104 protein-coding genes (2 of these 104 running past the window's edge) are annotated in these 115111 nt (G+C 62.2%); 23 read left to right on the forward strand and 81 right to left on the reverse strand.

Going from position 1 to position 115111, the window contains the following annotated elements:
* The 3 genes from G7025_RS00480 to G7025_RS00490 all read right to left on the reverse strand — a co-directional run.
* On the reverse strand, window positions 1-65 hold the 5' portion of the coding sequence (locus G7025_RS00480; protein WP_181075763.1) for an N-acetylmuramoyl-L-alanine amidase. The gene continues 703 nt to the left of window position 1, outside the view; 65 of the gene's 768 nt are visible here — the first part of the coding sequence; the start codon lies at window positions 63-65; its stop codon lies off the left edge, out of view.
* 123 nt (window positions 66-188) lie between these two features.
* Window positions 189-1511 (reverse strand): ATP-binding protein, encoded by a 1323-nt coding sequence (locus G7025_RS00485; protein WP_181075765.1) that lies wholly within the window; start codon window positions 1509-1511, stop codon window positions 189-191.
* Window positions 1508-2188 carry a response regulator gene (locus G7025_RS00490; protein ID WP_181075766.1) on the reverse strand — a complete coding sequence of 227 codons (681 nt, stop codon included), beginning with the start codon at window positions 2186-2188 and terminating at the stop codon, window positions 1508-1510. The genes G7025_RS00485 and G7025_RS00490 overlap by 4 nt, the downstream gene beginning before the upstream one ends.
* 176 nt (window positions 2189-2364) lie before the next feature.
* Here G7025_RS00490 and dsbD point away from each other — a divergent pair, with 176 nt between their 5' ends.
* The 3 genes from dsbD to dsbG are packed head-to-tail and all read left to right on the forward strand — an operon-like array spanning window position 2365 to window position 5680.
* Window positions 2365-4092 carry a protein-disulfide reductase DsbD gene (dsbD, locus tag G7025_RS00495; protein ID WP_181075768.1) on the forward strand — a complete coding sequence of 576 codons (1728 nt, stop codon included), beginning with the start codon at window positions 2365-2367 and terminating at the stop codon, window positions 4090-4092.
* On the forward strand, window positions 4092-4943 hold the full coding sequence (locus tag G7025_RS00500) for a TlpA disulfide reductase family protein (protein ID WP_181075770.1): 852 nt from the start codon (window positions 4092-4094) through the stop codon (window positions 4941-4943). The genes dsbD and G7025_RS00500 overlap by 1 nt, the downstream gene beginning before the upstream one ends.
* Window positions 4919-5680 carry a thiol:disulfide interchange protein DsbG gene (gene dsbG, locus G7025_RS00505; protein ID WP_181075772.1) on the forward strand — a complete coding sequence of 254 codons (762 nt, stop codon included), beginning with the start codon at window positions 4919-4921 and terminating at the stop codon, window positions 5678-5680. Before G7025_RS00500 ends, dsbG begins: the two co-directional genes overlap by 25 nt.
* Before the next feature lie 132 nt (window positions 5681-5812).
* On the opposite strand, the gene G7025_RS00510 is transcribed toward dsbG, so the two are convergent.
* From G7025_RS00510 to G7025_RS00520, 3 genes are all read right to left on the reverse strand, one after another.
* Window positions 5813-9211, reverse strand: a complete 3399-nt coding sequence (locus G7025_RS00510; RefSeq protein WP_181075774.1) for a hypothetical protein — start codon at window positions 9209-9211, stop codon at window positions 5813-5815.
* 349 nt (window positions 9212-9560) lie between these two features.
* Entirely contained in the window at window positions 9561-22457 is a 12897-nt protein-coding gene (locus G7025_RS00515; RefSeq protein ID WP_181075777.1) for a non-ribosomal peptide synthetase, read from the reverse strand.
* A gap of 52 nt (window positions 22458-22509) precedes the next feature.
* Complete coding sequence (locus G7025_RS00520; protein WP_181075778.1) at window positions 22510-23262, reverse strand: thioesterase II family protein; 753 nt, start codon at window positions 23260-23262, stop codon at window positions 22510-22512.
* Window positions 23263-23564: 302 nt separating this feature from the next.
* Between G7025_RS00520 and G7025_RS00525 the strand changes: the two genes are divergently transcribed.
* Window positions 23565-24116, forward strand: coding sequence for an RNA polymerase factor sigma-70 (locus tag G7025_RS00525; RefSeq protein WP_181075780.1), 552 nt, complete (start codon window positions 23565-23567; stop codon window positions 24114-24116).
* 34 nt (window positions 24117-24150) lie between these two features.
* Here G7025_RS00525 and G7025_RS00530 read toward each other — a convergent pair whose 3' ends face one another.
* Together G7025_RS00530 and G7025_RS00535 are read right to left on the reverse strand one after the other, a co-directional pair.
* Window positions 24151-24939, reverse strand: coding sequence for a substrate-binding periplasmic protein (locus tag G7025_RS00530; protein WP_181075782.1), 789 nt, complete (start codon window positions 24937-24939; stop codon window positions 24151-24153).
* A 94-nt stretch (window positions 24940-25033) separates the two neighbouring features.
* A complete protein-coding gene (locus tag G7025_RS00535; RefSeq protein ID WP_181075784.1) occupies window positions 25034-25657 on the reverse strand; it encodes a TetR/AcrR family transcriptional regulator in 624 nt (207 codons plus the stop codon).
* Window positions 25658-25915: 258 nt separating this feature from the next.
* On the opposite strand from G7025_RS00535, the gene G7025_RS00540 reads away from it, so the two are divergent.
* Entirely contained in the window at window positions 25916-26458 is a 543-nt protein-coding gene (locus tag G7025_RS00540; protein ID WP_181075786.1) for an exonuclease domain-containing protein, read from the forward strand.
* Between the two features lie 92 nt (window positions 26459-26550).
* Window positions 26551-26835 (forward strand): pyrimidine/purine nucleoside phosphorylase, encoded by a 285-nt coding sequence (ppnP, locus tag G7025_RS00545; RefSeq protein WP_181075788.1) that lies wholly within the window; start codon window positions 26551-26553, stop codon window positions 26833-26835.
* A 63-nt stretch (window positions 26836-26898) separates the two neighbouring features.
* Here the strand turns inward: ppnP and G7025_RS00550 are convergent, their stop codons facing one another.
* Together G7025_RS00550 and G7025_RS00555 are read right to left on the reverse strand one after the other, a co-directional pair.
* The gene (locus G7025_RS00550; protein WP_181075790.1) at window positions 26899-27705 is read right to left on the reverse strand and encodes an MOSC domain-containing protein; all 807 of its coding nucleotides are present in this window, start codon (window positions 27703-27705) and stop codon (window positions 26899-26901) included.
* 39 nt (window positions 27706-27744) lie between these two features.
* Window positions 27745-28680, reverse strand: coding sequence for a chemotaxis protein CheV (locus G7025_RS00555; protein WP_181075792.1), 936 nt, complete (start codon window positions 28678-28680; stop codon window positions 27745-27747).
* Window positions 28681-29235: 555 nt separating this feature from the next.
* Here G7025_RS00555 and G7025_RS00560 point away from each other — a divergent pair.
* The 3 genes from G7025_RS00560 (at window position 29236) to G7025_RS00570 (ending at window position 31561) form a co-directional block, all read left to right on the forward strand.
* Entirely contained in the window at window positions 29236-29685 is a 450-nt protein-coding gene (locus G7025_RS00560; RefSeq protein WP_181075793.1) for a hypothetical protein, read from the forward strand.
* Between the two features lie 326 nt (window positions 29686-30011).
* Window positions 30012-30905, forward strand: coding sequence for a sensor histidine kinase (locus tag G7025_RS00565; protein WP_181076168.1), 894 nt, complete (start codon window positions 30012-30014; stop codon window positions 30903-30905).
* Complete coding sequence (locus tag G7025_RS00570) at window positions 30902-31561, forward strand: response regulator transcription factor (protein WP_181075795.1); 660 nt, start codon at window positions 30902-30904, stop codon at window positions 31559-31561. Before G7025_RS00565 ends, G7025_RS00570 begins: the two co-directional genes overlap by 4 nt.
* Here G7025_RS00570 and yegS read toward each other — a convergent pair.
* The 52 genes from yegS to G7025_RS00830 form a co-directional block, all read right to left on the reverse strand.
* Window positions 31520-32440, reverse strand: coding sequence for a lipid kinase YegS (yegS, locus tag G7025_RS00575; RefSeq protein ID WP_181075797.1), 921 nt, complete (start codon window positions 32438-32440; stop codon window positions 31520-31522). The two genes, G7025_RS00570 and yegS, sit on opposite strands and share 42 nt — an antisense overlap.
* A 181-nt stretch (window positions 32441-32621) precedes the next feature.
* Window positions 32622-33014, reverse strand: coding sequence for a DUF2802 domain-containing protein (locus G7025_RS00580; RefSeq protein WP_181075799.1), 393 nt, complete (start codon window positions 33012-33014; stop codon window positions 32622-32624).
* Window positions 33015-33500: a chemotaxis protein CheW gene (locus G7025_RS00585; protein WP_370694733.1), complete on the reverse strand. Its 486-nt coding sequence runs from the start codon at window positions 33498-33500 to the stop codon at window positions 33015-33017. It lies immediately after the preceding gene.
* An 83-nt stretch (window positions 33501-33583) separates the two neighbouring features.
* The gene (locus G7025_RS00590) at window positions 33584-34393 is read right to left on the reverse strand and encodes a CheW domain-containing protein (protein ID WP_181075801.1); all 810 of its coding nucleotides are present in this window, start codon (window positions 34391-34393) and stop codon (window positions 33584-33586) included.
* On the reverse strand, window positions 34393-35181 hold the full coding sequence (locus G7025_RS00595) for a ParA family protein (RefSeq protein WP_181075803.1): 789 nt from the start codon (window positions 35179-35181) through the stop codon (window positions 34393-34395). The genes G7025_RS00590 and G7025_RS00595 overlap by 1 nt, the downstream gene beginning before the upstream one ends.
* Before the next feature lie 51 nt (window positions 35182-35232).
* Complete coding sequence (gene motD, locus G7025_RS00600; protein WP_181075805.1) at window positions 35233-36120, reverse strand: flagellar motor protein MotD; 888 nt, start codon at window positions 36118-36120, stop codon at window positions 35233-35235.
* Window positions 36121-36135: 15 nt separating this feature from the next.
* Window positions 36136-36876 (reverse strand): flagellar motor protein, encoded by a 741-nt coding sequence (locus tag G7025_RS00605; protein ID WP_181075807.1) that lies wholly within the window; start codon window positions 36874-36876, stop codon window positions 36136-36138.
* A complete protein-coding gene (locus G7025_RS00610) occupies window positions 36876-38015 on the reverse strand; it encodes a protein-glutamate methylesterase/protein-glutamine glutaminase (protein ID WP_181075809.1) in 1140 nt (379 codons plus the stop codon). The genes G7025_RS00605 and G7025_RS00610 overlap by 1 nt, the downstream gene beginning before the upstream one ends.
* A gap of 47 nt (window positions 38016-38062) precedes the next feature.
* Window positions 38063-40297: a chemotaxis protein CheA gene (locus G7025_RS00615; protein ID WP_181075811.1), complete on the reverse strand. Its 2235-nt coding sequence runs from the start codon at window positions 40295-40297 to the stop codon at window positions 38063-38065.
* An 11-nt stretch (window positions 40298-40308) separates the two neighbouring features.
* The gene (locus G7025_RS00620) at window positions 40309-41097 is read right to left on the reverse strand and encodes a protein phosphatase CheZ (RefSeq protein WP_181075812.1); all 789 of its coding nucleotides are present in this window, start codon (window positions 41095-41097) and stop codon (window positions 40309-40311) included.
* An 18-nt stretch (window positions 41098-41115) separates the two neighbouring features.
* A complete protein-coding gene (locus G7025_RS00625; RefSeq protein ID WP_162276696.1) occupies window positions 41116-41490 on the reverse strand; it encodes a chemotaxis response regulator CheY in 375 nt (124 codons plus the stop codon).
* Window positions 41491-41659: 169 nt separating this feature from the next.
* Window positions 41660-42400, reverse strand: a complete 741-nt coding sequence (gene fliA / locus G7025_RS00630; protein WP_181075814.1) for an RNA polymerase sigma factor FliA — start codon at window positions 42398-42400, stop codon at window positions 41660-41662.
* Entirely contained in the window at window positions 42397-43230 is an 834-nt protein-coding gene (gene fleN, locus G7025_RS00635) for a flagellar synthesis regulator FleN (RefSeq protein WP_003192912.1), read from the reverse strand. Before fleN ends, fliA begins: the two co-directional genes overlap by 4 nt.
* Before the next feature lie 104 nt (window positions 43231-43334).
* Window positions 43335-44651: a flagellar biosynthesis protein FlhF gene (gene flhF, locus G7025_RS00640; protein WP_181075816.1), complete on the reverse strand. Its 1317-nt coding sequence runs from the start codon at window positions 44649-44651 to the stop codon at window positions 43335-43337.
* Between the two features lie 12 nt (window positions 44652-44663).
* Window positions 44664-46778, reverse strand: coding sequence for a flagellar biosynthesis protein FlhA (gene flhA, locus G7025_RS00645; RefSeq protein WP_219855131.1), 2115 nt, complete (start codon window positions 46776-46778; stop codon window positions 44664-44666).
* A 349-nt stretch (window positions 46779-47127) separates the two neighbouring features.
* Window positions 47128-47328, reverse strand: a complete 201-nt coding sequence (locus G7025_RS00650) for a cold-shock protein (RefSeq protein WP_181075820.1) — start codon at window positions 47326-47328, stop codon at window positions 47128-47130.
* A 22-nt stretch (window positions 47329-47350) separates the two neighbouring features.
* A complete protein-coding gene (locus G7025_RS00655) occupies window positions 47351-47557 on the reverse strand; it encodes a cold shock domain-containing protein (protein ID WP_181075821.1) in 207 nt (68 codons plus the stop codon).
* A 188-nt stretch (window positions 47558-47745) separates the two neighbouring features.
* The gene (flhB, locus tag G7025_RS00660; RefSeq protein WP_181075823.1) at window positions 47746-48882 is read right to left on the reverse strand and encodes a flagellar biosynthesis protein FlhB; all 1137 of its coding nucleotides are present in this window, start codon (window positions 48880-48882) and stop codon (window positions 47746-47748) included.
* Between the two features lie 3 nt (window positions 48883-48885).
* Complete coding sequence (fliR, locus tag G7025_RS00665) at window positions 48886-49671, reverse strand: flagellar biosynthetic protein FliR (RefSeq protein WP_181075825.1); 786 nt, start codon at window positions 49669-49671, stop codon at window positions 48886-48888.
* A 4-nt stretch (window positions 49672-49675) separates the two neighbouring features.
* Window positions 49676-49945 (reverse strand): flagellar biosynthesis protein FliQ, encoded by a 270-nt coding sequence (fliQ, locus tag G7025_RS00670; protein ID WP_034099472.1) that lies wholly within the window; start codon window positions 49943-49945, stop codon window positions 49676-49678.
* 4 nt (window positions 49946-49949) lie between these two features.
* On the reverse strand, window positions 49950-50693 hold the full coding sequence (fliP, locus tag G7025_RS00675) for a flagellar type III secretion system pore protein FliP (RefSeq protein WP_181075827.1): 744 nt from the start codon (window positions 50691-50693) through the stop codon (window positions 49950-49952).
* The gene (gene fliO, locus G7025_RS00680; RefSeq protein ID WP_181075829.1) at window positions 50693-51127 is read right to left on the reverse strand and encodes a flagellar biosynthetic protein FliO; all 435 of its coding nucleotides are present in this window, start codon (window positions 51125-51127) and stop codon (window positions 50693-50695) included. Before fliO ends, fliP begins: the two co-directional genes overlap by 1 nt.
* A 1-nt stretch (window position 51128) precedes the next feature.
* On the reverse strand, window positions 51129-51596 hold the full coding sequence (fliN, locus tag G7025_RS00685) for a flagellar motor switch protein FliN (protein WP_181075831.1): 468 nt from the start codon (window positions 51594-51596) through the stop codon (window positions 51129-51131).
* A gap of 39 nt (window positions 51597-51635) precedes the next feature.
* Window positions 51636-52604 carry a flagellar motor switch protein FliM gene (fliM, locus tag G7025_RS00690; protein WP_181075833.1) on the reverse strand — a complete coding sequence of 323 codons (969 nt, stop codon included), beginning with the start codon at window positions 52602-52604 and terminating at the stop codon, window positions 51636-51638.
* 9 nt (window positions 52605-52613) lie between these two features.
* The gene (fliL, locus tag G7025_RS00695; protein WP_181075835.1) at window positions 52614-53117 is read right to left on the reverse strand and encodes a flagellar basal body-associated protein FliL; all 504 of its coding nucleotides are present in this window, start codon (window positions 53115-53117) and stop codon (window positions 52614-52616) included.
* Between the two features lie 546 nt (window positions 53118-53663).
* Window positions 53664-55013: a flagellar hook-length control protein FliK gene (locus G7025_RS00700; protein ID WP_181075837.1), complete on the reverse strand. Its 1350-nt coding sequence runs from the start codon at window positions 55011-55013 to the stop codon at window positions 53664-53666.
* A gap of 145 nt (window positions 55014-55158) precedes the next feature.
* On the reverse strand, window positions 55159-55503 hold the full coding sequence (locus tag G7025_RS00705; RefSeq protein WP_181075839.1) for an Hpt domain-containing protein: 345 nt from the start codon (window positions 55501-55503) through the stop codon (window positions 55159-55161).
* A 30-nt stretch (window positions 55504-55533) separates the two neighbouring features.
* Window positions 55534-57252 (reverse strand): ATP-binding SpoIIE family protein phosphatase, encoded by a 1719-nt coding sequence (locus G7025_RS00710; RefSeq protein ID WP_181075841.1) that lies wholly within the window; start codon window positions 57250-57252, stop codon window positions 55534-55536.
* Complete coding sequence (locus G7025_RS00715; RefSeq protein WP_181075843.1) at window positions 57249-57554, reverse strand: STAS domain-containing protein; 306 nt, start codon at window positions 57552-57554, stop codon at window positions 57249-57251. Before G7025_RS00715 ends, G7025_RS00710 begins: the two co-directional genes overlap by 4 nt.
* Window positions 57555-57630: 76 nt before the next feature.
* Complete coding sequence (gene fliJ, locus G7025_RS00720) at window positions 57631-58080, reverse strand: flagellar export protein FliJ (protein WP_181075845.1); 450 nt, start codon at window positions 58078-58080, stop codon at window positions 57631-57633.
* 3 nt (window positions 58081-58083) lie between these two features.
* Window positions 58084-59442 (reverse strand): flagellar protein export ATPase FliI, encoded by a 1359-nt coding sequence (gene fliI, locus G7025_RS00725; protein ID WP_181075847.1) that lies wholly within the window; start codon window positions 59440-59442, stop codon window positions 58084-58086.
* Window positions 59432-60196: a flagellar assembly protein FliH gene (gene fliH / locus G7025_RS00730; RefSeq protein WP_181075849.1), complete on the reverse strand. Its 765-nt coding sequence runs from the start codon at window positions 60194-60196 to the stop codon at window positions 59432-59434. Before fliH ends, fliI begins: the two co-directional genes overlap by 11 nt.
* A gap of 10 nt (window positions 60197-60206) precedes the next feature.
* Complete coding sequence (gene fliG / locus G7025_RS00735) at window positions 60207-61223, reverse strand: flagellar motor switch protein FliG (protein ID WP_181075851.1); 1017 nt, start codon at window positions 61221-61223, stop codon at window positions 60207-60209.
* Window positions 61216-62994, reverse strand: coding sequence for a flagellar basal-body MS-ring/collar protein FliF (fliF, locus tag G7025_RS00740; RefSeq protein ID WP_181075853.1), 1779 nt, complete (start codon window positions 62992-62994; stop codon window positions 61216-61218). The genes fliG and fliF overlap by 8 nt, the downstream gene beginning before the upstream one ends.
* 16 nt (window positions 62995-63010) lie before the next feature.
* On the reverse strand, window positions 63011-63340 hold the full coding sequence (gene fliE / locus G7025_RS00745; RefSeq protein ID WP_181075854.1) for a flagellar hook-basal body complex protein FliE: 330 nt from the start codon (window positions 63338-63340) through the stop codon (window positions 63011-63013).
* A 128-nt stretch (window positions 63341-63468) separates the two neighbouring features.
* A complete protein-coding gene (locus tag G7025_RS00750; protein ID WP_181075856.1) occupies window positions 63469-64845 on the reverse strand; it encodes a sigma-54-dependent transcriptional regulator in 1377 nt (458 codons plus the stop codon).
* Window positions 64846-64851: 6 nt separating this feature from the next.
* Entirely contained in the window at window positions 64852-66063 is a 1212-nt protein-coding gene (locus tag G7025_RS00755; protein WP_181075858.1) for a sensor histidine kinase, read from the reverse strand.
* A gap of 110 nt (window positions 66064-66173) precedes the next feature.
* Window positions 66174-67649, reverse strand: coding sequence for a sigma-54 dependent transcriptional regulator (locus tag G7025_RS00760; RefSeq protein ID WP_181075861.1), 1476 nt, complete (start codon window positions 67647-67649; stop codon window positions 66174-66176).
* A gap of 169 nt (window positions 67650-67818) precedes the next feature.
* The gene (gene fliT / locus G7025_RS00765; protein ID WP_181075863.1) at window positions 67819-68115 is read right to left on the reverse strand and encodes a flagellar protein FliT; all 297 of its coding nucleotides are present in this window, start codon (window positions 68113-68115) and stop codon (window positions 67819-67821) included.
* Window positions 68116-68140: 25 nt separating this feature from the next.
* Window positions 68141-68545: a flagellar export chaperone FliS gene (gene fliS / locus G7025_RS00770; RefSeq protein ID WP_181075865.1), complete on the reverse strand. Its 405-nt coding sequence runs from the start codon at window positions 68543-68545 to the stop codon at window positions 68141-68143.
* Between the two features lie 140 nt (window positions 68546-68685).
* On the reverse strand, window positions 68686-70086 hold the full coding sequence (fliD, locus tag G7025_RS00775) for a flagellar filament capping protein FliD (protein WP_181075867.1): 1401 nt from the start codon (window positions 70084-70086) through the stop codon (window positions 68686-68688).
* Between the two features lie 81 nt (window positions 70087-70167).
* Complete coding sequence (locus G7025_RS00780) at window positions 70168-70518, reverse strand: flagellar protein FlaG (RefSeq protein WP_181075869.1); 351 nt, start codon at window positions 70516-70518, stop codon at window positions 70168-70170.
* Between the two features lie 74 nt (window positions 70519-70592).
* Complete coding sequence (locus tag G7025_RS00785) at window positions 70593-72008, reverse strand: flagellin N-terminal helical domain-containing protein (protein ID WP_181075871.1); 1416 nt, start codon at window positions 72006-72008, stop codon at window positions 70593-70595.
* 275 nt (window positions 72009-72283) lie between these two features.
* Window positions 72284-73213 (reverse strand): ketoacyl-ACP synthase III, encoded by a 930-nt coding sequence (locus tag G7025_RS00790; RefSeq protein WP_181075873.1) that lies wholly within the window; start codon window positions 73211-73213, stop codon window positions 72284-72286.
* A 279-nt stretch (window positions 73214-73492) separates the two neighbouring features.
* Window positions 73493-75097, reverse strand: coding sequence for a flagellar hook-associated protein 3 (locus G7025_RS00795; protein WP_181075874.1), 1605 nt, complete (start codon window positions 75095-75097; stop codon window positions 73493-73495).
* A gap of 14 nt (window positions 75098-75111) precedes the next feature.
* Complete coding sequence (gene flgK / locus G7025_RS00800) at window positions 75112-77160, reverse strand: flagellar hook-associated protein FlgK (protein ID WP_181075876.1); 2049 nt, start codon at window positions 77158-77160, stop codon at window positions 75112-75114.
* A gap of 10 nt (window positions 77161-77170) precedes the next feature.
* Window positions 77171-78439: a flagellar assembly peptidoglycan hydrolase FlgJ gene (gene flgJ, locus G7025_RS00805; protein ID WP_181075877.1), complete on the reverse strand. Its 1269-nt coding sequence runs from the start codon at window positions 78437-78439 to the stop codon at window positions 77171-77173.
* A 4-nt stretch (window positions 78440-78443) separates the two neighbouring features.
* A complete protein-coding gene (locus G7025_RS00810; RefSeq protein ID WP_034099860.1) occupies window positions 78444-79532 on the reverse strand; it encodes a flagellar basal body P-ring protein FlgI in 1089 nt (362 codons plus the stop codon).
* A gap of 27 nt (window positions 79533-79559) precedes the next feature.
* Complete coding sequence (gene flgH, locus G7025_RS00815) at window positions 79560-80255, reverse strand: flagellar basal body L-ring protein FlgH (protein ID WP_181075879.1); 696 nt, start codon at window positions 80253-80255, stop codon at window positions 79560-79562.
* Window positions 80256-80307: 52 nt separating this feature from the next.
* On the reverse strand, window positions 80308-81093 hold the full coding sequence (gene flgG, locus G7025_RS00820) for a flagellar basal-body rod protein FlgG (protein WP_181075881.1): 786 nt from the start codon (window positions 81091-81093) through the stop codon (window positions 80308-80310).
* A 68-nt stretch (window positions 81094-81161) separates the two neighbouring features.
* Window positions 81162-81902 (reverse strand): flagellar basal body rod protein FlgF, encoded by a 741-nt coding sequence (locus G7025_RS00825; protein WP_181075883.1) that lies wholly within the window; start codon window positions 81900-81902, stop codon window positions 81162-81164.
* A gap of 266 nt (window positions 81903-82168) precedes the next feature.
* Window positions 82169-83731: a sigma-54-dependent transcriptional regulator gene (locus G7025_RS00830; protein ID WP_181075885.1), complete on the reverse strand. Its 1563-nt coding sequence runs from the start codon at window positions 83729-83731 to the stop codon at window positions 82169-82171.
* Window positions 83732-83989: 258 nt separating this feature from the next.
* Between G7025_RS00830 and phhA the strand changes: the two genes are divergently transcribed.
* The 3 genes from phhA to G7025_RS00845 all read left to right on the forward strand — a co-directional run bounded on the left by phhA (window position 83990) and on the right by G7025_RS00845 (window position 86430).
* Entirely contained in the window at window positions 83990-84781 is a 792-nt protein-coding gene (gene phhA, locus G7025_RS00835) for a phenylalanine 4-monooxygenase (protein WP_181075887.1), read from the forward strand.
* 99 nt (window positions 84782-84880) lie between these two features.
* On the forward strand, window positions 84881-85237 hold the full coding sequence (locus G7025_RS00840) for a 4a-hydroxytetrahydrobiopterin dehydratase (protein ID WP_003192995.1): 357 nt from the start codon (window positions 84881-84883) through the stop codon (window positions 85235-85237).
* Window positions 85237-86430: an amino acid aminotransferase gene (locus tag G7025_RS00845; RefSeq protein WP_181075889.1), complete on the forward strand. Its 1194-nt coding sequence runs from the start codon at window positions 85237-85239 to the stop codon at window positions 86428-86430. The genes G7025_RS00840 and G7025_RS00845 overlap by 1 nt, the downstream gene beginning before the upstream one ends.
* 106 nt (window positions 86431-86536) lie before the next feature.
* On the opposite strand, the gene G7025_RS00850 is transcribed toward G7025_RS00845, so the two are convergent.
* Entirely contained in the window at window positions 86537-87355 is an 819-nt protein-coding gene (locus G7025_RS00850; RefSeq protein ID WP_181075891.1) for a UDP-2,3-diacylglucosamine diphosphatase, read from the reverse strand.
* A 137-nt stretch (window positions 87356-87492) separates the two neighbouring features.
* Here G7025_RS00850 and G7025_RS00855 point away from each other — a divergent pair, with 137 nt between their 5' ends.
* From G7025_RS00855 to G7025_RS00865, 3 genes are all read left to right on the forward strand, one after another.
* On the forward strand, window positions 87493-88242 hold the full coding sequence (locus tag G7025_RS00855) for an AraC family transcriptional regulator (RefSeq protein ID WP_181075892.1): 750 nt from the start codon (window positions 87493-87495) through the stop codon (window positions 88240-88242).
* A 99-nt stretch (window positions 88243-88341) separates the two neighbouring features.
* The gene (locus G7025_RS00860; RefSeq protein ID WP_181075894.1) at window positions 88342-89226 is read left to right on the forward strand and encodes a DMT family transporter; all 885 of its coding nucleotides are present in this window, start codon (window positions 88342-88344) and stop codon (window positions 89224-89226) included.
* 130 nt (window positions 89227-89356) lie between these two features.
* Window positions 89357-89638: a hypothetical protein gene (locus G7025_RS00865; protein WP_181075896.1), complete on the forward strand. Its 282-nt coding sequence runs from the start codon at window positions 89357-89359 to the stop codon at window positions 89636-89638.
* Between the two features lie 41 nt (window positions 89639-89679).
* Here G7025_RS00865 and G7025_RS00870 read toward each other — a convergent pair whose 3' ends face one another.
* A complete protein-coding gene (locus G7025_RS00870; protein WP_181075898.1) occupies window positions 89680-89967 on the reverse strand; it encodes a SelT/SelW/SelH family protein in 288 nt (95 codons plus the stop codon).
* An 84-nt stretch (window positions 89968-90051) separates the two neighbouring features.
* On the opposite strand from G7025_RS00870, the gene G7025_RS00875 reads away from it, so the two are divergent.
* Window positions 90052-92241 carry a patatin-like phospholipase family protein gene (locus G7025_RS00875; protein ID WP_181075899.1) on the forward strand — a complete coding sequence of 730 codons (2190 nt, stop codon included), beginning with the start codon at window positions 90052-90054 and terminating at the stop codon, window positions 92239-92241.
* 64 nt (window positions 92242-92305) lie between these two features.
* Here the strand turns inward: G7025_RS00875 and G7025_RS00880 are convergent, their stop codons facing one another.
* Complete coding sequence (locus G7025_RS00880; RefSeq protein ID WP_181075901.1) at window positions 92306-92740, reverse strand: MarR family transcriptional regulator; 435 nt, start codon at window positions 92738-92740, stop codon at window positions 92306-92308.
* A 121-nt stretch (window positions 92741-92861) separates the two neighbouring features.
* Window positions 92862-94988: a DNA helicase RecQ gene (gene recQ, locus G7025_RS00885; RefSeq protein ID WP_181075903.1), complete on the reverse strand. Its 2127-nt coding sequence runs from the start codon at window positions 94986-94988 to the stop codon at window positions 92862-92864.
* Window positions 94989-95262: 274 nt separating this feature from the next.
* On the opposite strand from recQ, the gene G7025_RS00890 reads away from it, so the two are divergent.
* The 3 genes from G7025_RS00890 (at window position 95263) to G7025_RS00900 (ending at window position 99844) form a co-directional block, all read left to right on the forward strand.
* Entirely contained in the window at window positions 95263-95850 is a 588-nt protein-coding gene (locus G7025_RS00890) for a UPF0149 family protein (protein ID WP_181075905.1), read from the forward strand.
* 20 nt (window positions 95851-95870) lie between these two features.
* Window positions 95871-96254, forward strand: a complete 384-nt coding sequence (locus tag G7025_RS00895; RefSeq protein WP_181076170.1) for a YbaN family protein — start codon at window positions 95871-95873, stop codon at window positions 96252-96254.
* A gap of 119 nt (window positions 96255-96373) precedes the next feature.
* On the forward strand, window positions 96374-99844 hold the full coding sequence (locus G7025_RS00900) for a hybrid sensor histidine kinase/response regulator (RefSeq protein ID WP_181075907.1): 3471 nt from the start codon (window positions 96374-96376) through the stop codon (window positions 99842-99844).
* Window positions 99845-99865: 21 nt separating this feature from the next.
* Here G7025_RS00900 and rmuC read toward each other — a convergent pair whose 3' ends face one another.
* On the reverse strand, window positions 99866-101230 hold the full coding sequence (gene rmuC / locus G7025_RS00905; protein ID WP_181076171.1) for a DNA recombination protein RmuC: 1365 nt from the start codon (window positions 101228-101230) through the stop codon (window positions 99866-99868).
* A gap of 175 nt (window positions 101231-101405) precedes the next feature.
* Window positions 101406-101729 carry a sel1 repeat family protein gene (locus G7025_RS00910; protein WP_181075909.1) on the reverse strand — a complete coding sequence of 108 codons (324 nt, stop codon included), beginning with the start codon at window positions 101727-101729 and terminating at the stop codon, window positions 101406-101408.
* Between the two features lie 456 nt (window positions 101730-102185).
* Here G7025_RS00910 and G7025_RS00915 point away from each other — a divergent pair, with 456 nt between their 5' ends.
* From G7025_RS00915 to G7025_RS00930, 4 genes are all read left to right on the forward strand, one after another.
* Window positions 102186-102491, forward strand: coding sequence for a hypothetical protein (locus G7025_RS00915; RefSeq protein WP_181075910.1), 306 nt, complete (start codon window positions 102186-102188; stop codon window positions 102489-102491).
* Between the two features lie 441 nt (window positions 102492-102932).
* Window positions 102933-103157, forward strand: coding sequence for a hypothetical protein (locus G7025_RS00920; RefSeq protein WP_007898912.1), 225 nt, complete (start codon window positions 102933-102935; stop codon window positions 103155-103157).
* A 279-nt stretch (window positions 103158-103436) separates the two neighbouring features.
* Window positions 103437-103919, forward strand: a complete 483-nt coding sequence (locus G7025_RS00925) for a hypothetical protein (RefSeq protein ID WP_181075913.1) — start codon at window positions 103437-103439, stop codon at window positions 103917-103919.
* A 146-nt stretch (window positions 103920-104065) separates the two neighbouring features.
* On the forward strand, window positions 104066-105346 hold the full coding sequence (locus G7025_RS00930) for an OmpP1/FadL family transporter (protein ID WP_181075914.1): 1281 nt from the start codon (window positions 104066-104068) through the stop codon (window positions 105344-105346).
* Window positions 105347-105412: 66 nt separating this feature from the next.
* Here G7025_RS00930 and G7025_RS00935 read toward each other — a convergent pair whose 3' ends face one another.
* The 13 genes in view from G7025_RS00935 to G7025_RS00990 are tightly spaced (at most 54 nt apart) and all read right to left on the reverse strand, a layout consistent with a single transcriptional unit that may run on beyond the window.
* Window positions 105413-105964: a glutathione peroxidase gene (locus tag G7025_RS00935; protein WP_181075916.1), complete on the reverse strand. Its 552-nt coding sequence runs from the start codon at window positions 105962-105964 to the stop codon at window positions 105413-105415.
* A 34-nt stretch (window positions 105965-105998) separates the two neighbouring features.
* On the reverse strand, window positions 105999-106121 hold the full coding sequence (locus G7025_RS26680) for a hypothetical protein (protein WP_258197626.1): 123 nt from the start codon (window positions 106119-106121) through the stop codon (window positions 105999-106001).
* Window positions 106118-107326 carry an MFS transporter gene (locus G7025_RS00940; protein WP_370694734.1) on the reverse strand — a complete coding sequence of 403 codons (1209 nt, stop codon included), beginning with the start codon at window positions 107324-107326 and terminating at the stop codon, window positions 106118-106120. The genes G7025_RS26680 and G7025_RS00940 overlap by 4 nt, the downstream gene beginning before the upstream one ends.
* Window positions 107327-107380: 54 nt before the next feature.
* On the reverse strand, window positions 107381-107785 hold the full coding sequence (locus G7025_RS00945) for a MarR family winged helix-turn-helix transcriptional regulator (RefSeq protein WP_181075918.1): 405 nt from the start codon (window positions 107783-107785) through the stop codon (window positions 107381-107383).
* 42 nt (window positions 107786-107827) lie between these two features.
* Window positions 107828-108556 (reverse strand): adenosylcobinamide-GDP ribazoletransferase, encoded by a 729-nt coding sequence (locus G7025_RS00950; protein ID WP_181075920.1) that lies wholly within the window; start codon window positions 108554-108556, stop codon window positions 107828-107830.
* A 2-nt stretch (window positions 108557-108558) separates the two neighbouring features.
* Complete coding sequence (gene cobC, locus G7025_RS00955; RefSeq protein ID WP_181075922.1) at window positions 108559-109134, reverse strand: alpha-ribazole phosphatase family protein; 576 nt, start codon at window positions 109132-109134, stop codon at window positions 108559-108561.
* Window positions 109131-110186 carry a nicotinate-nucleotide--dimethylbenzimidazole phosphoribosyltransferase gene (gene cobT / locus G7025_RS00960; RefSeq protein ID WP_181075924.1) on the reverse strand — a complete coding sequence of 352 codons (1056 nt, stop codon included), beginning with the start codon at window positions 110184-110186 and terminating at the stop codon, window positions 109131-109133. Before cobT ends, cobC begins: the two co-directional genes overlap by 4 nt.
* The gene (gene cobU, locus G7025_RS00965; protein ID WP_181075926.1) at window positions 110183-110704 is read right to left on the reverse strand and encodes a bifunctional adenosylcobinamide kinase/adenosylcobinamide-phosphate guanylyltransferase; all 522 of its coding nucleotides are present in this window, start codon (window positions 110702-110704) and stop codon (window positions 110183-110185) included. Before cobU ends, cobT begins: the two co-directional genes overlap by 4 nt.
* Window positions 110692-112158 carry a cobyric acid synthase gene (locus tag G7025_RS00970; protein WP_181075928.1) on the reverse strand — a complete coding sequence of 489 codons (1467 nt, stop codon included), beginning with the start codon at window positions 112156-112158 and terminating at the stop codon, window positions 110692-110694. Before G7025_RS00970 ends, cobU begins: the two co-directional genes overlap by 13 nt.
* Window positions 112155-113144 (reverse strand): threonine-phosphate decarboxylase CobD, encoded by a 990-nt coding sequence (gene cobD, locus G7025_RS00975; protein ID WP_181075930.1) that lies wholly within the window; start codon window positions 113142-113144, stop codon window positions 112155-112157. Before cobD ends, G7025_RS00970 begins: the two co-directional genes overlap by 4 nt.
* The gene (cbiB, locus tag G7025_RS00980; RefSeq protein ID WP_181075932.1) at window positions 113137-114045 is read right to left on the reverse strand and encodes an adenosylcobinamide-phosphate synthase CbiB; all 909 of its coding nucleotides are present in this window, start codon (window positions 114043-114045) and stop codon (window positions 113137-113139) included. The genes cobD and cbiB overlap by 8 nt, the downstream gene beginning before the upstream one ends.
* Window positions 114042-114692, reverse strand: coding sequence for a 5,6-dimethylbenzimidazole synthase (gene bluB / locus G7025_RS00985; RefSeq protein ID WP_181075934.1), 651 nt, complete (start codon window positions 114690-114692; stop codon window positions 114042-114044). Before bluB ends, cbiB begins: the two co-directional genes overlap by 4 nt.
* Window positions 114689-115111, reverse strand: the 3' end of a protein-coding gene (locus tag G7025_RS00990; protein WP_181075936.1) for a cobyrinate a,c-diamide synthase. The gene runs 927 nt beyond the window's last position; only the last 423 of its 1350 coding nucleotides appear in the window; the start codon falls outside the window, past its right edge; it ends in the stop codon at window positions 114689-114691. Before G7025_RS00990 ends, bluB begins: the two co-directional genes overlap by 4 nt.

The raw sequence follows: 115111 nt of genomic DNA on the forward strand, positions 1-115111 counted from the left end.
CGCACGGGCTCGCCATTGCGCCCGTTGAAGCCGGTGGCGGGATAACTGGTGTCGATGACCAACATGAGAGCCGTCCTTTTCAATACAGGCCAAGTCGTTCGGCCCGTTCAAACGCAAAAAAATTACCGCCATCCTGAAGGTTCGGACGCCAGGCGGGCGGTAACTATTTGGCTCTCAAAGAAAAGCGATCAGCGCCGCAGCGGCATGCTCAGCTCGACGCGCAGGCCATCGGGGAGGCTGTCGAAGGTCAGCGAGCAGGCGCAGCGCTGCACGATCGCCTGCACGATCGCCAGGCCCAGGCCACAGCCTTCGCTGCTGCCGTTGCGCCAGAAGCGCTGAGTGAGGTATTGCAGGTCTTCGCTGGAGATCTGCTTGCCATGGTCGCGCACGCGAAACACCACCTTGTCTGCGTGGTTGAACACGTTCAATTCCACGCGGGTGTGCGCCGGAGTGTGGCGCAACGCGTTGTCCAGCAGGTTGCGCAATGCGGCGACCGCCAGGCCCACCGGCATGTCCACCGGGGCGCCGCAGAGGTTGTCCGACAGGCTCAGGTCGATGCGCGCGTTGTCGCCGGCGTTGGCGTCCTGGATGGCCAGGCGCGCGACTTCTTCGGCGCTGGACTGCAGCCCATCGTCAAACGAAAGACTGCCTTCCACCCGCGCCAGCAGCAGCAATTGCTCCAAGGTGCGATGCAGGCGGTCGGCGCCCTCCTCGGCGTGGGCCAGGGATTGGTCGCGGGCGGCACCGTCGGTCATGCGCGCCACCTGCAGGTGAGTCTTGATCGCCGTCAGCGGGCTGCGCAGCTCATGGGCCGCATCGCCGGTGAGGCGGCGTTCGCGCTCGATGGTCTTGGCGATGCGCTGCAACAGTTGGTTCTGGGTGTCGAGCAGCGGTTTGAGTTCGCTGGGCAGCGGGTGGATCTGCAGCGGTTCGAGGGAATCGGCGCTGCGCCGCATCAGCGCGTCGCGCATGCGGTTGAGCGGCAACAGGCTTTGGCCGATGCCCAGCCACAGCAGGCACAGGCACCCCAGCATCGCCACGCCCACCGGCACCGAGGCTGCCAGCAGGATCGACAGGTTCAATGCCTCGCGCTCCACCTGGCGGTCGGCGGTGGTGATCAGCAGGTCGCCACGGGACAAGGTAAAGCTGCGCCAACCCACGCCATCGATGACCTGGTCGCGAAAGCCGCTCTTGCGCGACTCCAAGCCCTCATCCGGGGTGGTATGGCTACGCGCGAGGACTTCCCCGCGCAGGGAACTGACCTGACAGGCCATGCCGCCCGGCACATTGAGTTGTTCGGCACTGAAATGCGCACCACCGCTGACACTGGCCAGGCCCGGCATCTGTTCGGTCAGCCCGGCCACCATGCGCGCAGACGCCACGAGGCGCTGGTCGAGGGAAAACATCATCTGGTTGCGCAGGTCATTGAGCATCCAGGCCGCCGCCAGAGCCCAGATCAACACAAACGCGACGCCCAACTTGAACGTCAGGCGCAGACGCAGGCTTTTCAAGACGCGTCCTTTGCCGTGCCCGCCGGCCCCAGGCGGTAACCGAGACCGCGCACCGTTTCGACGATACCGTTGCCCAACTTGCGCCGCAGGTGGTGGATATGCACATTGAGAGCGTTGCTTTCCAGCTCGTCATTAAAACCGTAGACGCTGTCTTTGAGCTGCTCGCTGGAGAGCACGCGGCCCTTGTTGTGCAGCAGGGCCTGCAACAGCGCCTGTTCACGGCGGGACAGGTCCACCGGCTGACCGCTGAGGAAGGTTTCACGGCTGCTGGGGTCGTACGTCAGGCAGCCGTGCTCGATCAGGTTGACGCTGCGGCCCGCCACGCGGCGCAGCAGGGTTTGCAGGCGTGCGGCCAATTCGCGCAGGTCGAAGGGCTTGAGCAGGTAATCGTCGGCGCCGGCCTGCAGGCCATCGACACGGTTGGTCACCGAGTCCCGGGCGGTGAGGATCAGCACCGGAATCTCCAGGCCCTGGCTGCGTTGTTGCTGCAGCAGCTTGAGACCGTCTTCGTCGGGCAGGCCGAGGTCGAGCACCATGATGTCGAAGGTCGCGGCCTTGAGCATCGCGCGCGCGGCGGCGGCCGAGGCCACGCGCTCGACGGTAAAGCCCTGGGCAGTGAGGCCGGCCACGATGCCGCTGGCGATCAGTTCGTCGTCTTCGCAGACCAGTACGTGCATGCTGAACCCTTCATGAAAGATGGGGCGATTAGAAACACAGCCGATTAAGCGCCGATTATGCCGCGAAAAGAGGCCGCCCCAAGATAATCCCTACACTCTAGAATAGCGCCCGGTTAATCATCGGTTAATCAACGCCACACATTGTGGCCTCACTTGCATCGAACTAAGGCTTGACCATGCGGCATCTGTTTACCTTTCTGCTGGTGTTGTTCGCCGGGTTCGCCCAGGCCGCGCCGGGCAGCCCCTTCGACACCAAACCCGAGTTCCTGCCGGTGGGCAAGGCATTCACCTTTACCTCCGAGCGGCTTGAAAGCGGTGAGACCCAGCTGTATTGGCAGATTGCCGACGGTTACTACCTGTACCAGCAACGCATGAAGTTCGACGGCCTCGCCGAAAAGCCCGCGCTGCCGCCGGGTGAAGCCCATAGCGACGAGTTCTTCGGCGAGCAGCAAGTGTATCGCCAGGGCCTGGAAGTCAAGCTGCCGGCGGGCACCACCGGCCGGGTCAAGCTGGGCTGGCAGGGCTGCGCCGACGCGGGCCTGTGCTACCCGCCGCAATCGATCACCGTGGACCTGGGCGGCAACCCGGCCGTCGCCGCCACTGCGCAGGCGCAGGATCAAAGCCTGGCCAGCGGCCTGCAACAACGCAGCCTGGGTTGGAGCCTGCTGGTGTTCTTCGGGCTGGGCCTGCTGCTGGCGTTCGCGCCGTGCTCGTTGCCGATGCTGCCGATCCTCGCCGGCCTGGTGGTCGGCAGTGGCGCCAGCCCACGTCGCGGCCTGGCCCTGGCCGGCAGCTATGTGGTGTGCATGGCGCTGGTGTATGCAGGCCTGGGCGTGCTGGCCGCCCTGCTCGGCGCCAACCTGGCGGCGCTGCTGCAAACCCCTTGGATCCTCGGCAGCTTTGCAGCGTTGTTCGTGATCCTGGCCCTGCCGATGTTCGGGTTCTTCGAGCTGCAACTGCCGGTGGCCTTGCGCGATCGCCTGGATAACGTCAGCCGCAGCCAGCGCGGTGGCAGCCTGCTCGGCGCCGGGATGCTCGGCGCGTTATCCGGCCTGCTGGTCGGGCCGTGCATGACCGCGCCCCTGGCCGGCGCCCTGCTGTATATCGCCCAGAGCGGCAATGCACTGCACGGCGGGCTGATCCTGTTCGCCATGGGCATCGGCATCGGCATCCCGCTGTTGCTGCTGGTAACCGTGGGCAATCGTTTCCTGCCCAAGCCGGGCACCTGGATGAACGTGCTCAAGGGCGTCTTCGGCTTCCTGTTCCTGGGCACTGCGGTGTTGATGATTCGTCCCGTGGTGGATGACAACCTGTGGCTCGGCCTGTGGGGCGCCCTGGCGATTGCCATGGCTTATTGCGGTTGGCGCCTGGCTCAGGACTTCGGGCGGGTGGCCATGCTGTTCGGCGCCGGCTCCGTGGTGCTGGGCCTATGGGGTGCGTTGATGCTGGTGGGCGCCGCCGGTGGCAGCGACGATCCGTGGCAACCGTTGAAGGTCTACAGCGGCTCGGGTATTGCCGGCGCGCCGACGGCCCACGACGCGTTCCTCACGCTCAACGACCCGGCCGCGCTGCAAACCCAACTCGACAGCGCCAAGGCCCAGGGCCAGTGGGTGCTGGTGGATTACTACGCCGACTGGTGCGTGGCCTGCAAGGTCATGGAAAAACAGGTGTTCGGCCGCCCCGAAGTCCTCGCGGCGCTTAAGGACGTACGCCTGCTGCGCCTTGACGTGACTGCCGACAACGCCGCCAGCCGCGAACTGCTGGGCCGCTATCAGGTGCCAGGGCCGCCGAGTTTTGTGTGGATCGGCCCGGACGGTCACGAGCGCCGCGCCCACCGCATTACCGGTGAGGTCGATGCCATGACCTTCCTGCAACGCTGGACCCAAGCCCGGGACGCCCTCTGATGCTGACCCTGACCATCGGCACCTTCGCCATCGCCCTGAACCACATCCTGCTGATCGGCGCGCTGATTCTCGCCACATTGGTGGGCTGGCGCGTGGCCAAGCGTGGCGGTGAAAACCCGGAGTCGGTGCTGTTCAGCCTGTTCCTGCTGGGGATGCTGGCCGCGCGCATCAGTTTCGTGCTGGCGTACTGGGGCTATTACCGTAACGACCCACTGCAGATGATCGATCTGCGCGACGGCGGTTTCCTGGCCTGGCCGGGCGTGATCGTGCTGATCCTAGGCGCCCTGCTCTACGGCTGGCGACGCCCGTCACTGCGCAAACCGCTGAGCGCCGGGGTTATCACCGGCCTGCTGTTCTGGGGCATGACCAGCCTGTCGTTGAACGTGTATGAAAAAGGCACGCGGCTGCCCGACATCACCTTGCGCAATGCCAATGGCGACGTGGTGCAATTGGCCGACTATCAGGGCGGCCCGCTGGTGATCAACCTGTGGGCCACCTGGTGCCCGCCGTGCCGCCGTGAAATGCCGGTACTGGAAAGCGCCCAACGCATGCGCCCCGACGTGACCTTTCTGTTCGTCAACCAGGCCGAGAGTATGCAAAGCGTCAGTATCTTTCTCATCACCCAGGGCCTGACCCTGGACAACGTCTTGTTCGATGCCAGCGGCCGCCTGGGCCAGGCCGTGGGCTCCATGGCCCTGCCGACCACGCTGTTCTATACCGCCGACGGACGCCTGATCAACAGCCATCTGGGGGAGTTGTCCCAGGCCAGCCTGGCCCGTGCCCTGGAACCTTTCGACACCGTCCCCGCCGCCACAAGGAAACCGACATGCCCCGCCTCCGCCACCTGCTGACCCTGCTGCCGCTGACGCTGGCGGCCACCCTGGCGCACGCCGAAGACTGGCCCGCGCCGATCAAACAGATCGAAGCCAAAGGCGCCAAAATCATCGGCAAATTCGACGCTCCCAGCGGCCTCACCGGCTATGCCGCGCAGTACCAGAACCGCGGCATGGCGCTGTACCTGACCGCCGACGGCAAACATGTGATCGCCGGCAGCCTCTACGATGCCCAGGGCAACGACCTGAGCAACGCGCCCCTGGAAAAACTGGTGTATGCGCCAATGGCCAAGGAAGTCTGGGCCAAGATGGAAAAAAGCAGCTGGATCCAGGATGGCGACGTTAAGGCACCGCGCATCGTCTACCTGTTCAGCGACCCCAACTGCCCTTACTGCAACATGTTCTGGGAACAGGCGCGACCTTGGGTGAAGGCCGGCAAGGTGCAACTGCGCCACATCATGGTCGGCATCATCCGCGAAGACAGCCCCGGCAAATCCGCCGCGCTGTTTGCCGCCAAAGACCCGCAAAAAGCCCTGGAAGAACACGAAGCCGCCGGCAAAGGCAGCAAGTTGCAGGCGCTGGCCAAGATCCCGGCGGATATCGAAGCCAAGCTCGACGCCAATATGAAGTTGATGGATGAACTGGAGTTGTCGGCGACGCCGGCGATTTTCTATCTGGATGACAAGGGCGGATTGCAGCAGCAACAGGGGGCGCCTTCGGCGGAGAAGTTGGTGAAGATACTGGGGGCAAAGTAACTACCCATCTTCCATTGTCAAATAGAACTGACGAAGCACTTATGAATGAACAAGGTGCGCCCTCTAAAACAGGCGCACCTTGCTCGTTCGAACATCCCAAAAATACTGGGCTGCTTTGTCAGGGTTAGAACCCTAACGGTAATAGACAGTTAATGAGTCTATGCAGCCATGCTCGACCGTTCGTATATCGACATAAGCGATTCTGGAGCTACCAGGAGCCCTGAAATCTACCCACGTTCCCGAAGAAACCTCACGTCTGCCAAGCCGTTGCCCCTGCGCATCGAAGTAAGTGAATTCGGCAATACTGGTGCCGATGTTCGAATATCCAAACCGAACTCGGGACGCTTGGGTCTTCAAACGTAAACGTGCTAACTGTGGGGGAGTTCCCCCAGAGCAAAAAATCGCGTATGACCTTCCTTCTACCATCCCAGGCACCGTTTCCCCTGCGCCCCGGACAACATGAAGCCCTAGATAAGAAGCGAGCGGTGCAACCATCTCAAGCGTCGCAAGTCGAGTCGAAATTGGATTTCTCGTCCTTTCAATAAGATTGTAAGTTTCAAAATCATCGAAATCGCTCGTCTCCATACGAACTTCCAAGCGCAATAATTGAAACTCTAACGCGTCACGCTCACTGGAACTTCCGTCCGTTGTCACCTTACACGTGAAGGTCAAAGTGCTGCCTTCCTCCAACAGATTTAGCTCGCCGCGCCGCAATATATCCGCCAGCCCCGCACTTACCTCGTCAACTGCCACTGCCTTACCCAGGTAAACATTCAGGGTGTACGGGCTTCCGTCTTCATGAGTTCCCACACCTCTGAGCCAGACTTTCTGCTCCGGCAAGATAAACCACCAAGGCTCAACAGTAATATCCGCATCCCCGCCAAAGGTCCGCAAGTCCAGAATGTTACGCGTCGCCTGCGGCACTACCGGCATAGGCAACCGCGTCGGCCTGCTGATCTTCAACTCAAAGGTTTTGGACGGTGCAAATTGACAGCGGCTGGCAACGGTGTAGTCGATAAGGACTGTTTTCCCAGCGTTATGAATCACCGCTTCACGAGGAACCGCGAACTCGACATAGCCACGATCGCTGTCTCCGCTCTTGGAGCCAAGCTGCAGGATCGTGCCGTTCGGGTTGATCCAACGCGCTGAGATCGTTTGATGGCGACTCATGCGTGCATAGGCTACTCGTACAGTCACACCAAAGCGGCCGTTCCAAATCGTCAGGTCTGAGCCATCGGCCTCAAGCACGGTAGCTGCCTTGAGATCCAATTCTTTCTGAATGACGTGCAGTTCCAATCGCCGGAATCGCGTCGCGCTGTGCTTATCGGACCGGCCATTGAAATTCACGGCAAAATGCACCTCAAGGTCGCTGCAACCCGCCAGTTTTTCCAACTCCAGGCGCGGCAACGGCGTATCGACGCCATTGGTTAGCCACTTACTCGTCACGGGCACACCTTCCAGCACCTCAAAGCTATAGAGCGTGTCATCCTCCAGCTTCCCAGTCACCCAAAGCCAGCACGGATGACCCAACGCAATGTAGGGCCAGCGGTCCACGGTGGCGTTGGCGTCACCGGTAAAATGATTGAGATTCAGCGTACCGTTGGTGGCCTCCCTGACGACCGGATCGGGCAGGTTGCTGATACCCAGCACTTTGACTGTCCGCTGCGGTGATAACCACGCACTACCGTCGCACCGACTGACGCGGTACGTGAGCGTAATGTCTTGCTCAAAGTTCGCGCTGATCGCCGATGGCGGTACCGTAAACACCAGGCTGCTTTCACCTTCGACCGGTTGTCGACACTCCAGCAACGGAGAGCCCGGCCCAGGGGTGCCGGAGAATGTCGGGCACACCGTGTCCCCGCAGCACATGCCCTCATACGTCACGACCATATGTGCTCCGTCAACCGTGTTCACCGGGTTGACGACCCAAGCCTCGCCCGTGTTTACCGCTTCGCGCAATTCAGGCGCCGACAGGGTCAGGTGAGGCTCGGTAAGCACCTTCAGTGATAGCGGAGGAAACATTCTGTAGACCGGCCGCCCCTCTTTACGGGGGCGGAACTCAACATAAAAGACCGTATACAACTCGCTGCCATGCTTGAGCTTGGCCAACTCCTCTCGTGGCAGTGCTCTGCTCCAACCCTGCTGAACATCTTCATCAGTCACTGGCGAGTCGAGAAAGAACGTCCACCTGGCATTGGAACCATCGGCATAAGTACCAGTAACGGCTACATAGACAAGTTGCGTCGTCCCAATAAAAACCCAAGGGGCGACATAAAGATCAGGGTCTTTACAGCACAACAGCGAAAGGTCGAGGTTATCGCCATGAGACTGGAGGAACTGAGGCCTGGGGAAATTGGTCGGGAGCTTAATTCTGACCTGACCTAGAGGTGACGTATACGGCTCGCCATCGCGGGTAACGGTGTATGAAAAAAGCGCAAAATTATCCAGGCGCATACCGACGTACAACGGCGGTATGTGGAAATCTACGCAGCCTTCTTCCACTCCGTTCTGCGGCGCAATGGGTGCCCAATCACCGTCCGTGGTCGCCCAGAACAGGGAGATACTGTCCGTCTCGCGCATATCCTCGTAACAGACACGGACAGTGGCCCCCTCCAGCAGTTTCAGGGGGTCAATCGAACTCTGGCCCTCAGCCTCGACCAGGAAAGGCTCGGGTAAGTGCAACGCCGTATCGACCAACAAGCGCGCGGTCGTGCGCGGGTGAAATTCCAGGGCGTTTTTGGGCAACTGTGTCTCGAAGTGCGGATCAACCGGAACCGCAGGCATGGGCGCCGTGCCATCAAAGATCACTGCCGTGTGGACAGTCAGGGACGAATAGTCCTCTCGCTGCGCCATCCAAGCCCGTGAAAGCTTGAACTCGAAGACATGCCCGGCAATCGCCTCGGCCGCCGTCACTACATGGTCCCGGGCTGCCCAGGCAAATGCAAAGGGTGGAAGGTGCTGGTCACCGGCCACGTTGATAAACAACCGCTGCCCGGCCTGAATCATCGGCCACGCGTTGACCTTAATGGTCTCATCGCCGCTGAAGGTGGCCATATCCAGTACCCAGTCGTTGTGGATGTACTGCACATGGGCAAATACCGGCAACGATTCGCGCAGGTCTTCTTCCCTGATCTGTTGGACTTCCAAGTCCAGCCTGAAAGATTTCTGTACTTGGCTACCCACGGTGGCTTCATACCGCACCTGTACCGTGTGCCCAATGCAATAACTGATCGTTTGCGCCGAAATATCGACGACGTTGACACCGTCCGCTACGGCGACAGGCTCGAATACTGGCTCTGTCTGACCCATGATTTCCATGTAGAACATGACGTGGGTCGCCCCTGCTGGCAGTGCCAGCGTTGCTGTCGTGCCGGCAATTGCATCGATGGGGTACAGCACGTTGCCGTTCGCCGCGAACTGAATAATTGGCAAAGGCAAATTTGTTGAAGCCGGCCCCGCTGATGGCGGTGTCGGTGCAACGCCAGCGGCTTGTGCGGAAGATGGACGTTTTCGAGTGGGTGGTTTAGCCATGATAAAACTCCTTTCCTGCGTTAAATGACCAGCAAGGTTGACCTTAGGGCCAGGTACTTGAGGCATCTATCTAACGCCTGGATCAGGAGCGCGACTACTGTCAGATTTGACAGGTATTTAGCAGAATTCCGTTTTTTCGGATGAACGGCCCCCTCAAAATGACTGAAGAAACTCGGGCCAAGATAGGCGCCATCGGGGCATCGGTATCTACACATCCTCGATAAAAACACAGCCTGAAAACGTGAGCTTTTATGGTGAATGGGGCTGCTTCGCAGCCCGGCGCGGGGCAAGCCCGCTCACCACATGTGTCAGTCTTCAGGACTTGAGTAGATGCAACGAGCATCGCAGATCAGAGCCCTTCCAACTCGGCCATCAGATCACTCAACCGATCCACCTTCTCCACGCTGATCTCATTACCCGCCAACCCTTCGATGTACTCGGCCAACTCCGCCACGGTGCTGCACTCGAACATCGCGCGCAGCGGTACGTCCCGTTGCAGGGTTTTCTGCACGCGCGATGCAATCTGTGTGGCCAGCAGCGAGTGCCCGCCCAGTTCGAAGAAGTTGTCCTGTACGCCTACCCGTTCGACTTTGAGCACCTCGGCCCAGATAGCGGCCAGGGTGGTTTCCAGCTCATTGCGCGGTGCCAGGTAGCCCTGGCGGTGCAACTGGCCGATGTCCAGGGCCGGCAGGGCATTGCGGTCAAGTTTGCCGTTGGCGTTGAGCGGCAGGCGCTCAAGCCATAGCCAGTGCAGCGGCACCATGTATTCCGGCAGTTCGGCGCGCAGGCGTTGCTTGATGCGGTCCAGGCGTTCGCTCGGGTTGAGCGCCGTATCCGCAGCGACCAGGTAACCCACCAGGTGCTTGCCGTTGGCGCCTTCCTGTACACCGACGGCCGCGTCGCGCACGTACGGTTGCTCATGCAGGCGCGCTTCGATTTCCCCCAGTTCGATGCGGTAGCCGCGAATCTTCACCTGATGATCGACACGCCCGACATATTCCAGCACGCCATCGCTGCGCCGCCGCGCCAGGTCACCGGTGCGGTACAGGCGCTCGCCCGGCGCGCCGAACGGGTCGGGTACGAAGACCGGCGCGGTGCGCAGCGGGTCGCCGACATAGCCGCGCCCTACCCCGGTGCCGGCCACGCACAACTCGCCGACGGCGCCTTGAGGCACCAGTTCCAGCGCGCCATCGAGCAGGTACAAACGGTTGTTGTCGGTGGGTGTGCCGATCGGCAAGTAGGTGCCACGGGTGGAGGCCAGGTCAACGCGGAAGAACGCCACGTCATCGGAACATTCCGCCGGACCGTACGCATTCACCAGGCCAATCTCGGGGTAGCGCTGCAGCCACTGGTGCGCCAACTCCGGCGGCATCGCTTCGCCGGTCGGCAGCATCCAGCGCAGGCCGTCCAGGCTGATACGGTCCTGGGCCAGCATGCCCTGGATCAGCGACGGCACGCTCTCCAGCACGCTGATGCCCTGGGCCTGCACATGCATCAGCAAGCCTTGCGGATCGTGGGCCAGGGTATTGGGCACGATGTCCACCCGTGCGCCGAACAACGGCGCGGCGAGAAATTGCCACACGGAAATATCGAAACTCTGGGACGCGGTCTGGGCAATCACATCCGCCGAGGTCAGACCCAGGTACGGCACCTTGCTCAATTGGTTATTGAGCATGCCGCGCTGTTGCACCATCACGCCTTTGGGCAAGCCGGTGGAGCCGGAGGTGTAGATCACGTAGGCGAGGTTGTCCGGGCCGCTATACACCCCTGGGTTTTCGCCTCGCGACGGCACGTCGTCCCACACCAGCAACTGGCAGTCAATCCCGTCCAGCAGCGCGATGGCCTGCTCGCGACAGGCCTCGCTGCACACCAGCAGCGGCGTGCGGCTCAGCTCGATAAGGCGACGCAGACGCTGGCTCGGCAAGCCCGGATCCAATGGCAGGTAGCCGGCACCGGCCTTGAAGCTGCCGATGATCATGCCCAGCAGATCCAGGTTGCGTTCAGCCAGCAACGCCACCGGTTGATCCAGGCCGACACCCGCTGCGATCAAGGCATGACCCAGGCCATTACCGCGGCGGTTCAACTCGTCATAGCTCCATTGCTGATCAAGGCAACTGGCGGCGATACGCTGCGGGTGCGCGGCCACCTGGGCTTCGAACAGCTCCACATAGCTGCGCTCCAGCGGGTAGGCGTGCGCGCTCCGGTTGCAACCCTCCACCAGAAACTCGCGCTCCTGCACACCGATCAGCGGCAACTCGGCCATGTCGCCATGGAAGCCCTGCACCAGCGCCAGCAGCAGGCGTTTGAACTCGGCGAGCAAGCCTTGCACGGTGCTTTCGTCGAAGTAGCGCTGGTCGTAGGACAGGTGCAAACCGAGGTCATCACCGGGGTAGCACACGGCGGTCAGCGGGAAGTTGGTGTGGGTGCGGCCGGAGTCCGAGGTGGCATTAAGGCTGTGGGCACGGTCCAGCACCGTGGTGTCCACCGGGGCGTTTTCGAACACGAACAGGCTGTCGAACAGCGGCTGGCCCTTGGGCAGTTCGCTGTGTTCCTGCAGAGTCACCAGCGGCAGGTATTCGTACTCGCGCAATTGCATGTTGCTGTCGAGCAGGCCGCTCAGCCACTGACGCACACTGCAGGGCTGGCCGTCTTCGGGCAGTTGCACCCGCAGCGCGATGCTGTTGATGAACAGGCCGACCGTGTGTTGCATCTCGGGCATGTCCACCGGGCGACCGGCCACTGTCACACCGAACACCACGTCACGATCGCCGCTGACCCGGCGCAGGACCAAGGCCCAGGCCGCCTGGGCGAACGTATTGACGGTCAGCTGATGGGCCTGGGCCAGCTCCCGCAGTTGTGCGCCGTCACGCGCATCGAGGCGGGTGTAGCAATCGCCCACCACCATGCCGCCGCTGTGGCCGGCGTGTTCGCGCAGAAATGGCCGGTCGCTGGGGATTGGCGTGGTTCGTTCGAACCCTTGCAGGTTCTGCTGCCACCACTGGCGCGCCTCATCCAGGTTGCGGCGTTGCAGCCAGGCGATGTAGTCGCGATAGCGCGGCGGCGTGGCCAGTTGCGCATCGCGGCCTTCACCGAGGGCCAGGTAGATTTCAAAGAAGTCGTTCATCAGCAGCGAACGGCACCACGCATCGATGAGGATATGGTGGTTGCTCATCATGAACCAATAGCGTGCCTCACCCACGCGAATCAGGCGCAGGTGGAACGGTGCCTGGTTGAGCAGATCGAACCCGGCCTCGCGCTCGGCCTTGAGCAACGCTTGCAGACGCGGCTCGTGCTCGGCTTGCGGGTCGTGGCTCCAGTCCAGGTATTCAATCGGCGCAAGGCCCGGCTTGTGGATCACCTGCAGCATGTCTTCGCCGACGTTCCAGCAGAACGAGGCGCGCAGGGCTTCGTGGCGGGCGATTACCGCTTGCCAGGCCTGGGCGAAACGTTCGGGGTCCAGCGCACTGTTGATGCGGTAGCGGTCCTGCATGTAGTAGAGGCCGGTGCCCGGTTCCAGCAGGGTATGCAGCAGCAGGCCCTCTTGCATCGGCGTGAGTGGGTAGACGTCCTCGATCGCCTGGGCAGGCACCGGCAGGGTGTCCAGTTGCGCCTGGGTCAAGCGTGCCAGGGGGAAGTCGGACGGCGTGAGGCCGCCGGCATCGGTCTTGAGGCAATGCGCGATCAGGCTGTGCAATTGGGCCAGGTAGGCGTCGGCCAGCTCGCGAATCACCTGTTGATCATGGCGTTCGCGGCTGAAGGTCCAGCGCAGCACCAGCTCGCCGCCGTACACCTGGCTGTCGACGCTCAGTTCGTTGGGCAGCGGCGCATCCGGATCATGGGCCAGGCCGGTGGACTCCTCCAGCGGATGGAACAGCGCATCGGCGCCGAAGCTCTGGTCGAACTGACCAAGGTAGTTGAACGTGATTTGCGCGCTCGGCAGTGCGGCCATGCGCTGTGTGCACAAGTCATCGGCCAGGTAGCGCAGCACGCCAAACCCCAGGCCCTTATGGGGCAAGGCGCGCAGTTGCTCCTTGATTGCCTTGATCGAGTCGCCCAGCTCCGCCTGCGGTGTCAGGCGCAATGGATAAGCGCTGGTAAACCAGCCGACGCTGCGGCTCAGGTCGATATCGTCAAACAGGGGTTCGCGGCCATGGCCTTCCAGCTGGATCAGTGCCGAGTCATGGCCGCTCCAACGGCACAGCACCCGCGCCAGGGCCGTCAGCAGCAGGTCATTGACCTGGGTGCGATAGGCGCTCGGTGCCTGTTGCAACAACTGGCGGGTGTGTTCGGCATCCAGGCGCACGCTGACCGTCTCGGCATCGCGATTGCGCCGTGCGCCTTGGGGGCGCTGCACCGGCAATGTCACGGCCGGGCCGGCCAACTGCGCTTGCCACACGCTCAATTCTTCGCGCAGGGATTCACTCTGGGCATAGGCCTGCAACCGCGCAGCCCAATCGCGCAGCGCACTGGTCTTGGCCGGCAAGCTGACGGGTTGGCCGTCGCTGAGTCGGCGATAGACGGTTTGCAGGTCTTCCAGCAGCACGCGCCACGACACGCCGTCGACGACCAAGTGATGAACCGCAATCAGCAAGCGCTGCTGGCCTTGCGGGCCGTCGACCAGCAGGGCACGCAGCAGCGGCCCGTGCTCCAGGTCGAGGCTGCGCTGGGTGTCGGTGAACAAGGCGCTGCACTGCGCCATGTCGCGCACCTGCGCCTGCATCAGCACGCCGGCTTCCGGCACATCCCGATAGTCGGCATGCCACTGCGCGCCGCGCTGGCTGAAGCTCAGGCGCAGGGCATCGTGGTGCTCCAGCACCGCCAGCAATGCCTGCTCCAGGCGTCGGGGATCGAGCAGGTGCAGCGGTTTGAGCAGCAATGCCTGATTCCAATGCTGGCGCGCGGGGATGTCGGTGTCGAAGAACCAGTGCTGGATCGGCGTCAGCCCGGAGCTGCCGGTGAGTACACCTTGCTCGGCCACGACCCGCTCCGATCGGGTGGCGACGGCGGCCAGGCTTTGCACGGTCTGGTGCTGGAACAGGTCGCGCGGGCTGAAGTGAATGCCCGCCTGGCGCGCGCGGCTGACCACCTGGATCGACAGGATCGAATCGCCGCCCAGTTCAAAGAAGTTATCGTCCAGGCCGACTTGCCGCACGTTCAACACCGCGCACCAGATCGCGGCCAGGGTACTTTCCAGGGCGTTGCGTGGCGCCACGTAGTGTTGGCGATTGGCCTCGGGATCCGGTTGCGGCAAGGCGCGGCGGTCGAGCTTGCCGTTGGCGGTCAACGGCATGCTGTCGAGGATGATCAGGTGCGCGGGCACCATGTAATCCGGCAGTTGTGCCTTGAGGTGGGCTTTGAGCGCCTCGCGCAAGGCGGCGTGGTCGGCGTCCCCGACCAGGTACGCCACCAGTTGATGGCCGCTTGGGGCCTCCAGCGCCAGCACCACCGCTTCGCGCACCTGGGGATGTTCCAGCAGGCGGGTTTCGATTTCCCCCAGCTCGATGCGGAAACCGCGAATCTTCACCTGATGGTCGATGCGCCCCAGGTACTCCACCAGGCCGTCGGCGCGCTGGCGCACCAGGTCGCCGGTGCGGTACAGGCGCCCGCCATCGGTGGCAAACGGGTCGGCGACAAAACGCTCGGCGGTCATGCCTGGACGCTGGTGGTAACCCTGGGCCAGCCCGGCCCCGCCGATGTACAACTCGCCGCTCGCGCCCTGGGGCACCAGGGCCAGATCGGCATCCAGAATGTACGCCACACGCTCACCGACAATGCTGCCGATCGGCACGCTGCCGGTGCCCTCCTCCCACTGCGGCGGCGCCAGGCTGGCCAGCGGCATCACCACGGTTTCGGTGGGGCCGTAGGCATTGAAAAACAGCTGGGGCTGGAACGCCGCGCGGATGCGCTGCAAGTGCTCGCCGGTCAGGGCTTCGCCGCCGGTGATGCACATGCGCACCGGCAATGTCTGCCGTTGGGTCGCCAGCCACTGCGCCAACTGGCTGCCGTAGCTCGGAGTAAAGCCCAGCACCGTAACGCCATGGGTGCGGATCAGCGCGCAGATCTGCTCGGCGTCCCATTGCCCCTCGGCCCGCAGCACCACGTGGGCGCCGCTGAGCAACGGCACGAGCAAACGCTCGGTGGCGGCGTCGAAGTTGATCGAATAGAAATGCAGCTCACAGTCGTCGGCGCGCATGCCGAAACGCTCGATCACGGCCCGGCAATGCATGGCGATTTCACCGTGTGACACCACCACGCCTTTGGGTTTGCCGGTGGAGCCGGAGGTATAAATCAGGTACGCCTGGTGCTGCGGCAGGTTGATAAAGGGCAGTTCATCAGCCGGGTAATCGGCAAGCGCGGCAAGGTCATCTTCCAGGCACCAATGGGCCACCGTCGCCGGCAATTCGCCGAGGGCTTGGAACATCGCCGCATCGCTGAGCAGCAGGCCGATGCCGCTGTCTTCGATCATGTAATGCAGACGGTCGAGCGGGTATTCCGGGTCCAGCGGTACGTAGGCGCCGCCGGCCTTGAGGATCGCCAGCAGCCCGACCACCATCTCCAGGGAACGGGGCAGCGCCAGGCCAACGCGCACCTGCGGCCCCACGCCACGCTCGCGCAGCATCCAGGCCAGGCGATTGGCGCGCGCATCCAGCTCGCGGTAGCCGAGGGTTTCGCCGGCAAAGGTCAACGCCTTGGCGTCGCCACGCCGCTGAGCCTGTTGGCTGAACAGCGGATGCAGGCACTGGTCGAGGCGATGCACGCCGGGCTCGGCGCCGAGGCTGCGTTGCAGTTCGCGCCGCTCGGCGGCACTCAGCAACGGCAATTCGCTCAAGCGCTGACGCGGGTCGGCGATCAGCGCTTCGAGCAGATTGCGCCAATGTTCGGCCATGCGCGCGATGCGTGGTTCGTCGAACAGGTCGGTGCTGTAGGTCAGGCAGCACCCCAGGCGATGATCGAGATCGGTGACTTCCAGGTTGAGGTCGAACTTGGTGGCGCGCGCATCGTTGGCCAGGTACTCGACGGTCATCCCGGCCAGTTGGCGGCTCTGCTGGAACTCCCAGCGCTGCACGTTGCACATCACTTGGAACAGCGGGTTGTATGCCGCGCTGCGTGGCGGTTGCAGGGCTTCGACCAGGTGATCGAACGGCAGGTCCTGATGGGACTGGCCTTCGATCACGGTGTGGCGGACGTGCTCAAACAATTGGTGGACAGTCATCTGCCCATCGAGCCGGCAACGCAGCACCTGAGTGTTGAGGAACGCGCCGATCAGCCCCTCGCTCTCCGGCCGGATGCGGTTGGCCACAGGGGCGCCGATGCGCAGGTCGGTCTGGCCGCTGTAGCGGTAGAGCAACACGGCCAGGGTCGCCGTCATGGTCATGAACAGCGTCAGGCCGTGCTCGGCATTGAACGCCCGCACGCGCGCGGCCAGTTCATCGCTGAGGTCGAAGCGATACAGCTCGCCTCGATGGCTTTGCACCGGCGGCCGTGGGCGGTCCGCGGGCAATTCCAGCAAGGGGTGTTCGCTGCCCAGTTGCGCCGTCCAGTAATCCAGCTGGCGCTGACGCTCGCCGCTTTCCAGCCATTGGCGCTGCCACACGCTGTAGTCCAGGTACTGCACCGGCAACGGCGCCAGCGGCGACTCGCGCTCGTCGATAAACGCTTCGTACAGCGCGCTGAGTTCACGGGCAAAGATGTCCATGGCCCAGCCTTCGGTGACGATATGGTGCAGGGTCAGCACCAGGTAATGCTCCTGCTCGCCGGCCTTGACCAGGCATGCGCGCAGCAATGGCCCGGTTTCCAGGTTGAACGCGGTGTGGGCTTCGTGATCGGCCAACTGCTGCAGGCGCTGCTGGCGCTCGGTAGCATCGAGCGCGGACATGTCCCGCCAATCCATGCGCACGCCGGTCTGCGCCGAGACCTGCTGACAGGCCACGCCGTCGACGCTGGGGAACGTGGTGCGCAGGGTTTCGTGACGCATGATCAGGGCCTGCAACGCGGCCTCGAAACGCCCCACGTCCAGCACGCCGCGCAGACGCGCCATGCCACCGACGTTGTAGGCCGGGCTGTCCGGTTCCATCTGCCAGAGGAACCACATGCGCTGCTGGGAATAGGACAGCGGCACCGGCTGGCGACGGTCGACCCTGGCGATGGCCGTGTGTTGATTGCGCTGGCCGGCGGCCTGGATCAGCGCGACCTGCGCGACGAATGCTTGCAGCTCGCTGGCGTCGAACAGGGTGCGCAACGGCAGCTCGACGTCGCAGGCCTGCCGGGTGCGAGAGACGATCTGGGTGGCCAGCAGTGAGTGGCCGCCGAGGGCGAAGAAATCATCGCGCAGACCCACTTGCGGCATACCGAGCACCTCACGCCAGATCGCGGCGATCTGCTGTTGCAAGGGCGTCTGGGGTTCCACGTGTTCGCGGGTATGCCACACCGGCTCAGGCAACGCGCGGCGGTCGAGTTTGCCGCTGGGGCTCAGGGGCATCGCGTTCAGGCGCATCAGCTGCGCGGGCACCATGTACTCCGGCAGCTCGGCGGCCAGGGCGGCTTTGACCGCGTGTTCATCCAATGCGGTGTGCGCGGTGTAGTACCCGATCAATTGCGCGTCACGCACCTGCACCACGGCCTGGGCGATGCCGTCCAGGGCCAGCAGGCGCGCTTCGATTTCTTCCGGCTCCACGCGGAACCCGCGCAGCTTGACCTGCTGATCGAGACGACCAAGGTATTCCAGCACGCCGTCGCGGCCCCAGCGCACCCGGTCGCCGGTGCGATACAGGCGCGTGCCCGCATCCCCCAGCGGGTCGGCGACGAAACGTTCGGCGGTCAACCCCGCACGTCCCAGGTAACCGCGCGCCAGGCCGATGCCGGCGATGCACAGCTCGCCCGGCACCCCGGCCGGCAGCGGGTTGAGGTGTTCGTCGAGCACGCGGCAGATCACATTGCCCAGCGGCCGGCCGATCGGCGAGCGCTCGCCATCCTCGGCCTGGCAGTGCCAGTGGGTGACGTTGATCGCGGTTTCGGTCGGCCCGTAACGGTTGTGCAACTGCACCGCCGGCAACTGCGCCAACACGCGGTTGCGCAGCTCGGCGGGCAAGGCTTCGCCACCGCAGAACAGGCGACGCAGACTGGTGCATTCGGCGCTCAGCGGCTCGTCGATAAACAGCTGCAACAGCGGCGGCACAAAGTGCAGCGTGGTCACGCCGTAGGTCTGCACCAACTGTGCGATGCGGTGCGGGTCGCGGTGTTCGCCGGGCCCGGCCAGTACCAGGCGGCAGCCGCTGATCAACGGCCAGAAGCACTCCCATACCGATACATCGAAACTGATCGGTGCCTTTTGCATCAGCACATCGCTGGCGTCCAGCCGATAGGTGGCCTGCATCCATTGCAAGCGCTCGGCCAAGGCCCGATGGGTGTTGCCCACGCCTTTGGGCTGGCCGGTGGAGCCGGAGGTGTAGATCACGTAGGCGAGGTTGTCGCCATGCAGGTGCAGGCCCGGCGCTTGGGTCGGCCAGCTGTCCAGGTGCAGGCTGTCCATGGCGATCACGCACACGCCGTCGGCGCTCGGCACCCGGTCGAGCAGTGCGGTCTGGGTCAGCAGCAAGTGCACGCCGCTGTCCTTGAGCATGTAGGCCAGGCGCTCGGCCGGGTAGTCCGGGTCCAACGGCACATAGGCACCGCCGGCCTTGATGATCGCCAGCAGGCCGATCAGCAACTGCGGCGAACGCTCGGCGGCGATGGCCACGCACACATCCGGGCCGACGCCTTTGTCGCGCAGGTAATGGGCCAGGCGGTTGGCCTGGGCGTGCAGTTGGGCGAAGCTCAGGCTGCCGCCGTCCCACACCAACGCAGTGGCGTGCGAGGTGTGCCGCCCGAGGGCTTCGGGCAGCCATTGCCGGGCCGGTGCGCAGGGCGCGGCGTTCCACGCCTGCTGCTCGTCATGTGGCAGCAATGGAAGGTCGCCGAGGGCTTGTCGCGGCTGTTCGCACACACCGTTCAGCAGGTGGATAAAGTGCTCGGCCAGGCGCTGGATAGTCGCCGCGTCGAACAATTCGTCGGCGTAGTCGAACGACAGGCTCAGGCGCCCATTGCGGTCCTCTTCGCTGTGCAGCTGCAGGTCGAACTTGGCCTCGCGGCTGTGCCACGGCAATTCGTCGGCGAGCATCCCAGGCAGGCGGCGCAGGGCGCTCAAGTCGCGCTGTTGATGGTTGAACATGACTTGGAACAGGCCCTGTTCGCGGGCCTGAGGGAAGGCTTCCAGCAGTTGCTCGAACGGCAGGTCCTGATGGGCCTGTGCCCCCAATGCGGTGTGGCGGGTGGCGGCCAGCAGCTCACTGAACGGCATACGCCCGTGCAGTTCGGCGCGCAGCACCAAGGTATTGATGAAAAAGCCCACCAGCCCCTGGGTTTCCTGGCGCGGGCGGTTGGCGTTGGGCACGCCGATGCGAATATCGCGCTGGCCGCTGTAGCGATAGAGCAGGGTCTGGAACGCCGCGAGCAACAGCATGAATGGCGTGGAGTCGTGGGCCAGGGCGGTCTGGCGAATGGCTTCGCTCAGAGGCGTGCTCAAGCGCACGCTGTGCCGCGCCGCGCTGCGGCGGTGCTGCGCGGAACGCGGGTGATCGGTAGCCAGGCTCAGCACCGGATGTTCATCGCCCAATTGCGCCTTCCAGTACGCCAGTTGGCGCTGGCCCTCACCGTCGGCCAGCCATTGGCGTTGCCAGCTGCCGTAATCGGCGTAGCTCACGGCCAGGGGCGCCAGCGTCAGCGCCTGGCCCTGGACGGCGGCGGCATACAGGCGCGAAAACTCGTCGAGCAGAATAGTCAGCGACCAGCCGTCGGCGATGATGTGGTGCAGCGTCACCAGCAACTGGTGATCCTCATCGTCCAGGCGCACCAGGGTCAGCCGCAGCAGCGGGCCTTTTTCCAGATCGAACGGGGTGTGCGCCTGGTCCTCGCGGATCTGCGCCGCGCGAGCCTCGCGCTCGGCGGTGGGCAGGTCGCCGAGGTCGATGAGCGGCAGGTCGAACACCGCCTCGGCGTCGATGCGCTGACAGGCCTGGCCGTCGCGTTCGTAGAAGCGTGTGCGCAGGGCATCGTGGCGCTGGATCAAGTGCGCGAAGCTGGCGCGCACGGCGTGTTCATCCAGCTCGCCGCGCAGGCGCAAAGCGCCGGGGATGGTGTAGGCGCTGCTCCGTGGGTCGAGTTGCCAGGTAATCCACAGGCGGTTCTGCGCCAGGGATTGGGGCCGTTCATCGTCGCGCGACAAGACGCGGATAGCACCCTGGGCCACACCGCCATCCTGTTGCAGGCGCGCGACCTGCGTGGCGAAACCGTGCAAGGTCGGCGCCTCGAACAGCAGGCGCAGGTTCAGCTCCAGGCCCAGGCTTTCACGCAGACGCGCGATCACTTGGGTAGCGTTGATGGAGTTGCCGCCGAGCAGGAAGAAGTGGTCGTCGGCGGCAACGCTCGGGACCTGCAATTGCTCGCACCAGATCGCGGCGATCCGGCGCTGCAGATCGGATTCCAATGCGGCCTGAGCGGCCGGCACCTGCCGACCGGGGAATTGCGCATAGCTGTCGAGGCTGCCGTCGGCATGGCGCAGCCCACAGGCCGCGCGCTGCACTTTGCCGCTGGAGGTCTTGGGCAAACCGCCGGGGTTGAGCAGCACCACCACCGATGGCGCCTCTTGATAGGCCTCGGCTACTGCCTGGCGGATCGCTTTGATCAGCGCTTCGGGCGGCAGGATTTTCTGCACGCTGCGGCTGATTTCGGCGGCGATGCCAATACCCTCCACGCCCTGGTCGCTGACGGCGAACGCCGCCACCCGGCCTTTGCGCACCCCTTCCACTTCGCGTTCGATAGTTTGTTCGATGTCCTGGGGATAGAGGTTGTGACCGCGCACGATCAACAGGTCCTTGAGACGGCCGGTGATGTACACCTCGCCGTCACGGATAAAGCCCAGGTCGCCGGTGCGCAGCCAGGTACGTCCGGCGTGCTGCACAAAGGTCCTGGCGGTGGCTTCGGGGTTGCGCCAGTAGCCGTGGGCGATGCTCGGGCCGCTGGCCCACAGCTCGCCGACGGCGCTGTCGGGCAGTTCGCTCAAGGTGTGCGGATCGGCGATCAGCACCGCGTGTTCCGGCTGGCTGGTGCCGCAGCTCATGATCGCACTGCCCTGCCCCGGCTCGGCACGGTTGGCGGCCAGCGCCTGGTCGTCGACCCGCAGTGCCGCGATGCCCTGGCCGCGAGTACCGCCGGCCACGAACAACGTAGCTTCGGCCAGCCCGTAGGAGGCGAAGAAATGGTTCGCGGTGAAGCCGCACACCGCGAACTTCTCGGCGAAGCGCTCCAGGGTGTCGAGGCGGATCGGTTCGGAACCCGAATACGCCACGCGCCAGCGACTCAGGTCGAGGCGCTCCAGGGCGGACTCGCTGACCCGCTCGCTGCACAGGCGGTAGGCGAAATCCGGGCCGCCGCTGATGGTGCCGCCGTATTCGCTGATCGCTTGCAGCCAGCGCAAGGGCCGGCCAAGAAAGTACGAAGGCGACATCAGCACACACGGCACGCCGCTGAAGATCGGTTGCAGCAGACCGCCGATCAGGCCCATGTCGTGGTACAGCGGCAGCCAGCTGACGATCACGTCGTCCGGGTTGAGGTCGATGCCGAAGCCGCGGCGGATCAGCACTTCGTTGGCCACCAGATTGCCGTGGCTGACTTGCACCCCCTTGGGCATCGCGGTGGAACCGGAGGTGTATTGCAGGAAGGCGATGTCATCGGCTTGCAGGTCGGCGGCGACCCACTGCTCGGCGAGCTGCGCATCGAGGGTGTCGACGCTCAGCACCGGCGGCGCATTGTCGAGTTGCGCCAGGCCGTCGCTCAGGCTGGCGATGGTCAGCAACAGGCGCGGCTCGGCGTCGCCGATAATCGACAGCAGGCGCTCCTGATGGTGACGACGCGTGGACTCCGGAGGGTAAGCAGGCACCGCGATCACGCCGGCGTACAGGCAACCAAAGAACGCCGCGACGTAATCCGGGCCGCTGGGGAACAACAGCACCGCGCGGTCGCCCAGGCTCGCGTGCGCCTGCAGGGCGGCGGCGATGGTGCGGGCGCGCAGGTCCAGGTCGCGGTAACTGAGCACCACGTTGTGCTCGACCGACTCGGCCAGGAAGCGCAGCGCCACCTGATCCGGGGTGTGCGCGGCGCGACGTTGAAGGGACTGGACCAGGGTACGGGGAAGTTCGAAGGCGTCCATCATGGGGTTCCTGCCTGAAATCGGCTTACGGGGAAATCGGAAAAATTGAGGGCGTTCAGCTGGCGGCCAGTTGCCGCGCCTCGCCATTGCGCCAGCGCGCCAGGTGCGCCTCGGCATAGCGCCGCACGCAGCGCAGCACTGCGCTTTCCTGCTGCATCAGGAAGAAGTGGTGACCGTCGAACCAGTCCAGGGAGAAGCCGCTCGCGGCCTCGCGCTGCCAGTCGAGCAATTGGTCGGCGCGTACGCTGTCCTGCTTGCCGCCCAACACATGGATCGGCATGCCCAGCTGCGGGCGCTCGCCATAACTGAAACTGCCGCAGAGCAGAAAATCGGCGCGCAGGATCGGCAGCATCAGCTGCATCAATTCGGGGTTGGCCAGGGCTTCTTCGGTGGTGCCCTGCAATTGGCGCAGGCGGGCGATCAGTTGCTCATCGGTTTTTTCAATCGCGTATTCGCTGACGTCGCGCTGCGCCGGCCCGGCGGTGCCGGAGGCGAACAGCGCCAGCGGCGCGGGAAGGTTGCGGGCATGCAGCGCGTGGGCCAGTTCGAAGGCCAGCAGGCCACCAAGGCTGTGGCCGAACAACGCATAGGGGGCGTTCAGGTCGTGGCTGATCTCCTGCGCAAGTTGCGCCGCGAGGGCCTTGATGTCGCGCTGCAAAGGCTCATCCATGCGCATGCCACGGCCGGGTAACTCCAGCGGACAGATGTGCAGCCAGTCCGGCAGCGCGCGCCGCCAGCGCATATACACCATGGCGCTGGCGCCGGAATAGGGCAGGCAATACAGACGCATTCGGCTCGGTGCGCTCATCGCTGGAGCACTCCGATGTGAGACACGCTGTGTGCACGATAAAAACCCATCTCGCCCTCCTGCGGGTGCTGATCCTTGGCCGCTGCGCTAACGGACCTGTCACCCAAGAGAACGGACGGCATCGGCAAATAATTAGTCGCCGGCGGCGCACACGAGGCGTGCCTATGCCGCGCCGAAAGGCATAAGATTAGTTCGTCTTCTCATTTGACAATCATTATCATTAAGCATAATTTGTTGCCCGATGTGTAGGAGGCCTCAGCAAGGAAGCCCTCCCCTAACCTCTCAGCGACAAGGTGATTTCCATGACGGAACCAGTAACCACAGGCAGGTGCGACTCACCCCTTCTCCAGGCATTCGTCGACAATCGAACGATCCTGGTGAAGATCGCGGCACGTATCACCGGGTGCCGCTCGCGGGCCGAAGACGTAGTGCAGGACGCCTACTTCCGGTTGCAGTCGGCGCCGACGATTACGTCATCGTTCAAGGCCCAGCTCAGTTACCTGTTCCAGATCGTGCGCAACCTGGCGATCGATCACTACCGCAAGCAGGCGCTGGAACTCAAATACTCCGGGACCGAAGAGGAAGGCTTGAATGTGGTGATTCACGGTGCTTCGCCGGAGACGTCCCACATTAATTTCAACACCCTGGAAAACATCGCCGACGCGCTGACGCAACTGCCCCAGCGCACCCGCTATGCATTCGAGATGTACCGCTTGCACGGGGTACCGCAAAAGGACATCGCCAAGGAGCTGGGCGTCTCGCCAACCCTGGTGAACTTTATGATTCGCGATGCGCTGGTGCACTGCCGCAAGGTGTCGGGAAACCACAGCGATACGTTTGCGCGGCGGGTTTGATGGAGGTTGCGCCCGCCGAGCAACGCGCCGCCGTTCAAGGCACCGGCATCACATCGATGCGGTAAGGTTCGAAAATTTTCAGCATCTGGCCGTTGTCGCGCAGGCCCTTGAGCAGAGCGGCGAAGGCCTCGCCGGTGATCGGCGCATTGGGGCGCAGCAGCGCGTAGTGGTGATACACCTGGTCGATACGTTCGGAGACCAGGAACTGCTCGCCGACTTTCGGATTGCGCACCATGAAGTCACTCAGGTACGAACGCGTCACCAGCGCAATGTCGGCGCGGTCGCGGGCGACCATCTGCAGGTTGCTGTCATGGGAATAGGTCAACGTGGCGTTGAAGCGTTCGGCCAGGAACTTGGGGTCGGCGTTGAAGTTGGCGAAAGCGTAGTGATACCCGCTGAACACCGCCAGACGCTTGCCGGTCAGATCGGCGAAATAGCGCTGGTCGCGCCCGTCCTCACGCTGGGCGACGAAGATTTCCGCGTCTTCCAGGCCCATGTCGACGCTGATGTGGGGAATGCCCTGCCAACCCCAATCGGGGTTTTCAAAGATCGCCATATCGACCCGGCCTTGCTCGAAATCACGGAAACGCCGGGGAATGGAAGTGGGCACCAGCACAAACTGATAATCGCCCTGGGCGCCGTTCAACGCTTCCACCAGCTGGGGCAGCAACCCCGTGTCGGCGCCCTGCTCGGGGCGCACGGTGTAGGGTGGGAAATGCGCCGCACCGATCCGCACCAGTTGCGCAGCCGAAGCGGGCATCCACCCCGCGGTGCCCAGTGCCCATAAAGTAACTCCTGCAGCCAACCGCCATGGCGATAACATCAAGGCACACACCGTTCAATACTCTGATGGCATTAAGCTAGGCGTTTTTGCCCACAGAGACAACTTAACCATCGGCAAATTAACCACTTGCGCCTCAAACCCCCTCTAAAACCATTAACAACGCTTCCTGCGCCAACTGCTCGAGGGTCAGGCTTCCCTCGGCGCGGAACCACGTGGTGGTCCACGACAGTGCACCCGTCAGGAAACGCCGGGTAATGCACACGTCGCCGCGAATGTAGCCGGCGGCCTTGGCCTCACCCAGCACCTGCAGCCAGATCTGTTCATACACGTCTCGCAACGCCAGCACGTGCGCCTGGCCCTCGGCCGACAACGAACGCCATTCATACACCAGCACCGCCATGGCTTCGCCGCTGCCGCCCATGATCGACTGCAATTCACAGCGGATCAGCGCCAGCACACGCTCGCGCACGTCACCCGCCTCTTCCAGCGACGCACGCATCAACGCGGTGTTGTAGCGGATGGTCTCTTGCATCACCGCCCACAGAATCTCGTCCTTGCTCTTGAAGTGATGAAAGATACTGCCGGACTGGATGCCCACGGCGCCGGCCAGGTCGCGCACCGTGGTGCGCTCGAAGCCCTTATTGCGAAACAGGTGAGCCGCCGTCTGCAGCAACTTGCCCCGGGCGCTGTCGGGGTCGGTCAATTGGCCGCCGTCGACCAGGGTGCGCATCACCCGCAGGGCTTTTTGCTCATCCATGTTTCTCTCCTTTCCCGCTCGCGAACGTCTTGGCCGGCAATTTAGGCGGTGCCGGCCACCCAAGCAAGCGCTCGGGCTTAACGTGCAAATGCAATGTACAAACCAAGTGCTTGCCTGGTAGCCGGTATGGTGGATTGCCGAGGCGGTGACCCGACGAGGCAGGCAAAGACACCAGGCCCCCACGAAAAAACAGCGCGGAACTACAAGAGCCGTCTACGCTCTATCCCCCAGGACGGGAAGAGTACGGGAACCTGCACCATGCCTCATTGGCTGATTATTGACCTTGAAGCCACGACGGATGAAGGCGGCTGGCCCGTGACGGAGATGGAAGTCATCGAGATCGGCGCGAGCCTGGTTAACCGCCAGGGCCGCGAAGTGGATCATTTCCAGCGCTTTGTACGGCCGCAGCGCCGCCCTTTGCTGACGCCGTTCTGCCGCCAGCTCACCCATATCACCCAGGCCAATATCGACGCGGCGACGCCGCTGAGCGAGGTGTGGCCGCTGTTCGAACGCTGGCTGGGCCAGCACCAGACGCGGTTGGAAGGCTGGGCCAGCTGGGGCGACTACGACCGCCAGCAACTGGAACTGGAGTGGCAACGCCACGGCCTGGACAGCGCCCTGGCCCACACACCCCACATCAACCTCAAGCAACGCTTCGCCAAGGCCCGGCGCCTGGACAAACCGCTGGGGCTCAACGGCGCGCTGCAACTGGCCGGCATGCAGTTCCATGGCCAGCAGCACCGGGCACTGGAAGACGCACGCAACACTGCCCGCCTGTTGCCGCTGATTTTGCCGGTCTAGGCAGCCTTGCCACGCTTGGGCATACTGGCCGACCTTTTCCATAACGCTGCCCTCGCTCCTGCAGGGAAGGCAACTTTTCCGAGGATTCGCCCATGTTCAAAGTCAACGAGTACTTCGACGGCACCGTCAAGTCGATCGCGTTCGGCACCGCTGAAGGCCCGGCGACCATCGGCGTGATGGCCCCGGGTGAATATGAGTTCGGCACCGCCCAGCGTGAAATCATGCACGTGGTCTCGGGCGCCCTGACCGTCAAACTGCCGGACGCCGACGACTGGCAGACCTTCGCCGCCGGCAGCCAGTTCAACGTACCGGCCAACAGCAAATTCCAGCTGAAGGTCGAGGTCGACACCGCTTACCTGTGCGAATACCGCGGCTGAGGATTCCGCCCGGCAAAAAAATGCCCGTCTCCTGGAGACGGGCATTTTTGTATGGGCGCTGAATTATTCGAGGATTGTCACCGGCATGCCGACTTCCAGGCGGCCCACGCCATCGTTGACCAGGTTCTGGCCAAACATCGCGCCGGCTTCGGTCTTGCGGTAACCATTCAAGGTGGCGAACGGTTCGCGATCGGCGCTGCGCTCGCCGGTGCGCGGGTCGATGGTGGTGAGAATGCACCGCGAGCACGGCTTGACCACCCGGAACTCCACGTCGCCGATGCGCAGGCGCTTCCAGCTGTCTTCGGCAAACGCGTCGGCGCCTTCGATCACCAGGTTGGGCCGAAAGCGCAGCATCTCCATGGGGCGGCCGACCTTCTCGGACAGGTCGTCCAGGGAGGCCTGGCCAATCAGCAGCAAGGGATAACCGTCGGCCAGCGCCACCTGATCATCGTCCCGGCCATAGCCGGACTGCGTGGTACGCGCACGTTGCGGCGGCATGTGCACCAGTCGGGTCGGCTTGCCGATAAATTCGCTGACCCACGCCGCCGCGGCGTCGCCGGCGTCCGGCAGGCGCACGGTGTCGCGCCAGATGGTCACGCCACGCAAGTTGGCGTCTTCGCCGGGCAACGCAACGTCGAGGGAGGGGTGGCCGGGGGAACTCAGGGTCAGGCCGCCGGCGCTGTTCCACAATGCCGACAGTTGGCTCATTTTGTTTTCGGTGCGCTGCGTCAGGAAGCGCCCGCTGGGTTCGTCCACCAGCATCCAGCGTCGATCCCCGTCCAGCCCGAGTTTATCCAGGCCGACATGCGGCAAGGACTGGGCCTTGCCGGATTTCAAGGGATAACGGTACAACGCGCTGAGACGAAGCATGGGCCTGCATTCCTGGGAGACGAAGCCGTCACCCTAAGGTCAAGCCGGCTGTTCGTCCAGCATCAGTCGCTGACGCACCACATCCACCAGTTTGTCGGGTTGGAATTTGGACAGGAAGTTGTCGCACCCGACCTTCTTGACCATCGATTCGTTGAAGCTGCCCGACAGCGACGTGTGCAGCACCACGTACAGCTTGCGCAGGCGTGGGTCGTTGCGGATCTCCGTGGTAAGGCGGTAGCCGTCCATTTCCGGCATTTCCGCGTCGGTGAAGATCATCAGCAGCTTGTCGGTCATCACGTGCCCGGCGTCGGCCCAGGACTTGAGCATGTTCAGCGCTTTGAGGCCGTCGCTGGCGATATGCATCTTGATCCCCAACTGGCCGAGGGTGTCACGCAGCTGCGACAGCGCCACGTTGGAGTCGTCCACCAGCAGCACTTCGCGGCCACGGGCCCGTTCGAGCACCGGGTCTTCGAGCTTCTCCCGCGAGACCTTGGCGTTGTACGGGACGATCTCGGCGAGGACTTTTTCCACGTCGATGATTTCCACCAACTGGTCATCGACCTTGCTGATGGCGGTGAGGTAATGCTGGCGACCGGCACTGGTCGGCGGCGGCAGAATGGCTTCCCAGTTCATGTTGACGATGCGGTCCACGCCGCCCACCAGGAACGCCTGCACCGAGCGGTTGTACTCGGTCACAATAATGGTGCTGTTCGGACCCGGCACCAGCGGGCGCATGCCAATCGCCTGGGACAGGTCGATCACCGGCAGGGTCTGGCCCCGCAGGTTGACCACGCCGCAGACAAACGGGTGGCGCTGGGGCATCAACGTGAGCTTGGGCAGTTGCAGCACTTCCTGCACCTTGAACACGTTAATGGCGAACAGCTGCCGCCCGGCCAGGCGAAACATGAGGATCTCCAGGCGATTCTCACCCACCAATTGCGTGCGTTGATCTACCGTGTCGAGAATGCCGGCCATTAAGAGCTCCTGAAATGCGCTGGTAAGTGCTGCGCCTGGGGATTGTGCAGTTCACTAAGTGTTTTATCGGCGGCGAGCGCCAGATCTTGACCCCGTTAACATGCCACGTAAATTAATTGATGTCACACTGACATCATGCTTTACTGGGCGTGCCTCTTCATGACGGTAAATGAGCCCATTGCGCGACACTCAAATCGACGTAAGGTTCCACCGTGTAAGGGATTCCCCTATACGCAATCAGGCCCAACCTGATATTCGCAATATCTAATAGCCATTAATGTGACGCCATTCTCATTGCATGAATGGAGTCAGGCTTTTGTTTGCCATCCCAAGTCCTCGCCCCCTGGGTCTTCCAGGCGTCCACGTCGCGACAACAGAAGGTGTGCAATCAAGCCCGCGCATGGCGGCTGCGCCGCGCCGTCACCGTCATTTCAATAAGTTTCCTACTCAAAACTCAGAAGCCACCTACAGGTACGAGTCAAATTTCAGCGCTAGTTTTAAGCCATTCACCCGCAGCGACATCTCATCACCCGACCGTATGTTGTGGAGACTTGCATGATGAACGACGGTAAAGAATGGCAGCGCGCACTGCCCGAATTTCTGCTCGAAGCAGAAAAGCTGCTGAACAAATCGGAAGAATGCCTGAGCCACCTGCACCTGATTCGCAATGACAGCGACGCGATCGACTGCATGAAAATCAGCCTCAGCAGGCTCGCCGAAAAGGCCGACGCCCTGGCCCTGCAGGCGATCGGTGAATTCTCGCGGCATATCCAGACCCTGATCGCCAACGCGCAGAACCCCTTGCAACTGCATGACCAGGCCCTGGAGGCATTGCATGCCTGCCTGACCTTGCTGGCGTGGCAGCTGGAGTTGATCGACACCAGGACCGGCGAATTGGCGCTGGATGACACCGAACAAACCACCCTCATCGCCACGGTTACGCTGCAGATTCCGCAGAAGACATTCAGCCAAAAGCCGCAGCAACGTTTGCATCATATGTGGTGATGGGCAGCGGCCTTCTAAGGCGACGGATTATCTAAAAGCGACATACGCAAAATATCATTTAGCCATCAACGACAGAATAACTATACAAGTTCGCATAACTTGTAAAACATTCTGAGTTAATGCGTTGAGACTGTCTCTGTCCATTAACCGGGATAATCGACCAACGCCGCCTGGTGCCAGGCGACCGACGGTTACAGGGGTGGTACTATGCGCCGCTCGAAGTCATTGAACTTCTTGTATATAAACGCTTCGGCCATGCACTTCAGACTGAGCCTCGTCAGACGTGTCCGAACTTTCGCAACGACTTCTCATTGGCTCCATCCGCTATGTACGCCAGCCTCAAGTCACTCCTCGCCAGGTCCGCGTCCCGCAGCCATGCTCGCCGCCTGATCTTTGGCCTGTGCCTTGCCTCGCTGCTGATCAGCCTGTGGGCCTTTAACCACGCCGCCCCGTTGCCGCTGAGCGTATTGCTGCTGAACCTGGCCACGCTGCTGGTACTCGGCCTGCAACAGTGGCGCTCGCGCAAGTCCATTCGCCTGCAGCCGCAGGAACTGGCCGATCGCCTGCTGCAGGTGCAGGAAAACGAACGTCACCGCCTCAGCCGCGAACTGCATGACGACATCGGCCAATTACTGACCGCCGCCAAGCTGCAAAGTGAATGGCTCAAGCGTCGCCTGCCGCAAGACCTGCAAAGCCAATGCGCGGTGCTATGCAATACGCTGAACGAGACCCTGGCCAAGGTGCGCGACGTGTCGGCCATCCTCAATCCCCGGCAACTGACCAGCCTGGGGCTGGAAGCCAGTCTGCGCGCGCATTTGCTCAAGACCCTTGAAAACACCCCTGTGCACTGGAGCCTGGAATGCCAGCAGCGGCTTACCGGCATCCCGGAAGAGATGGCCGTGGCGGCGTTTCGCATCACCCAGGAAGCGGTAACCAACATGCTGCGTCATGCTCACGCGCATAACCTGCTGGTGCGCCTGCAACGCCTGCCCGAAGGGCTGTCGCTGAGCATCAGTGACGACGGCCAGGGCTTCCTGCCCGCCGGCAACCCAGGCCGCGAAGGCCAGCGGGGCATGGCCGGCATGGCCGAACGCATTGATCAACTGGGCGGCACGCTGTCGGTCAACAGTCAGCCTGGTCATGGCACACGCATCGACGCACTTTTTCCCTGGGCGCCGCGCGCCCTCGAACGGGCCAGTTCCCCTAAGGTTCTCGAGTGACCTGCACATTACTCCTGGTGGATGACCATGCACTGATCAGGGCCGGCGTGCGTGCGTTGATCCAGGATATTCCCGGCTATACGGTGATCGGCGAAGCCAGCGACGGCGCGCAGTTGCTGGAGCAATTCCACGTGCTGCAACCCGATATGGTGCTGCTGGACCTGTCGATGAAGCACACCAGCGGCCTTGACGCGCTGCAGCAGCTCAAAAGCGCCTATCCCCGCTGCAAGGTGCTGATCCTGTCGATGCACACCGACCCGGAACTGATCATGTGCGCACTGGAAGCCGGCGCCCATGGCTACCTGCTCAAGGACACCAGCGCCAACGAGCTGGAACACGCCCTGCGCGCCCTGCGCAACAATGAGCGCTACCTGAGCCCGGCGATCGCCCACACGGTGATCAGCCAGGCGCTGGTACGCAGCCAGGGGCCCGCCGTGCCGGTCGGCCACAGCCACAACCTCACGCCGCGCCAGTTGGAGATCCTGCGCCTGATCGTACGCGGCAAGTCCACCCGCGAGATCGCCCACGGGCTGGGGCTGAGCATCAAGACCGTGGAAGCCCATCGCTCGCAGATCATGAAGCGCCTGCAGATATTCGACGTGGCGGGGCTGGTGTTATTCGCGGTGCGCGAGAAGATCATCAGCCTGGACGACTAGGGGCGAGCCCAGCGGCAGGTGCACCCGCAGCGCCTTGGGCAGTGTTTCGAAACGCAGGTCGTCGCCCTTGAGCGGTTCGCCGTCCAGATTGATGTAAAGCCCTTCGGCCTGTTTGATCTGCACCCACGGCAGGCGCGCGCGCACGAACATGTTGTCCAACCCCCAGCCATTGCTCATCAGCTCGCGCAAAGTGCCGACCACTTCCTGCGGCGCCGGCAGAATGCTGACATCGAGCAAACCGTCATCGGCCATTGCCTGCGGGCACAGCACATGCCCACCGCCGGCCTGGCGACCGTTGCCGATGCCCAGCGCCAGCATCTCGCCCTTCCATTGGAAATCCGGGCCTTCCAGCTCGCCGTAGGCAGCCTTCAACTCGCTGAAACGCGTGAGGCCGGTAAACAGATACGCCGCGCCGCCCAGGACTTTCTTCAAGTCTTCGGAGGTATTGGCGGTGACCTGGCTGCCGAACCCACCGGTGGCCATGTTCAGAAAAACCTGGCCGCCCACCTGGCCCAGGTCGATCGCCCGCGGCGCCAAGTCCAGCAGTGCCAGGGCCTGGGCCGGTTCCAACGGCACCCCGGCGGCCTTGGCAAAATCATTGGCGGTGCCCAGCGGCATCAGTACCAGGCTGGCATCGGCCCTGGCCTGGGCCATCGCCTCGGCCACGTCGCGCAAGGTGCCGTCGCCGCCGCCGGCAATGATGTGCGTATAGCCCTGCTCCAACGCCTCGCCCACCAGGCGCCGAGCGTCGCCGCCCTCCCACGTCACCCGCACCGCCAGCTCCCAACCCTGCTCACGCCGGGCCAGCACGGCGCTGCGCACGTCCTCGTTGAGGGCTTGCTTGCCGTGAAGGATCAACAGTGCCTTGGGGGTGCTCATGCGGGGAATCTCCTGATTCAAAGGTGCTTGAAGGATGTGGACCTTGGAGGAGAAGAAAAAAGTCAGTGGGATTGGAAATTAATTGGGCGGCCGGGCGCTCCCCATCGCAGGCGCGACGCTCCCTAACGCCTGACACCTGATTCTGTAGTGAGCAGGCTTGCCCTGCTCGGCACAGACGCAATCAGCTCTTGTGCAACTTACTCATCAACTGCGCCTCAGCCTGGGTCAAGCCGCACGACTGGGTCAGGTCGTCCACCGTCGCGCCCATCCCCACCAGCTTCGCCGCCTGGGCAAACGACAGGTTGGCAGGATCGCGCTGCTCCAGCTGCTCGAGCTTGTCCGGCATCGGAGCGAGGATCGCGCGCAGTTCATGCACCTCATCCCCGACCCGCACCGCACTCTTCTGGTAATGGTCGACGCGCTTGACCAGTTCCAGAATGCGCCGATCGCGCACAGCCTCGCGCTCGGCCTGCTGCAGTGCCAATTCGCGCTGCTGGGCCATGTAGCGCAGCAGAAAACCCAGGGTCCCGGCCCACAACAGGGCCAGGACGATCACCGCGACCTCAAGGAACAATCAGATGCTCTCCAGTTCCGACCACTCTTCTTCGCTCATCATTTTGTCCAGCTCAACCAGAATCAACAGTTCGTTGTTCTTGTTGCACACGCCCTGGATAAACTTGGCCGACTCTTCGTTGCCCACGTTCGGCGCGGTTTCCACTTCCGATTGGCGCAGGTAGACCACTTCCGCGACGCTGTCGACCAGGATACCGACCACTTGCTTGTCGGCTTCAATGATGACGATGCGCGTGTTGTCGGTGACTTCAGCGGTGTCCAGGCCGAAACGCTGGCGCGTGTCGATCACGGTCACGACGTTGCCGCGCAGGTTGATGATGCCGAGCACATAGCTCGGGGCACCCGGGACCGGGGCGATCTCGGTGTAGCGCAGCACTTCCTGCACGCGCATCACGTTAATGCCGTAGGTCTCGTTGTCCAGCTTGAAGGTCACCCATTGCAGAATCGGATCGTCCGAGCCTTTTTGTGCTGATGCTGACATATTCATACCCATGACCCCTTCAAATGCCGTTGGATACGGCGTGTGTGCTTCGTTCGGCGACCGCACACCCGTGCGGCCGGCGTGTTCAATCAACTGCGTTTGTTACCGGGCATCGACTTGACGGCACCGCTGGCGATCAACTCGGCCAGTTCGGCGACGTCAAGCAACGCGCACATGTGTTCGATCACGGTGCCGGCCAGCCAGGGCCGCTGGCCCCGGTGGCTGCGCCATTTGATTTCGTTGGGGTCCAGGCGCAACGAGCGGCTGACCTGATGCACCGCCAGCCCCCACTCATAGCCCTGAACGGAGATCACGTACTGCAAGCCCTGGCGGAAATCGTCGCGGTAGCGGTCGGGCATCACCCAGCGCGCGGTATCCAGCACCTTAAGGTTGCCGGCCTGGCTGGGCAGGATGCCGAGGAACCACTCCGGCTGCCCGAACAGCGGCGTCAGCTCGTGACCTTCGAGCGAATAGATCGAACCCAGGCACACCAGGGGCACCGCCAGGGTCAGACCGGCGACGTCGAACAACAGGCATTCGAACGGCTCGGCGGCCCATGCCGGGCGCCCATCGCCGCTTGCCGGAGGCGGAGTGATGCTCGGTGGCAGGTGCACTTGCACCACCGGTTCGACGACCATGGGCGCCGGTACCACAGGCTCCGGCACCACAACGACGGCGGGCGCGGCGACAGGCACCACGATCCGGGCGTCCCGTGCCTGCTCTTCCAGCACGGCCAATTGGAATTCATCCAGCGCACTGCTGGTTTCGACTATCGGCTCCAGTACCAGCACCGGTTCCGGCAGGTCTTCGTCGGTTGCTTCCTGCAGCAGGGCATCCAGGTAGGATTCCAGCGCCAGCTGCGGCCGGGTCTTGGTCTTGAGGTCGACGGGACGGTTCATCATGCCACCTGCGCCACGAGTTGCTGGGACAACAGGTGCTTGAGCAATGCGCGATAAGCCAGCACGCCACGGCTCTTGCCATCGAACTGCGAAGGGGTGAGCCCGGCGCGGCTGGCGTCACGCAGGCGCGTGTCCACCGGAATGTAGCCTTGCCAGATGGTGTCCGGGTACGCATCGCGCAATACACGCAACGTACCGAGCGACGCCTGGGTGCGGCGGTCGAACAGGGTCGGCACGATGCTGAACGGCAGCGGCTGCTTGCGCGAGCGGTTGATCATCGCCAGGGTGCTGACCATGCGCTCCAGGCCCTTGACCGCCAGGTGCTCGGTCTGCACCGGGATCACCAGTTGCTGGCTGGCGGCCAACGCGTTGACCATCAACACCCCCAACAGCGGCGGGCTGTCGATGACGGCGTAGTCAAAGTCCTGCCACAGTTGCGCCAGGGTCTTGGCGATGACCAGGCCCAGACCGCTCTGACCTGGCGACTGGCGCTCGAGAGTGGCCAGTGCGGTGCTGGACGGCAACAGCGAAATACGCTCGTCGCTGGTGGGCAACAGCAACTGCCCAGGCAGGTCGCCGGGCACGTTGCCCTTGTGCAGGAACAGGTCAAAGCAGCTGTGTTCCAGCGCATCCGGGTCATAGCCGAAATAGCTGGTCATCGAGCCGTGGGGGTCCAGGTCGACCACGACCACGCGCTTGCCCGCCTCGGCCAGCAAACCGGCCAGAGCGATGGAGGTGGTGGTCTTGCCGACTCCACCTTTTTGATTGGCAACTGCCCAGACTCTCATTCGGATGGTTCCTCCCGGCAGGCACAGGCGCGACCGAGACATTGCATAAAGTTATTGAGCCGGTGACGGAGAATTGACGGCGCTCTGACGAACCGGCGGCTTAATCGCTGGCGGTGCAGTTTGTGTGCCAGCACGCCTCAAGGCCGCATCCGGTGTTGCATTGGCGGTGCCGGTGCCGGTCAGGCTGCGGCGCACATCCAGGTTGCGCGACACCACCAACACCACCCGACGGTTGCGCGCACGTCCTTCCAACGTGGCGTTATTGGCCACCGGCTGGAACTCGCCATAACCCACCGACGCCAGGCGACCGGGGTTCACACCCTGCATCGCCAGCATGCGCACAATGCTTGCCGCGCGCGCCGACGACAGTTCCCAGTTGGTGGGGTACTGCGCGGTGCTGATCGGAATATTGTCGGTGAAGCCTTCGACGTGGATCGGGTTCTCGAACGGTTTGAGGATAGCCGCCACTTTATCGATGATGGTGAACGCCTGGTCGCTGGGCATCGCATCGGCACTGGCAAACAGCAGGCTGGAATTAAGCTCGATCTCGACCCACAACTCATTGCCGCGCACGGTCATCTGGTTGGAACTGATCAGGTCGCCGAATGCGGCGCTGATGTCATCGGCGATGCTCTTGAGCGGGTCGCTGGTGCCCCCCACCCCGGCGGCGGTTTCATCGCTGTCGTTGACCAGCGGTTTGGCCGGGGTCACGGTGCGGGGCCGTTCCTCACCGATGGGGATCGGCTTGAGCGAACGGTCGGCGTCGTTGAATACGCCGATCAGCGCCTGGGAAATCACTTTGTACTTGCCTTCGTTGATCGACGAGATGGAGTACATCACTACGAAAAACGCGAACAGCAGGGTGATGAAGTCCGCGTAGGACACCAGCCAGCGTTCGTGGTTAACGTGTTCTTCAGGCTCGCGACGGCGACGGCTCACAACCCATACCTCCCATCAATCCATGAAGCCCTGGAGCTTCAATTCGATGGAGCGCGGGTTCTCGCCCTCGGCAATCGACAGCAGGCCCTCGAGCAGCATTTCACGGTAACGCGCCTGGCGCATGGCGATTGACTTGAGCTTGCTGGCCACCGGCAGCAGCACCAGGTTGGCGCTCGCCACCCCGTAGATGGTGGCGACGAATGCCACGGCAATACCGCTGCCCAATTGCGACGGATCGGCCAGGTTACCCATCACGTGGATCAGGCCCATTACCGCACCGATGATGCCGATGGTCGGCGCGTAGCCGCCCATGCTTTCAAAGACTTTGGCGGCATTGATGTCGCGGCTTTCCTGAGTGAAGAAATCCACCTCCAGGATGCTGCGGATCGCTTCCGGCTCGGCGCCGTCCACCAGCAACTGCAGGCCTTTGCGCGCGTAGCTGTCGGGCTCGGCATCGGCCACGCCCTCCAGGCCCAGCAGGCCTTCCTTGCGGGCGGTAAGGCTCCAGTTGACCACGCGGTCGATGCCGCCGGCCAGGTCGACGCGCGGCGGGAAAATAATCCAGATCAGGATCTGCATGGCGCGCTTGAACGAACTCAATGGCGACTGCAGCAACGCGGCCCCTACCGTGCCGCCGATCACGATCAGCGCCGCCGGCCCGTTGGCCAGGGCGCCGAGGTGGCCGCCCTCAAGGTAGTTGCCGCCAATGATCGCGACGAACGCCATGGTGATGCCGATCAGGCTCAAGACATCCATCAGAGGCAGGCCTCCACCAAGTGCTTGCCGATGTCATCCAGGCTGTAGACCGCATCGGCCAGGTCGGCCTTGACGATCGCCATGGGCATGCCATAGATCACGCAGCTGGCTTCGTCCTGGGCCCAGATCGCACTGCCGCCCTGCTTGAGCAACCGCGCACCTTCGCGACCATCGGCGCCCATGCCGGTGAGCACCACCGCCAGAACTTTGTCGCCGTAGGACTTGGCCGCCGAACCGAAGGTGATATCAACGCAGGGCTTGTAGTTGAGGCGTTCGTCACCCGGCAGGATTTTGATCGCGCCACGCCCGTCGACCATCATCTGCTTGCCGCCCGGGGCCAGCAGCGCCAGGCCCGGACGCAGGATGTCGCCATCTTCGGCTTCCTTGACGCTGATGCGGCACAACTTGTCCAGGCGCTCGGCGAAGGCCTTGGTGAATGCCGCCGGCATGTGCTGGATCAGCACGATCGGCGCCGGGAAGTTGGCCGGCAACTGAGTGAGCACGCGCTGCAACGCTACCGGGCCACCGGTGGACGTGCCGATGGCCACCAGCTTGTAGGCTTTGCGCTTGGGCGCCGGCGAGTGGCTTGTCGATGCCGATGCCCGCGCGGGAGCCGCCGCCGGCCGGGCAACCGGCGCGGGGGCCGGACGCCCGAACGTCGAACTGCTCGGCGCCGCCGGAGCAGCCGGAGCAGGTGCCGGCGAAGGCGAAGGCGAAGGCGCGCTGAACAGGCTGCGACGGTTGCTGCGGGAAATGCTGTGGACTTTCTCGCACAGCAGTTGCTTGACCTTCTCGGGATTGCGCGAGATGTCTTCGAAATTCTTCGGCAGGAAGTCCACGGCCCCCGCATCCAGCGCGTCGAGGGTCACTCGGGCGCCTTCATGGGTCAGCGAGGAGAACATCAACACCGGAGTCGGGCAGCGCTGCATGATGTGCCGCACCGCCGTGATGCCGTCCATCATGGGCATCTCGTAGTCCATGGTGATGACATCCGGCTTCAACGCAATGGCTTGATCAATCGCCTCTTTGCCGTTGGTGGCCGTGCCGACCACCTGGATGCTTGGATCGGCGGAAAGAATTTCCGAGACGCGGCGGCGGAAGAAACCCGAATCGTCCACCACCAGGACCTTGACTGCCATAAACACTCCGTTAGGCGGGGCGGGCTGACCGCCCTGCCCCGCCAGAATCAAATACGCCGAGCGGCGTAACGCTTGAGCATGCTCGGAACATCGAGAATCAGCGCGATCCGACCGTCACCGGTGATGGTCGCACCCGACATGCCCGGGGTTCCCTGCAGCATTTTGCCCAAAGGCTTGATGACCACTTCTTCCTGGCCGACCAGTTGATCGACCACAAAGCCGATACGCTGGGTGCCCACGGAGAGAATCACCACATGGCCTTCGCGCTGTTCTTCATGCGCCGCCGATGCCACCAGCCAGCGCTTGAGGTAGAACAGCGGCAACGCCTTGTCGCGCACGATCACCACTTCCTGGCCGTCCACCACGTTGGTGCGCGACAGGTCGAGGTGGAAGATCTCGTTGACGTTGACCAGCGGGAAGGCGAAGGCCTGGTTGCCCAGCATCACCATCAGGGTCGGCATGATCGCCAGGGTCAACGGCACCTTGATGACGATCTTGGAACCCTGGCCCTTGGTCGAGTAGATATTGATCGAGCCGTTGAGCTGGCTGATCTTGGTCTTGACCACGTCCATGCCCACGCCACGGCCCGACACGTCGGAGATCTCGGTTTTGGTCGAGAAGCCTGGGGCGAAGATCAGGTTGTAGCACTCGGTGTCGGTCAGGCGGTCGGCGGCATCCTTGTCCATCACGCCACGCTTGACCGCGATGTTGCGCAGGATGGCCGGATCCATGCCCTTGCCGTCGTCGGTGATAGACAGCAGGATATGGTCGCCTTCCTGCTCGGCCGCCAGGATCACCTTGCCGCCACGGGACTTGCCCGAGGCTTCACGTTCTTCCGGGGTTTCCACGCCATGGTCGACGGCGTTGCGCACCAAGTGGACCAGCGGGTCGGCCAGGGCCTCGACGAGGTTTTTGTCGAGGTCGGTTTCTTCGCCTACCAGTTCCAGGTTGATTTCTTTCTTCAGCTGGCGCGCCAGGTCGCGAACCAGGCGCGGGAAGCGGCCGAAGACTTTCTTGATCGGCTGCATCCGCGTTTTCATCACGGCGGTCTGCAGGTCGGCGGTCACCACATCGAGGTTCGACACGGCCTTTTGCATGGACTCATCGCCACTGCTCAGGCCCAGGCGCACCAGGCGGTTACGCACCAATACCAGTTCGCCGACCATGTTCATGATGTCGTCCAGGCGCGCGGTATCGACCCGCACGGTGGTTTCGGCTTCAGTCACAGGCTTGTCGGCCACCGGCGCGGCGGCGGCCGCTCGTGCAGGGGCAGCCGCGGCGGCCGGAGCAGGCGCAGGCTTGGCGGCCGGGGCGGCGGCCTTCGCGGCTACCGGTGCAGGCTTGGCGGCGGCGGCCGTCGCTGCGGCGGCCGGGGCCACTTCGCTGAACTTGCCTTTGCCGTGCAGATCGTCCAGCAGTGCTTCGAACTCATGATCGGTGATCAGTCCGTCGCCGGCGGGTTGGGCCGGTGTCGCCGGTTTGGCGGCGGCCGGTGCCGCAGGGGCTGCCGCGGTGGCGGCCACTTCCGGCAGCGCATCGGCGGCGAAGGTGCCCTTGCCATGCAACTGGTCGAGCAACGCTTCGAATTCGTCGTCAGTGATATCGGTGCTGGCAGTGGCAGCGGCCGGCGCCGGCGCTGCGGCGGCGGGTGCCACGGCGTCGGCGGCGAACTGGCCCTTGCCGTGCAACTGATCGAGCAGCGACTCGAACTCGGCGTCGGTAATGTCTTCGCTGGTCGGCGCCTGCGACGGGGCCGCTGCAGGAGCTTCAGCTTCGGCCTTGACCGCGCTGAGAGAGCTGAGCAGCTGTTCGAACTCGCTGTCGGTAACGTCCGGTTCCGGCGCCGGCTCAGGTTCCGCCACCGCCTCAGCCACGGGCTCGGCCGCCAGGTCGGCAGGCTCCGCGTAACGCGCCAGGGCGGCCAGCAGTTCCGGGGTGGCAGCGGTGATCGGGGCACGTTCGCGCACTTGGCTGAACATGCCGTTGACCGCATCGAGTGCTTCGAGAATCACGTCCATCAACTCCGAGTCTACGTGCCGCTCACCCTTGCGCAGGATGTCGAACACGTTCTCGGCGATGTGGCAGCACTCCACCAGCTCATGGAGCTGGAGGAAGCCGGCGCCCCCTTTTACAGTATGAAAACCGCGAAAAATTGCATTGAGCAGGTTCGCATCATCCGGGCGGCTTTCCAGCTCGACCAGTTGTTCGGACAGTTGCTCTAAAATTTCGCCGGCCTCTACAAGGAAATCCTGAAGGATCTCTTCATCGGCGCCGAAGCTCATGTGGGTGCTCCTTAGAAGCCTAAACTGGATAACAGGTCATCTACGTCATCCTGACCTGACACAACGTCTTCACGTTTATCGGCATGAATCTGCGGACCTTCACCCTTGGCGAGATGTTTTTGTGGATCTTTTTCCGAGAGGATCGCTGCGCGGTCATGTTCGATGCCGGCGAAACGGTCAACCTGGCCTGCCATGAGCACCAGTTTGAGCAAATTGCTTTCCACTTCGGTGACCAACTGCGTCACACGCTTGATCACCTGACCGGTCAGGTCCTGGTAGTCCTGGGCCAGCAGAATGTCGTTGAGGTTGCTGGACACCGTGCGGTTGTCCTGCTCGCTGCGTGACAGGAACCCTTCGACCCGGCGTGCCAGCTCGCGGAACTCTTCAGCCCCCACTTCCCGGCGCATGAAGCGGCCCCAGTCGGCATTCAGGGCCTGGGCTTCATTGGCCATGCCGTTGACCAGAGGCGTGGCGTTTTCCACCAGGTCCATGGTGCGGTTGGCCGCCGCCTCAGTCAGCCTGACCACGTAGGACAGGCGTTCGGTGGCATCGGTAATCTGCGAGATTTCTTCGGCCTGGGGCATGTGCGGGTCAATCTGGAAATTGACGATTGCACTGTGCAACTCGCGCGTGAGCTTGCCCACTTCCTGGTACAGGCCTCGGTCACGGGTCTGATTGAGCTCATGGATTAACTGCACCGCGTCGCCGAAATGACCTTTTTCAAGGCTGTCGACCAGTTGGTGAGCATGTTTTTTCAGGGTTGACTCAAAGTCTCCCTGTGACGTTTCTTTCTGCTCCATAGCTCCCCCGCGATGGCATTAGCCGTGGATGCGTTCGAAGATTTTTTCGATCTTCTCTTTCAACGCCTGTGCAGTGAATGGCTTGACCACATAACCGTTAACGCCGGCCTGGGCAGCTTCGATAATCTGTTCACGCTTGGCTTCGGCGGTCACCATCAGCACGGGCAGGTTGCGCAGCTTTTCGTCGGCGCGCACCCAGCGAAGCAAGTCGATGCCGGTCATGCCGGGCATGTTCCAGTCCGTGACCAGAAAGTCGATGCCTCCGCTGTTGAGGATCGGCTGCGCCGTGATGCCATCATCCGCCTCGACCGTGTTGGTGAACCCAAGGTCACGCAACAGGTTTTTTATGATCCGCCGCATCGTTGAGAAGTCATCAACGATGAGGATTTTCATGTTCTTGTCCAATTCGACCTCCAAGCAGTCTTAAACGCGCCCAGCACCTGGACGCGCCATTTCAATCAACAGGCATTACACAAAAAGGACTGCCGGGGCCACCACGGGCCGAACCCGCGCAGGCCCATGGCCCACGCGGTATCGCTCTGCAGTGTCCCCACACTGCCTGTCAGCGCGCTCGCCACTCTCCCAGACGTCCCCGCAAGCGGGCGGCGCACTGGCTATGCAACTGGCTGACCCGCGATTCGCTGACCCCCAGCACCTCACCGATTTCCTTGAGGTTCAGCTCTTCGTCGTAGTACAGCGCCAACACCAAACGTTCACGCTCCGGCAAATTGGCGATTGCGTCCGCCAATGCCCCCTGGAAGCGTTCATCCTCCAGGTCGCGCGACGGCTCCATGTGAGCGCTCGCGCCGTCCTCGTGCAGCCCTTCATGCTCGCCGTCCTGCAACAGGTCGTCGAAACTGAACAGGCGGCTGCCTAAGGTATCGTTCAAAATCCCGTAATAATCGTCGAGACTCAATTGGAGTTCGGCCGCAACTTCATGATCTTTAGCGTCACGACCGGTTTTTGCTTCAATTGCTCGAATTGCGTCACTGACCATGCGCGTATTGCGATGCACCGAACGGGGTGCCCAGTCACCTTTACGCACTTCATCGAGCATCGCGCCGCGAATACGGATACCCGCATACGTCTCGAAACTCGCACCCTTGGTGGCGTCGTACTTGGTCGACACCTCCAGCAGGCCGATCATGCCCGCCTGGATCAGATCCTCCACCTGCACGCTGGCCGGCAACCGGGCCAGCAAGTGGTAGGCAATGCGCTTGACCAGGGGCGCATAGCGCTCGATCAGTTCACCCTGGCTGTCACGCGCCGATTTTTTGTAGAGGTTGTAACCGCTCGATGTCATAGCACTGGCCCTGCGCTCGTCTGATGCACCAATCGCTCGACGAAAAACTCCAGATGCCCACGCGGGTTGGCGGGCAGCGGCCAGGTATCGACCTTCTGGGCAATAGCCTTGAACGCCAAGGCGCATTTCGAACGAGGGAATGCTTCGTAGACCGCGCGCTGTTTCTGCACGGCCTTGCGCACACATTCGTCGTAGGGAACTGCGCCGACGTATTGTAAGGCGACATCGAGAAAGCGATCCGTGACCTTGGTCAACTTGGCGAACAGGTTGCGCCCTTCCTGCGGGCTCTGGGCCATATTGGCCAGGACGCGGAAGCGGTTCATGCCGTAGTCACGGTTAAGGAGTTTAATCAGGGCGTAGGCGTCGGTGATCGAGGTGGGTTCATCGCAGACCACCAGCAATACTTCCTGCGCGGCGCGCACAAAGCTGACCACGGACTCGCCGATCCCCGCAGCGGTGTCGATCACCAGCACGTCGAGGTTGTCGCCGATATCGCTGAACGCTTGAATCAGCCCGGCATGCTGCGCGGGGCTCAGGTGCACCATGCTCTGGGTGCCGGAAGCGGCCGGCACGATGCGGATCCCGCCGGGGCCTTGCAGCAGCACATCGCGCAGCTCGCACCGGCCTTCGATCACATCGGCCAGGGTGTGTTTGGGCGTCAGCCCCAGCAGAACGTCGACGTTCGCCAGTCCCAGGTCGGCGTCCAGCAGCATGACGCGACGGCCAAGCTCTGCCAGCGCCAGGGACAAATTCACTGACACGTTAGTTTTTCCGACGCCACCTTTGCCGCCGGTCACCGCGATCACCTGTACGGGATGCATGCTGCCCATTTTATTTCTTTACCTTGTCTTGCTTAGACGCAGGCTACATGGCTTGGCCGCGTGAATCGCTTGCAGACCATCAATGTAGGTACATTGCATTGTGTTCATGTTGCTCAGCCCACCCGTTTTGCCGGGCTGTGGTACAGATCAGCGAACATATCGGCCATCGCTTCCTCGCTAGGCTCGTCCTGCATTTGCACGCTGACGGCACGGCTGACCAACTGATGACGGCGCGGCAGATGCAGATCATCCGGAATCCGCGGCCCGTCGGTCAGGTAGGCGACCGGTAATGCATGACCGATAGCCAGGCTCAACACTTCGCCCAGGCTGGCGGTTTCGTCCAATTTGGTCAGGATGCAACCGGCCAGCCCACAGCGTTTGTAACTGTGGTAGGCAGCGGTAAGAACCTGTTTCTGGCTGGTGGTTGCAAGCACCAGGTAATTTTTTGACTTGATCCCACGCCCGGCCAGGCTTTCCAGCTGCATGCGCAGCGCCGGATCGCTGGCTTGCAGGCCGGCGGTGTCGATCAGCACCACGCGTTTGCGCAGCAGCGGGTCCAGGGCGTTGGCCAGGGACTGGCCCGGGTCGACATGGGTTACCGGCACGTTAAGAATGCGCCCCAGGGTCTTGAGCTGTTCCTGGGCACCGATACGGTAGCTGTCCATGCTCACCAGCGCGATGTTATGCGCGCCGTACTTGAGCACATAACGCGCCGCCAGCTTGGCCAGGGTGGTGGTCTTGCCCATGCCGGCAGGGCCGACCATGGCGATCACGCCGCCCTCTTCCAGGGGTTCGATTTCCGGGGTGACGATCATGCGGGCCAGGTGCGCCAGCAGCATGCGCCAGGCCTGGCGTGGCTCGTCGATTTCAGTGGTCAACGCCAGCAGGTCGCGGGACAACGGGCCGGACAGGCCGATGCGTTGCAGGCGACGCCACAGGTTGGCTTGCTGCGGCTTGCTGCCTTGCAACTGGTTCCAGGCCAGGGAGCCCAGTTGCACTTCCAGCAATTCACGCAGGCCATTGAGTTCAAAACGCATCGAATCGAACATGCGCTGGTCGACGGCGGCGGCCGGGGCTGGCGCGGCGGGACGCGGCGGTTCGACAAACGTAGGTTCAACCAGCGGCTCGGCGGCGGTCAGCGGCAGGCCGGCGAACAACTGGCGATTGGTGGTGGCATCGCTGTCGCCGCGCATGCTCAGTTCGGCCTGGGCCGAGACGATGCGCGAAGCGGTCTTGCGCAACTCGTCCTCGAGCTCCATGTTGGGAACGCGTGGCGCCAGCGCCGAGGGGGTGTAGTCCAGGGCAGCCGTCAGCTCGACACCGCCGGCAATACGACGGTTACCGATAATCGCGGCGTCGGCGCCCAGCTCATCACGGACCAGTTTCATGGCCTGACGCATATCGGCGGCGAAAAAACGCTTCACTTGCATAACCCACTACCCTCAGCCGTTGGGCCCTACTGTCGCGACGATAGTCACTTGCTTGTTGTCAGGAATTTCCTGATAAGCCAACACGTGCAAATTCGGTACTGCCAGGCGTCCAAACCGCGACAACATCGCTCGGACCGGACCCGCCACCAGCAGAATCACCGGTTGGCCCTGCATTTCCTGGCGCTGTGCGGCGTCGATCAACGAACGCTGCAGTTTTTCAGCCATGCTTGGCTCCAGCAGAACGCCTTCTTCCTGGCCTTGCCCTGCCTTCTGAATACTATTGAGCAATATTTGTTCCAACCTTGGCTCCAAGGTGATAACAGGCAGCTCGGAGTCAAGCCCTACAATGCTTTGCACGATTGCGCGGGACAATCCGACGCGCACCGCGGCCACCAGCGCGGCGGTATCTTGACTCTTGGCGGCGTTGTTGGCGATGGCTTCGGCAATGCTGCGGATGTCGCGCACCGGCACTTGTTCGGCCAGCAGCGCCTGCAGCACTTTGAGCAATTGCGACAGCGACAGCACGCCCGGCACCAGCTCTTCGGCGAGTTTTGGCGAGGCTTTGCCGAGCAACCCCATCAATTGCTGGACTTCCTCGTGGCCGATCAGCTCGTGAGAGTGCTTGTACAGGATCTGGTTCAGGTGCGTGGCAACCACGGTGCTGGCGTCGACCACGGTGTAGCCCAGGGATTGGGCCTGGCTGCGCTGGCTGATTTCGATCCACACCGCTTCCAGGCCGAAAGCCGGATCTTTGGCGGTAATACCGTTGAGGCTGCCGAACACCTGGCCGGGGTTGATCGCCAGTTCGCGATCGGGGTAGATCTCGGCTTCGGCCAGGATCACGCCCATCAGGGTCAGGCGGTAGGCGCTGGGCGCCAAATCGAGGTTGTCGCGAATGTGCACGGTGGGCATCAAAAAGCCCAGGTCCTGGGACAGCTTCTTGCGCACGCCCTTGATCCGCGCGAGCAATTGGCCACCCTGGTTGCGGTCCACCAATGGGATCAGGCGGTAGCCGACTTCCAGGCCGATCATGTCGATCGGGGTCACGTCATCCCAGCCCAATTCCTTGGTTTCCTGGGCGCGGGCCGGGGATGGCAGCAGTTCCTGCTGGCGAGCGATCTCTTGCTGGGCCTGGACCTTGACCATGTTCTGTTTTTTCCAGAACAGGTAAGCCGCGCCGCCGGCCATGGCTGCCATGCTCAGGAACGACACGTGCGGCATGCCCGGCACCAGGCCCATGATCGCCATGATGCCCGCCGCCACGGCCAGGGCCTTGGGCGAGGCAAACATCTGCCGGCTGATCTGCTTGCCCATGTCTTCGGAGCCCGACGCACGGGTCACCATGATCGCCGCCGCTGTGGATAACAACAGTGATGGCAATTGCGCCACTAAACCGTCACCGATGGTCAGCAAGGCGTACACCTTACCGGCATCGCCGAAACTCATGCCGTGCTGGAAGATACCGACCGCCATGCCGCCGATCAGGTTGATGAACAGGATCAACAGGCCAGCGATGGCGTCACCGCGCACGAATTTACTGGCACCGTCCATGGAGCCGTAGAACTCGGCTTCCTGGGCGACTTCCAGGCGGCGCGACTTGGCCTGGTTCTGGTCGATCAGACCGGCGTTGAGGTCGGCGTCGATGGCCATCTGTTTGCCGGGCATGGCGTCGAGGGTGAAACGCGCGCTCACCTCGGAAATACGCCCGGCGCCTTTGGTCACCACCACGAAGTTGATGATCATCAGGATGGCGAACACCACGATACCGACCACGTAGTTACCGCCGATCACCACTTCACCGAAGGCCTGGATCACCTTACCGGCGGCGGCGTGGCCGTCCTGACCGTGCAGCATCACCACGCGGGTCGACGCGACGTTGAGCGCCAGGCGCAACAGGGTCGCCACCAGCAGGATGGTGGGGAACACCGCGAAATCCAGCGGACGCAGGGCGTACACGCAGACCAGCAGCACCACCACGGACAGCGCGATGTTGAAAGTGAAGAACACGTCCAGCAGAAACGGCGGCATCGGCAACATCATCATTGCCAGCATCACCAGCAACAACAACGGCACACCCAGATTGCCCCGCGACAGGTCAGTCAGGGTGCCACGGGCCGTGCTGAGCATTTGAGAGCGATCCACCACCGGTATTCCTCGTTTCCTTGAAGCAAACTTTTGACGCCAGCTGGCGACTTGCAGGCGGTATTGCAAGAAGCCTTCCAACTTTACTTTTGTGCCTGGAGAACCTCACAAACACTCGGGGGATCGGATGTTGTCATCCAAATGTAATGAGGGGGCTTGCCCCCGATTGCAGTCTGTCAGGCCTGGATCAGGTGCCTGATACACCGCCATCGGGGGCAAGCCCCCTCCCACATTTGCGCTATGTGCAGCCAGCGCTGCTGAGGACATTTATTGCAAGAATTGGGGACCGTCTCTAGGAGGCCCGCTCGCTAGTCCAACACCGAAGAACTGAAGCTCAAAGGGCGCGAACGTTTTCAGCCTGAGCACCTTTGGGCCCCTGGGTAACCTCGAACTCCACTTTTTGCCCCTCTTCAAGGGTCTTGAATCCGTCGCTCTTTATGGCCGAGTAGTGGACAAATAGATCGCCCCCACCGTCCTGAGTGATAAATCCAAAGCCCTTCTCCGCGTTAAACCACTTCACAGTACCTGTTGCCATTGCCGTTCTCCGTACACTTCAATTAAACGCAGATCAGCTTGATCTCGCACGCATAGACTCCATCAGGACGATGGATTTTCTGAAATGCCACTCTCTGGCCCTGCGAAAGCAAACGACCGCCTGAGCTGAGCAGATCGACCGCCACCACCTCACCCCACTCCTCCGGAGCGATCAAACCCTTGCCGGTCTGTGGGTCATACGCTTGAACCCAGCCTTTAAAAACCTGCATTTCCCACTCCCTGCATCTTGATGCGCAGCGAGGTTATGGAACCGCGAGAAAGCGATGCTGGCTACTGTCAAAGTTGACAGGTAGACACTGATCAGCGACGAGTGGTAACGGCCAATGGGAGGACTTATGGATGAGGAGACCTTGCGGTGAGAGCAGGCCTGCCACAGCACGACTGATTACCCGACGGCTCAGGAATCGCGGCGCAGATCCGGCGGAATCGGCAGATCCTTGAGCGGATCAGGACGCTTGCCCTTGCCGGCGCGATACTGGCGAATCTGATAGACATACGCCAACACCTGGGCCACCGCCAGATAAAGCCCGGCGGGAATTTCCTGGTCGAGGTCGGTGGAGTAGAAAATCGAGCGCGCCAATTCCGGCGATTCCAGCAGCAGGATGTCGTTGGCCACCGCGATTTCGCGGATTTTCAGCGCGGTGAAGTCGCTGCCCTTGGCCAGCAGCATCGGCGCCCCGCCCTTCTCCGGGTCGTACTTGAGCGCCACCGCGTAGTGGGTCGGGTTGGTGATGACCACGTCGGCATCCGGCACCGAAGCCATCATCTTGCGCTGCGACATTTCGCGCTGCAGCTGACGGATGCGCTGCTTGACCTCGGGCCGACCTTCCTGGTCCTTGTGCTCGTCGCGCACCTCCTGCTTGGTCATCAGCAGTTTCTTATGGCTTTCCCACAGCTGGATCGGAGCGTCCACCGCAGCGATGAGGATCAGCCCGGCCGCCATCCACAGCGCACTCCAGCCCACCACCTGCACGCTATGGATAATCGCTGACTCCAACGGCTCATGGGCAATGCGCAGCAAGTCATCGATATCGGACGACAACACCGCCATGGCCACGAACAGAATCAATATGAACTTGGCCAAGGCCTTGAGCAGCTCGACCAGCGCCTTGGCCGAAAACATGCGCTTGAGCCCCGCCGCCGGGTTCATGCGGCTGAACTTGGGCGCCATGCTGCTGGCAGCGAACAGCCAGCCGCCAAGGGACACCGGGCCGATCAGCGCGGCCAGCAGCAACGTAATCAGAATCGGCTGTACCGCCAGGATCGCGATCTTGCCCGAGTGCAGCAGGTACTGGCCCATCGCGCCGGGGCTGAGCAGTACCTCGCGGGGCAAGGCGAAGTTGAGCTTCATCAGCTCCATCAGATCCAGGGCCAGGCCGCCGCCATAGATCAGCAGCGCACCGGAGCCGGCCATCATGGTGGCGACGGTATTGAGCTCTTTGGAGCGGGCGATTTCGCCCTTTTCCCTGGAGTCCTTTTTGCGTTTCTCCGTGGGGTCTTCTGTCTTGTCCTGACCACTCTCGCTCTCGGCCATGGCTCAGCGCGCCCGTGCCAGATCACGTAAAAACTGCAAGGCGTCGGTCGCCAGCGGTTGATACTGATTGAGAATGTCGGCCAGGCCGATCCAGAAAATCCCCATGCCCAACACCAGGGTCAATGGGAAACCGATCGAGAAGATGTTCAGTTGCGGCGCCGCACGGGTCATCACGCCAAACGCGATGTTGACCACCAGCAGCGCCGTGATCGCCGGCAATACCAGCAACAGTGACGCGCCCAGCACCCAGCCGAGGCGCCCGACGATTTCCCAGAAATGGTTCACCACCAATCCTGAGCCCACCGGCAGCGTGATGAAGCTTTCGGTCATGACTTCGAACGCCACCAAATGACCGTTCATGGCCAGGAACAGCAAGGTCACCAACATGGTCAGGAACTGCCCGATCACCGCCGCCGACACACCGTTGGTGGGGTCGACCATGGAGGCAAAGCCCATGCCCATCTGGACCGAGATGATTTGCCCGGCGATCACGAAGGCCTGGAAAAACAGGCTCAGGGAAAAGCCGAGCAAGGCGCCGATTAGGATTTGCTCGGCGATCAGCAGCAGCGCGCTCAGGTCCAGCGCATTTACCGGCGGCATCGGCGGCAGTCCGGGCACGATCACCACGGTGATCGCCACCGCGAAGTACAGGCGCACCCGCCGCGGTACCAGGGTCGTGCCGAACACCGGCATGGCCATCAACATCGCCGTCACGCGAAACAGCGGCAGGATGAACGAGGCCACCCAGGTGCTGATCTGCGTGTCGGTCAAGGCCAGCAAGGATTGCATCGGGTCAGCCGATCAACTGCGGAATACTGCCGTACAACTGCAGGATGTATTCCATGAACGACTGCACCAGCCACGGCCCGGCGACGATCAGCGTGACCAGCATCACCAGCAGGCGCGGCAGGAAGCTCAAGGTCTGTTCGTTGATCTGGGTCGCGGCCTGGAACATCGCCACCAGCAGGCCCACCAACAGGCTGGGCACCACCAGCACGGCGACCATCACGGTGGTCAGCCACAGCGCTTCACGGAACAGGTCGACGGCGACTTCTGGAGTCATAGCGCTATACCCCTCCGAAACTGCTGGCCAAGGTGCCGATAATCAACGCCCAGCCGTCCACCAGCACAAACAGCATGATCTTGAACGGCAACGAGATGATCAGCGGTGACAGCATCATCATCCCCATGGCCATCAGCACGCTCGCCACCACCAGGTCGATGATCAGGAACGGGATAAAGATCATGAAGCCGATCTGGAACGCGGTCTTCAATTCCGAGGTAACGAACGCCGGCACCAGAATGGTCAGCGGCGCCTGGTCGGGGCTGACGATGTCGGTACGCTTGGACAGGCGCATGAACAGCTCAAGGTCGCTGGAGCGGGTCTGCGACAGCATGAAATCCTTGATCGGGCCCTGCGCCTTGTCGATGGCGTCCTGGGCGGTGATTTTCTCCGCCAGGTAAGGTTGCAGGGCTTGCGTGTTCACCTTGTCGAACACCGGCGCCATGATGAACAGCGTCAAGAACAGCGCCATGCCGGTGAGGATCTGGTTCGAAGGCGTCTGCTGCAGGCCCAACGCTTGCCGCAGGATCGAGAAGACGATGATGATCCGCGTGAAGCTGGTCATCAGCATGACAAACGCCGGGATAAAGCTCAGCGCGGTCATGATCAGCAGGATCTGCAGGCTGACCGAATACTCCTGCGCGCCGGCCGCGTTAGTGCCCAGCGTAATAGCCGGGATCGACAGCGGGTCGGCGGCGAACGCCAGCGGCGCCGCAAGCCACAGCATGAGCGTCAATAAAACGCGCATTACTTATTATCCTTCTGGTCCTTGCCCAGCAACTCCATCAGGCGCTGGGCAAATTCCGGCGTGGCGGACTGGGTCTTGTCGACATTCACAGGGGTCTTGAGCACGTGCAATGGGGTGATGCGGCCGGGTGTGATACCCAGCAGAATCTGCTCCTCGCCCACTTGCACCAGCACCAGGCGATCACGCGGGCCGAGGGCGCGGGCACCAATCATCTCGATGACCTGGCCGTTGCCCGGCCCCACGCGCTGCACGCGGCGCATCAGCCAGGCCAGCACAAAGATCAAACCCACCACCAGCAACAGGCCCAGCACCAACTGGGTCAGTTGCCCGCCCACGCTGCCCACCACCGGCGCGGCAGCGGCCTGAGCCACTGGCTCGGCCGCCCAGGCCGGCAGGGGCAGCGCGATTAACAGTCCCACCGTGAGCCGGTTCATATCAGCGCAGCTTCTTGATGCGTTCGCTCGGGCTGATCACGTCGGTCAGACGGATACCGAACTTTTCGTTGACCACTACCACTTCGCCGTGGGCGATCAGGGTGCCGTTGACCAGCACGTCCAACGGCTCGCCGGCCAGGCGATCCAGCTCGATCACCGAGCCCTGGTTGAGTTGCAGCAGGTTGCGGATGTTGATTTCGGTGCTGCCCACTTCCATGGAAATCGACACCGGAATATCCAGGATAACGTCCAGGTTCGGACCGTCGAGGGTCACCGGGTCGTTGTTCTTCGGCACGCTGCCGAATTCTTCCATCTGCAGGCGGTTGCCGGCTGGCGCGGTGGCGGCATCAGCGGCCAGCAGAGCATCGATATCGTCCTGGCCGACATCGCCGGTTTCTTCCAGGGCAGCCGCCCATTCATCAGCCAGGGCCTGGTCTTCGGCGGAAGTGTTTTCGTGTTCGGTAGCCATTACATGTCCTCGGCGAAGCAAACATTTATAAATTAGGGGTCAGCGGCGGGTGATCGGCTCAACCACTTGTAATGCCAGGTTGCCCTTGTGGGAACCGAGCTTGACCTTGAACGACGGCACGCCATTGGCGCGCATGATCATTTGTTCCGGCAGCTCCACCGGGATGATGTCCCCAGGCTGCATGTGCAGGATGTCGCGCAGACGCAGCTGGCGGCGCGCCACGGTGGCGCTGAGCGGCACGTCGACGTCCAGCAGGTCTTCGCGCAGGGCCTTGACCCAGCGCTCATCCTGGTCGTCCAGGTCGGACTGGAAGCCGGCGTCGAGCATCTCGCGCACCGGCTCGATCATCGAGTACGGCATGGTCACGTGCAGGTCGCCGCCACCGCCGTCGAGTTCGATATGGAAGGTGGAGACCACGATGGCTTCGCTGGGCCCGACGATGTTGGCCATGGCCGGGTTCACTTCCGAGTTGATGTACTCGAAATTGACTTCCATGATTGCCTGCCAGGCTTCCTTCAAGTCGATGAAGGCCTGCTCCAGCACCATGCGCACCACCCGCAGCTCGGTGGGGGTGAATTCACGGCCTTCGATCTTGGCGTGACGGCCGTCGCCGCCGAAGAAGTTGTCCACCAGCTTGAACACCAGTTTGGCGTCGAGGATGAACAGCGCGGTGCCGCGCAGGGGCTTGATCTTGACCAGGTTGAGGCTGGTGGGCACGTACAGCGAATGCACGTACTCGCCGAACTTCATCACCTGCACGCCACCCACCGCCACGTCCGCCGAACGGCGCAGCATGTTGAACATGCTGATGCGCGTATAACGGGCGAAACGTTCGTTGATCATTTCCAGGGTCGGCATGCGTCCACGGACGATGCGATCCTGACTGGTCAAGTCATAACTTTTGACGCTGCCGGGCTCGGCAGCCATTTCGGTCTGTACCAGACCATCGTCGACGCCATGCAACAGCGCATCGATTTCATCCTGGGACAGCAGGTCCTGCACGGCCATGTCGTGATCCTACTGCAATACGAAGTTAGTGAAGAGCGCCTGTTCGACCACTACTTTGCCGAGCTCTTTCTGGGCCACTTCCTGCACGCTGGCGGTGACCTTCTGGCGCAGCATTTCCTGGCCGACCGGGGTGGCCAGGGTGTCGAAGCTCTGGCTGGAGAACAGCATCACCAGGTTATTGCGGATCACCGGCATGTGCACCTTGAGGGCATCCAGGTCCGATTGGTTGCGCGCCAGCAAGGTGATGCTCACCTGCAGGTAACGCTGACGGCCGTTCTGGTTGAAGTTGGCGACAAACGCCGGAAGCATCGGCTCGAAGATTGCCGGTTGCTTGACGTTGGTAGCGGTTTCGGCGGCGGGAGCCGGTTTGCTGGCACTGCTGTGCATGATGTACCAGGTGCCGCCCACCGACGCGCCAATGGCCAGGAGCAGGCCCACGACTATCAACAGAATAAGCTTGAGCTTACCTTTGCCCGCGGGTGGTTTTGCTGCTGCGTCTTCGCTCTTCGCCATGCCAATAATCCGTCACTATTCGGGGATTCATAGATCTACGGGAAGGCAAGAGCAAGTGTTATGCCAGAGTTGTCTGGCTGAACACAGACAAAGGAACACCACAAATCAAGTGTGGCAGGGGGCTTGGCCCCCGATAGCGGTGTATCAGCAACCGATGTATGAACTGACACATCCTCATCGGGGGCAAGCCCCCTCCCACATTGTGATCTGGTTTCGTCAGTGGGTAATTAAGTTGGAATGCGATTCGAGTGGGAGGGGGCTTGCCCCGATGAGCATGGGCATCTACACAGACCTTAAAGGCTGACACATAACTCTGTAGTGAGCGGGCTTGCCCCGCGCCGGGCTGCGAAGCGGCCCCAAACCCAGGCACCTCGGAGTGTCAGCTGAAACCACATCGCCTGGAATAGGGCCGCTTCGCAGCCCGGCGCGGGGCAAGCCCGCTCACCACATCAAAGCCAGCTCACCAGATCAAAGCCCGCTCACCACATCAAAGCCAGCTCACCACAGCAAGCCCCCTGCCCCATTTTGTCCTATGCCAGACCTACATCAGGCGTAGTAATCGACGGCGCTGGAGCCGATCACCGTCGAAGTCACGGGCGCCACTGCTTCGGCCACATCAATGTGGCTGCCGTTGTCACCGCTGTCGCCGCCCCGCCCGCTGCGGCTAACGCCCCCCGTCTGCGCCTGTTGTTGCTGCTGTTCCTGACCACGGGACTGGTCGGACACGTTCACATCCACCTGCCCCATGCCTTGCTGGGCGAACATTTCACGCAGGCGGCCGGACTGGCTTTCCAACGCTTCACGCACCACTGGGTGGGCGCTCATGAAGTTGACCTGGGCCTGCTGGTCGGCGGTCATGTTGACCTTGATATCCAGGCGCCCGAGTTCGGCCGGCTGCAACTGGATTTCTGCCGACTTGAGGTTGGCGCTCGACAGGTACATCACGCGGTTGACGATCTCATCGGTCCAGCCGCTCTGGTGCATGGCCAGCGGCGCATTCGCGACGGGCGGCAAAGCGTTGGCGGTTTTCGGCGTGGCGGCCTGGGTCAGGGCGGCCAGGCGGTTGGCGAAGTCATCGACACGCGTGTCGCTGCCGGCGCTCTTGAGGTCCTTGAGGCCGTCGTCGATCAAACCGCCAAAGGCCTTGTCGCCCCCTTGGTCGGTGCTGTCCTTGGTAGCCTGCTGGTCGACCAGGGTGGCCAGGCCGGCAGCGAAATTCTGCGCGGCGGTCGGTTGGTCCAGGGTCGGCGTCGACGCATTTTTGGCTGGCGCCTGGCTGCTGGCCGACACATGACCGCCCTGCTCCATGGCCAGGCGCACGGCCGGCATTGCATCCAGCGGGTCGGCCGCAGGGTCGAACGCGGGCTTGGCCTCTTCGCTCGCGGCCACCGGCACCGGCGGCGCGGCAACCAACGGCTGGGCGTGATCATCCGGCGTGTCGGCGACTGGTGTCGGGGCTTCCACCGGCACCGGCACGGCGACCGGGGTGACGGCCGCGATCAGCGCCGGGTCGACCACCGGGTCGGCCGGGAGCTGCTGCACCAGGGCCGGATCAACCGGGGCATCATCGTCCGAACCGACGCTGTCGTCCGCCTTGGCCGCAGGCGGGCCGGCAGGCAAAGGATTGCCGCTATCGGCAACCGCCGGTGCCTTGGCGGCAGGCTTGTCACTCCCGGCAGCCGGCTTGGCGCTGGCATCGACGGGCTTGTCGCGGCTGGGTCTGGTGGAGTTGTCGTCGCCTTTGGAGGCAGGCTTTGAACCCTGGCTGGCGAACACTTGAGCGAAGCCAGGGCCCTTGTCCCGTGGCTCCGCAGCCACCGCCGGTAGATTGGCGGAGGGCGCTTGAGGCTTGGCCGCGGGGGCAGCCTGAAGAAGCGAATTCGGGGCGACTGGCATGGTAAAGGTCTCCACTGCATGGGGATCGGGGATGCAGTATGAGGAGATAGAGCAAGAGTCGGGCCAGGTTTGGTTTCGGCTGGGCCAGGTTTGGTTTCGGCTGGGCCAGGTTTGGTTTCGGCTGGGCGAGGGTTGGTTGCCACCGTCACATCTGGAAGCGCTGACGCTCCGACTCGTACAGCGGCTTGACCAACGCAAACTCAAGATCGATCTGATCCACCAGTGCCTCCAGATCGCCGGCCGCCTCGGCGGATTCGGCCTCCAAGCGCTGACACAAGTGCGCCAAGCGCACCGCTCCGAGGTTGCCGCTGCTGCCTTTGAAACTATGGGCAATACGCCCCAGCGCCTTCGCGTCGCCCCGAGACTGGCGCAATGCTTCGATGCGTTTTTGCGAATCGTCAAGAAAAGTATCGAGCAACTTGGGGTACTCGCTTTCCATGACTTCCTGCAAACCCGACAACACTACCGGGTCCAGATGAACATCAACCACTTGCTCGCTCCTTGATCAAGAATCGGCGGATTATGCCAGAGCCTCCCACGAAAACTCCACGCACACACACCGCCCGCCGTCGGACCAACGCACGTCCTGACTTAGCCGACGTACCAGGCTCAAGCCGCGACCGGACAGACGGTCGATATCCAAGGGCTGCGCCAACACCTTGTCCACATCAAATCCCGGCCCGCTGTCCTCGATGCGCAGGGTCATCGTGCCGCCGGCGTCGGTCGGCACCACTTGTACCTGCACTCGCACGTAACCGCTGTTCAACTCGGCCAATCGTTCGTTGCGCCGGCGATAGTACTCGGCAAACCCCTGGGCATCGCGTTTGAGCCGTGAGTCCAGGCCCAGCACGCCATGTTCCAGCGCGTTGGAGTACAACTCGGCCATCACGCTGTAGAGTGCGCCGCTCTGCGCGCGCAGGCCATGGATCTCCAGCAGCAATTGCAACAGGTAGGGCAGCGGGTTGTAGCGCTTGAGGGTCTGGGCGCGGAACTCGAAATTCACCGACCAGTCCAGCGGGCACGACTGGCCGCTGTCGGCATACAGCGGCCCACTCGCACGCAACGCCGGGCCGGACTGCAAGGTGATCTCCACCATGCTCACGTCATCGCGCGCCTCCCCGCGAAATGCCGCCAGGGCCTGCTCGACATCTTCGAACAAGCGATCAGGCTCGCGGTTGGCAGCGAACACCTGCTGCAAGCGCTCGACCCCGAACAACTGGTTATTCGCGTCGGCGGTCTCCAGCACGCCGTCGGACAACAGAAACACGCGATCCCCCAACGCCATAGGCCAGACTTCAGTGCAGTCATTGAACAGCTCGGCCGACAGCACACCCAACGGCAAGTGCCGCGATGCCAGCGATGTGCGTTTGCCTGTGGCGACCTGATGCACATAGCCCTCGGGCATGCCGCCGTTCCATACCTCCACCACATGGCGATCGGTGCTCAGGCACAACAAAGTGGCGCAACAGAACATGTCCACCGGCAGGATGCGTTTGAGCTTGGCGTTCATCTCGCGCAGGATCTGCGCCAGGCCATAGCCCTTGGCGGTCATGCCGTAGAACACGTCCGCCAGGGGCATGGCCCCCACCGCCGCCGGCAAGCCGTGGCCGGTAAAATCCCCCAGCAGTACATGCATATCGCCCGACGGCGTGTAGGCCGCCAACAGCAGATCGCCATTGAACAGCGCGTAAGGCGACTGCAGGTAGCGGATATTCGGCGCGGCATTGATACAACCGGAGTGGGCGACCTTGTCGAACACCGCCTTGGCCACCCGCTGCTCATGCAACAGGTGGTCATTGTGCTTGGCGATCAGATCGCGCTGCTGCAGCACCGTGGCCTGCAACCGACGCAGGCGGTCCATGGCGTTGATTTTTGCGGCCAGGATCAGCGGGTTGTAGGGCTTGGGCAGGAAGTCATCGCCACCCGCGTCCAGACACTCGGCCAGGTCGGCGCTGTCGCTCAGGGAGGTGAGGAAGATGATCGGCACCAGGGCTTCCCCCGACAGCTGCTTGATCCAGCGCGCAGCGGCGAAGCCATCCATCACCGGCATCAGTGCATCCATCAGCACCAGTTGCGGGCGCTCACGGGTAAACACTTCGACGGCTTCGCGACCATCGGCAGCGGTGAGCACCTGATGGCCCTGGCGTCGCACAATGGTCGACAGCAACAGCAGGTCGGCGGGGCTGTCGTCGGCGATCAGGATCGTGAGCGCCTCATGGGCGGGGGCCAGAGCGCTCAATTGATGTCAAACAGCCGATCGAAGTTGGCGATAGCGAGGATCTTGCGCACGTCAGGGTTGCTGTTGATCACAGTAACCTGCGATTCGTCGCCACCGGCGTGGTCGCGCAGCAGCAGGAGCATCCCCAGCGCCGAGCTGTCCATGTAAGTGGTTTCCTTGAGGTCCACGATATAGGCCTGCGGGACCTTATAGAAACGCTCGTAGGAATCACGAAACTTCTGATGCTGGCCGAAATCGAACCGGCCTTTGATCACGATCGTCAACTTCTTCCCGTCCGGGGATACTTCTGACTCGACTGCCATGCGACTGCTTCCTTGTCGTGGGACTACACACAAGGTTTAGCAGGTGAACGGGATGTGAGCAACAGCGCACCCTGATTTAGAACTGCTCCGGACGCGGCAGACGCTGCGACAGTTCATCGAGCAGTTTCTGTTCGCGTTTGTCTTCGATCGCGCGTGCTTCGTCAATGTAACGCTGCACCAGCTTGCGCAGGCCTTCGACGCGGGCGAACGCCTGTTGCCAGCTCTCGCGGGCTTTTTCCAGGTTGTTCTGATGCCAGGCCAGGCTCTGGCGCTGCTGGCCGACCGCTGTTTCCAATTGGTTGAGAAAACCCTGATAACCCATCAGCCACTGGCCCGACACGCCTTTGGTGCCACGCTCGATCCATTGCTGCTGGTACTCGCCGCGAAAACGTTCGAGGTCGCCCAACTTGCTTTCCGCCAGGCGCACTTGGCCCTGGAAATACCCCAGGCGCTGCACGGCGGTTTTCTCGGCCTTCTCGGCCATTTCCACCACCGGGGCCAGGCGTGACGCACGGCTGCTGGCCATGGCTTAGCCGCCTGGCGCCGGGGCGAAGATCGACTGCAGGTGCGCTTCGCTTTCGCCCATGCTGATCTTGTCGTTCAGGCCCTGGCGCAGGTAGGTCACCAACTGCGGCTGCAGGGCGATGGCCAGGTCGGTGTCGCGATCGCCGCCGGCCACGTAGGCACCGACACTGATCAGATCGCGGCTCTGTTGATAGCGCGACCACAACTGTTTGAACTGCTGCGCGCGAACCATGTGCTCGGGCGTGACCACCGCCGGCATCACCCGGCTGATGGACGCTTCGATGTCGATGGCCGGGTAATGCCCCTCCTCCGCCAGGCGCCGCGACAGCACAATGTGCCCATCGAGCACGCCACGCGCCGAGTCGGCAATCGGGTCCTGCTGGTCGTCACCTTCGGACAGCACGGTGTAGAACGCAGTGATCGATCCTCCGCCGGCCTCGGCATTACCGGCCCGCTCCACCAACTTGGGCAGCTTGGCGAATACCGACGGCGGATAGCCCTTGGTCGCCGGCGGCTCGCCGATGGCCAGGGCGATTTCCCGCTGGGCCTGGGCGAAACGCGTGAGTGAGTCCATCAGCAACAGCACGTTCTTGCCCTTGTCGCGAAAATATTCGGCGATGCGCGTGCAATACATGGCGGCGCGCAGGCGCATCAGCGGCGCATCGTCGGCGGGCGACGCGACCACCACCGAGCGCTTGAGGCCCTCTTCACCCAGGCTGTGTTCAATGAACTCCTTCACTTCGCGACCACGTTCGCCGATCAGCCCGACCACGATAATGTCGGCCTCGGTAAAGCGCGTCATCATGCCCAGCAACACCGACTTACCCACGCCGGTACCGGCGAACAGGCCAAGACGCTGGCCGCGGCCGACCGTCAATAAACCGTTGATGCTGCGAATTCCCACGTCCAGCGGCACGCTGATGGGGTTGCGGTTGAGGGGGTTGATGGTGGGGCCGTCCATCGGCACCCAGTCTTCGGCCTTCATCCCGCCCTTGCCGTCCAGGGCGCGGCCGGCGCCGTCGAGCACGCGACCGAGCATGCCCATGCCCATCGGCAGGCGACCGGTATCGGCCAGCGGCACCACGCGGGCGCCGGGAGCGATGCCCGCCAGGCTGCCCACGGGCATCAGGAAAATCTTGCTGCCGGAAAAGCCCATCACCTCGGCCTCGACCTGTACCGGATGATAGCTGTCGTCATTGATGACCATGCAACGGCTGCCCATGGCGGCGCGCAAGCCCTCGGCTTCGAGGGTCAGGCCGACCATGCGCAGCAGGCGACCTTCAAGGATCGGCTGGCCGGGCAACTCGGTGGCTTCGGTGTAAGCGCTCAAGCGCTTGGCGAAGCTGGTGCGATCAAGGCGCATCTGGGGTGTCCAGGTCGATGCTCAGGTCAGGTTCGGCAGGATTCAGGACCTGTTCGTGCTGCTGATCGAGCAACTTGGCCATGATCTGGCTGATACGGGTTTCCACCGTGGCATCGATACGGCTGTGCTCGGTCTCGACGCGGCAACCGCCGGGCTGCAGCGCCGCGTCCTCGACGATGCGCCAGGTTTCCTCATGGCGCTCGCGCAGGGCTTTGACCTGTTCGAAATCCTGCGGGTTGATGTACAACCGCACATTGCCGACGCCCAGGGGCAGCAGCTTGAGGGCCTCGCGCATCACGCTTTCGATCTGGCTGGAGTCCAGCGCCAGCTCACGCTGGATCACCTGGCGAGCGATGTGCTCCACCAGGCGCACCATGGCCTTTTCGAGCTGTGTGTCCTGCTCGGCGATCGGGTCGAACAGGCTGCCCATCAAGCGTTCCAGGCTGGCCAGCTTGACCGCCAGCGCCGCGTCGGCCTCCTGGCGCACCTTGAGGGTGGTGCTGCGAAAACCGTCTTTTTCACCGGCGGCAAAGCCCTCGTTGTAGGCTTCCTGGCGGATGCTTTCCAACTCTTCCAGGGTCAGTGGCTGGACTTCTTCCAGCGGCACTTCTTCCATTTCCACCGGGAGTTCTTCCACCGGTTCCGGCTCGGGCTCAGGCACGTGCGGATCGAAGCTGGGCAACGACCAGATGTCGAACCCGCCGACATCCCGCGCGCGAATCAGATCGCTGGGAGCCTCATCTTTGTTCGACATGGACAACGCCTTAGATCATTTCTTCGCCGCCCTTCCCACCGAGAACGATTTCTCCGGCTTCGGCCATACGGCGGGCAATGGTGAGGATTTCTTTTTGCGCGGTTTCCACGTCGCTGACGCGCACCGGCCCCTTGGCTTCCAGGTCGTCGCGCAACAGTTCGGAGGCACGCTTGGACATGTTCTTGAAGATCTTTTCCTTGACCCCGTCGTCGGAACCCTTGAGTGCCAACACCAGCACGTCGGAGGACACTTCGCGCAGCAACGCCTGGATGCCACGGTCGTCGACATCCGAGAGGTTGTTGAACACGAACATAAGGTCTTCGATCTGGCCGGACAGGGTGTCGTCGATCTCGCGGATCGAGTCCATCAACTGGCCTTCGACCGAGCTGTCGAGGAAGTTCATGATATCCGCCGCGCGCTTGATGCCACCCAGGGTGGTGCGCGAAGCATTGGAATTGCCCGAGAACTGCTTCTCCAGGATGGTGTTCAACTCTTTCAACGCCGCCGGCTGCACGGTATTAAGCGACGACACCCGCAGGATGATGTCCAGGCGCACTTTATGGTCGAAGTGGCCCAGCACTTCACCGGCCTGGTCGGGGTCGAGGTAAGCCACCACGATGGCCTGGATCTGCGGGTGCTCATAGCGGATCACATCGGCCACGGCGCGCGGCTCCATCCACTTGAGGCTGTCCAGGCCGCTGGTGTTGCCGCCCAGCAGGATGCGATCGATCAGGCCGTTGGCCTTGTCTTCGCCCAGGGCCGAGGTGAGCATTTTGCGAATGTAACTGTCGGAGCCGACGCCCAGGCTGGTCTGGTCGCCGACGATCTCGACGAACTCGCTCATCACCTGTTCGACTTGCTCGCGGTGCACATTGCGCATTTGCGCCATGGCCACGCCCACCCGTTGAACCTCTTTGGGGCCCATGTGCCGCAGCACTTGGGCGGCGTCGGTTTCCCCCAGCGACAGCAGCAGGACTGCGGCTTTGTCGACCCGGGAGAGCTTGGCAACAGCGGCTCGATCACTCATCTGCGTTAATCCACTCTTTCACGACCTGGGCCACACGGCCCGGGTCTTCTGCTACCAGACTCTTGATTGCGTTCAACTGAGCGTCATAGCCTTCGCTCGGGCTCGGCAACAGGATGCTTTGCGGACCGCCGAGGCTGACGCGGTCGTTGGCCAGTTCGCCGTCCAGGCCGCCCATGCCACCCAATTCGACATCGCTGCCGCCGGCCAGGGCCAGTTGTTTCTTGCCGTTGCCGGTGATGTTGTTCAGCACCGGACGCAGTACGCCGAACACCAGCACCAGGATGAACAACACGCCCAGCACTTGCTTGACGATGTCCCAGAACCAGGGCTGCGAGTAGAACGCTGGCTCGGCAATCACTTCGCCACGCTCGGCGGAGAACGGCATGTTGATCACGCTGACGCTGTCGCCACGGCTGGCGTCGAAACCGACGGCGTCCTGCACCAGGCGGGTGAACCGCGCCAATTCGTCGGCGCTCCACGGGGCACGGGTGACCGCACCGTCGGCCGCATTGACCTTGACTTGGTCATCGACCACCACCGACACCGACAGGCGATTGACACGGCCCTGTTGCTGCTTGGTGTGGCTGATGGAACGGTCCAGCTCAAAGTTTTTGGTGGACTGGTTACGCTTGTCCGCCGGGTACGGCGCGAGCATCGGTTGGCCGGTCGCCGGGTCCATGATCTGCTGGCCGTTGGCGTCCAGCAGCGGTTGGCCAGGCTGGATCGCGCCGGCAGTGGCGGCGGCGCCACCGGTGGTCTGCGGAGCCGAAGCCGGCGAAGGCGGTTGGTTGCTCAGCGCGCCCGGTACGCCTTGCGGGCCATTGCTGGCGGTGCGTTGTTCGCTGGTGGACTGCTCGCTGCGCAGGGCCGGCTGGTCCGGGTTGAACTGCTCGGAGGTCGACTCGACGGCGCTGAAATCCACGTCGGCGGAAACTTCGGCTTTATAACGGTCGTTGCCCAACACCGGTTGCAGAATGTTATGCACGCGCTGGGTCAGCATGCTTTCCACGCGGCGGCTGTAGTCGAACTGCTTGCCGGCCTGGGTCAGCGCCGAGTTCTCGGCCTGGTCGGACAGCAGGTTGCCCTTCTGGTCCACCACGGTGATCTGCGATTTGCTCAGTTCGGGAACACTGGTGGCCACCAGATTGATGATCGCCATGACCTGGCCCGGCTCCAGGGAGCGGCCGGAAAACAGCTCCACCAGCACCGACGCGCTGGGCTTGCGCTCATCGCGCACAAACACCGAGCTTTTCGGAATGGCCAAGTGCACACGGGCACCCTTGACGTTATTCAGGCTGGAGATGGTGCGTGCCAGTTCGCCTTCCAGGCCACGACGATAACGTGTGGCTTCCATAAACTGGCTGGTACCCAGGCCCTGGTCCTTGTCGAGGATCTCGAAACCGATGTTGCTGTCAGACGGCGTGACACCCGCAGCGGCCAGCTTCATGCGCGCACGGGCGACGTCGTCGGCCTTGACCAGCAGCGCGCCGGAGTTGGGCTCTACGGTGTAGGCGATGTCGGCCGCGGCCAGGGTTTCCATGATCTGCTTGGAATCCATGCCCGCCAGGCTGCCGTACAGCGGCCGGTAATCGGGCTGCTGCGACCACAACACCACAGCGAAACCAATCGCCACGCTGGCGGCCAGACCGACCAACAGGCCGACCTGACGCAACATGGTCATTTCCGAGAGGTTTTCCAGGAACGACAGGCCAAACAGCGGCGGCTTGCCGTCTGTCTTGGCGGGTACGTTGTCCACGACTGCTTCTGCCATGACTTAAATCTCGCCCTTAAACCGGCATCTGCATGATGTCTTGATAGGCCTGCACCAGCTTGTTACGCACCTGGGTCAGAGCCTGGAACGAAACGCTGGCCTTTTGCGACGCGATCATCACGTCGGTGAGGTCCACGCCGCTCTTGCCGATTTCGAACGCGCTGGCCAACTGGTTAGAGGCTTGCTGGGTGTCGCTGACTTTGTTGATGGCCTGGCCGAGCATGTCGGCAAAGCTGCTTTGGCCCAGTTGCGGCGCTGGCGCGACGGATTTCGGTTGAGCCATGGCATCCATCTGCATGGAGCGCATATCCAACATCAACCGATTGAACTCAATACCCTGGCTCATGACCTTCTCTCTCCGACCCGCAAAAATTTGACACTACGCAGCAGTTACTAGGGGAGGTAGCAACAAGGGTGCCAGATCCGTGGCGACTCGTAAGAAAAGGCGACAAACCTTGTACGCCTTAGTAAATTTCAGGTGGCGAAAAGATACGCTTCCACATCCATGCCAGCGTCGCGCATCTGCGCCAGCTTGTAGCGCAGCGTGCGCGGGCTGATGCCCAGGCGCTCGGCGGCCTCTTTGCGGCGGCCGCGTTCGGCGCGCAGGGTGTCGATGATCATCTGGAATTCGCGGCGACGCAGGTCATCGCCCAAAGCGCTGACGGTTTCCACCTCGGCGATCAACGGTGCGGGGGCCAGTGTCGGCAGCGGCGCCGCGCCACTGCCCATGGCCAGACAGAAATCCTGGGGCTGGATCAAGCCGCCCTGCTGCAGGATCAGGGCGCGCTGGATGGCGTTGTCCAGCTCTCGCACATTGCCCGGCCAGGGGTAAGCGATCAGGCACGCCTGCGCCTCGGCCGACAGCCGCGCCTGGGCGTGCTTCATTTTTTTGACGTGGTTATGCAGCAGGCGCTCGGCCAGCGGCACGATGTCCGCCGGGCGCTCGCGCAATGGGCGCCAGGCCAGGGGAAATACCGACAGGCGGTAGAACAAATCTTCACGGAAACGCCCCGCCGCGACTTCGCCGGCCAGGTCGCGGTTGGTGGTGGCAATCACGCGGATATCCAGCTGGATCGGCTTGCGCGCACCGACGCGCTCCACTTCGCGCTCCTGCAGCACCCGCAACAACTTGGCCTGCAGACCCAGGGGCATTTCTGAAATTTCATCGAGCAAAAGCGTGCCGCCGTCGGCCTGTTCGAACTTGCCCGCTTGCGCGGCGATGGCGCCGGTGAACGAACCTTTTTCGTGACCGAACAGCGTGGCTTCCAGCATGTTATCGGGGATCGCCGCGCAGTTGATGGCGATAAACGGCTGACTGGCGCGGGTCGATTGCTGATGGATGTAACGCGCCAGCACTTCTTTACCGGTGCCCGACTCGCCGGATATCAACACCGTGGAATCACTGCGCGCCACGCGGGCCGCCAACTCCAGCAACTGGGCACTGGCCGGCTCGATGGCGATCGGCCCCTCGCCTTCGCTCGCTGCGATCACGCCCAGGGCGTGACGCGCCACCAGCTCGATCAATGCCTTGGGCTCGAACGGCTTGACCAGATAATCCGCCGCGCCCTGGCGCATGGCATCCACCGCGCGCTCGACGGCGCCATGGGCAGTCATCAACAGCACCGGCAGTTGCGGCTGACGGGCGCGCAACAGGGCCAGTAACTGGTGACCGTCCATGCCGGGCATGTTGACGTCGCTGACCACCAGGCTGAACGCCTCCCGGGCCACCGCCTCCAAGGCCTCTTCGGCCGAACCGACCGCCCGGTAGTCATGGCCCGCCAGCAGCAGCGTGTCAGCCAATGCTTCACGCAGGGCGCGGTCGTCTTCGACCAATAGAACCTTGATAGCCATCGTTCGTTACTCCGTGCCGGCCGCGCCTGAAAACAGCGGCAAGCTCATCAATGCACAGGTGCCGCGCCCCAGTCGGGAACGCAGTTGCAAGTGTCCCTGATGCGCGCGTGCCACAGCCTTGACCACGGTCAGGCCCAGGCCGGTCCCGTTGGTCTTGGTGGTAAAAAAGGGTTCTCCCAGGCGCCGCAGCACCTCAGGGTCGATGCCGCTGCCGCTGTCGCTGATGCACAGGCGCAGCGTGTCTTCGCGACGGTACAGGTGCACCTTGAGCCGCGCGCCGGACGCGCTGGCCTGGGTGGCGTTTTCGATCAGGTTGAGCAGCGCACCTACCAGCGTGTCGCGATTGCACAGCAGCTCGCCCTGGTGGCTGTCGCACTGCCAGCGCACCTGCGCGTCCTGAATGTGGGGGGCGGCCGCAGCCTGCAGCGCGTGCATCAGTTCGGCCGGGGTGATGCGGTCGGTCAGCGGCAATTCGCCGCGAGCAAACACCAGCATGTCGCGGACCTGATGCTCCAGCTCATGCAGGCGCTCCTTGAGGCGCCCGGCAAAACGCTGGTGGGTGGCGGCCGGCAATTGCTCGTCAGTCAAATGACTGGCGTAGATCAATGCCGCCGACAATGGCGTGCGGATCTGGTGCGCCAAAGAAGCGACCATGCGCCCCAGGGACGACAATCGCTCATGGCGTGCCAACTGGTCCTGCAGGTGACGGGTTTCAGTCAGGTCGTTGAGCAGCACCAATTGGCCAGGTTCGGCGTCGAGGGAACGGGTGGAAATCGACAGGCGCCGCCCGTCCTTGAGGGACACTTCATGGCCGTCATCCTCACGCGGGGCGAAGCAACGGGTGATGACGTGACGCCACAGCTCGCCTTCCAGCGGCAGGCCCAACAGGTCGCAGGCGGCCGGATTGGCTTCGCGTACGCGGCCCTGATCGTCGATCACGATCACGCCGCCAGGGAGCAAATCGAGCAGGTTTTGCAGACGGTTGGCCAAGCGCTCTTTCTCAGCCAGTTCCTGCATGCGCTGGGCACTGACTACCGCCAGCTCGCCTTTGAGCTCGCAAACGCGCGCTTCAAGCAGGCTGTAGGAGTCGCTCAGTTGGCTGGACATCTGGCTGAACTGCGAGAACGCCTGTTCAAGACCCTGCCGGGCAAGCGGCTCTGCGGATGGAACAAGCCCCTGGATGGCAGGGGCTGAGGCTAATTGGGCGGCGTGGGGCATGATGCTCTCTCGCTTGGCTGACCGTCAGTTAAACGGAACGTTGCGAGGGCTGTAGCAATACCCGTGCCTAAAAAAATAGGCTTAGTTTTCAGTCAGTTGAAAAACAGGCGTCAATCATCCGCCTGTTCGTCTCCTTCCCGTCGGCTCATGCCGTACTTGCGCATCTTCTCCACCAGGGTGGTGCGACGGATGCGCAGGCGTTCGGCGGCACGGGCGACGATGCCACCGGCATCATCCAGGGCCTGCTGGATCAGGCCTTGTTCCAGGTTGCCGAGGTAGTCCTTCAGGTCCAGGCCTTCCGGCGGCAGCATGGCGGTGGAACCGAAGTCCGGGGTGTGGCCGTTGATGGCGACCCGTTCTTCCATGTCACTGCGCAGGCTGTCGACCAGCTGCTCGTCTTCGTCGTCGACGTAGCGGAATTTCTTCGGCAGCTCGACCACGCCGATCACACCGTAGGGATGCATGATCGCCATGCGCTCTACCAGGTTGGCCAGTTCTCGCACGTTGCCCGGCCAGCCGTGACGGCACAGGGACATGATCGCGGCGGAGTTGAAGCGAATCGAGCCACGCTTTTCATGCTCCATCCGCGAGATGAGTTCATTCATCAGCAGCGGGATGTCTTCCACGCGCTCACGCAGCGGGGCCATCTCGATGGGGAATACATTGAGGCGGTAGTACAAGTCCTCACGAAAGCTGCCGATCTCGATCATGCTTTCGAGGTTCTTGTGGGTCGCGGCGATGATGCGCACGTCCACGCTCTGGGTCTTGTTGCTGCCGACGCGCTCGAACGTGCGCTCCTGCAAGACGCGCAGCAGCTTGACCTGCATAGGCAGCGGCATGTCGCCGATTTCGTCGAGGAACAGAGTGCCGCCGTTGGCCAGTTCGAACCGTCCGGCACGGCTGGTGATCGCCCCGGTGAAGGCGCCCTTCTCGTGGCCGAACAGCTCGCTCTCCAGCAGCTCTGCCGGGATCGCCCCGCAGTTGACCGGCACGAAAGGCCCGTCGCGGCGCTTGGAGTGGTAATGCAGGTTGCGCGCGACCACTTCCTTGCCGGTGCCCGATTCGCCGAGGATCAGCACGCTGGCGTCGGTGTCGGCCACTTGCTGCATCATCTGGCGTACATGCTGGATGGCACGGCTGGTGCCGACCAGGCTGCGGAACAGGTTGGGTTCGCGGTGACGACCGCGCTCGCGGGCCTGGTCGTACATCTCGCGATAGACCTGGGCACGGTGCAGGGAGTCGAGCAATTTGCTGTAGCTGGGCGGCATTTCCAGGGTGGACAGCACACGGCGGCGCTGGTCTTCCGGCAGGTCCGCCGAAGAATTTTCACCCATCAGCAACACGGGAAGGAACTCATCCCAGGTCGACAGTGTCTTTAACAAGCCCAAAATAGCGCCAGGAGCGTTTACGGTCCCGATCAGCACACAAATGACTTCACGGCTCGACGACAACGAGCTGACCGCCTGCTGCCAGTCGTGGCTGCCGCAGGGCAGATTTTCTTCGCCGAGAAAATTCAAAATCACCGCTAAATCGCGGCGGCGGACGCTATCGTCATCAATCAGCAGAATTTTGGTTTCACGCCACATGCAATAGCAACTTCCCTAGTAAAACTTCCTGCCCCAGTGTAGGGACAATCGAGACGGCCGTAGGACTTCGTACTCTATAGACGTCTGAACTCTGAAAACAGCACTAGTTAAGTGAAAAAAGCTGGCACGGTCAAATTTATGACGCGCCGGTCGGATTAACTGCGTCTGTTCACCCGAACAGATGGTAGACCTTGGACGCATTCTTCGCCTGGTTGATCTGCGACATCTCCTCGAAAATCGCCTGGCGCTCGCCCGTCGTTACCGTCAGCAGCTGCTGGTACACCGCCAACAGACTCTCCAGCTTCTCCCGCAGCGCACTTTCATCCACCGGGGCCTCATTGAGCACTTCGTCGATCACGCTGCGACAGCCCATATCCAGCTCGCCGATGGCTTCCCAGTTACGTTCCGCCAGCGCGCCGATCAAGGCTTCGCGGGTTTCATCAATGCGTTGCAGTGCGTGGCTCATGACGTGTTCCTCAAGACCCGTGGTCTTATTGTGCGACGCCCTGCGGCGCCCCGATGGCATCCCAGCCTTCTTTCACGGTAATCAGCAGTTGCGCGACTTCGTCGATCATGTCGGCATCGTTGTGCAGATTGGCTTCCATGAGGCGGTTGCTCATGTACACATACAGGCCTTCCAGGCGCTGGACGTATTCCTTGTTGTCGCTTTTTTCCGCATTCAGGCCATCACGAAGGCCGATAATGATATCGGTGGCCTTGCCCAGCATCAGACCCTTCTGAGCAATATCACCGCGCGCCAGGGCGCCCTTGGCTTGTGCCATACGGTCCAGGCCGCCTTCAAGCAGCATCTGTACCAGGCGATGCGGGCTGGCTTCGGAGATCTGGGCGTGGGAATTGACCTTCTGATATTGGCGAAGGGCTCTCATGGGATTCATGTTTCTACCTCGTGACAAGCAACAGCGAGAAGGATTTCACTAACTAATATGTCGACTGGGTTGCAGGAAACTTTAACCCGTCGGCGGCTTGAAGAACAAAGCCCAGGTCAATGAACCTGGGCTTTTTTTCGACCATTCAATCAGTTATCGCTTTTTGAATTACTGATCGCATTGAGCGTGCCGAGAATGCTGTTGCTCTGCTGCCGCAGCTGCGCCACCAAGGTGTCCATGGCGGTGTACTTACGAGTCAGCGCATCCTGCATGGTGGTTATGCGCTCATCCAGGCTGATCTGGTCTTTGTTCAGGTCTTTGAGGCTCTCGGACAACGACGCGGTGCGCGTGGCCAGGATGCCAGTGGACGCCTTCGCGTAGGGCTCGGTCGCCGCCTTCATGCGCGCCAGCAGGCCTGACTTGCCACTGAAGATGCTGTTGATATCCGCCGGATTGCTCAGCACCGCCTTGTCCCATTGCTTGGCGTCGATGCTCAGTGCACCGGTGTCCTGATCGGTACTCACACCGAACTGCGCCAGGGACTTCAAGGTGCCGTTGCCGGACAACATATTGAACTCGTTGCGGATCGCCGATTGCAGGGTGCGCATGGTCGAGTCGCCGGTCAGCGTTGCCGCGACTGAGTTACCGGCGGCATCCTTGGTCACTTTGGTCTCAGCGTTCATGGCCTTGAGCAGAGCGTTGTAGGTGTCGACAAACCCCTTGACCCCGGACTTCAGTGCGGTAGTGCTGGTGCTTACCGAGATGGTCAGGGCATTGCGAGCCGTGGATGTCGTGTCGGAGGGTGTGGTTAAAGGCGACACAGTCAGCAGCTTGATACTCACGCCACTCACGGCATCAGTGATGCTGTTGGACTTGGATTCCGCCGCAATGCCGTCGATGGTGTATTTGGCGTTCTGCGGCACGTCGACCACTTTGTAGCCCGTGTCGATCCCGGAGTTGCCCGACATGGTCAGGTCAGACCCTACCCCGCCGTTGGTGGACGTCAGGATCATCCGCGAACCGTTGGAGTCGGTGAGAATGTTGGCACTCAGACCGGCAGTGCCGAACTGCGAGTTGATCGAATCGCGCACCTGTTGCAAGGTCGCACCGGCCGGCACACTCAGGTCGAAGTTCTTGCCTGACTGGCTGATGGTCAGCGTCGTCGCTTTGCCCGTGCTGTTGACGACCGTGGATTGACCACCGGCAAAACTGGTGGTCGACAGCTTCGAGGGTTTTGCGAGCTGGTTGACGACCAGCGAGAAACTGCCGTTGGCCGCGCCCTGGTTGGCCGTCATAGTGGCGACTTTTTCGTCCGAGGACGTGCCGGTCAAACCACTGAAGCTGTTATCGGTCGCCATGCTGTCCAGCGCGCCGCGGAACGCATCCAGCGCGGCCTGGATCTTGCCGATCGACGACAGCTGGGTCGTTGCCTTTTGCGACTGTGCGTTGATCTGCGCCTGCTTCGGCGCGCGTTCGGCATCCACCAGGGATTTCACAATTGCCTGGGTGTCGAAACCAGACCCCACGCCAGTAATCGTTGTACCCGCCATCATCTTTCTCCTAGTCCGGTGGCTGCCGTTATCTTGACGAATTACGCATCAGACAGTAGCAGCAACAAGTTTCATGCCAGCTCAAGCCTTGTCGTCAAACAGCACATGACTGGCGCTGGACAAGCTCTGCGCCAATTTCAAGGCCGTTTCCGATGGGATCTGGCGGATCACTTCACCGGTGTCGGTGGCAATGACCTTGACCACGACCCTGTGAGTGGAATCATCAATGGAAAAATCCAGATTGCGCTGGGCCGCTTGTACGAATTCTTTAATGTCGGTGACCGCTTTTTCCAGATCGCCAGGTTTGGCCTTATCCGGGGTTGGTGCAGTCGCTTCAACCTTGCTTTTGTCTTTATCCACAACCACAGGTGCCACAGCGCCTTGAGGGGCGAGCGACGGATAAGACAAGTTCAAATTTACGTTCATGTCCATGCCCAATCTCCTCTGATTGGAAAAGACGAAAGGGCACGTAAACGCGCCCTTCCGTCAGCTACCAAGCGCTTGAATTACTGAAGCAGCTTCAGTACAGCGGATGGCAGTTGGTTAGCCTGCGACAGGATCGCGGTCGAAGCCGACTGCAAGGTTTGCTGCTTGGTCAGTTCAGCGGCTTCGGAAGCGAAGTCGACGTCCTGAACAGTACTACGGGCAGCAGTGGTGTTTTTCTGGATGTTGGTCAGGTTATCCACAGTGCTGGTCAGACGGTTCTGAACAGCACCCAGACCCGAACGGGCGCTGGAGATGGAAGCGATAGCCTGGTCGATCACGGACACAGCGTTCTGTGCCTTGGTGGCGTCGGTCACGTCGGTTTGCGAAACAGACGTCTTGGCCGAAGCAGCCGAAGTAGCGGCACCGAACACACCGGTCACACCAGCGCCTTCCAGCGAGTAGCCCTTGGAGGAGTCCAGGTTTACAGCACCGGTAGCGATGATGCCGTCAGCCAGGGCGGTAGCAGTGCCGTAGGTACCGGAACCGTCTTTGGTGGCGACAGTGATGCTGCCGGCAGCGGTCGAAGCGCTGAAGGCCAGGTTTTCACCGGTATCGGATTTAACCGACAGAGTGCCTTTGGATTCATCGTAGTTAACGCTGATACCCAGTTTGGCGGAGTTGGACTTCAACTGGTCAGCCAGGCTGGCGGTATCGGTCACACCGACGAAGGTGGTGGCTTGGCCGCCAACAGTCATGGTGAACGAAGCCGGAGCGGTAGCAGCAGCAGCGCCGACCACGAACTGAGCTTCTGTGCTGGCGGTAGCACTCAGGCCACCGATGGCGCCGTTCAGTTGGGCAGCGATGGTTTTGGCCGAAGCAGCAGCCGCTACGGTGACGCTGTTAGTCTGGCCGTTACCGGTTACAGCGATTGCGCCGCCGACAACACCGGCACCAGGGGTGATGCCAATGCTCTTGACTTGCTGCGAACCAATGTTGTTGGCCGCAACGTTGTCCAGGCTGACGTTGATGGTTTCGTTAGCGTTGGCGCCAACCTGGATGGCTTTGGTACCGTACGAACCGTCCAGCAGTTTCTGGCCACCGAAAGTGGTGGTTTGCGAGATACGGGTCAGTTCCGAAGTCAGAGCCTGGTATTCGTCGTTGTTCGACTTACGGTCGTCGGTGCTCAGGGAGCCGGTAGCCGAGGACAGAGCCAGGGTACGCATTTTTTGCAGAATGTCGGTCGAAGCCTGCATTGCGCCTTCAGCGGTCTGCGCGATGGAGATACCATCGTTGGCGTTCTTCACTGCTTGACCCAGGCCGTTGATCTGGCTGGTCATACGGGTAGCGATACCCAGGCCGGCAGCGTCGTCTTTAGCGCTGTTGATACGCAGGCCCGAAGACAGGCGCTGCATGGAAGTGGCCAGGGCGGTGCCAGCTTTGTTCAGGTTGCCCTGAGTGGAGACGGAAGCAATGTTGGTGTTTACTGTTAAAGCCATGACGAAATCCTCGTTGGATGGATACTGCGGCTTCCGGCCCTGGCAACTGCCGGGTGTGGCCTAGAGAACCTACGTAATAGTTATCGTCGTGGTAGCCGGTTGCTTGAGGGTTTTTTTGATTTTTTTTACTGGCGTGGTGCCACCCCTTGCAATTCAAGGGTTTAGCCCGAGCCCCAGCGTCGATTTCACGGGCTTTTTTGACGCCAAATAAAAAACGCCGATGATTTTTCAATCATCGGCGTTTGCATTTACCAGAGAAGCCGTCTACTGAAACGTCACGGTCGATAGAGAATCGCCGATCCCCACGACAGGCCCACACCGAAACCACTGATCGCCACGCGCTTCCAGGTGGCGTCCATCACGTGCTTTTCCAGCAGCAACGGAATGCTCGACGACACAGTGTTGCCGGTCTCGACCATGTCCTTGATGAACTTGTCCACCGGTGCGTCTTCGAAACGACGGGCCACCGCGTCGACAATCGCCGCACTGCCCTGGTGAATGCAGAACGCATCGATGTCATCTGCCTTGAGCTCCGATTCATTGAGCAGCTCGTGCAAATGCGCCGGCACCTTGAGCAGGGCAAAGTTGAACACCTGCCGACCGTTCATGAAGAACACGCCATCGCTGACCTTCAAGTGCGGCGCGCCGGAACCGTCGGTGCCGAACTTGGACTTGCCCAGCTGCCACGAAGCGTCTTCGCCCATCCAGGTCGCGGTGGCGGCATCGCCGAACAGCATGGTGGTGTTGCGATCTTCCGGGTCGACAATCTTCGAATACGGGTCGGCGGTGATCAACAGGCCGTTTTTCAGGCCGGTGGCTTCCATGAAGCCCTTCATCGCGTAGATGCCGTAGACGTAACCGGAGCAGCCCAGGGAAATATCGAACGCGGCGACGTGGGTCGGCAGGCCCAGTTTGTCCTGGACGATAGCGGCGGTATGGGGCAAGCCCTCCTCGTCGCCGTTCTGGGTCACGACGATCAGCGCGTCAATCGACTCGCGCTTGAGATCCGGGTTGTTGGCAAACAAGGCGTTGACCGCTTCGACACACAGATCGGAGGTTTCCTGCGCGGCTTCCTTGCGCGGCAGGAACGCCGAACCGATCTTGCCAATGATGAACTCTTCATCCTTGGCGAATTTGGCACCCTGGGCGTAGTTATCGATACCGTCCGCCGGCACGTAACTGGCGATGCTTTTTATGCCAATCATTGTGGCTTCCCAATACTAAATAGCTGGAGAACACCCCAAGGCCGACGCCTGGGGTGCTGACAATAAAGGGGGTAACCCCATAAAAATCTCGCTGAAAGCCGCCCCGCAAGGACTCTGTGACGACTTATCCTTTTCACACGATACAGTGAAGATGCGCTTTATGACTCACAGGTCACTCAATTTTCTGCGGTTTATGCAAAACCTTTAAACAATTGAGCCGCGAAAACGACTGCGGCCCAACCTGTTTCCAGGCTGGGCCGCGGCGTTCACGCGCTGAAATTACATCTTATTGAACAGGCTCAACTGCGAGATCTTCACGAACGCCAGTTGCGAGGCTTGCAGCATGGTCTGCTGCAGAGACAGGTTGATTGCCGCCTCGCCCATGTCGATGTTGGCCAAGTCGCTCATCGTGCTGGTGTTGGCGATACCAATGCTGGCGTTTTCGTCGGACTGGATAGTCAACGCCTGGCCTCGCGCACCGATGGAGCCCCGCACGTTGACGATCTGGGACGTCGAATTGGCCAGGTTGGCGATGGACGTATCCAGTACGTCCTTCAGCTTGACGGTCGCCGCCGGGTTGCCATCGGCCGGCAGCTCCAGGGCATGACGCAACTGCCCCAGGGTATCGAGTGCATTCTGGGTCTTCTGGGTGTTGGCCCCGACGGAGAACTGATCACCCGGCTGCGGTGGCCCGGCACTCACATCGAAGGTCACGCCGGCCGCTGTCACCGTGGTGCCGCCACCGGTATCACCGGTGGCAATGGTCTTGCTGTCGGTGGTGTACGGCTGGGCATACACCTCATAGGCCGTGGCACTGGTGAACTTGATGATCGCGCCGCTGTTGGTCGGAAAGGTGCTGGCATAGTCCGTCTGGTTTGACACACGAGCCCCGGTCAGTTGGGCGTTTGAGGCGTTGCTCGGCGTGCGCGAGACGCTGAAGGTGTCGGGTTTGGACTCCAGGCTGAACGTACGGTCCTTGACCAGCGCATCGGAGGGCGCGCCTGGCGCGACATCGTCGCCCAGCTTCAGGGTGATATCGAACTTCACACCACGCAGCGCAACGCTGGAGCTGCCTTCTTTGGAGGCATCGAACGTGCCGTTGCCGGGGATTTCGGAAGTGATATCGGTACCGTTTTTATCCTCCACCTTAAATTGCGTACTGCTGGTGAACGTGAGCTTGTATGGCTGGCCATCGGCAAATTTATTCGAGTAGTCAGCGCTCGACGTGACCAGGCCGGCGGACAGGGCCACCTTGTTGTCGTTGACAGTCGGCGGCACCGTCTGAGGCACCGGCGCCAGCCACGGGGCCTGGGTACGACCCGAGTTGGCCGCGCCTTCCAGGACAGTCTTGCCGGTATCGCCGGCGTTGATCGTCAGCGTATTGGAAACCTGCAGGCTCAGCGGTGTTTCATCACCCTGATAGCTGTAGGTCCCATCGTTGTTACGCGTATAAGGCGGAGTCTGGGTTTTGGAGCCGGAAAACAGATAGTTACCGGAAGAGTCTTTGCTGTTGAGCAAACCCAGCACCTGATCCTCGATCGCCCCCACTTCGCTGGCGATCGAGCGTCGATCCGCGTCGCTGACCGAACCACCGGCACGCAGCGCCAATTCAGTGGCGCGCTGCATGGCATCGCTGATCGCGCCCAGCACGCTCTCTTCGTTGGTCAGCTTGTCCTTGAGGCTGGTGATATTGCCGTTGTACTGGGTCAGCATGTCTTTCTGCTGCTGCAGCATCAACAAACGTGCCGCCGCCACCGGGTCATCCGCGGCGGTTTGCACGCGCACGCCGCTGCTGGCCTGGTCCTGGGCTTTCACCACGCCGGAATAGTTGTTCGAGTACTTGGTGGAACTGGTCTCGAAATACTGCTGGGTAGAAATGCGCATCGTCCCTGGCTCCCTTAAAGACTATTGATCAGCGTGCTGAAGGTTTCTTGCGCAGCCTTGATGATCTGCGACGACGCGGTGTAGTACTGCTGGAACTTGATCATGTCACCGGCCTCTTCATCCAGGTTGACCTGGGACACCGAATTGCGCGCGTTTTTATTGGCGGTTAACAGCGCGCCGGTGGCGCTGGTGTCGGTGCCCGCCGCAGCAGCCTTGGCACCGACGGTCGACACCAGCTTACTGTTGGCCCCTACCAGGCTGGTGCCGCCGGTGCCATCAGCCGCCGTGCCAATGGTTGCCTTGGTCTGCAGATTCAACAGTTGCAACGCATTGCGGTTGTCCGACTTGCCGCCGGCATTGAACGAGAAGGAAGTGCTGTCACCATCCGCTGGCACCCCGCCCACCGTGGTATCAAAACTGAAACTGGTGGCCGGCACTACCAATGCCCCGCTGGCATCGCGCATCGGCACATTAATGGTGACTTTGTTGCCCTGCCCCGGAACGATAGTCCCGCTGCCGATCGGATTACCCTGGGAATCGTTGAGCTTATACGGCTGGGTGCCATCTGCCGCGGGCTTGCCGAACACCATCTTCACCGGCATCGAGTTTTCAATGCCGACGCGCAACTGAGCAGTGGCGGCGCCGCCCTGGATATCCAGGGGTACGGTCAGCGCCGGCGGTGTGAAGTTGCCGGTGCCCTGGTTGGTTTTGCTGGCTTCGCCCAGCAGCGGCGCGGCAAAGGCGAGCTTGGTAGGGTCGGTGAGAACGGTGCCGATTTCCTTCGCGCCGTTAGCTGTGGGGCTGACCTTGAAGCTGTCACCGGCCTGGACCGCACCACTCTTGACCGCCAGCGTGAACCCATCAATGACCGGCGGCGGCGTGGCGCTGAGGTCGTAAACCCCCATGGCCTTGCCGTCGGAACGCAGCACGGTCGCCTTGGTGAGGTCGGTGCTGTCGTTGAAGGAAACCTTGTAATCGTAATTGGTCAGCTTGCTGGTGTCTTTGATCGTCACGCCCAAGGCGCCATTACCGAGATTGCCTTGGGCAGCCTGGCTACGCAGGGCAACGGCCGACGCACTGTTAATGTCCGTGAACAACGAGGAGCCGAACTCACCGTTGAGGTCCAGGCCCTGGCCCAGCTGACTGTTGACCACATCAGCCGTCGTCACTGCAATGCGGCCCAGGTCATTGATCGCCGGGATCAGCGCATCGCTGCGATAACGCAACAGGCCACCGATACTGCCGCCGCTGATTACGTTGCCAAGATCGAGCTTGGTACCGCCGGGTGCATTCAGCTCAATGGTGTACTGGCTGGTATCGCCTCTGCTCGGCACGGCGGAAATGGTGCTGAACTGGTCGCCCAGGACCAGGGACTGGCCACTGCCGGTGCTGACACTGAACACGCCATTCTTTTCGACTGCGGTCACGCCGATCAATTCGTTGAGAGAACGCACGGCCTCGGCGCGGGAGTCGAGCAGGTTGGCGGGTGTGGTGTTGGTCGAACCCTGCGCCTGATTGATCTGCTTGTTGAGCGAGGCAATCGAGGCAGTCAATTGGTTGACCTGATCGCTCATTGAAGTCAACTGACCATTGATGGTCTCTTTCTGCTGGCTCAACTGCGAGGAAATCGCGTTGAAGCGATTGCTCAACGTCTGAGCGTTGGTGATCATCACCTGGCGGGCGGTCACGTCGCTTGGGTTGCTTGCCGCCGTCTGCACCGCGGCAAAAAACGAACTGAGCACCGCCGACATGCCGGTCGTCTTGTCCGATAAGGTCTTGTCGATAGCACTGACCTGATCCTGATAAGCCTTGGCATCGCCGTTGAGCGCGGTGCTGTTCTGATAAGCAGTGTCCAGAAATTCGTTATACACCCGGCGCACATCGGCAAGGGTGGTACCGCTGCCGATGTACACGCCGCCGAACTGGTTCACGGCGTTCGCGCTTTGCGTGGTCTGCTGACGCGAATAGCCTGCGGTATTGGCGTTGGCGATGTTGTTACTCAAGACCGACAACGATCCTTGAGCGGCGTTAAGCCCCGACATCCCGATATTGAGCAAACTCATGGTTCAGACCTTATAAAAGAGTGGTCGCGCCCGCGGCGGCGTAATTCTGGTAACTGTTCATCGAATTGGCGATCTGCGAAATCTTGTTGGCGTAGTTAGGGTCGGTGGCGTACCCCGCCTTTTGCAACTCGCGTACAAAGCGTTCTGGGTTATCGGCCGATTTCACCACGTCTTTATAGCGATCATTGCTTTGCAGCAACGTCACCAGGTCGTGGAAGCTGTCCTGATAGGAATCGTAGGAGCGGAACTGCGCGGTCTCCTTGACCATCGCCCCATCGCGAAACTCGCTGGTAATCGCACGTGCCTGGCCGCCCTGCCAGCTCTTGCCGGCCTTGATGCCGAACAGGTTGTGGCTGCTGGTTCCGTCCTGGGCACGCATCACCGATTTGCCCCAACCGGTTTCCAGGGCGGCCTGGGCCACCAGGTACTTCGGATCGATGCCGATACGCTTGGCGGCCGCTTCGGCCATCGGCAGCATGGTGGCGACAAATTCGTCCTGGGAGCTGAACGCCTTCTTGGCCGGCGCCAACGGTGGTTGGGCCACGGCGCGGCCATAGACCTGCATGCTGCCGTTGGCCGCGGCAACGCTGCGTGCGCCGCTGTTGATCACGTTGTCCTGCAAGGCGCTGTTGCGCAGCGGCGCGGCCTTGGCCTCGGTGGCAACCTGGGTGCTCGGCACGATGCCGGCCAACAGGCGATCGGTCAGCTTGCTCGGCAAGGCAATGCGGCGCTGGTTCATCAGTTCCATGTCGTTGCCGTGGCTGGCCGCAGCGCCGGCTTGAGGCTCGGCGACACGGAACGCCCACAGCGGACGTTGGCCATTGGAGCGTCCAAGCGGACCGTCGGCCTGGGTACCGGCGGCGATCTCGGTCGGCACATCGACTTTCTTGACCGCTTCGGCCGCTGCAGGCCCCTGCAAAGTAGCCGCCTGCGCGTCCACCGGTTTGTTCTTCTGCATCTGGCGCATCAGCACGTCGGCCAGGCCAATGCCGCCGCCCTCGCGGGACAGCGAGACGGCCAGTTGCTGGTCGTACATTTCCTGGTACTGCTTGGCCGCCGGGGTGTTCATCGGGTTGTCTTTGCCCAGCGCTTCGGTAGCCGAACGCATGGATTTGAGCATTTCGCTCAGGAACAGCGACTCGAACTCCTGCGCCACTTTGCGCATGTTGCCTTCGCTGTTCTTGTCACCGACCTTGAGCTGGTTAAGCCGGTTCAGGTCGGAGTAAGACCCCGAGTCCGCCGTGCTGCTGATTCCGCTTTTATGCATATCCATGGCCATGGCCTCAGATGACGATTAGGTCGGCCTGCAAGGCGCCGGCCTGTTTCAAAGCTTCAAGGATCGCCATCAAGTCGCCGGGCGCCGCGCCCACCTGGTTCACCGCGCGGACAATTTCGTCCAGGGTGGTGCCGGGGCCGAATTTGAACATCGGCTTGGCTTCTTGCTGAGCGTTGACCCGCGAGCGTGGCACCACCGCCGTCTGGCCGTTGGACAACGGCCCAGGCTGGCTGACGATCGGGTCTTCGGTGATGGTCACCGTCAGGCTGCCGTGGGTCACCGCCGCCGGCGAAACCTTGACGTTCTGGCCGATCACAATGGTACCGGTACGCGAGTTGATGATGACTTTGGCCACCGCCTGGCCTGGGTCGACTTCCAGGTTTTCCAGAATCGACAGGTAGTCCACGCGCTGGCTTGGGTCCAGCGGCGCGGTCACGCGGATCGAACCGCCGTCGATGGCCTGGGCAACGCCTGGGCCGAGCATGTCATTGACCTTGTCGACCACGCGCTTGGCGGTGGTGAAATCCGAGCGGTTGAGGTTCAAGGTCAGGCTGTTGCCCTGGTTGAAACCGCTGGGCACGGTGCGTTCCACCGTGGCCCCGCCGGGGATGCGACCGGCCGAAGGCACGTTGACGGTGATCTTGGAACCGTCGCGACCTTCGGCGTCGAACCCGCCCACCACCAGGTTGCCCTGGGCGATGGCGTAGACGTTGCCGTCAATACCCTTGAGGGGCGTCATCAGCAAGGTACCGCCGCGCAGGCTTTTGGAGTTACCGATGGACGACACCGTGATGTCCACTACCTGGCCCGGCTTGGAGAAAGCCGGCAAATCGGCACTGATCGACACCGCCGCGACGTTTTTAAGCTGCACGTTGCCCGACCCCGGCGGCACTTTAATGCCGAACTGCGAGAGCATGTTGTTGAAGGTCTGCAGGGTAAACGGGGTCTGGGTGGTCTGGTCACCCGTACCGTTGAGCCCCACCACCAGGCCATAGCCGATCAACTGGTTGGAGCGCACGCCGGAAATACTGGCGATGTCCTTCAAGCGCTCGGCCTGGGCGACAGCGCTCAAGGAGAGCAGGAGTGCCGCCGCCATCAGCTGTTTGAATTTCAAAGTGGCCACCTAGAAAGGGAACAGCGGGCTGAGGAAGAACCGGTCGAACCAGCCCGGCTGGCTCGCGTCGGCAAACGCGCCGGTGCCGGAGTAGGTAATACGCGCGTCGGCAATGCGGGTCGACGGCACCGTGTTATCGGTGGAGATATCGTCGGCACGCACCATGCCGGCAATCCGCACCAGCTCGTCGCCGGTGTTGAGGGTCATCCACTTCTCACCGCGCACGGCGATGATGCCGTTGGGCAACACGTCGGCCACCGTCACGGTGATCGACCCCGTCAGGCTGTTGCCCTGCCCCGCCGCGCTCTTGCCGTTGGTGGCGCGATCGCCGCTGTAGCCGGCATTCAGGCTCAAGTCGCCGTCACCCAGCGGGTTGTTGGTGTTGGGAATGGCACCGAACAACGAGGTCAGGCCAATCCCTGCCTTGCTGGTCTTGCCGACCTGCGAGTTGGCGTTCTTGCTGGCCTGGGTCTTCTCGTTCAGGGTAATGGTGATGATGTCACCGACCCGGAAGGCCTTGCGGTCGCTGTACAGGTTCTGTTCGAAACCGGCCTGGTAGATCGAGCCGTTGTTGGCCGCCGCCGGCAGCGGTGTGCGTGGCAACACCGGCGCGTAGTACGGGTCATTGGGTTTTGGCGTCGGGGCGACACAGCCCGCGAGCACGGCGATCCCACTCAATGCCAGAACGGAAACATAGCGATTCATGACCCTTACCTCACGGTGTTGCAGGCGCCGTCAGGGCGCCCCATAGACTTGATTACAGATTCTGCGTTACGAACGAGAGCATCTGGTCGGCGGTGGAGATCACCTTGGAGTTCATCTCGTAAGCGCGCTGGGTGGTGATCATGTTGACCATCTCTTCCACGGTGCTGACGTTGGAGGTTTCCAGGGTGCTTTGCAGCGTGGTGCCGAAACCGTTCAGGCCAGGGGTGCCGATCTGTGGCGCGCCGCTGGAGGCGGTTTCCAGGAACAGGTTGTTGCCCGTTGCCTGCAGGCCCGCCGGGTTGATGAAGTCGGCGGTCTGCAGGTTGCCGATCACCTGCGAGGCCGGGTTGCCGGCCACGGTGATGGACACGGTGCCATCGTTGCCGACGGTGAAAGTCTTGGCATCGGCCGGCACCACAATCGCCGGTTCCAGGGCAAACCCGTTGGCGGTAACGATCTGACCGTTGGAGTCCAGGTGGAATGTGCCGTCACGGGTGTAGGAAGTAGTGCCGTCCGGTTGCAGGATCTGGAAGAAGCCACGGCCGTTGATGGCCATGTCCAGCGGCTGGCCGGTCTGTTGCAGGTTACCGGCGCTGAAATTCTTCTGGGTGCCGACGATCTGTACACCGGTACCCAGTTGCAGGCCCGACGGCAACTCGCTGTCCTGGGTCGACTGGGCGCCCGGCTGTTTCTTGATCTGATAGAGCAAGTCCTGGAACTCGGCGCGGTCACGTTTGAAACCCGTGGTCGACACGTTGGCCAAGTTGTTGGAAATGGTGGTCAGGTTGGTGTCCTGGGCGGACAGACCGGTTTTGGCAACCCATAGAGCCGGAAGCATATCGTTCTCCTTCGTGCGCCTGTTTGTTGGCGCTGCGCTGCAAAATTAGTGGTTCAGTGAAACCGCAATCAGCTCATCTGCATGACGCGCGTCATGGCCTGGTCGTCTTCCTTGGCGCTGTTCATCATCTTGACGTGCAGCTCGAACTGTTTGGAAAGCGCCAGCACCGCCGTCATCTCTTCCACGGCATTGACGTTGCTCGCCTGCAGGAACCCCGAGGTCAGCCTGACGCCCGCGTCGGCCTGGGCCGGTTGGCCATCTTTGGTATGGATGGTGCCATCCAGGCCTTTATTCATGTTCTTCAAGTCCGGCTGAACCAGCTTGATGCGGTCCACTTCGGCCATTACCCGCGGGCCTTCGCCCATGGCGCGGATGCTGATGGTGCCGTCGGCGCCGACTTCGATTTTCTGCTGCGGCGGCACCGCGATCGGGCCACCGTTGCCCATGATCGGCATGCCGTTACCGGCACGCAGCACGCCCAGGGCGTCCACGTTCATGCTGGCGCTGCGCACATAAGCTTCTCCGCCGTCCGGGGTCTGCACGGCCATCCAGCCGTTGCCGTTGACGGCCACGTCGAGGTCGCGCCCTGTCTCGATCATCGCGCCGGGGCTGAAGTCGGTGGCGGGACGCTCGGTCATGGCAAAAGCCCGCGCCGGAAAGCTGTCACCAAACACCGGCATCGAACGCGCCTGCTCAAGGTCACGTTGGAAACCGTTGGTGGAAATGTTCGCCAGGTTGTTGGCATGGGCCTTCTGCGCCAGAGCATTCTGGCTGGCGCCGGTCATTGCCACGTAAAGGTACTTGTCCACGCTCTTTCCTCTTTCTGACGGACGCTTGCCGCCCACCGCTGTACTGATGAGGCTTAAGCAATTAGCGAACCAACTTTTGAAAAGTCAGGAAAGTCCAGGCGGGACGGGGGTTTGGCGGCAAGCCTCAATAAAGGCGCCGGGGTGGGAGTCGAAAAAACGGCGGACTTATGCCGCTTACGGCAAGTACCCGGGCTATGGGTGACAGAGAACCCATGTGGGAGGAGGCTTGCCCCTCCCTCTTTTTGTGCCCCCGCTGTGCCAGTTGATTATTTTTCGGTCTTGAAGATGTCGTAATCGCGCAGTTTGTTGGCGACGGTGGTGTGCGATACCCCCAGTCGCTTGCCCAATTGCCGACTGCTCGGGTGCTCGGCGTACAGGCTCTCCAGCACCGCCTTCTCAAAACGCCCGACGATCGCCTCCAAGCTGCCCTCCAGGGAAAAATCGCCAAGCGGCTGACGCACGCCGTAATCCGGCAAGCGAATATGCTCAGCCTTGACCGTGCCGCCCTCGCACAACGACACCGCCTGAAACAGCACGTTTTCCAGCTGCCGCACATTGCCCGGCCAATGGTAATGGCTGAGGCGATCCATCGCCGCCGGCGCCAACCTGGGCAGCGGGCAGCCAATCTGGCGGCTGGCCTGGTCGAGAAAGTGCTCCACCAGCGGCGCGAGGCCGTCGAGGCATTCGCGCAGCGGCGGGATGTGCAGCGACAGCACATTGAGGCGGTGATAAAGGTCCTGGCGGAATTCGCCGCGCGCGCAGAGTTCGGACAGATCCACCTGGGTGGCGCAGATCACCCGCACATCCAGGTAGACCTCCTCGTCACTGCCGACACGACGGAAGCAACCGTCCTGCAAAAAGCGCAGCAATTTCACCTGCAGGCGCGCGCTCATTTCACCTACGCCATCCAGAAATAACGTACCGCCCGCAGTCAGCTCCAACAGCCCCAACTTGCCTTCGGCCCGCGCGCCTTCGAAGGCACCGGGGCCGTAACCGAACAGTTCGGTCTCGGCCATCGACTCGGGCAGGCCGGCGCAATTGAGCGCCATCAGCGGCGATTGCCCGCGCGGACTGGCCAAGTGGCAGGCGCGGGCCAACAGTTCCTTGCCGGTACCGGTTTCGCCTTCTATTAATAGAGGGGCGTCCAACGGGGCCATACGGCGTGCTTCACGCACCACCGCAGCCATGACCTTGGAGCTTTGGAAAATACTGTCAAACCCGCGCAGCTCCTGCTTGCGCACATTGTAGATACGCTCGCCGACGCGGTCAGCGCGGTGCAGGGTCAGCACGGCACCGGCCATGGCTTCACTGTCATCGTGCTCGGAGGATTGCAGCGGCGCGATATCCGCCAGGAACACGTCGCCCTTGACCTTGACCCGCAAGCCGTTGATCCGCGACTTGCTGGCGCGCACCAGTTCCGGCAAATCGAAATCCTCGGCATAGCGCGACAGCGGGATACCGGGCACCTCATCGACCCGCACGCCGAGTAACTGCGCCGCTGCGCGGTTGGCCGCCACGATGGAGCCGCCCATGTCGATCGACAGCACCGGAAACTCCAGCGCGCCCAGCAAGGCGTTGAGTTCCATGTGTCGCCGCTCGCTGGGCATCAGCCCGACCCGCTTGACGCCGAACACCCCGGCAATCGCTTCGAACTGCGGGCGCAGGGCTTGAAACTGCATATTCACCAGGTTCGGGCAGAACAGGTAGATGGCATTGCCGTGCTCGCCGCCGACCTCGCCCTTGGCGACGTTGACGCCGTATTCCACCAGCAGGTTGAGAATGTCCCGCAGGATGCCGATGCGGTTCTGGCAATGCACTTTGATACGCATGAAAGAGGCCCGAAAAGTGGGGAGGCGCCGCGGCTTTTTGTCGCTGGGCGCAGATAGTCGTCAAGATTATGTGACAGTCCAGGCACATTTCCCAGCCCAACACTGCGCGCAACGGCGTGTGCGTAACGATTAGTTTACGAATATCAGTAAATATTCCTACGCAGGCGCGCGGCAGGTGGCTGGCACGCAAGCCTGAACGGGTTATCAATAGACCCATCGCAGGACATAACAAGAATGAATGCCTAGCAGGAGAGCCGTATGAAGCAGACGCACTACGTGGCCCGCGAGCCCGACGCGCAAGGTTTTATCCACTACCCGCCGGAAGAACATGCGGTGTGGAACACCCTGATCACACGTCAGTTGAAGGTGATTGAGGGCCGCGCCTGTCAGGAATACCTGGACGGCATCGACAAGCTCGGTCTGCCCCTTGACCGCATTCCGCAACTGGGCGAGATCAACCAGGTGTTGGCCGAGACCACCGGCTGGCAAGTCGCCCGCGTGCCGGCGCTGATTCCCTTCCAGACTTTTTTCGAATTACTCGCCAGCAAACAGTTTCCGGTGGCCACTTTTATTCGCACCCGTGAAGAATTGGACTACCTGCAAGAGCCGGATATTTTCCACGAGATCTTCGGCCACTGCCCGCTCCTGACCAACCCCTGGTTCGCTGAATTCACCCACACTTACGGCAAGCTCGGCCTGGCGGCGACCAAGGAGCAACGGGTCTACCTGGCGCGCCTGTACTGGATGACCATCGAGTTCGGTCTGGTAGATACCCCGGCCGGCCGGCGCATCTACGGCGGCGGGATTCTGTCGTCGCCCAAGGAGACGGTGTACAGCCTGTCCTCCGAGCCCGAGCATCAAGCCTTCGACCCGTTGGAAGCGATGCGCACGCCTTACCGCATCGACATCCTGCAACCGCTGTACTTCGTGCTGCCCGACCTCAAGCGTCTGTTCGAGGTGGCGCAGGAAGACATCATGGGCATGGTCGAGCGCGGCATGCAGTTGGGTCTGCATGCGCCGAAATTTGCGCCCAAACCAAAGGCCGCTTGAACCGCGCCTTTTAAGGCCAGGTGAGTCTGTTCCCTGGCCGCGCGTTGCTTTAGGGTAACGCCACTGACCTCTACCTATTCGAATTCAGGACACTTGCACATGACCACCTTGAACCAAGCCCACTGCGAAGCCTGCCGCGCCGATGCCCCGCAAGTCAGCGACGAAGAACTGCCGGTGCTGATCAAGCAGATCCCCGACTGGAACATCGAGGTGCGTGACGGCGTGATGCAGCTGGAAAAGGTTTTCCTGTTCAAGAACTTCAAGTTTGCCCTGGCCTTTACCAACGCCATGGGTGAGATCTCCGAAGCCGAAGGCCATCACCCTGGCCTGCTGACTGAATGGGGCAAAGTCACCGTGACCTGGTGGAGCCACTCCATCAAGGGCCTGCACCGCAACGACTTCATCATGGCCGCGCGCACCGATGAAGTGGCCAAGACCGCCGAGGGCCGCAAGTAATGCATTTCAACGCCATTGGCCGCGTGCCCGGCGATCCGATCCTGGGGCTGATGGACCTGTACGCCCAGGATGCCAATCTGAACAAGTTCGACCTGGGCGTGGGCGTGTACAAGGACGACCAGGGCCTGACGCCGATTCCGCCGTCGGTAAAACTTGCCGAACAGCGCCTGGTAGACCGGCAAACCACCAAGACCTACATCGGCGGTCACGGTGACGCCGCGTTCGGCCAACTGATCAGCGAGCTGGTGCTGGGCGCCGACTCCGCGCTGTTGCACGGGCGGCGTGCCGGCGCGACCCAGACGCCGGGCGGCACCGGCGCGCTGCGTTTGAGTGCCGACTTTATCGCCGCCAACCTGCCGGGCCGCGGCGTCTGGCTGAGCAACCCGACCTGGCCGATCCACGAAACCATCTTCGCCAAGGCCGGGCTCAAGGTCAGCCATTACCCCTACGTGGGCGCCGATAACCGCCTGGATGTGGCGGCGATGCTGACCACCCTCGCCACCGTGCCGCAAGGCGATGTGGTGCTGCTCCACGCCTGCTGTCATAACCCGACCGGCTTCGATCTGTCCCACGACGATTGGCGCCGGGTGTTGGAGATCGTGCGCGAACGGCACCTGCTGCCGCTGATCGACTTCGCCTACCAGGGCTTCGGCGATGGCCTGGAGCAGGACGCGTGGGCCGTGCGCCTGTTTGCCGCCGAACTGCCGGAAGTGCTGATCACCAGTTCCTGCTCGAAGAACTTCGGCCTCTATCGCGACCGTGTCGGCGCGCTGATTGTGTGTGCGGCGGATGCCGAGAAACTCACGGATGTGCGCAGCCAATTGGCCAACATCGCGCGCAATCTGTGGTCGACCCCGCCGGATCACGGTGCGGCGGTGGTGGCGACCATCCTCGGCGATGCCAAGCTGAAACAGCAGTGGAGTGAGGAAGTCGAAGCCATGCGGGCGCGCATTGCGCAGTTGCGCTCCGGGCTGGTGGAGGCTCTGACACCTCACGGTTTATCCGAGCGGTTCGCGCACATTGGCGCGCAACGCGGGATGTTTTCCTATACCGGCCTGAGTGCCGAGCAGGTCAAGCAACTGCGCGAGAAGCACAGCGTGTATATGGTCAGTTCGGGACGGGCCAACGTGGCAGGGATTGATGCGACACGCCTGACGTTGCTGGCCGAGGCGATTGCCGACGTCTGCAACTGAACACTGCGCATCTAAGTCAGTCACCGGTTGACTGATACACCGCTATCGGGGGCAAGCCCCCTCCCACAAATGTGGGAGGGGGCTTGCCCCCGATAGCGATCTGAAGTTACAGAATGTGTGCCTGAGCCACCTCGGCCTTCAGTTGCGCTTCTTTGCCCTGGGCGTCCGCCAGCCGATACAACTCGATACTGCCATCCCAATGTTCAATCAACGCCGTGCACGACTCCACCCAGTCCCCGCAGTTGAAGTAATCCACCTCGCCCACCTTGCGAATCTCCGCGTGGTGGATATGCCCGCACACCACCCCATGCAGTTCACGCCGCGTCACTTCATGGGCGATCGCTTCTTCAAAATCGCTGATGAAACTCACCGCCGTCTTGACCTTATGCTTGAGGTACGCCGACAGCGACCAGTAGCCATAGCCATAGCGCGCGCGCCAGTGGTTTAACCAGCGGTTCAAGGTGAGGGTAAATTCGTAGGCCGAGTCGCCGAGAAACGCCAGCCAGCGGTGATAACGGGTAATCACGTCAAATTGGTCGCCGTGAATCACCAGCAGGTGGCGACCATCGGCGGTCACATGCACGGCTTCGTCGACCAACTGGATATTGCCCAGGATCAGCTTGGAATAACGGCGCAGGAATTCATCGTGGTTGCCGGTGACGTAGATCACATCGGTGCCACGCTTGGCCATGGTCAGCAGACGGCGGATCACGTTGGTATGCGCCTGGGGCCAGTACATGCCGCCGCGCATTTTCCAGCCGTCGATAATGTCGCCCACCAGATAGACCTTGTCGGCATGGTAGCCCTTGAGAAACTGCGAGAGATGTTCAGCCTGGCAATCCCGGGTGCCCAGATGCACATCGGAAATCCACAGGGTACGCACCCGTTGCTTGCGGCTGGGCTTGGCGAACTCGGCACTGGTCATGGGCATCCCTCGACGGTGTTTTCGCGAGCTTGCGCTATGGCGGTTAATGCCCCATGACAAGTGTGGGTCAGTCTGATGACAGCGACCGGCGCCCGCGATGCGTTGTAGACTGGCGCCTCGCCGCCCAGGAGACCGTGATGAGACCGTCCCTCACCCTACGCCACTACCTCGAAGCGCCCATCGCCCACAGCCATGAGCATGCGCAACTGGTGTTCGGGCTGTCCGGCCATCTGGACCTGGAGGTCGATGGTCATGGCAGCCAGGTGCGCGAGAGCAGCGTGATGGTGCTGCCCTACTCCGCCCACCATGCCTGTGGCAGTCGCGATGGCAGTCGCTGCCTGGTGCTGGACGTTCCCACCGAACACTGGGTAGTGCAGTCTCTGGGCGAGCACGCGGACGCCAGCCGCCGGCTGCTTGACCAGCCGGCGCGCCTGGCCCTGGATGCCCGCCAGCACCAGCTGGTGCAGTGGCTCGCCCAGAGCCCGGTGGACGACCCGCTGATGGTGCAGCAAGGCGCGGTATTGCTGCTCGCCAGCCTCAACCATCCGCAGGTCCAGCCCGTGCCAGGTCGACGCCTGCCTTATGCAGCCTTCAATGCGCATATCGAGCGGCACGTGTCGCACCCTCTGCAGGTGGCCGACCTGGCGCGCATCGCCGGCCTGTCGGTGGCACGCCTGCATGCGCGATTTGTCGCCGAGTGCGGTCAGACGCCCATGGACTACATCCGCAGCCGTCGGCTGCACAAGGCACGGCGCCTGCTGCAGGACACGGCGCTGCCCATCGGTGAAATCGCCGAGCGCGTCGGCTATGCCTCGCAAAGCGCATTCGCGGCCGCCATGTTGCGTGAGTTCGGCGCGTCTCCCGGAACCTTGCGGCGCTCGTCATAGGGCGAGTCCTGCGCTAAAACGCGCGAGCCCCACGACAGACGCCCGCCACCCCAAGCCACTAGACTGCGAGCTGTCACTCTCGTGGTTTGAAGGATCGCAATGACTCCCCGCACAGCCCTGGGCGCCCTGCATATCGGCGCATTGATGTTTGGCCTCACCGGCGTATTCGGCAAACTGGCGGCTGCCTCGCCGGCGATCATCGTATTCGGCCGGGCGCTGTTCGCGGTGCTTGCCCTGGCGATGTTCGCCCGGTTCGCCAGCCGCACCCCATGGAAGCGCCTTGAGCGCCGCGATGGGCGGCGGCTGCTGCTCAGCGGCGTGTTGCTGGCGGCCCACTGGGTAACGTTCTTTATCGCGGTGAAGGTGGCGGGCGTAGCGGTGGCGACGCTGGGCTTTACCGCGTTCCCGGCCTTCACCGTGATCCTGGAAGGGATGATTTTTCGCGAACGTATCCGCGCCAATGAAGGGCTGCTCGTGGTGCTGGTCACAGTCGGCCTGGTGCTGGTGACACCCGACTTCAACCTGGCCAGCGAGGCCACGGGCGGTCTGCTCTGGGGTATCGCTTCGGGTTTGCTGTTTTCCCTGTTGTCGTTGAACAACCGTGCCGGCTCCGGGCGCATCCCGGCGGTGCAGGCGGCGCTGTGCCAGAACCTGGTGGTAGCGGTGTGCCTGTTGCCGGTGGCGGCTCCGGGCCTGGCGGATGTGCGCGCGCTGGATTGGTTGTGGATCGGCCTGCTCGGGGTGTTCTGCACCGGCCTGGCCCACAGCTTGTTCGTGGCGAGCCTGGCGGTCATCAAGGCGCGCACGGCGTCGGTGGTGTTTGCCATGGAGCCGGTCTACGGCATCACCGCCGCATGGCTGCTGTTTGCCGAAACCCCGACCCTGCGCATGCTGTTGGGCGGTGCGTTGATCATCGTCGCGATCGTGATTTCCGGCCTGATGGGCAGCGCCGCCCCGGCCAAACAGCCCACCGCAGCCGCCTGATCTATACTCCTGGCATCCGCAACAGTCTGTCGTCGTTCAACGGATATCGATTCCTCGACGACAGCCAGGGCATGTTCCGCCATTGCTGCCGGCGCGGGGTCGCTCCCTTAACGCTACGCAGGAATTGATCATGGAAATGCTCATCAATGTATTGGTTCAGATCATCAGCGGCATCATTGGCGGCAATATCGCCGGCATGACCAAACAGAGCCTGGGGACCGGGCTCAACACGCTGCTCGGTGGCGTCGGCGGATTGCTGCTGGGCCAGGTCGTCGCCGCGCTGACCGGCACCTCAGGCGGCGAACCGCTGGATGTCGCGGCCATCGGCGGCAACATCGCCGGCGGCGGTGTCGGTGGCCTGGTGCTGACCTGGGTGGTCGGCTTCATCAAGCAAAAGATGACCGCCAAATAGCAATCACGGTCGCCGTGCCGTTCGCTGCGGTGACCGTTTTTTTATTGCGTCCGGTCGTTGTGGCCAAGGTCGCGCGCCGGGTCGATCTGGTCACGTACGCGCTTTTTAAGCTCCTTGGCTTCGGGAAAACCGCCATCGGCTTTACGCTCCCAGAGCTGCACGCCGTCGCAGGTGATCTGAAACGCCCCACCGGTTGCAGGCACCAGCGAGACTTTGCCCAGGTCATCGGCAAATGTGCTCAACAGCTCCTGGGCCAGCCACGCGGCGCGCAGCAACCACTGGCATTGGGTGCAATACGTGATGACGACCTCGGGTTTGATCGAAGACATAATTTGACAGGTTCCTGGCATGACGGGCGCGAAGGATCGGGTGGCTATAATAGCCGCCTTTATCGTCCAGCCCCGAGATTCAAGATGCGCCGCCTGTTGTCCTGCCTGTTCCTGAGTCTGCTGCCCCTCCTCGCGCACGCCGTCGACATACCACGCCCAAAGGTCGGCCTGGTGCTGTCCGGCGGCGCCGCCCGTGGCCTGGCGCATATCGGTGTGCTCAAGGCCCTGGAAGAGCAAGGTATCCAGATCGACGCGATCGCCGGCACCAGCATGGGCGCCGTGATCGGCGGGCTGTATGCCTCCGGCTACAAGATCGACGAGCTGGAAAAACTGGCGCTCAACATCGATTGGCAACAGGCGCTGTCGGACGCGCCGCCGCGCGAAGATGTGCCGTTTCGCCGCAAGCAGGATGACCGGGATTTCCTGGTCAAGCAGAAGCTCAGTTTCCGCGACGACGGCAGCCTCGGCCTGCCGCTGGGGGTGATCCAGGGCCAGAACCTGGCGCTGCTGCTGGAAAGCATGTTCGCCCACAGCAGCGACACCCGCGACTTCGACAAACTGCCGATCCCTTTCCGCGCGGTGGCCACCGATATCACCACCGGCGAAAAAGTCGTCTTCCGCAAGGGCCATTTGCCCAAGGTGATCCGCGCGAGTATGTCGATCCCGGCGGTGTTCGCGCCGGTCGAGCTGGACGGTCGGTTGCTGGTGGACGGCGGCATGACCGATAACATCCCGCTGGATGTCGCGCGGGAGATGGGCGTGGATATCGCCATCGTGGTGGACATCGGCACGCCGCTGCGCGCTCGCAAGCAACTGGCCACGGTGGTGGATGTGCTCAACCAGTCCATCACGCTGATGACCCGGCGCAATTCCGAAGAACAACTCAAGGCCCTGCAACCCAGGGACGTGTTGATCCAACCGCCGTTGGCTGCCTACGGGGTGACCGATTTCGGTCGCGCCAAGGACATGATCGACGCCGGCTACCGCGCCACCCGCGCCCTCGACGTGCGCCTGGCACACCTGCGCCCCGCTGCGCCGGTTGACCCGCAACTGGTGGCCGCACGTACGCCGGGTGAGCGCACGCCGGTGATCACCGCCATCCGCGTGGAAAACGACTCGAAAGTCAGTGACGATGTGATCCGCTATTACATTCGCCAAGACTTGGGCGAACCGCTCAATCTAGGGCGCCTGCAAAGCGACATGGGCACCTTGTATGGCCTGGATTATTTCGACCAGGTGCAGTACCGCGTCATCAAGAAAGGCCAGGACAACACCCTGGTGATCAGCGCGCGCGGCAAACGCAGCGGCACCGACTACCTGCGCCTGGGGCTTAACCTGTCGGATGACATGCGTGGCGACAGCGCCTTCAACCTCGGCGCCAGCTACCGCGTCAATGGTATCAACCGCCTCGGCGCGGAATGGCTGACGCGAGTGCAGATCGGCGATCGCCAGGAACTGTACAGCGAGTTCTACCAACCGATGGACGCCGGCTCGCGGTACTTCGTCGCGCCGTATATCAGTGCCCAGGCGCAGAACGTGGAGCTGATCCTGGACAACGACCCGATCTCCGAATACCGTCTGGAACGCTACGGTTTTGGCCTGAATGTGGGACGGCAGATCGGCAACAGCGGCGAGATCCGCTTCGGCATCGGCGAGGCCTGGGGCCAGGCCGACGTGCGCATCGGCGACCGCGACCTGCCGAGCGTGAGCTTCAACGAGGGTTTCTACGAACTGAAATACTCCTTCGACTCTCTGGACAACGTGTACTTCCCCCACACGGGGGAGGACATCGGCCTGGCCTACCGCGAATTCGAACCCGGCCTGGGTTCGGACCAGCGCTACCGCCAATGGGAATTCAAGCTGGACAAAGCCATGAGCCACGGCCCGGACACCCTGGTGCTGGGCGGGCGCTACGGACGCACTCTGGACGATTCGGACGTGGTGATTTCCAGCTTCCTGCTCGGCGGCGCGCGGCAGCTCTCAGGCTTTCGCCAGGACGCGATTTCGGGGCAGAACATCAGCCTGATGCGCGCGGTGTACTACCGCCGGCTGACACCGCGCTCGTACTTGCCGCTGGATTTCCCGCTGTATCTGGGCGCATCCCTGGAGCGCGGACGGGCGTGGAACAATGACAATGAATTTGATAGCGGTTACATCAACGCAGCCAGTATTTTCCTGGGCTTCGACACGCCGTTGGGGCCGCTGAATTTCAGTTACGGGTTTAACGATGACAACCAGAGAGCGGTTTACCTGAACCTGGGGCAGACCTTTTAAGGGCTCGGCAAGCTATTTATTTGTGGTGAGCGGGCTCACCACAACAAGCTCGGCCTGCTGAGGCTCAGGACTTTTCCAGATTCGCCAGAATATGCCCGTGCACACGCATGCACACTCGCAGGTCCGCCTCATCCACGCCCACGAACAGTTCATGGCGCAAGGCGGTGGCGATGGTTTCAATCTGATCGATCAACGGCCGCGCGCTGTCGCACAGGAGGATGCGCTTGGCACGTCGATCCTCCAGCACAGCCTGGCGTTGCACCAGGCCCTGGCCTTCGAGGCTGTCGAGCAGTCGTGCAAGGGTCGGCCCTTCCACCCCGACGCTTTGCGCCAGTTCACGTTGAGTGGGGGCTTCCTCGAAACGGGCCAGGTGCAACAGCACCAGCCAACGCGCCTGTGACAGGCCCAGACCCGCCAAACGGCGGTCCAGTTCGGCGCGCCAACCTCGGGACATTTGCGCCAGTTGCATGCCAAAACGGTGTTGATCGGTTAACGGCATAAAAAACTCATGTTTTAGACTGAAAATAAAATGTGGCTAATTATTAGTCAGCTAAGCATGAGCCTTGCCCATAGGCAAGAGTGGCCATGTACTGATTCGTTACATTGTCGTAATTGGCACACTAAATTTCGAATTCCGACTGCAAAGCGGCGCGTACGCAGTACAGAACACCCTCAGGCACGCGGCCGGTAAACAACGGTGCAATCTCCGTCACCGGTGGCAATTCGCCTTCGCCGTCGAGGAAAGCGTCCTGTATTTCACCGAGCAAATCTTCCGGTAAATCAAGCGCCTGCTCCAGGGACAGCTGCTGCTTGCCAATGGATTCGGCCAGCAAGGTGTAGACGTTTTTTTCCGAGCATTGCAACTGCCCCGCGATCTGGATAGGGGTCATGCCCGCACGGGCCAGGCTGATCAATTCATGGCGAATGTCGGCCACTTCCTTGGGCGCTTCGGCCTGGCCACCGAGTACTTCAAGGAAGGCTTGGCCATAGCGCTCCAGCTTGCGCGCCCCCACGCCGCTGACACGCGCCATTTCCGCCAGCGTGGTGGGCTGCTCGCGCAGCATCTCCAGCAAGGTGGAGTCGGGAAAGATGACATAGGGCGGCACGCTGTGTTCCTGCGCCAGTTTGCGCCGCAGGGTGCGCAAGGCTTCCCATTGTTCGCGCTCTTCCCCGCGCACCAATTGGCTGGCCTGGCTGGTGCTGCTTTTGGCGGTGGTCTGCGGCTTGAGGTCGCGGCGCAATTGCAGGCTCACTTCGCCCTTGAGCAGCGGCCGGCAACTGTCGTTGAGGCGCAGCCCGCCATACCCTTCAAGATCGATGTCTACCAGGCCGCGAGCGACCATCTGCCGGAACAACGAGCGCCACTCGCCTTCTGCGCGCGCTTTGCCGACGCCGTACACCGAGAGTTTTTCATGGCCGAAGCTGCGAATCTTTTCGTTGTCCTTGCCCAGCAACACATCCACCAGATGACCCACGCCATAACGCTGGCCGGTACGATAAATGGCCGACAGGCCCTGGCGCGCCGGTTCGGTGGCGTCCCAGGTCTGCACGCCGTCCACGCAGTTGTCGCAATGGCCGCAAGGCTCGGGCATGTCTTCGTCGAAATAGGCCAGCAAGGTCTGACGACGGCAGCGGGTTTCCTCGCACAGCGAAAGCATGGCGTCGAGCTTGTGCTGCTCCAGGCGCTTGTGGCGCTCATCGCCTTCGGAGTTCTGCAGCATCTGCTTGAGCATCACCACGTCCTGCAGGCCGTAGACCATCCACGCATCCGCCGGCAGGCCATCTCGGCCGGCACGTCCGGTTTCCTGGTAATAGGCCTCGAGCGACTTGGGCAGGTCCATGTGGGCCACGAAGCGCACGTTGGATTTGTCGATCCCCATGCCGAACGCGATGGTCGCCACCATGATCAGGCCCTCCTCGTTGAGGAAGCGCTTCTGGTGATAGGCACGCAGGTCGTTTGGCAGGCCGGCGTGGTAAGGCAATGCCGGGTAGCCCTGCTCGCACAGGAAGGCAGCAACTTCATCGACCTTTTTACGCGACAGGCAGTAGACAATGCCCGCATCGCTGCGCCGCTCGGACAGGAATGCCAGCAACTGCTTGCGCGGCTGCTCCTTGGGCACGATGCGGTAGAAGATATTCGGGCGGTCGAAGCTCGACAGGAAGCGTTCGGCGTTCTGCAAGTGCAGGCGCTCGACGATTTCTTCGCGGGTACGCTTGTCCGCAGTGGCCGTCAGGGCAATGCGCGGCACGTCGGGGAACAGTTCCGCCAACTGACCCAGCTGCAAATATTCGCGACGGAAATCGTGGCCCCATTGCGATACGCAGTGCGCTTCGTCAATGGCGAACAAGGCAATCTCCAGGCTCTGCAGGAACGCCAGCATGCGTGGCTGCACCAGGCGCTCAGGGGCGAGGTAGAGCATTTTGACTTCACCACGCTTGATCCGCGCGGCCAGGTCGCGTTGCTGCTCGGCGCTGAGGGTGGAGTTCAGGGATGCGGCGGCCACGCCGAGTTCCTCAAGGGTCGCCACCTGGTCGTCCATCAAGGCGATCAACGGCGACACCACCACCGCCAGCCCGTTGCGCAACAGCGCCGGCACCTGGAAGCACAACGATTTGCCGCCGCCGGTAGGCATCAGGACCAGGGCATCGCCACCACTGGCCACGCGCTCAATGATCGCACCCTGACGGCCACGAAAACTGTCGTAGCCGAAGATGTCCTTGAGGACGCGTTGAGCCTGCTCGAGCATGTAGAACTCCAAAAAAGTACCGAAACCCTCTGTACAGGCTGGCCGAAAAAAACCGGTGTCACGGGAAATAATCCGTAAGCGAAGTTTTCTCGGGTGGCAACCAGGCCGGCAGGGGCATCACAAAACGCGGCAGTATACCCGAGCGTCATCCGCCAAAGGGCGCCACTGACGAATTGCAGCCCGTCTTTAAAACCGGGCAAATATGCATGGCGGCTGGCCTGCGGGCGCAAGAACGCCTAGAATTCAGCATCGTTTATCCCCAAGGTAGTCCTTCATGTCCTTCGCTGAGCAACTAACCCGCCTGCAAGCCTTCCTCGACGCCGATGAGCTGCATGAGGAGGCGCTGGACTATGTAGCCGCCCACGGCTACCTGACCGCCCTGTCCATCTGTTCCGAGGTTGTGCCGGACCGCGAATGGATCGACGCGCTGTTTGCCGAAGAACCGCACTACACCGATGCCGCCCAACGCGAAGAAATCGAATCCACCCTGCTGGCCCTCAAGGCCCACATCGGTCGCCAACTGGCGTCCGACGAGGAGTTCGAGCTGCCGTGCGAGCTGGACCTGGGCGACGACCCGGACGACTCCGACCTGCGCGGCTGGTGCATCGGTTTCATGGAAGGGGTGTTCCTGCGCGAAGCCGCCTGGTTCGAAACCGCCGAGGAAGAGGTCAGCGAGATGCTGCTGCCGATCATGGTCGGTTCGGGCCTGTTCGAAGAAGAGGCGGAATTTTCCGACATCGCTGCCGACGCCAACCTGATGGACGACATGATCGTACAGATTCCGGAAGCCCTCACCGCCCTGTACCTGCTGTGCAACGCTCCTGACGAAAAACCGGCGATCCTCAAGCCTCGTCACCACTGAGTCGCTTGCCCGTGACACCCATGGGCAAGCGCTCGCCGCTCCTGCGCTACGCGCTGCTGGCCATCGGCTGGCTGAGCGTGGCGTTGGGCGTAATCGGCATTTTCCTGCCGGTGCTACCGACCACCCCATTCCTCTTGCTTGCCGCCGCCTGCTTTGCACGAAGCTCCCCGCGTTTCTACCAGTGGCTGGTGGAGCACCCGCGCCTGGGCCCGTGGATCCGTGACTACCTGGATGGCAATGGCATACCGCTCAAAGGCAAGGTCTACGCCATCGGCCTGATGTGGCTGAGCATCGGCCTCTCCTGCTATCTGGTGCCGCTGCCCTGGGCACGCGGTTTCATGCTGACCAGCGCGGTGGTGGTCAGCATCTATATCCTGCGCCAGAAAACCCTGCCGCCGCGCTGATCGCCGCCTGCGACATAAGATCCCACACGACCTTGGTCGACACTGACTAACCCCAGGCATCATGCGAGACTGTCCCACCGGGCCTGGAATGCCCGGGTGTTCCCTTGCTCGGAGTTCCCATGACGCTGTCCAGCGGGCTGATCGCCGCCGTTGCCCTGGCCTATATGGCCATTATGTTTGCCATCGCCTTCTACGGTGACCGTCGTCGCGCGCCCTTGCCGCCGCGCATGCGTGCCTGGGTATACAGCCTGTCGCTGGCCGTTTATTGCACCAGCTGGACCTTCTTCGGCGCCGTCGGCCAGGCGGCCGAGCAGCTGTGGGCTTTTATACCCATCTACCTGGGACCGGTGCTGTTGCTGGTGCTGGCACCCTGGGTGCTGCAAAAGATGGTGCTGATCAGCAAGCAGGAAAACATCACCTCCATCGCTGACTTTATCGCGGCGCGCTACGGCAAATCACAATCCCTGGCGGTGGTGGTTGCGCTGATCTGTCTGGTGGGCGTGCTGCCATATATCGCCTTGCAGCTCAAAGGCATTGTGCTGGGCGTTAACCTGTTGATCGGCGCCGGTGCCGACACCACCGGCACGCGGGCCCAGGACACGGCGCTGGTGGTGTCGCTGGTGCTGGCGCTGTTCACTATCGTGTTTGGCACGCGCAACCTGGACGCCACCGAACACCATCGCGGCATGGTGCTGGCCATTGCCTTTGAATCCCTGGTCAAGCTGTTCGCTTTTCTTGCCGTGGGCGCGTTCGTGACCTACGGCCTGTACGACGGTTTCGGTGACCTGGTCGACCAGGCGATGCTTGCGCCACGCCTGGAAGAATACTGGCAGGAGACCGTTAACTGGCCCTCGATGGTGGTGCAGACCGGCGTGGCAATGATGGCGATCATTTGCCTGCCCCGGCAATTTCACGTGACGGTGGTGGAAAATATCGAACCCCAGGACCTGCGCCTGGCCAAGTGGGTGTTTCCGGCCTACCTGGTGCTGGCCGCGCTGTTCGTGATCCCCATCGCCCTCGGTGGCAAGATGCTGCTGCCCGCCTCGGTGCTGCCGGACTCCTACGTGATCAGCCTGCCCTTGGCCGAGGCGCACCCGGCGCTGGCGGTGCTGGCGTTTATCGGCGGCGCGTCGGCGGCCACCGGCATGGTGATCGTGGCGAGCATCGCGTTGTCGACCATGGTGTCCAACGACATGCTGCTGCCCTGGCTGCTGCGCCGCTCCAGCGCCGAGCGGCCGTTCGAAGTATTCCGCCACTGGATGCTGTCGGTACGCCGGGTGAGCATCGTGATCATCCTGCTACTGGCGTACGTCAGTTATCGCCTGCTAGGGTCCACCGCGAGTCTGGCGACCATCGGCCAGATCGCCTTCGCCGCCGTGACTCAATTGGCGCCGGCCATGCTCGGCGCGTTGTACTGGAAGCAGGCGAACCGGCGTGGTGTATTTGCCGGCCTCGCCGCAGGGACGTTCCTGTGGTTTTACACCTTGGTCCTACCGGTCACCGCGAAAAGCCTGGGATGGTCCTTAAGCCTTTTCCCTGGGTTGACGTGGATGCATTCCCACCCGCTGGGCTTGTCCGTGACTTCACTGACCCTGGGCACCGTGCTGTCACTCGCGGGTAACTTCACGCTGTTCGTCTGGGTTTCGATGCTGTCGCGCACACGGGTGTCAGAGCATTGGCAGGCCGGACGCTTTATTGGCCAGGAAATCAGTCAACGCGCCAGTGCCCGTTCGATGCTCTCGGTGCAGATCAGCGACCTGCTCAGCCTGGCCGCGCGGTTCGTGGGTGAGGAACGTGCCCAGCAGAGCTTTATCCGGTTTGCGTATCGCCAGGGCAAAGGCTTCAACCCCAACCAGAATGCCGACAATGAATGGATCGCCCACACCGAACGCCTGCTGGCGGGCGTGCTCGGCGCCTCTTCGACGCGCGCAGTGGTGAAAGCCGCGATTGAAGGTCGGGACATGCAGCTGGAGGACGTCGTGCGCATCGCCGACGAAGCCTCGGAAGTCTTGCAGTTCAACCGCGCCCTGCTGCAGGGCGCCATCGAGAACATCACCCAAGGCATCAGCGTGGTGGATCAGTCGCTCAAGCTGGTGGCCTGGAACCGGCGTTACCTGGAGCTGTTCAACTACCCCGAGGGCCTGATCAGCGTGGGCCGGCCGATTGCCGATATCATCCGCTACAACGCCGAACGCGGCCTGTGCGGACCGGGCGAGGCCGAAGTGCACGTGGCGCGCCGCCTGCACTGGATGCGCCAGGGCCGCGCGCACACTTCCGAACGCTTGTTTCCGAACGGCCGCGTCATCGAGTTGATCGGCAACCCAATGCCCGGTGGCGGCTTTGTCATGAGTTTTACCGATATCACCGCGTTCCGCGAAGCTGAACAGGCGCTGACGGAGGCCAACGAGGGCCTGGAGCAGCGCGTGGTCGAACGCACCCATGAACTGTCCCAACTCAACCTGGCACTGACCGATGCCAAAGGGGTGGCCGAAACCGCAAGCCAGTCGAAAACCCGCTTCCTGGCGGCGGTAAGCCATGACTTGATGCAGCCGTTGAACGCCGCGCGCCTGTTCTCCGCCGCGCTGTCCCACCAGAGCGACGGACTCTCCGACGAGGCCCGTCAGTTGGTGCAGCACCTGGACAGTTCGCTGCGCTCGGCAGAAGACCTGATCAGCGACCTGCTGGATATTTCTCGCCTGGAAAACGGCAAGATCACACCCCAGCGCCAACCGTTCGTGCTCAATGAGCTGTTCGATACCCTGGGCGCCGAATTCAAGGCGCTGGCCCAGGAGCAGGGCCTGCGCTTTCGCCTGCGCGGCAGCCGCCTGCGGGTGGACAGTGACATTAAATTGCTGAGGCGCATCCTGCAGAATTTTCTGACTAACGCTTTCCGTTATGCAGACGGCCCGGTGCTACTGGGCGTACGCCGGCGCGGGGGCCAATTGTGCCTGGAGGTATGGGACCGAGGTCCGGGCATCCCGCCGGATAAACAGAGCGTGATCTTTGAGGAATTCAAGCGCCTGGACAGCCATCAGACCCGCGCGGAAAAAGGTCTGGGCCTGGGCCTGGCGATCGCCGACGGCCTGTGCCGCGTACTCGGCCATCGCTTGAGCGTGCGTTCGTGGCCGGGCAAAGGCAGCGTGTTCAGCGTAAGCGTGCCGTTGGCGCGCAACCAGGCCATCGCGCAGCCCCAGGCGGCGCTGGAAAACGGTTTGCCACTGAGCGGCGCGCAGGTGCTGTGCGTGGATAACGAAGAAAGCATTCTTATTGGCATGCGCAGCCTGCTCAACCGCTGGGGATGTGAGGTATGGACGGCCAAGGACCAGGCCGAGTGCGCCGCCCTGCTGGCCGAGGGGGTGCGCCCGCAACTGGCGCTGGTGGACTACCACCTGGATCATGGTGAAACCGGCACCGAGTTGATGCGCTGGCTGCGCGCGCAGTTGGCCGAGCCGATTCCAGGCGTGGTCATCAGTGCCGACGGCCGTCCGGAGAGCGTGGCCGAAGTGCATGCGGCGGGTTTGGATTACCTGGCCAAACCGGTCAAGCCCGCGGCGTTGCGTGCATTATTAAATCGGCACTTGCCGTTGTAGGCCGGGTTTGCGCCGGGGCGTTCATTCAGGCAGGTGCGCCACGCCATCCGAGTCGCTCATCGCACGCTCCAGCAGATCCGTCGGCAGGCTTTTGCTCGCACGCGCGCCGAGCAACCTCAATTGCTCGGTACGGCTGACCAGATTGCCGCGTCCGTCTGTCAGCTTGTTTCGCGCCGCGCTGTAGGCTTTATCCAATTGCTGCAGACGATTGCCCACCTCATCCAGATCCTGGATAAACAGCACGAACTTGTCGTACAGCCAACCGGCACGCTCGGCAATTTCGCGGGCATTCTGGCTTTGGCGCTCCTGTTTCCACAGGCTGTCGATCACCCGCAGGGTCGCCAGCAACGTGGTGGGGCTGACGATGACGATATGGCGATCAAAGGCTTCCTGAAACAGGTTGGGCTCAGCTTGCAACGCGGCGGAAAACGCCGCTTCGATCGGTACGAACAACAGCACGAAATCCAGGCTGTGCAGGCCTTCCAGGCGTTTATAGTCCTTGCCGGCCAGGCCTTTGACATGGTTGCGCAGCGACAGCACGTGCTGCTTCAGGGCCGCCTGGCCGATCACGTCGTCCTCCGCGGCGACGTATTGCTGGTACGCGGTCAGGCTGACCTTGGAGTCCACCACCACCTGTTTATCACCGGGCAGCATGATCAGCACATCCGGCTGGAAGCGCTCGCCGTCCGGCCCCTTGAGGCTGACCTGGGTCTGGTACTCGCGGCCCTTCTCCAGCCCCGCGTGCTCCAGCACCCGCTCAAGAATCAGCTCACCCCAGTTACCCTGGGTTTTCTGGCCCTTCAACGCACGGGTCAGGTTGGTGGCCTCATCGGACAGACGCAGGTTCAGTTGCTGCAGGCGTTCAAGTTCCTTGGCCAGGGAAAAACGCTCGCGCGCCTCGTTCTGATAGCTCTCTTCCACACGCTTTTCGAAAGACTGGATGCGCTCCTTCAATGGATCGAGCAACTGGCCCAGGCGCTCCTGGCTGGTCTCGGCGAAGCGCTGCTCGCGCTCATCGAAAATCTTGCCGGCCAGTTCGGCGAACTGGGCGCGCAGCTCATCGCGTGAACCCTGCAGGTCGGTCAGGCGTTGCTGGTGGCTGTCCTGCTGCTCGCGCAGCTCGGCGCGCAGGGCGGCCGCCAATGCATCAAGGCGACGCAGTTCGGTTTCCTTGGCGCTGCGGTCGAGGTTCCAGGCGTGGGCGGCATCGCGGGCGTTGTCGCGGTCGATCTGCAGCAGTTCGACTTCGCGACGCAGCGCTGCCAGGTCGGCTTGCTTGGCGGCATTGGCCTGGCTCAGATCGCTGATTTCATCGCGGCTGGCTTCCAGTTGGGCAATGAGGCCTTCCTGGGCCAGTTGCGCCATGGCCAGGCGCTCTTCGAGCAACTCCCAGCCGGCCATGCGCGCGCTCAAACGCCGTTGAAGCTGCCAGCACACAGCGAGTAAGGGCAGCGCGGCGCCCGCAAGGCCCAGGGCAATACTGGTCCAGTCAAAAGCCATAGCCATGTCTGCCATCACCGAAAAAGAGCAAGGTTAACCAAGCGCGGGGCTCGAGGACAGCTCAGTCTTCGACCTGACCCAGTTCGCGCCGGGCCTGCACATCGCCGGCGCGGGCGGCCGAGCGCAGCAGGTCGTGGCCGATGCGACGGTCACGGGCACTCCCGCATTCGCGGCACATCAATTGCCCCAGGCGGCTCTGGGCCGCGACCACACCTTCACGGGCCGGCTGCTTGAGCAGGCGCCCGGCGAAGTGCTTAACGTTGGTGTTATGCCCCAGGCGCGGGCTGTCGAGTAGCCACAGCGCGACTTTCAAGGAAAACCGCTTGGGTGCGGTAACAGTCTGGAGGGTATCGGTAACAGCAGGTGATACTGAGCGAAACTTCATAAAGCACTGTGGGACGGAACGGAAGGCGCGCCACTCTACTCTTTTTTTCGTACAGGTAAAGCTGAAAAAACCCTGCACGCCCGTTCTAGAGCAAGCGCTTGGGACAATCCACAGAAGCTGTGGATAACTCAGTGGACAACCCTCTTCGAACCCTCGCAAAGCCCCATGGAACGTGGCCCGCAGTCAAACTGACGATTTTTTCACCAATAAAAAAAAGCCAGATTTTTCATTGACTTAAATTTCCATTGCAGGCAAATGGCGGGGCGTTGCAGCGAACGTCCGCTTGGTTACACGCGACACAACTAATGTGCACAAGTACACATCCCGCGGTTATAAACGGGGCCTTTTTTGAAGCGACCGGTGCAAAAAATGTTACCGGCAGGTCCTGCAAGGACTTTTCAAATCATTGCAGGCTGGCCACACTGCCCGACCTGCAACGCAATGGGGAATGGCTCGATGAAGGGAATGCTGGTGTTCGCGGTGCTACTGCTGGCCATCTGCGGCGTTTCCCTTGGGATCAATGCTGCGCTGCCTCCCCCGGACGGCGCCTTGTTCGCCATTGCGATCCTGCTGTCAGCTGCGTTCACCGCCATTAGTCTGTGCATCGAACTGGGTGAAGGCCGCATCAACGACATGAGCGATGTGCTCAAAGCCGTCGAAACCGGCCAGTCGCTGCGCCTGACGCTTGCCGCCTACGGGCTTGGCTGTTCCCTGGCGGCGGCCGCGACGGTGCTGGTCTATCGCGGCCTGCTCGGCGGCTGATGTAAACTTTTTGGCTAACACACTTCCCTTAGCTGTTTCAATCCGTTACTATCCGCCCCGTTAGTACCAAGCTGAAAGTCAATTCTGGTCGAACAACTCCCTTGAACAACATGGGATCGACCACCTCGATGGTTTCCAGGTATCACTTGCGACGACACTGCCTTTGAACAAGCAAAGGGTGTCGCGAAGTCCAGTACTCTGACCGAACCAACCTGCAAATTGATCAGGATCTTCACCCCGGGCCCAGAACCTTTGCCCCTGTTGTGTTGCCTGCCCTCCTAAGTACCTACCTGCCAGCCCAAGCGCGCCTATTGAATAGCGCTTCAAACTGGCTGCTTTGTTCCAGTCGGGTTCTTCGTTTGATCAATGGTGATCAACGTCACTGGAACGTTTTAACGTTGCACGGTTCTTAACCGTGTCATTTGTAGGAACACCAATAATATGTCCACTCAAATCCATACTCAGGATGCCATTCGCACCCTCACCAATGCTTTTGCCCCAATGAACTGCCTGATCATGGCCGCTCGCAAAGGCTGCTTCAGCTTCACGCTGGTCAACGAACACGGCATCGCGCGTCACAGCGAACGCCTGTACCCCGATCAATACTCCAGCGCAGAACCGCTGCAGGCTGTGATCGAGCGTACCCGCCAGGCACTGGTTGCCTGATCGACCCGAGTCGCCGAAGCACAAAAAACCCTGTTTGAAACACAGGGTTTTTTATTGCCAAAAATTTACTTCACAGCCCCAGCGCCTAAGTACAAATAGATATAAACGCTATAACTGAATGGATAAGACGTTTTAAAAACAATCCTTTACATCATAAATATGACACTACACTTCAACTCAAGCGGCATGATCCGCTTACGGCGAGCCTGAGATCCGATCCACCGCTGCCAAGCCCGACTCTCTCAGGACTCGCCTACCCTTTTCACGATTGAGGCGTCTATGGGTATCGCGGCCAGTGAATTGTGTCGTTATGTGATCCGGCCAACGCTGACCTACCTCGGCCAGCACAGCCCCACGGCAGAGTCCCTGCTGCTGGGCATCGCCGCCAGCCAGTCGGAGCTGGGCTCGGCGCTGCACGAACGCCGCGGCCACGGCCTGTATGGCATCACCAAACCGCGCCATTGCGCCCTCTGGGACAACTACCTGGCGCTCGATCCTGAACGTGCCAGCCTGGTGCGCGGCCTGGCCAGCCAACATGCATTCCTCAGCGCGCCCCAGCTTGAGCTCACGGTGAACCTGCGTTACGCCACGGCCATCGCCTGGCTACTGGTGGAACAGCACACCGTCACCCTGCCGGCGACCGGCGATGTGTTAGGCATGGCGCGTATCTGGAAAGAAATTTTTCACCCTCAAGGCAGGCTGCGAGATTTCAGCCAAGCGTGGCAAACCTGTGTTTCGCCCAAGAATCACGTGAGCTGCTGACCGGGCAATTTGCAAGATTCGCCAAAAACTGCCGATTTTGGTCGGATTGTCCTACAAAACCGCTCTATCTCCTGCATTACAGCCTATAGCGCGATGTTAAATTTATTGATACTTTCCGCAGCGGTGATCACCACGGAGTTCTAATAATGAAAAAAGTAATGCTCAAGACCACACTTAGCCTCGCCGTTGCCATGGCATCCTCCCACCTGTTTGCAAGCGGTTTCGCACTCAACGAACAGAGCGTCAGCGGGATGGGTACGGGTTTCGCAGGTCGCTCTTCTTCTGCCGATGATGCAAGCACTGTGTACGGCAACCCTGCCGGTATGGCGCGCCTGAATGGCCAGCAAATCACCGGCGGCGTAGCAGCCATTGATGCCTCCACCGATATCAGCGATGTCAGCGGCCGTTCCCGCGGCAGCAACAAAGGCGACATGGTGCCTTTCACCGCCGTGCCTTTCGGTTTCTACACCAATAAACTCAACGATCAGTGGGCTGTCGGTTTTGGCGTATACGCCCCGTTCGGCCTGGTGACCGACTACGAAAGAGGCTTCCAGGGCCGCAGCTTCGGCAGCAACAGCGAAGTCAAGGTTATCACCCTGCAACCTACCGTCAGCTACGCCTTCAATGATCGCGTCTCGGTAGGTTTTGGCCCGACCATCAACCGCATCGCCGGTACCCTGGAATCGGACCTGTCGTTCAACCCGGCGGCGCCCGATACCAACATCAAGATCAAAGGTGACGACACCGCGCTGGGCTTTAACGTCGGCGTGCTGGTACAAGCCACCGATACCACGCGCGTGGGTCTGACCTATCACTCCAAGGTCAGCTACAAGCTGGACGGCCACACCGAGGTAAGCGCACCTACCGTGACTTCGGGCCTGTTGCGCAGCAACCGTTATGACGCCTCCCTGAAGATCGATACGCCTGAGTCCTACGACCTGTCGGTCACTCAAGACCTGACCGATGCCTGGAAACTCTACGCCGGTGCAACCTGGACCCGCTGGAGCCGCCTGAAGGACATTACGGTCAAGAACGAAGGCGTTGTCGGTGGCGCGAGCGGCGGCCTGCTCGCCCCGTCCCTGGTCAGCACCATCAAGGAAGAACAGAACTGGCACGATACCTGGGCCTACGCCGTGGGTACTTCGTATCAGTTGACTAAGCAGGTGGTACTGCGTACCGGCCTGACGTTCGACCAATCGCCGACCAACAACACTGATCGTTCGCCGCGTATTCCTACCGGTGACCGTACTATCTTCAGCCTGGGCCTGGGCTATGAAGTCATGCCGAATATGACGATCGACGTGGCCTACTCCTACCTGAAGGAAGAAGACGTCAAGGTTGCGCGCTCCAACCAACTGGCCAGCTACAACGCCAAGTACGAAAACAGCGCCAATGGTTTTGGCCTGGGCATGACCTATCGCTTCTGATTTCACCGAGGCGTAAAAAAGCCCCGCTCTCCTGCAAAGGAGGCGGGGCTTTTCAATGGGTGTCGATCAGGGTTTGGAAGCCAGTGCTTTCTCCACCGCCTCGATCAGATCCGGGCTGTCCGGCTTGGTCAGGCTGGAAAAATCGGCGATCACCTTGCCCTGTCGGTCGATCACGTATTTATAGAAATTCCATTTCGGTGCATTACTCTGCTGTGCCAGCACCTTGAACAAGTGCACCGCGTCCGGGCCCTTGACCTTCTGCGGTTCAGTCATGGTGAAGGTCACGCCGTAATTGACGTAGCAGACCTTAGCCGTCTCTTCACCCGTCTTGGCTTCCTGCTTGAAGTCATCGGAAGGCACGCCAATCACCTCCAGGCCCTGATCCTTGTAACGCTGGTACAACGCCTCAAGACCTTTGAATTGCGGGGCGAACCCACAGAAGCTCGCGGTGTTGACGATCACCAGCGGCTTGCCGGCAAAGCGCTGGCACAGGTCGATGGACTCCTTGGCGCGCAACTTGGGCAATTGGCCTTCCAGCAAGGGTGGACAGTCGGCTGCCAACGCTATGCCGCCAAAGGCAGCCATCAGCACGGGTACTGCAAGCCAGCGCATCTGCATGGGAAATGTCCTTTTAAGAATTCAGGGATCGAACTTAACAGATCGACATGCCCAGTTGCATCAACGCCAGGCCGCCGCGCTGCCAGCCCCACCAGGCCAGCGCCAGCAACAGCGCCATGGCTGCTGCGCCGCCGAGCCAATACCAGGTTGAACTCATGCCGCCTCCATCTGCGCCTGCAAGCGCGCCACCGGACGCTCGCGCACCGGCCAGTTCAAGGCCGCGGCGAGCAGGCTCAATAGAATCGCCATCTGCCAGATCAAATCGTAGTTGCCGGTTCGATCATAGACCACCCCGCCCAACCAGCCGCCGAGGAATGAACCGAGCTGGTGAAACAGGAACACGATCCCGCCGAGCATGGACAGGTTTCGTACACCAAACAGCGTCGCGACCGTGCCGTTGGTCAGCGGCACGGTGGACAGCCACAAAAAGCCCATGGCCATGCCGAACAGGTAAGCCGAGAGCTCTGTGACCGGCGCCCACAGAAACAGCACGATCACCACCGCCCGCAGCAGGTACAAAGCCGTCAGCAGGCGCGGCTTGGACATGCGCCCACCAAGCCAGCCGGCGGTGTAGGTGCCGAAGATATTGAACAGCCCAATCAGCGCCAACACCGTGGTGCCGACCGTGGCCGGCAGGTGTTGGTCCACCAGGTAGGCCGGCAGGTGCACCCCGATAAACACCACCTGGAAACCACAGACAAAAAAACCGAAGGCCAGCAGCCAGAAACCGGAGTGGGAGCAGGCTTCCTTGAGCGCCTCAGCCAGGGTCTGCTGGCCGGCCGTGACCGGCAGCGGCCGATCCTTGAGCATGCCGACCAGCGGCAGAATCAGCGCCACCATCAAGCCCAGCGCCAACAGCGCGGCCGACCAGCCCAACCAGCTGATCAGGCCCAAGGTGCCCGGGACCATGGCGAACTGACCAAAAGACCCGGCTGCGCTGGCGATGCCCATGGCCATGCTGCGCTTCTCCGGCGCCACGGCGCGGCCCACCACGCCCAGGATCACCGAGAACGAGGTACCTGACAGGCCAATCCCGATCAGCAGGCCTGCGCTCAGCGACAGCGACCACGCCGAATCGGACATGCCCATCAACACCAGGCCAGCGGCGTACAAGACCCCACCGACGAACACGGCCTTGGTCGCGCCGAAACGGTCGGCCAGGGCACCGGTGAACGGCTGCGCCAGGCCCCAGATCAGGTTTTGCAAGGCAATGGCGAACGCAAACGTTTCACGGCCCCAACCGAACTCGGAACTCATCGGCGCGAGAAACAGGCCGAATCCGTGACGCACGCCCAACGACAGCGCCAGGATCAGCGCACTCCCCACAAGAACCCAGCCACTGGTGCGCCACATCGAGGTCATTTCTTATTCTCCGTACGCGGGTATATACCCGTTTGTCATCGAACAAACCCGCGCTCAGGCGAGTTCGTCCAGCAAGGCCAACAGGGTCTCGCGTTTTTGCGCGCCCAGTTTATCGATCAACTTCTGCTGCGCCGCTTCCCATGCCGGCAGTGCGGCGGCCAGGCGTGCTTCACCGGCTGCCGTCAACTGCACCAGGCGATTACGCAGGTCGTCGCCCTCCACCAATTGCACTAACCCTTCCCCTTCGAGCACCCGCAGGTTGCGGCCGAGCGTACTGCGATCCAGGCCCATCGCATCGGCCAGACTGGAGATACTGGGTTGATCCAGACGCTGCAGATTGCACAGCAGAGAATACTGGGCAACGTTGATCCCGAAGCCGTCGAGAGCGCCGTCGTAGTGCCTGCTGACGCCACGGGCGGCGCGTCGCAGGTTGGTGCATAAACATTGGGAGGCAAGCATGGAACGTGTATATACCCGCGATTCTACAAATGCAAGAAAGTGTTACAGCGCCAGGCCGACCAGCACGACGACTTCCAGCAGCTCCAGTAACGCGCCGGCGGTGTCGCCCGTGGTGCCGCCGAGGCGCCTGACCATCAACTGACGCAGCGCCACAAACCCGAGGGCGGCCAGCAGTACGGCAATTGCGCCGCTGAACCCGCCGATCAGCACACAGGCCAGGCCGCTGAGGACCAGCACCAGTTGGCCGACAGCCCTCGGTAAATGCTCTGACAATGCCTGGCCTAATCCGCCGGCACGCACATAACGCGTGGTCAGGAATAACGCGAGCATCGACGCCCGGCCAATCAGCGGCGCCAGAATCAATGCGACGGTATTGTGCTGTTCGATCAAGGCCACCAGCGCAGCGAACTTGAGCAGCAGCACCAGGCCCAGCGTGACCACGGCAATCGGCCCGCTGCGCGGGTCCTTCATGATGGTGAGGGTGCGCTCGCGATCGCCGAAGCCACCCAGCCAGGCATCGGCGCTGTCCGCCAGGCCGTCCAGGTGCAGGGCGCCGCTGAGCAGCACCCAGGCAGTCAGCAGCAGCGCCGCGTGCAGCAGCAACGGCGCGCCCGCCAATGCGCTGCTCAGCCCCCATAACAGCACACCGAACAACCCACCGACCACCGGGTAAAACAACAGCGAACGTCCCATTTCCTGGGGCTGCGGCATGCCTGGCAGGCGAATCGGCAGGCTGCTCAGAAACTGCAGGGCAATCCAGAACGGCGACATCGTCAGTCTCCTTCGCGCAACACGCCATCGGCCGCGACACGCAGGCTGAACAACCCACCGTGACCGACTTCGACATTCAGCAGGTGCTCACGGGGCAGGCCTCGTGCGCGCGCCAGCAGCAGACGCATCACCCCGCCATGACTGATCAACAGGACGCGCTCACCGGCATACGCGCGATGCAGCCGTGCGACCGCGCCCAGAACCCGCCGGGAAAAATCCTCAACCGCTTCACCCTCGGGCGGCGTGAAGCTGTATGGGTCGGCCCAGAACCGTCCGAGCCCGTCGGCATCGGTTTGCATCAGTGCGGCGGCACTCTGCCCTTCCCATGCGCCGAAGTGCAATTCCTGCAGGTCCTTTTCCAGACTCACGGGCACGTTGAGCCGGGCCCCCAGCTCGTCGGCAAACCGTGCGCAGCGTTGCAGGGGTGAACTGATCAACCGATCCCAGGGCCCCTGCTGCGCTACGGCGGCGCGCATCTGTGCCCAGCCGTTGGCGGTGAGTGCGTCGTCCAGGCTGCCACGCAGGCCGCCGCCCAGTTCGGTTTCACCGTGGCGCAGCAGGTCCAGTTGCAAGGTCATGCGGGGCGATCCGCCACGGCGGCTTCGGCGAAGGTCGCCATCTGCCCGTGCAGTGCGCAGGCCAGGCGCAACAACGGCACCGCCAGTGCCGCGCCGCTGCCTTCGCCCAGGCGCAGGCCCATGTCCAGCAGCGGTTGCGCGTCCAACTGTTGCAGCACATGGCGGTGGCCTGGCTCGGCGCCGCGATGGCCAAACAGCAGCCATGGGCGGCAGGCCGGATTCAAGCGCGTGGCCACCAGTGCGGCGACGCTGCAGATGAACCCGTCCACCAGCACGGCGATACCGGCCTGGGCACAGGCGAGATAAGCGCCCACCAACGCGGCGATTTCAAAGCCGCCGAGGTTGAACAGCGTCTGCAACACATCGCCGCGCTCGGCAGCATGCCGTGCCAACGCGCGTTCAATCACCGCTACCTTGTGACTGACGCCCTGGGCATTCAAGCCAGTGCCCGGCCCGGCCAGGTCGCTGACTCGGCAATCGAGCAAGGCACACGCCAGCGCGCTGGCCGCCGTGGTGTTGCCGATGCCCATTTCACCGCCGATAAACAGTTGCGTGCCCAGTTCCAACGCGCGCCGTGCGCTGTCGCGTCCGGCCTGCAACGCCTGTTGGCCTTGGGCGGCGCTCATCGCCGGGGCATGCACGAAGTTGGCGGTACCCGCGCCGATATTCAGGTGACGTACGCCGGGCAGGTTCAGCGCGGGTGTCACCGTGCCCAGGTCGACCACCTCCAACCGTGCCTGCAGTTGCCGCGCCAATACGCTGATGGCTGCGCCGCCGCTGACAAAGTTGTGCAGCATTTGTGCGGTCACCGCCTGGGGAAACGCCGACACGCCCTCGGCTACCACGCCGTGGTCGCCGGCAAAGATTGCGATCCACAGCTGATCCACCACCGGCTTGACCTGGCCTTGCAGGCCGGCCAATTGCACCGCCACCGCTTCGAGCTGGCCGAGAGAGCCGGCGGGCTTGGTCAATTGCTGCTGGCGTGCCAAGGCGTTTTCATACGCGATGGTGTCGACTGCCTTACAGGGATCCAGCCACCAGGTGTCAGTCATAACGCAATACCTTTCAATGTCAGGGGCAGTCCGGCGACCGTCAGCACCACGCGCTGACACCGCTCGGCCAAGGCTTGATGCAGCCAACCGGCTTCATCCACGTAGCGGCGAGTCAATTCGCCCAGCGGCACGACACCCAGACCGGTCTCGTTGCTGACAAAAATAATCTCCCCCGGCAGCGTGGCCAGGGTTTCAAGCAAGTGGTCGCGTTCCAGCGCCAGGCGCTCGGAGTCTTCGAGCATCAGCAGGTTGGTCAGCCATAAGGTCAGGCAATCCACCAGCAGACAGCGGTCGGTGGCGGCATTCTCGCGCAGCACCCGCGACAGTTCGATCGGTTCTTCGATCAGGCCCCAGTGCGCCGGACGCCGCTGGCGATGCAAGGCCACCCGTGCGTTCATTTCGCCGTCCTGCGGTTGACTGGTGGCGATATAGATAACCGGCAACGCGCTGTCGGTGGCGAGCGTTTCCGCCAGGCGACTTTTGCCGGAGCGGGCGCCGCCGAGGATCAGTTGGTGCATGGGGCCACTCCACACAGGGTGCGCAATAAATCGGTATCCAAATGCTGCTCCACCAGATCCGCCAGGCGCTCGATATCGCGCTCGCGCAGGGCGTGATAATCCACCGCCTGCACCTGCGCCAGCCCGGCCCAGCGCAGCAATGCGCCGCAAGCGGCCGGCGTTTCGAACAAGCCATGCAGGTAGGTGCCGAGGATCTGCCCGTCGGCACTGCGTGCGCCATCCTGGCGACCGTCGTCCAGGCGCACGGCAGGGCTTGCCAGGGCTTCGCCGGACGTCACCCCGGCATGGATCTCATAACCGTTGACCTCGGCATCTTCCAGCAGCAAGCGCCCGCGCACGTTGCGCAACTGCTTGTCCTCTTCCAGGGTGGTGCTGAACGCCAGCAGCCCCAGGCCGGCGCTGGAACCGGGCGGCCCTTCCAGGCCCAGCGGGTCATGCACCTGCTCGCCGAGCATCTGCAGCCCGCCGCAGATGCCCAGCACCTTGCCGCCGTAGCGCAAGTGTCGCGCCACGGCATTGTCCCAGCCATTGGCGCGCAGGTAGGCGAGGTCGGCGCGCACGCTTTTGGAGCCCGGCAGGATGATCAGGTCGGCGGCCGGGATCGGTTGGCCAGGGCCGATAAATTGCAGGTCCACCTGGGGGTGCAGGCGCAGTGGGTCGAAATCGGTATGGTTGCTGATGCGCGGCAGCACCGGCACAACTACTTTGAGTACCTGGGCGGCCTTGTCGATCTGGCGCCGATCGATGCCGTCCTCGGCTTCCAGGTGCAGATCCATTACATAGGGCAGGACGCCGACCACCGGTTTGCCGGTGTGCGCCTCCAGCCAGTCGAGGCCGGGCTGCAACAGTGCGATGTCGCCGCGAAAACGGTTGATGATAAAGCCCTTGACCCGCGCCTGTTCGCTAAGCGAGAGCAATTGCAGGGTGCCCACCAGGTGCGCGAACACGCCGCCACGGTTGATATCGGCAATCAGCAGCACCGAGCAGTCCACCGCTTCGGCGAAACCCATGTTGGCGATGTCATTGGCGCGCAGGTTGATCTCCGCCGGGGAGCCCGCGCCCTCCACCATCACCACCGGGTAAGCCGCGCTGAGTCGCGCGTGGGAGGCGAGTACGGCCTGCATGGCAATGGCTTTGTAATCGTGATAGGCCACGGCGTTCATGGTCGTGACGGCACGGCCATGGATGATCACTTGAGAACCGGTATCGCTGTTGGGTTTGAGCAGCACCGGGTTCATGTCGGTGTGGGGCGCCAGGCGCGCGGCCTGGGCCTGCACGGCCTGGGCGCGGCCGATCTCGCCGCCCTCGGCGGTTACGGCGCTGTTGAGCGCCATGTTCTGCGGTTTGAACGGGGCGACGGCGACGCCCTGGCGGATCAGCCAGCGGCACAGCGCAGTCACCAGCGTGCTTTTGCCGGCGTCGGAGGTGGTGCCTTGCACCATCAGCGTACTCATGGAAGGGCCTTGTAGGCAGCCAGGGCTTCATCGAGGCGCAGCCAGTCGGCCTCGGTGTCGGGCAGGCCGAAGCGCAAGCTGCTGTTGTGAACAAACAAGCGCAGCAGGATGCCGCGCTGGGCCATGAATTCATGCATGCGCTCGGCATGCGGGGTGATCAGCCACTGGAACAACGCGCAGCCGCCGTGGGGCTGGAACCCCTGTTGTTCAAGCAATGCGTACAAGCGCTGGCCGGCCTCCAGGCAGCGCGCGCGCTGGCGTGCCTGCCCTTCTGTGTCGCGCAGGCAGGTTTGCCCCACCACCCGCGTAGGGCCGCTGACCGCCCATGGCCCGACCTGCTCGGCGAGCAACTTGAGCAACTTGCGCTCGGCCAGCACAAAGCCCAGTCGCACGCCGGCCAGGCCGAAGAATTTGCCGAACGAACGCAGCACGATCAAACCGACAAGATGGGTTTGACCGGCCAGGCTCAAGTGCGGCGTCACATCCATGAACGCTTCGTCCACCACCAGCCAACCACCACGCTGGGCCAGACGCGCGTGCCAATCCAACAGGCGTTGCGGGCTCAGGCTCAGGCCGGTGGGGTTGTTGGGGTTGACCACCACCAGCACATCGAGACCGTCGAGGAAAAAGTCGACTTCCTGCTCCTGCACCTCGCGCACCACGTAACCGGCGCGACGCCAGGCCTCAGCGTGTTCGGCGTAGCACGGCGACACCACCCCGACCTTGCCGGCCCGGCGCAGACGCGGCAGCAACTGGATCGCCGCCTGGGAACCGGGCACCGGCAACAGGTGAGCCGCGCCGTAGTACGCGCTGGCGGCCTGCTCCAAACCATCGTCGGTTTCCGGCAGGCGTGCCCAGGCGCGCAGCGGGATTTCGGGGATCGGCCAGGGCCAGGGCGCGAGGCCGCTGGACAAGTCCAGCCAATTAGCCTCAGCGATCCCGTATTGAATGGATGCCTTACGCAGTCGACCGCCATGTTCAAGCATAGAATTGCGCCCCCGCGCATAGGATCAGCAGCCACAACCATACGCCGCGCTGCACCAGTTGCCAGCCCCGCTCGATGGCGTCGGCGTCCGCTGCCGGGCCTTCGCCCAGTGGCGGGCGTTGGTGCAGTTGGCCGTGATAAATCGCTGCACCGCCCAACTCGACGCCCAATGCACCGGCGCCTGCCGCCATCACCGGGCCGGCGTTGGGGCTGTCCCAGGTCGGGCCCTGGGTGCGCCAGCATTTGAGCGCCAGACCGGTTTTGCCGAGCACGGCGTAGGTCAACGCCACCAGGCGTGCCGGAATATAATTGAGCACGTCGTCGATTTTTGCCGCCGCCCAGCCGAACCGTTCGAAGCGTTCGTTGCGATAGCCCCACATGGCATCCAGGGTGTTGCTCAGTCGGTACAGCACCACGCCAGGCACCCCGGCCACCACAAACCAGAACAGTGCGGCAAATACGGCATCGCTGCCGTTTTCGAGTACCGACTCGGTAGCGGCGCGGGCCACTTCGGTGCTGTCCAGTTCGCTGGTCTGGCGGCTGACCAGATAACTCACACGCGTGCGCGCTTCTGCCAGGTCATCGCTGCGCAGCGCCTGGGCCACGGGCAGCACATGCTCGCCCAGGCTGCGCATGCCGAGGGCGCAGTACAGCGCGAGGATCTCCAGCACCCAACCGATATAAGGCGCCCACGACAACGCCGTGGCCAGCAGGGTCAGCGGCACCACCACGATCACCCAGGCGGTGACCCCATGGCTGCGCCAGCCGCGCCCGCCGCTGTTGAAACGCTGCTCGATGCGCCCGGCAAAATTGCCGAACGCCACCAGCGGATGCCAACGCCTGGGCTCGCCCAACAGCGCATCCAACGCCACGGCGGCGACACACAGCAAAGCCACACTCATCGACTCACTCCCCACGTATTTTCATACAACATGTCACTCAGCGGTCGAGGCTCGGCCCAGCCTTCGAGCTGCAACATCGGTGCCGGGTAAAACTCGGCCACCGGGCCCAGGCATAACACCGCAAGCGGCTTGGCACCGGCGGGCAGCCCCAAAAGATCCGCCAGGGCCTGGGGCTCGAACAACGAGACCCAGCCCATGCCCAGCCCTTCGACGCGGGCCGCCAGCCACAGGTTCTGGATCGCACAGGACAGGGAAGCCATGTCCATTTCCGGCAAGGTCCGGCGACCGAAGATATGCCGCTCACGATCCTCCATCAGCGCCGCTACCAGGACTTCGGCGCAGTCGTGGATGCCTTCGACCTTGAGCTGCATGAACTCGTCAGAACGCTCGCCGAGCGCTTCGGCGGTGCGCACGCGTTCTTCCTCCACCAATTGTTGAATCTGCCCACGCAACACGCGGTCGCTGATGCGGATAAAACGCCACGGCTGCATCAGGCCGACACTCGGCGCCTGGTGCGCGGCCTGGAGCAGGCGCTGCAGCAATTGGGGAGCGACGGTGCCACCGGTGAAGTGGCGCATGTCGCGGCGCTCAGCGATGGCGCGGTAGACGGCGTCGCGGTCGGCCTGGGGGAAAGCGTTGTCGGTCATGACCCTATCGGGGGCAAGCCCCCTCCCACAGTGGAGGGGGTTTCAGCCAGGTCCGGGGCAAACAAGGCGGCGACCGCCGTCGGATTCGACGGGAAATAGAAGTGTACGTAAGAGGCAGTCATCCGCCCCTGTCGGAAGACTGCCTCGGCACCGCGCCCACCATTCGGGCTTTGGCCACGGGCAATCGGCTGCCACTCCGTGCTGGTCAGGGAATGATGGTAGGTATGGCCACGCAGTACGCCTTCGGGCAATTCGACGCTTTGCAGGGCCAGGGCGGCGAGTTTTTTCTGCATGACGGCATCGCCCTGCAGCAGGCCGACCAGTTCGGCTCGATTGCCGTCGACATCGGTGAGCGAGTCCAGCAGATACAACATGCCGCCGCACTCGGCGAGCAACGGTTTGCCGGCCGCGTGGTGGGC

This window comes from Pseudomonas lurida, assembly GCF_013522705.1.
GTDB classification, from domain to species: Bacteria; Pseudomonadota; Gammaproteobacteria; order Pseudomonadales; family Pseudomonadaceae; genus Aquipseudomonas; species Aquipseudomonas quebecensis.

What these genes read in the sequence shown, in the direction of transcription:
- G7025_RS00490 (WP_181075766.1), bottom strand. Translation starts at nt 2,188, where the DNA reads ATGCACGTACTGGTCTGCGAAGACGACGAACTGATCGCCAGCGGCATC.
- dsbD (WP_181075768.1), top strand. Translation starts at nt 2,365, where the DNA reads ATGCGGCATCTGTTTACCTTTCTGCTGGTGTTGTTCGCCGGGTTCGCC.
- G7025_RS00500 (WP_181075770.1), top strand. Translation starts at nt 4,092, where the DNA reads ATGCTGACCCTGACCATCGGCACCTTCGCCATCGCCCTGAACCACATC.
- dsbG (WP_181075772.1), top strand. Translation starts at nt 4,919, where the DNA reads ATGCCCCGCCTCCGCCACCTGCTGACCCTGCTGCCGCTGACGCTGGCG.
- G7025_RS00510 (WP_181075774.1), bottom strand. Translation starts at nt 9,211, where the DNA reads ATGGCTAAACCACCCACTCGAAAACGTCCATCTTCCGCACAAGCCGCT.
- G7025_RS00515 (WP_181075777.1), bottom strand. Translation starts at nt 22,457, where the DNA reads ATGATGGACGCCTTCGAACTTCCCCGTACCCTGGTCCAGTCCCTTCAA.
- G7025_RS00520 (WP_181075778.1), bottom strand. Translation starts at nt 23,262, where the DNA reads ATGAGCGCACCGAGCCGAATGCGTCTGTATTGCCTGCCCTATTCCGGC.
- G7025_RS00525 (WP_181075780.1), top strand. Translation starts at nt 23,565, where the DNA reads ATGACGGAACCAGTAACCACAGGCAGGTGCGACTCACCCCTTCTCCAG.
- G7025_RS00530 (WP_181075782.1), bottom strand. Translation starts at nt 24,939, where the DNA reads ATGTTATCGCCATGGCGGTTGGCTGCAGGAGTTACTTTATGGGCACTG.
- G7025_RS00535 (WP_181075784.1), bottom strand. Translation starts at nt 25,657, where the DNA reads ATGGATGAGCAAAAAGCCCTGCGGGTGATGCGCACCCTGGTCGACGGC.
- G7025_RS00540 (WP_181075786.1), top strand. Translation starts at nt 25,916, where the DNA reads ATGCCTCATTGGCTGATTATTGACCTTGAAGCCACGACGGATGAAGGC.
- ppnP (WP_181075788.1), top strand. Translation starts at nt 26,551, where the DNA reads ATGTTCAAAGTCAACGAGTACTTCGACGGCACCGTCAAGTCGATCGCG.
- G7025_RS00550 (WP_181075790.1), bottom strand. Translation starts at nt 27,705, where the DNA reads ATGCTTCGTCTCAGCGCGTTGTACCGTTATCCCTTGAAATCCGGCAAG.
- G7025_RS00555 (WP_181075792.1), bottom strand. Translation starts at nt 28,680, where the DNA reads ATGGCCGGCATTCTCGACACGGTAGATCAACGCACGCAATTGGTGGGT.
- G7025_RS00560 (WP_181075793.1), top strand. Translation starts at nt 29,236, where the DNA reads ATGATGAACGACGGTAAAGAATGGCAGCGCGCACTGCCCGAATTTCTG.
- G7025_RS00565 (WP_181076168.1), top strand. Translation starts at nt 30,012, where the DNA reads ATGTACGCCAGCCTCAAGTCACTCCTCGCCAGGTCCGCGTCCCGCAGC.
- yegS (WP_181075797.1), bottom strand. Translation starts at nt 32,440, where the DNA reads ATGAGCACCCCCAAGGCACTGTTGATCCTTCACGGCAAGCAAGCCCTC.
- G7025_RS00585 (WP_370694733.1), bottom strand. Translation starts at nt 33,500, where the DNA reads ATGAATATGTCAGCATCAGCACAAAAAGGCTCGGACGATCCGATTCTG.
- G7025_RS00590 (WP_181075801.1), bottom strand. Translation starts at nt 34,393, where the DNA reads ATGAACCGTCCCGTCGACCTCAAGACCAAGACCCGGCCGCAGCTGGCG.
- G7025_RS00595 (WP_181075803.1), bottom strand. Translation starts at nt 35,181, where the DNA reads ATGAGAGTCTGGGCAGTTGCCAATCAAAAAGGTGGAGTCGGCAAGACC.
- G7025_RS00605 (WP_181075807.1), bottom strand. Translation starts at nt 36,876, where the DNA reads ATGGATGTCTTGAGCCTGATCGGCATCACCATGGCGTTCGTCGCGATC.
- G7025_RS00610 (WP_181075809.1), bottom strand. Translation starts at nt 38,015, where the DNA reads ATGGCAGTCAAGGTCCTGGTGGTGGACGATTCGGGTTTCTTCCGCCGC.
- G7025_RS00615 (WP_181075811.1), bottom strand. Translation starts at nt 40,297, where the DNA reads ATGAGCTTCGGCGCCGATGAAGAGATCCTTCAGGATTTCCTTGTAGAG.
- G7025_RS00620 (WP_181075812.1), bottom strand. Translation starts at nt 41,097, where the DNA reads ATGGAGCAGAAAGAAACGTCACAGGGAGACTTTGAGTCAACCCTGAAA.
- G7025_RS00625 (WP_162276696.1), bottom strand. Translation starts at nt 41,490, where the DNA reads ATGAAAATCCTCATCGTTGATGACTTCTCAACGATGCGGCGGATCATA.
- fliA (WP_181075814.1), bottom strand. Translation starts at nt 42,400, where the DNA reads ATGACATCGAGCGGTTACAACCTCTACAAAAAATCGGCGCGTGACAGC.
- fleN (WP_003192912.1), bottom strand. Translation starts at nt 43,230, where the DNA reads ATGGGCAGCATGCATCCCGTACAGGTGATCGCGGTGACCGGCGGCAAA.
- flhF (WP_181075816.1), bottom strand. Translation starts at nt 44,651, where the DNA reads ATGCAAGTGAAGCGTTTTTTCGCCGCCGATATGCGTCAGGCCATGAAA.
- flhA (WP_219855131.1), bottom strand. Translation starts at nt 46,778, where the DNA reads ATGCTCAGCACGGCCCGTGGCACCCTGACTGACCTGTCGCGGGGCAAT.
- G7025_RS00650 (WP_181075820.1), bottom strand. Translation starts at nt 47,328, where the DNA reads ATGGCAACAGGTACTGTGAAGTGGTTTAACGCGGAGAAGGGCTTTGGA.
- G7025_RS00655 (WP_181075821.1), bottom strand. Translation starts at nt 47,557, where the DNA reads ATGCAGGTTTTTAAAGGCTGGGTTCAAGCGTATGACCCACAGACCGGC.
- flhB (WP_181075823.1), bottom strand. Translation starts at nt 48,882, where the DNA reads ATGGCCGAGAGCGAGAGTGGTCAGGACAAGACAGAAGACCCCACGGAG.
- fliR (WP_181075825.1), bottom strand. Translation starts at nt 49,671, where the DNA reads ATGCAATCCTTGCTGGCCTTGACCGACACGCAGATCAGCACCTGGGTG.
- fliQ (WP_034099472.1), bottom strand. Translation starts at nt 49,945, where the DNA reads ATGACTCCAGAAGTCGCCGTCGACCTGTTCCGTGAAGCGCTGTGGCTG.
- fliP (WP_181075827.1), bottom strand. Translation starts at nt 50,693, where the DNA reads ATGCGCGTTTTATTGACGCTCATGCTGTGGCTTGCGGCGCCGCTGGCG.
- fliO (WP_181075829.1), bottom strand. Translation starts at nt 51,127, where the DNA reads ATGAACCGGCTCACGGTGGGACTGTTAATCGCGCTGCCCCTGCCGGCC.
- fliN (WP_181075831.1), bottom strand. Translation starts at nt 51,596, where the DNA reads ATGGCTACCGAACACGAAAACACTTCCGCCGAAGACCAGGCCCTGGCT.
- fliM (WP_181075833.1), bottom strand. Translation starts at nt 52,604, where the DNA reads ATGGCCGTGCAGGACCTGCTGTCCCAGGATGAAATCGATGCGCTGTTG.
- fliL (WP_181075835.1), bottom strand. Translation starts at nt 53,117, where the DNA reads ATGGCGAAGAGCGAAGACGCAGCAGCAAAACCACCCGCGGGCAAAGGT.
- G7025_RS00700 (WP_181075837.1), bottom strand. Translation starts at nt 55,013, where the DNA reads ATGCCAGTCGCCCCGAATTCGCTTCTTCAGGCTGCCCCCGCGGCCAAG.
- G7025_RS00715 (WP_181075843.1), bottom strand. Translation starts at nt 57,554, where the DNA reads ATGGCAGTCGAGTCAGAAGTATCCCCGGACGGGAAGAAGTTGACGATC.
- fliJ (WP_181075845.1), bottom strand. Translation starts at nt 58,080, where the DNA reads ATGGCCAGCAGCCGTGCGTCACGCCTGGCCCCGGTGGTGGAAATGGCC.
- fliI (WP_181075847.1), bottom strand. Translation starts at nt 59,442, where the DNA reads ATGCGCCTTGATCGCACCAGCTTCGCCAAGCGCTTGAGCGCTTACACC.
- fliH (WP_181075849.1), bottom strand. Translation starts at nt 60,196, where the DNA reads ATGTCGAACAAAGATGAGGCTCCCAGCGATCTGATTCGCGCGCGGGAT.
- fliG (WP_181075851.1), bottom strand. Translation starts at nt 61,223, where the DNA reads ATGAGTGATCGAGCCGCTGTTGCCAAGCTCTCCCGGGTCGACAAAGCC.
- fliF (WP_181075853.1), bottom strand. Translation starts at nt 62,994, where the DNA reads ATGGCAGAAGCAGTCGTGGACAACGTACCCGCCAAGACAGACGGCAAG.
- fliE (WP_181075854.1), bottom strand. Translation starts at nt 63,340, where the DNA reads ATGAGCCAGGGTATTGAGTTCAATCGGTTGATGTTGGATATGCGCTCC.
- G7025_RS00750 (WP_181075856.1), bottom strand. Translation starts at nt 64,845, where the DNA reads ATGGCTATCAAGGTTCTATTGGTCGAAGACGACCGCGCCCTGCGTGAA.
- G7025_RS00755 (WP_181075858.1), bottom strand. Translation starts at nt 66,063, where the DNA reads ATGCCCCACGCCGCCCAATTAGCCTCAGCCCCTGCCATCCAGGGGCTT.
- G7025_RS00760 (WP_181075861.1), bottom strand. Translation starts at nt 67,649, where the DNA reads ATGTGGCGTGAAACCAAAATTCTGCTGATTGATGACGATAGCGTCCGC.
- fliT (WP_181075863.1), bottom strand. Translation starts at nt 68,115, where the DNA reads ATGAGCCACGCACTGCAACGCATTGATGAAACCCGCGAAGCCTTGATC.
- fliS (WP_181075865.1), bottom strand. Translation starts at nt 68,545, where the DNA reads ATGAATCCCATGAGAGCCCTTCGCCAATATCAGAAGGTCAATTCCCAC.
- fliD (WP_181075867.1), bottom strand. Translation starts at nt 70,086, where the DNA reads ATGGCGGGTACAACGATTACTGGCGTGGGGTCTGGTTTCGACACCCAG.
- G7025_RS00780 (WP_181075869.1), bottom strand. Translation starts at nt 70,518, where the DNA reads ATGGACATGAACGTAAATTTGAACTTGTCTTATCCGTCGCTCGCCCCT.
- G7025_RS00785 (WP_181075871.1), bottom strand. Translation starts at nt 72,008, where the DNA reads ATGGCTTTAACAGTAAACACCAACATTGCTTCCGTCTCCACTCAGGGC.
- G7025_RS00790 (WP_181075873.1), bottom strand. Translation starts at nt 73,213, where the DNA reads ATGATTGGCATAAAAAGCATCGCCAGTTACGTGCCGGCGGACGGTATC.
- G7025_RS00795 (WP_181075874.1), bottom strand. Translation starts at nt 75,097, where the DNA reads ATGCGCATTTCTACCCAGCAGTATTTCGAGACCAGTTCCACCAAGTAC.
- flgK (WP_181075876.1), bottom strand. Translation starts at nt 77,160, where the DNA reads ATGAGTTTGCTCAATATCGGGATGTCGGGGCTTAACGCCGCTCAAGGA.
- flgJ (WP_181075877.1), bottom strand. Translation starts at nt 78,439, where the DNA reads ATGGCCATGGATATGCATAAAAGCGGAATCAGCAGCACGGCGGACTCG.
- G7025_RS00810 (WP_034099860.1), bottom strand. Translation starts at nt 79,532, where the DNA reads ATGGCGGCGGCACTCCTGCTCTCCTTGAGCGCTGTCGCCCAGGCCGAG.
- flgH (WP_181075879.1), bottom strand. Translation starts at nt 80,255, where the DNA reads ATGAATCGCTATGTTTCCGTTCTGGCATTGAGTGGGATCGCCGTGCTC.
- flgG (WP_181075881.1), bottom strand. Translation starts at nt 81,093, where the DNA reads ATGCTTCCGGCTCTATGGGTTGCCAAAACCGGTCTGTCCGCCCAGGAC.
- G7025_RS00830 (WP_181075885.1), bottom strand. Translation starts at nt 83,731, where the DNA reads ATGCGTATCAAAGTGCATTGCCAGAACCGCATCGGCATCCTGCGGGAC.
- phhA (WP_181075887.1), top strand. Translation starts at nt 83,990, where the DNA reads ATGAAGCAGACGCACTACGTGGCCCGCGAGCCCGACGCGCAAGGTTTT.
- G7025_RS00840 (WP_003192995.1), top strand. Translation starts at nt 84,881, where the DNA reads ATGACCACCTTGAACCAAGCCCACTGCGAAGCCTGCCGCGCCGATGCC.
- G7025_RS00845 (WP_181075889.1), top strand. Translation starts at nt 85,237, where the DNA reads ATGCATTTCAACGCCATTGGCCGCGTGCCCGGCGATCCGATCCTGGGG.
- G7025_RS00850 (WP_181075891.1), bottom strand. Translation starts at nt 87,355, where the DNA reads ATGACCAGTGCCGAGTTCGCCAAGCCCAGCCGCAAGCAACGGGTGCGT.
- G7025_RS00855 (WP_181075892.1), top strand. Translation starts at nt 87,493, where the DNA reads ATGAGACCGTCCCTCACCCTACGCCACTACCTCGAAGCGCCCATCGCC.
- G7025_RS00860 (WP_181075894.1), top strand. Translation starts at nt 88,342, where the DNA reads ATGACTCCCCGCACAGCCCTGGGCGCCCTGCATATCGGCGCATTGATG.
- G7025_RS00865 (WP_181075896.1), top strand. Translation starts at nt 89,357, where the DNA reads ATGGAAATGCTCATCAATGTATTGGTTCAGATCATCAGCGGCATCATT.
- G7025_RS00870 (WP_181075898.1), bottom strand. Translation starts at nt 89,967, where the DNA reads ATGTCTTCGATCAAACCCGAGGTCGTCATCACGTATTGCACCCAATGC.
- G7025_RS00875 (WP_181075899.1), top strand. Translation starts at nt 90,052, where the DNA reads ATGCGCCGCCTGTTGTCCTGCCTGTTCCTGAGTCTGCTGCCCCTCCTC.
- G7025_RS00880 (WP_181075901.1), bottom strand. Translation starts at nt 92,740, where the DNA reads ATGCCGTTAACCGATCAACACCGTTTTGGCATGCAACTGGCGCAAATG.
- recQ (WP_181075903.1), bottom strand. Translation starts at nt 94,988, where the DNA reads ATGCTCGAGCAGGCTCAACGCGTCCTCAAGGACATCTTCGGCTACGAC.
- G7025_RS00890 (WP_181075905.1), top strand. Translation starts at nt 95,263, where the DNA reads ATGTCCTTCGCTGAGCAACTAACCCGCCTGCAAGCCTTCCTCGACGCC.
- G7025_RS00895 (WP_181076170.1), top strand. Translation starts at nt 95,871, where the DNA reads ATGGGCAAGCGCTCGCCGCTCCTGCGCTACGCGCTGCTGGCCATCGGC.
- G7025_RS00900 (WP_181075907.1), top strand. Translation starts at nt 96,374, where the DNA reads ATGACGCTGTCCAGCGGGCTGATCGCCGCCGTTGCCCTGGCCTATATG.
- G7025_RS00910 (WP_181075909.1), bottom strand. Translation starts at nt 101,729, where the DNA reads ATGAAGTTTCGCTCAGTATCACCTGCTGTTACCGATACCCTCCAGACT.
- G7025_RS00915 (WP_181075910.1), top strand. Translation starts at nt 102,186, where the DNA reads ATGAAGGGAATGCTGGTGTTCGCGGTGCTACTGCTGGCCATCTGCGGC.
- G7025_RS00920 (WP_007898912.1), top strand. Translation starts at nt 102,933, where the DNA reads ATGTCCACTCAAATCCATACTCAGGATGCCATTCGCACCCTCACCAAT.
- G7025_RS00925 (WP_181075913.1), top strand. Translation starts at nt 103,437, where the DNA reads ATGGGTATCGCGGCCAGTGAATTGTGTCGTTATGTGATCCGGCCAACG.
- G7025_RS00930 (WP_181075914.1), top strand. Translation starts at nt 104,066, where the DNA reads ATGAAAAAAGTAATGCTCAAGACCACACTTAGCCTCGCCGTTGCCATG.
- G7025_RS00935 (WP_181075916.1), bottom strand. Translation starts at nt 105,964, where the DNA reads ATGCAGATGCGCTGGCTTGCAGTACCCGTGCTGATGGCTGCCTTTGGC.
- G7025_RS26680 (WP_258197626.1), bottom strand. Translation starts at nt 106,121, where the DNA reads ATGAGTTCAACCTGGTATTGGCTCGGCGGCGCAGCAGCCATGGCGCTG.
- G7025_RS00940 (WP_370694734.1), bottom strand. Translation starts at nt 107,326, where the DNA reads ATGACCTCGATGTGGCGCACCAGTGGCTGGGTTCTTGTGGGGAGTGCG.
- G7025_RS00945 (WP_181075918.1), bottom strand. Translation starts at nt 107,785, where the DNA reads ATGCTTGCCTCCCAATGTTTATGCACCAACCTGCGACGCGCCGCCCGT.
- G7025_RS00950 (WP_181075920.1), bottom strand. Translation starts at nt 108,556, where the DNA reads ATGTCGCCGTTCTGGATTGCCCTGCAGTTTCTGAGCAGCCTGCCGATT.
- cobC (WP_181075922.1), bottom strand. Translation starts at nt 109,134, where the DNA reads ATGACCTTGCAACTGGACCTGCTGCGCCACGGTGAAACCGAACTGGGC.
- cobT (WP_181075924.1), bottom strand. Translation starts at nt 110,186, where the DNA reads ATGACTGACACCTGGTGGCTGGATCCCTGTAAGGCAGTCGACACCATC.
- cobU (WP_181075926.1), bottom strand. Translation starts at nt 110,704, where the DNA reads ATGCACCAACTGATCCTCGGCGGCGCCCGCTCCGGCAAAAGTCGCCTG.
- G7025_RS00970 (WP_181075928.1), bottom strand. Translation starts at nt 112,158, where the DNA reads ATGAGTACGCTGATGGTGCAAGGCACCACCTCCGACGCCGGCAAAAGC.
- cobD (WP_181075930.1), bottom strand. Translation starts at nt 113,144, where the DNA reads ATGCTTGAACATGGCGGTCGACTGCGTAAGGCATCCATTCAATACGGG.
- cbiB (WP_181075932.1), bottom strand. Translation starts at nt 114,045, where the DNA reads ATGAGTGTGGCTTTGCTGTGTGTCGCCGCCGTGGCGTTGGATGCGCTG.
- bluB (WP_181075934.1), bottom strand. Translation starts at nt 114,692, where the DNA reads ATGACCGACAACGCTTTCCCCCAGGCCGACCGCGACGCCGTCTACCGC.